Origin of the sequence: Variovorax atrisoli 110B (genome assembly GCF_000382045.1) — a bacterium.
GTDB classification, from domain to species: domain Bacteria; phylum Pseudomonadota; class Gammaproteobacteria; order Burkholderiales; family Burkholderiaceae_C; genus Variovorax; species Variovorax atrisoli.
On record NZ_KB907450.1, the window covers coordinates 1,576,842 to 1,681,451 of the forward strand.

Below are 104,610 nucleotides of genomic sequence, written 5' to 3' on the forward strand. Positions count from 1 at the left end.
CGACAGGTCGACCACCGGGTGCTTGTCGGTCAGCTCCCAGACCAGGAAGAAGGCGAAGCCGACCACGGACACCACGGCCAGCGTGACGATCTGCGCGGAGTGGAACCAGTCGAGCTCCTTGCCCTTGTCGAGCATGAGCTGCAGCGAGCCCACCCACAGCACCAGCAGCGCGAGGCCGATGGCGTCGATGGGCACCTTGTGCGTGGCGCTCTCTCGCTTGTGGTACAGCGCCCAGGTGATGGCCGCCGCGACGATGCCCACCGGGATGTTGATGTAGAAGATCCACGGCCACGAGATGTTGTCGGTGATCCAGCCGCCCAGCAGCGGCCCCATCACCGGCGCGACCAGCGTGGTCATCGACCACATGGCCATCGCGAGGCCCGCCTTGGCGCGCGGATAGCTCGACAGCAGCAGCGCCTGCGACAGCGGGATCATCGGCCCCGCGACGAAGCCCTGCAGCGCGCGGAAAGCGATGAGCGTCGTCATGTTCGGCGCCAGGCCGCACAGCAGCGAGCTGATCATGAAGAGGATCACGCTGGCCATGAACAGGCGCACCTGTCCGAAGCGCTGCGTCATGAAGCCGGTGAGCGGCACCGCGATGGCGTTGGCCACCGCGAAGCTGGTGATGACCCAGGTGCCCTGCGTGGTGCTCACGCCCAGGTCGCCCGAGATGGCAGGCAGCGACACGTTCGCGATCGACGAGTCGAGCACGTTCATGAAGGTTGCCGCAGAAAGCGCGACCGTGCCCCAGACGCGGGCTGCGCCCTCGAGCGGCGGATGCGCAACGTATGCAGGAGCAGCGGTGGCCATGGGGCGGGCTGTTTACCTGGACGGAATGAAAGTCCGGACGAACGCTCGCGCGATCAGCCCGGCTGGCCCTGCACGGCCACGGAAGTGTTCGCGGCGGGCGCCTTGGCGGGAGCCGAAGCTGCCGTCGGCGCACCGCCCTTGCCGCCGATGTTGGCGGCGACGATGCGCTCCACCTCGGCGTCGGCGCCGCGGTCGAGCTGGCTGTAGACCGCGGTCTGCGCCAGCGCGGTGGCGCGCGGGGCGTCGGCGAGCATCTTGCCGCCCTTCTGCGAGATGTCGACCTCGGCGTCCATCGACAGGCCGATGCGCAGCGGGTTGGCCTTGAGCTGCTCGGGGTCGAGCGCGATGCGCACCGGCACGCGCTGAACAACCTTGATCCAGTTGCCGGTGGCGTTCTGCGCGGGCAGCAGCGCGAACGCGCTGCCGGTGCCCACGCCCAGGCCGGCGACCTTGCCGGTGTATTCGACCTTCTTGCCGTACACGTCGGCGGTGAGCTTCACCGGCTGGTCGATGCGGATGTTGCGCAGCTGAACTTCCTTGAAGTTGGCGTCGACCCACAGCTGGTTGAGCGGCACGATCGACATCATCGGCGTGCCGGCGGCCACGCGCTGGCCGAGCTGCACGGTGCGCTTGGCGACATAGCCGTCGACCGGCGCGGGCATGGCCACGCGCTGCGTGGCGAGGTAGGCCTCGCGCACTTTGGCGGCTGCGGCCAGCACGCTCGGGTGCTGAGCCACGCTGGTGCCTTCGGTCAGCGACTGGTTGCTGGCCAGCGCCTCCTTGGCGGCCACCACGCCGGCCTGCGCCGCGGCGAGCTGGCTCTTGGCCGTCTCGAGCTGCGTCTCGGCGTGGTTGAGCTCTTCCTTCGACACGGCGCCGTTGCCCGACAGCGCGCGGCGGCGCTGCAGGTCGTCCTGCGCCTTGGCGATGTCGCTCTGCGCCTTGACGATGTCGGCCTGGCGCAGCGTGACCTGCGCGGCCAGCGAGCCGTTGTTGGCGTACAGCGTGCGCACCTGGCGCACCGCCTGCGCGAGCGCGGCCTCGGCCTGCTCGAGCGCGACCTTGGCATCGGCCGGGTCGAGCTGCACCAGCGGCTGGCCGGCCTTCACGAAGTCGGTGTCGTCGGCGTTGATGGCCATCACGGTGCCGCCGATCTGCGGCGTGATCTGGATGACGTTGCCCGAGACGTAGGCGTTGTCGGTGTCCTCGTAGTGGCTGGCCACCAGCCATTCGTACAGGCCCCAGCCGCCGCCGGCGACGATCACCACCGCGGCGAGCGCGGTGAGTGCGCGGCGGCGCTTGCCGTTGCTGGCGGTCGCCTCGGGGGCTGCGGGAGCTGCGGCTGCAGCGGGCGTCGGAGTGTTGTTGTCGCTCATGATGAAGTTCTTTCCGAAGACGAAGGGGTCGGGCCGGGCTGGATCTGCGCTGTGCCTGTCAGTTCAGCGGGGCCGAGGGAGCCGATGCGGTGGCGGTGGCCGGCGGCTGCCAGCCGCCGCCGAGTGCGCGCGCCAGGCCCACCTGGGTGTCGAGCGCGCGGGCGGCGAGGTCGACCGCCAGGCGGCGCTGGGCCAGCACGGCGGTCTCGGCCGTCAGCACGTTGAGGTAGTTGCCGAGGCCCGCGCGGTAGCGCTGCACGGCGATGTCGTAGGCGCCTTCGGCGGCCGTCTGCGCGGCGCGCTGCTCGGCCTGCTGGCGTGCGATCGACTGGGCGCTCGTGACCTGGTCGGCCGCGTCGCGCACCGCGTCGACGACCGTGGCGTTGTAGCTCTCGACGGCGGCATCGAGGTCGGCCGACTTGCCGCGCAGGTTGGCGCGCAGCCTGCCGCCTTCGAAGATCGGCAGGCTGATGGCCGGGCCCACGCCCCACTGCTCGCTGCCCGACTTCAGCAGCTTGCCGAAGCCCAGGCTCTGGAAGCCGACGAAGGCCGTGAGGTTCACGTTGGGATAGAAGAGGGTCTTGGCATTCGCCACGTCGCTGGTGGCCGCTTCGACGCGCCAGCGCGCGGCGGCGATGTCTGCGCGGCGGCCGAGCAGGTCGGCCGGGATGTTCGCCTGCAGCGACATCGGCTTCACGCCAGCCAGCACCGGCGGCTTGAGCGAGGCGGTGACGTTCGGCTGGCCCACCAGCGCGTCGAGCGCGTGCTGCTGCAGCGCGATCTGCTCGTTGAGCGCTTCGATCTGCTGGCGTGCCTCGGGCAGGCCGCCTTCGCTCTGGCGCAGTTCGAGGCGGGTGTCCAGGCCGGCGGACACGCGGTCGCGCACAAGCTTCAGGGTTTCGTCACGCTGCTCCAGCGTGCGCTTCGCGACGGTGAGCTGGTCGTTCAGGCGAGCCCACTGGAAGTAGCTGCGCGCCACGTTGCTCGCGAGCAGCACGCGGGCGGCGTCGGCATCAGCGGCTGCGGCGTTGGCGGCGCCGATGGCGGTGTCGAGCGCGGTGCGGTTCTTGCCGAAGAAGTCGAGCTCCCAGCTCGCGCCCAGCTGCAGCAGGCCGATGTTCTGGGTGGAGCCGCCCAGCGGCGCCGGATAGATGTAGTTGCTGTTGAACTTCTGGCGGTTCAGGTCGAGATCGGCCTTGACCTGCGGCTTGAGCGCGGCGCCGGCGATGTCGGCCGAAGCCTGGGCGCGAGCAAGGCGGGCCTGCGCGACCTGCAGGTTGGGGTTGCCGGCCACGGCCTGGTCGATGAGCGAGTTGAGCTGCGAATCGCCGAAGGCCAGCCACCACTGGCTGTCGAGGCGGGATGCCGGCACGGCGGCGCTATCGGGGGCGATGCCCAGCGACGTGGCGTCGCGCAGCTTTGCCTGCGAGCCGATGCCGGCCATGTCGGCGCAGCCTGCGAGTGCGACCACCAGCAGCGCGGCGGCCACGACGGGAGTGCGACGCATGGCGCGCACGGCGAGGGAGTCAGTCATTTTTATCTCCACGGGCCGCGAGGGCCTGGGCGTTGTCGAGGATGCGGCGCAGATAACCCTTGAGCTGCTCCCATTCCTCGGTGGTGAAACCTGCGAGGTGCTCGTTCTGCACCCTGCTGAGCACGTGCGGCACTTCCTTGGCGGCCGCGCGGCCTTCGTCGGTGAGCTCGATGTTGACCACGCGCCGGTCTTCGAGCGAGCGCACCCGGCGGCACAGGCCCTTGGCCTCGAGGCGGTCGAGCAGGCGCGTCATGGCGCCGGTGTCGAGCTCGCAGGCGCGGGCCAGTTCGGCCACCGTGGTGGCCGCACCGACGTGCAGCTTGTAGAGAGGCACCCACTGCGGATAGGTGGGGCTGCCCGGTTCGCACATGCGGGTTTCGACCGACTGGCCGACCGCCGTGACGATGCGGCGCATGAGGTAGCCGATGCTCTCCTCCGCGCGATAGGTTTCGGGACTGTAGAAGGCGACGGGCGCACGACGCTCCTCGCCGGGGGAAGCCGGCGGCTTTTGAGGGGTGTTGGCATCGCTCATGGGTCAAATATTAGTTGCCTCGGCAATTATTGTCAAGGCTACCTTTGTAGAGGCAAGGGATCGGTAGAATCAGCTCATGGCTTCATCCCCACCGTCTTCCATGGCCAAGGGCTCGCCCCGATCGCTCTCGGGCCTGAGCCCTTTTCTTCGCCCGTACCGCGTGCAGATCGTGCTGGCAGGCGTCTTCCTGGTGATGGCGGCGGTCACGACGCTGGCTTTTCCTATCGCCTTGCGCAGCCTGATTGACAACGGCTTGATCAGCGCCGACAAGGGCGCCCAGACCATGGCGCTGCGCGAGCACTTCGGCGCCCTCTTCGCCGTGGCCGTGGCGCTGGGTGTCTTCTCCGCGGCGCGCTTCTATACCGTGAGCTGGCTGGGCGAGCGCGTGACGGCCGACATCCGAAACGCCGTCTACGGCCACGTGCTCAAGCAGAGCCCCGCCTTCTTCGAGACCACGCAGACCGGCGAGGTGCTCTCGCGCCTGACGGCCGATACCACCCTGGTGCAGACGGTCGTCGGCTCGTCGCTCAGCATGGGCCTGCGCAACGCCGTGATGGGCGTGGGCGCCCTGGCGGTGCTGATCTGGACCAACCCTTATGTGATGGTGCAGGTGCTGGGCATCCTCGTGCTGGTGGTGCTGCCGAGCATGGTGTTCGGCCGCCGCGTGCGCAAGCTCTCCCGCGCCAGCCAGGACCGCGTGGCCGATTCGAGCGCCATCGCCGCCGAGGTGCTGAATGCCATTCCGGTGGTGCAGAGCTACACGGCCGAAGGCCGCGAGGCCGCGCGTTTCAGCGGCTCGACCGAGAACGCCTTCCGCACCGCCGTGCGCCGCACCCGCGCCCGCTCGGTGCTCGTGGCCTTCATCATCATCGCGACCTCCGCGGCGCTGCTCTGGGGTCTCTACCAGGGCACGCAGGCGGTGCTGCGCGGCGACATCACCGCCGGCCACCTGGGCCAGACCGTCGTCTACGTCGCCATCCTCGCCAGCGCGACCGCCGTGCTCGGCGAGGTGTACGGCGACCTGCTGCGCGCGGCCGGCGCGACCGAGCGCTTGATGGAACTGCTGCACGCGCCTGCGGCCATCGTGTCCCCCGCCGACCCGGCGGTCGCACCGGTGCCGGTGGCGGGCAGCGCGATCAAGTTCGACGCGGTGACCTTCCACTACCCTTCCCGCCCCGGCACGCCGGCCCTGCGCGACTTCAGCCTCGAAGTCGCGCCCGGCGAGACCGTCGCGCTGGTGGGGTCGAGCGGTGCTGGCAAGAGCACCGTGTTCCAGCTGCTGCTGCGCTACTACGACCCGCAGACCGGCCGGGTGCTGCTCGACGGCGCACCGCTGGCCTCGCTGGCCCTGCCGGAGCTGCGCACCCGCATCGGCCTCGTGCCGCAGGACGCGGTGATCTTCTCGGCCAGCGCGTTCGAGAACATCCGCTACGGCAACCCCGAGGCGACGGCCGAGGAAGTGCAGGCAGCCGCCCGCGCCGCCTTCGCCCACGACTTCCTGCAGGCGCTGCCGGAGGGATACGACACCTTCCTCGGCGAGCGAGGCGTGCGACTTTCGGGCGGACAGCGACAGCGCATCGCGATCGCGCGCGCGATCCTGAAGAACCCTCCGCTTCTGCTGCTCGACGAAGCCACGAGCGCGCTCGACGCGGAAAGCGAGCGCATGGTGCAGGCCGCACTGGAGTCGGCGATGGAGAACCGGACCACCCTGGTGATCGCCCACCGCCTGGCCACCGTCCAGAAGGCCGACCGCATCGTGGTGCTGGACCACGGCGGGATCGTCGAACAGGGAACGCACGCGGCGCTGGTCGCGCAGGGCGGCGTTTACGCGCGGCTGGCCGCGCTTCAGTTCACGGCCTGAGCAGGACCGCGGTGCCGGCACCGGCTGATCGCCGGCTGCCCGTTTACTGCAGGGTCTCTTTCAGCGCAGCCGGAATCGGCAGCGCCATCACCGGAATGCCTTCATCGAGCAGCGCCTCGGCCTGCTCGGGCGTGGCATGTCCTCGGATGCCGCGCTCGGGGGCCTCGCCGTAGTGCATCTTGCGGGCCTCGTCCGCGAAGCGCTCGCCGACGTCCTCGGTCTTTGCCAGCACCTCGCGCACCGCACGCATCCAGCGGGCCTCGGGCGAGAGTTCGGCGGGCGCATTGCTGGCAGCGGCAGGCGCGGCGGTCACGGATGTGGATGTGGCCGCCTCTTTCGGCGCCTTGGCATTGCCCAGGTTGAGACGGGGAGCGCTCAGCAGCTTGACGATGGCGGTGTCGCCGCAGACCGGGCATTCGACCAGGCCGGAGGCCAGCTGGGTCTCGAAATCCTCGCTGGAGGCGAACCAGCCCTCGAAGCCGTGGCCATGGGTGCAGCGGAGATCGAGAACCTTCATGTCGCGGATTATCCCGCGCCGCCCTGCGCGGGTGCGGCCTGCCAGTCCAGTGCCCATGCGCCCGAAAGGACGTTCTGCAGCCACAGCGTGCACGTCAGCGTCTTGGCGTCGGTGACCTTGCCTTCGCGGCACCAGCCGACCAGCTCGTCGGGCGTGGCGGTGAACACGTCGAGGAACTCGCCGTGGTCGAGCTGCCGCTCGCCGAGCGAGAGCCCGCGCGCGAAATAGATGTGGATGATCTCGGTCGAGTAAGCCACCGCCAGGTGCATCGCGCCTGCGTAGGCCCATTCGCGCGCGGTGTAGCCGGTTTCCTCGATCAGCTCGCGTCGGCCGCAGTCGAAGGGGTCCTCGCCCGCATCGAGCTTGCCCGCCGGAAACTCGATCATCACGTGGCCGACCGGGTACCGGAACTGCCGCTCGAGCACGACACGGCCGTCGTCGAGCAGCGGAATCACCACCACCGCGCCTGGATGCAGCACGTATTCGCGCGTGGCGCTGTGGCCGTCGGGCAGGCGGATGGTGTCGCGCCGGGCCTTGAGGAACCTGCCCTCGAACAACTCCTCGCGGCTCAGGAGCTCTTCCTTCAGGTGCGAATCGACGGTGTCGGCGGGTTTGGTGGTCATGTCGTCCTTGCCAGTCTCGATGCCAGTGTCAGTGCCTGTGCTTCATCAGGTAGCGCCAGGTGAAGCCCGGAAAGGCCAGCACGACGAACAGCGCGCCGGTCACCGCATAGAACTCCCAGCCCTGCGTGGCGATCTGCCCTGCCCTGCGCTCGAACAGCAGCCCGACGCCGCCGGCCAGAAAGTACAAGACCACCAGTTCGGCGAGGCGCACCGCGAGCGACTTGGGAGCAGTCGCGAGCGGCACGACGCCGAGCAGGCGGTCGTTGAAGAACGGCAGATTGGCGGCCAGGAGGGCCACCAGAAGAACGACCCAGACCGACGCGGTTTGCGACACCCGAGGTCGGCCGCGTCAGTGGGCCAGCGTCGCCACGATCGCGTCGTAGCACAGCGTCATCAGCCCGCCGGGCAGGATGCCCAGGATCAGGATCAGCGCGCCGTTGATCGTCAGCACGGTACGCACGTCGCGCGGTGCCGACACGGTGGTGGCCGTGACGGGCGCGTCGAAGTACATGACCTTGACCACGCGCAGGTAGTAGAACGCGCCGATCAGCGACATCATCACCGCGAACACGGCCAGGCCGATGTAGATGGCGTGGCCCGAGGCAATCAGCGCCTGCAGCACGGCCAGCTTCGCGTAAAAGCCGACCAGCGGCGGCAGGCCCGCCAGCGAGAACATCGCGATCGACATCACGCCGGCGTACAGCGGGCTGCGCTGGTTCAGGCCGGCGAGGTCGGTGATCTCCTCGCTCTCGAAGCCTTCGCGCGCCAGCAGCAGGATGATGCCGAAGCTCGCCAGCGTGGTCAGCACGTAGGTCACGATGTAGAACATCGCGGCGCTGTAGGCGTACTGGGCGTTGTACGTGCCCTGCTGGTCCGAGCCGGCGACCAGGCCGAGGAGCATGAAGCCCATCTGCGAGATCGTCGAGTACGCCAGCATGCGCTTGAGGTTGCTCTGCGCGATGGCGGCCAGGTTGCCGACCAGCAGCGAGGCGATGGCCAGCACGGCGAGCATCTGCTGCCAGTCGATGGCCAGCGGCTGCAGCGCGTCGACCAGCAGGCGGATGATGATCGCGAAGGCGGCCAGTTCGGGCGCAGCGCCGATCAGCAGCGTGATCGCCGTCGGTGCGCCCTGGTAGACGTCGGGCACCCACATGTGGAACGGCGCAGCACCCACCTTGAAAGCCAGGCCGGCGACGATGAACACCAGGCCGAACACCAGCACTTGGTGGTTCACCTTGCCGCTGGCGATGGCCTTGAACACCTCGTTCACGTCGAGCGAGCCGGTAGCACCGTACATCATCGACAAGCCATAGAGCAGGAAGCCGCTGGCCATGGCGCCGAGCACGAAGTACTTCATGGCGGCTTCGCTGGCGACGGCGTTGTCGCGGCGCAGCGCCACCAGGGCGTAGCTCGAGAGCGTCAGCAGTTCGAGGCCCAGGTAGATCAGCAGGAAGTTGCTGCCCGAGATCATCACGAACATGCCCAGCAGCGCGAACATGCTGATGGTGAACATTTCGCCGCCGCGCAGCATCTCGCGATCGGCCGCATAGGGACGGCCGTAGACCAGCGTGACCATCAGCGCCACGGTGGAGAAGCACTTGAGCCAGTTGCCCATCGGGTCGCTGACCACCATGCCGCCGAAACCGTAGATGGTCTTGCCTGCGGAGGCGTGCAGCCCCGACAGGACGGCCACCACGGCCAGCGTGAGCAGTGTCAGCACATAGGTGCGGGTACGGCGCGGGCTCGTGTCCGACAGGTCGACCAGCGCAATGATGCAGGCCATGACCAGCAACACGATTTCGGGGTAGATCGTGACCCAGCTGAGTTTGTCAATCATCTCGTTCTCTTCTTCAGCGTGGCATCAGGAGGGCAGCTTCGAAACAGCCACGTGGCGCAGCAGCTCGGTCACGGAGGCGTCCATCGCGTCGGTGAACGGCTTCGGGAACAGGCCCATCCACAGCACGGCGATGGCCAGCAGTGCCAGCATCAGGAATTCGCGCGAATTGATGTCGCTGAGTTCCTTCACGTGGTCGTTGCCAACCGGTCCCAGATACACGCGCTTGTACATCCAGAGGGTATAGGCGGCGCCGAAGATCAGCGCGGTGGCCGCACCCAGGCCGATCCAGAAGTTGGCCTTCACGGCACCCAGGATCACCATCCACTCGCCCACGAAACCGGCGGTGCCCGGCAGGCCGCAGTTGGCCATGGCGAACAGCAGCGCGAACGCGGCGAACTTGGGCATGGTGTTCACCACGCCGCCGTAGTCGGCGATCTGGCGCGAGTGCACGCGGTCGTACAGCACGCCGATGCCCAGGAACATGGCGCCCGAGACGAAGCCGTGGGCAATCATCTGCACGATGCCGCCGGACACGCCAAGCTCGTTGAAGATGAAGAAGCCCAGCGTCACGAAGCCCATGTGCGCCACCGACGAGTAGGCCACCAGCTTCTTCATGTCCTGCTGCACCAGCGCCACCAAGCCGACGTAGATCACGGCGATCAGCGACAGCGCGATCATGAGCCAGGCCCACTCGTGCGAGGCGTCGGGAGCGATGGGCATCGAGAAGCGCAGGAAGCCGTAGGCACCCAGCTTCAGCATGATCGCGGCCAGCACGGCGGAACCGCCCGTGGGCGCCTCGACGTGCACGTCGGGCAGCCAGGTGTGCACCGGCCACATCGGCACCTTCACCGCGAAGGCGGCGAAGAAGGCGAAGAACAGGAAGGTCTGCGCGGTCGCACCCAGCGGCAGCTTGTGCCACGACAGGATGTCGAAGCTGCCGCCCGACTTGTTGTACAGGTAGATCAGCGCCACCAGCATCAGCAGCGAGCCGAGCAAGGTGTAGAGGAAGAACTTGAAGGCCGCGTAGATCTTGTTCGGGCCGCCCCAGATGCCGATGATCAGGTACATCGGGATCAGCGTGGCTTCGAAGAAGACGTAGAACAGCACGCCGTCGAGCGCGGCGAACACGCCGATCATGAGGCCCGACAGGATCAGGAACGCGCCCATGTACTGGTTCACGCGCTCGGTGATCACTTCCCAGGCCGAGATCACCACGATGACCGTGATGAACGACGTCAGCAGCACCAGCCAGAGCGACAGACCGTCGACCCCGAGGTGGTAGTTGACGTTGAAGCGCGAGATCCAGCCCGTCTTCTCGACGAACTGCATCGCGGCGGTGCCGTTCTGGAAACGCGTGAACAGCGGCACCGTGACCAGGAAGCTCACGATGGAACCGACGAGCGCGACCCAGCGCACGCCCCTGGCGTGCTCGTCACGGCCAAACGCCAGCAGCACGGCACCGAATGCGATCGGCACCCAGATGGCAAGGCTCAACAAACCCATTTTTCTTTTTCTCCAGCGCTAGGCTCAGCGTTTGAACCAGACGAAGTACGTCATCAGGATGAAGACGCCGAGCAGCATCGCGAAGGCGTAGTGATAGATGTAGCCCGACTGCATCCAGCGCACCACACCCGAGATACGACCCACGATCTTCCAGGAACCGTTCACCACGGCACCGTCGATCAGGGCCTGGTCGCCGCCCTTCCAGAGGCCGGTACCCAGGGCGCGCGTGGCGCGGGCGATGACGTTCTCGTTGAACCAGTCCATGTAGTACTTGTTCTCGAGCAGGCGGTAGATCGGACCGAAGGCACGCTTGATCGCCGCCGGCAGCGCCGGGTTGATCATGTACATGTACCAGGACAGGACCACGCCGGCCAGCGCCAGCCAGAACGGCGCCGTCTGCAGGCCGTGGATGGCCATGGCCACCGGACCGTGGAAGGCTTCTTCCAGCTCCTTCATGGCGTGATGCTTGGAAGCGTCCACGAAGATCGCGTTCTTGAAGAACTCGCCGAACAGCATCGGCTCGATCGTCATGAAGCCGATCACCACCGAGGGAATCGCCAGCAGCACCAGCGGCAGCCAGACCACCCAGGGCGACTCGTGCGGCTTGTGGTCGTGGCCATGGCCGTGATCGTCATGACCGTGGCCATGGTCGTCATGGTGCGCATCGGGGTTCTGGTCGTAGCGTTCCTTGCCGTGGAAGACCAGGAAGTACATGCGGAACGAGTAGAACGCCGTAATGAACACGCCGGCCAGCACCGCGTAGTAGGCGAAGTTCGCACCCCACAGGTGGCTTTCGTGCACCGCCTCGATGATGCTGTCCTTCGAGTAGAAGCCCGAGAAGAACGGCGTGCCGATCAGCGCGAGCGAACCCAGCAGCGAGGTGATCCAGGTGATCGGCATGTACTTGCGCACGCCGCCCATCCAGCGGATGTCCTGGTTGTGGTGCATGCCGATGATGACCGAACCGGCACCGAGGAACAGCAGCGCCTTGAAGAACGCGTGCGTCATCAGGTGGAACACCGCGACCGAGTAGGCCGAGGCACCGAGCGCCACCGTCATGTAGCCGAGCTGCGAGAGCGTCGAGTACGCGACCACGCGCTTGATGTCGTTCTGGATGATGCCCAGGAAGCCCATGAAGAGCGCGGTGATGGCGCCGATCACGAGGATGAAGCTCAGGGCCGTGTCGCTCAGTTCGAACAGGGGCGACATGCGCGCCACCATGAAGATGCCGGCCGTCACCATGGTCGCCGCGTGGATCAGCGCGGAGATCGGGGTCGGGCCTTCCATCGAGTCGGGCAGCCACACATGCAGCGGGAACTGGGCGCTCTTGCCCATCGCGCCGATGAACAGGCAGATGCAGATCACCGTGATGAGCATCCACTCGGTGCCCGGGAAGGTAATGCCGGCCAGCGTGCCCGCCTTGGCGAAGGCTTCGGTGTAGTTCAGCGTGCCGGCATACGCGGCGATGAGGCCGATGCCGAGGATGAAGCCGAAGTCGCCCACGCGGTTGACCAGGAAGGCCTTCATGTTCGCGAAGATCGCGGTCGGCTTGTTGAACCAGAAACCGATCAGCAGATACGACACCAGACCCACCGCCTCCCAGCCGAAGAACAGCTGGAGCATGTTGTTGCTCATCACGAGCATCAGCATCGAGAAGGTGAACAGCGAGATGTACGCGAAGAAGCGGTTGTAGCCGTCGTCCTCTTCCATGTAGCCGATGGTGTAGATGTGGACCATCAGCGACACGAAGGTCACGACGCACATCATCATGGCGGTGAGGCCGTCGACCATGAAGCCGACTTCCATCTTCAGGCCGCCGACCACCATCCATTCGTAGATGGTCTGGTTGAAGCGGGCGCCGTCGGCGATCACGCTCTTGAGCGTCATCGCCGAGATGATGAAGGCGACCAGCACGCCCAGGATGGTCAGCGAATGCGTGACCTTGCGGCCGATGTGATTGCCGCCGAACTTCGTGCCGAACAGACCTGCGACGGCTGCGCCGACCAGGGGTGCCAGCGGCACGGCCAGCAATGTGGATGCGGAAAGGGTTGCGCTCATGTTGCTGTCAACCCTTGAGCGAGTTGAGTTCGTCGACGTTGATGTTCGACTTGTTGCGGAACAGCAGGACCAGCAGCGCCAGCCCGATGGCCGACTCGGCCGCGGCCACCGTCAGGATGAAGAACACGAAGATCTGGCCGTGCATGTCGCCCAGGAAGTGCGAGAACGCCACGAAGTTCATGTTGACCGCCAGCAGCATCAGCTCGATGGCCATCAGCAGCACGATCAGGTTCTTGCGGTTCAGGAAGATGCCGATCACGGACAGCGCGAAGAGCATCGCGCCGAGCGAAAGAAAGTGTCCGAGCGTGAGCGTCATGCCTTGTTTTCCTTTGCAGCGTCCGCAGCTTCAACCACAGGCTCCGCTGCACGCGTTGCCGGCATCTGCACGATGCGCACGCGGTCGCGCGCCTTCACGCGGACCTGGTCGGCCGGGTTGACGTACTTGCTGTCCTTGCGGGTGCGCAGCGTCAGTGCGATGGCGGCCACGATGGCCACGAGCAGGATGACCGCGGCGATTTCCAGCGGATAGAGATATTCGGAGTAGAGCAGCTTGCCCAGTTCGAGCGTATTGGAAGTGTTGGCCCCCGCTGCGACGGCTGCCGCACGCGGCTCGCCCAGGCGGAAGCCGCCCATGAGCACGGCCGCCATTTCGAGCGCGATCAGCGCACCCACGCCCGCCGCCAGCGGGAAGTGCTTCCAGAAGCCCTCCCGCAAGCTGTCGACGTTGATGTCCAGCATCATCACCACGAACAGGAACAGCACCATCACGGCGCCCACATACACGAGCACGAGCGAGATCGCGAGGAACTCGGCGCGCAGCAGCAGCCAGATGGCCGATGCCTGGAAGAAGGCCAGAACCAGGTACAGCGCTGCGTACACGGGGTTGCGGGCGGTGATGACGCGGAATGCTGCGAACAGCAGCACCACGGCAAACAGATAGAACAGACCGGTCTTGACGTCCATTGGAATTCGAATTGGTACGGGTTTCGGGCTGAACCGGGTCAGCGGTACTTGGCGTCAGCCGCCTTGTTCGCTGCGATTTCCTTCTCGTAGCGGTCGCCCACGGCCAGCAGCATGTCCTTGGTGAAGTACAGGTCGCCGCGCTTCTCGCCGTGGTATTCGAAGATGTGCGTCTCGACGATCGAGTCGACCGGGCAGCTCTCTTCGCAGAAACCGCAGAAGATGCACTTGGTCAGGTCGATGTCGTAGCGCGTGGTGCGGCGCGAGCCGTCGTCGCGCACGTCCGATTCGATGGTGATCGCCAGCGCCGGGCAGACGGCCTCGCACAGCTTGCAGGCGATGCAGCGCTCTTCGCCGTTCTCATAGCGGCGCAGTGCGTGCAGGCCGCGGAAGCGCGGCGACAGCGGCGTCTTCTCTTCGGGGAACTGCACCGTGATCTTGCGGGCGAAGGCGTACTTGCCGGTGATGGCCAAGCCCTTGAACAGCTCGAACAGCATGAAGCTGCTCAGGAAGTCCTTGAGCGAGAAAGGCGCGGATGGTGTTGCGGTGTGCGCAGCAGACATGATGTTGGCGCTCCCTGTTATTTCCAGATGTTGAACGGCGTCTGCATCCAGCCACCGACCACGACCAGCCACACGAGCGTGACGGGAATGAAGATCTTCCAGCCCAGACGCATGATCTGGTCATAGCGGAAGCGCGGGAACGTCGAACGCACCCACAGGAACATGGTGACCACGCAGAAGGTCTTGAGGCCCAGCCAGATCCAGCCCGGGATGAAGCTCAGGAACTCGAACGGCGGCAGCCACCCGCCGAGGAACAGCACCACGGTCAGGATCGAGACGAGCCACATGTTGGCGTACTCGGCCAGGAAGAACATCGCGAAGCTCATGCCCGAGTACTCGATCATGTGGCCGGCCACGATTTCGGATTCGCCTTCCACCACGTCGAAGGGGTGGCGGTTGGTTTCGGCGAGGCCCGAGATGAAGTAGACGACGAAGATCGGCAGCAGCGGCAGCCAGTTCCACGACAGGAAGCCGACGCCCATGTTGGCGAACATGCCCTTGCCCTGAACGTTGACGATCTCGGTCATGTTCAGGCTGCCGGTGACCATCAGCACCACGACGAAGCAGAAGCCCATCGCGATTTCGTAGCTCACCATCTGTGCCGAGGCACGCAGCGCGCCCAGGAAGGCGTACTTCGAGTTCGATGCCCAGCCGGCGATGATCACGCCGTACACCTCGAGCGAGGTGATGGCCATCACGAACAGCAGGCCGGCGTTGATGTTGGCCAGCGCCACGTCGGGGCCGAAGGGAATCACCGCCCATGCGGCCAGTGCCGGCATGATGGTCATGATCGGGCCGAGCAGGAACAGGCCCTTGTTGGCGACCGTCGGAAGGATGATTTCCTTGGTCATCAGCTTGAGCGCGTCGGCGATCGGCTGGAGCAGGCCCAGCGGGCCGATGCGGTTCGGGCCGATGCGGATCTGCGTGAAGCCGATGGCCTTGCGCTCCCACAGCGTGAGATACGCCACGGCCAGCATCAGCGGAATGACCACGACGATGATCTTGATCAGCGTCCAGACCACGGGCCAGACCACGCCGGTCCACCAGCCCGCGGCCACCAGGCCCTGGCCGAAGCCGTGAATGGTGTCGACGATCATGCCAGTGCCTCCTCGGCACCAGCCGACACGTTCGAGCCGGCCAGCGCATTGCGCGCGTCGGCAGTCAGTTGGAGCGACGGTGCACGGCGCACGATCGAATCCAGCTGGTAGATGCTCGCGACCACCGGGGCAGCGGCTGCACCTTCGGAAGCCACCGCGTTCGCGGACGTGGCGTTGCTCAGCGCATTCGCGGGCACCGCGCCGTTTTCGCCGACGGCGGCCAGCACTTCAGCGGTCGATTCGAACGCGAAGCCAGGCAGGCCCAGTAGGTTGGCCAGCACGCGCAGCACCTTCCAGGCCGGGCGGGTCTCGCCCAGGGGCTTCACCACGGCGTGGAAACTCTGGACGCGGCCCTCGGCATTGATGAAGGTGCCGGGCGTTTCGGTGAACGGGGCGATCGGAAGCAGCACGTCGCTGAACTCGAGGTTGGCCTTGAAGGGGCTCAGCGTGACGACCATCTGCGCATTGCCGATGACATCGGCAGCAGCGGCGCCGGCTGCCGAGTCGAACACGGGTTCGGTGTTCAGCAGCATCACGGCCTTCAGTCCGGAACCGGCGGCGAGCATGCGGCCGGCATCGAGGCCGCCGTTCTTCGGAAATGCGCCGACTACCTGCGCGCCCACGGTGTTGGCGGCTTCGGTCAGGTAGCCGACGGTCGCGCCGGTCTGCGCGCCGATCCAGTTCGCCAGTGCCAGCAGGCTGCTGGCCTGGGCATGGTGCGCGGCGGCATTGCCGAGCAGGATCGCCTTGCGCTCGCCGCTCAGCAGCGAGGCAGCGATCGCCTTGGCGGCTGCGTCGGGTGCATTCTTCGGCGCCAGCGGAGAGGCTGCGCCGTTGGTTTCGCCGATGGCGGCTGCCACTGCGGCAAGCGCCTCGACCCACTGGCCGGCATCGACGATGCTCGACTGCGCCACGTTGATGGCCCAGGCGTCGCGGTCGGCCATCAGGCTGGCCGAGGTGATCACCGACAGCGCGGCGCCCTTGCGCACGGCCTGGCGGATGCGCTGCGCGAACAGCGGGTGTTCCTTGCGCAGGTTCGAGCCCACGACCAGCGCGCGCTGCACTTGCGTCAGCGAGGCGATCGAGGTGCCGAGCCAGCGCACGCCTTCGAAGGCCGCGAATTCGGCGTTGCGCAGGCGGTAGTCGATGTTGTCGCTGCCGAGCTCACGCGTGAGCATGGTCGCGAGCTGCAGTTCCTCGAGGGTGCTGTGCGGGCTGACCAGCGTGCCGATGCTCTGCGCGCCGTGGTCGGCCTTGATCTGCTTGAGGCCGTTGGCGACGTACTCGAGTGCCGTCTGCCAGTCCACCTGCTGCCATTGGCCGCCCTGCTTCAGCATGGGCTGCGTCAGGCGCTCGGGACCGTTGAGCGCTTCGTACGAGAAGCGGTCGCGGTCGGCGATCCAGCATTCGTTGACGTCTTCGTTCTCGAGCGGCACCACGCGCATCACGCGGTTGTTCTTGACCTGGACGATCAGGTTGGCGCCGGTGGAGTCGTGCGGGCTCACCGACTTGCGGCGCGAAAGCTCCCAGGTGCGGGCGCTGTAGCGGAAGGGCTTGCTCGTGAGCGCGCCGACCGGGCAGATGTCGATCATGTTGCCCGAGAGCTCGGAGTCGACCGATTCGCCCACGAAGGTTTCGATTTCGGAGTGCTCGCCGCGGTTCGACATGCCGAGCTCCATCACGCCGGCCACTTCCTGGCCGAAACGGACGCAGCGCGTGCAGTGGATGCAGCGGCTCATCTCTTCCATGCTGATCAGCGGGCCGACGTCCTTGTGGAAGACGACGCGCTTTTCCTCTTCGTAGCGCGAAGAGGAACCGCCGTAGCCGACGGCCAGATCCTGCAGCTGGCATTCACCGCCCTGGTCGCAGATGGGGCAATCCAGCGGGTGGTTGATCAGGAGGAACTCCATGACCGACTGCTGCGCCTTGATGGCCTTCTCGCTCTTGGTGCGGACGATCATGCCCTGCGTGACGGGCGTGGCGCAGGCCGGCATCGGCTTGGGCGCCTTCTCCACGTCCACGAGGCACATGCGGCAGTTGGCCGCGATGCTCAGTTTCTTGTGATAGCAGAAGTGCGGAATGTACGTGCCGGCCTTGTCGGCCGCATGCATGACCATGCTGCCTTCGGCGACTTCGACCTTCTTGCCGTCGAGTTCGATTTCAACCATATGTGTGTTTCTCGCGCTCAGGCCTTGACGGGCGCTTTCGGTACGTAGCCCGGGATCAGGGCCTCGAACTCGTGACGGAAATGCTTGATCATGGCGCGCACCGGCATCGCCGCCGCGTCGCCGAGGGCGCAGATCGTGCGGCCCTGGATGTTGTCGGCCACCGAGTTCAGCAGGTCCATGTCGGACGCCCTGCCCTGCCCGTTGTGGATGCGGTCCACCACGCGGTAGAGCCAGCCCGTGCCTTCGCGGCAGGGCGTGCACTGGCCGCAGGACTCGTGCATGTAGAAGTACGACAGGCGGCGCAGCGACTCGACCATCGAGCGGCTGTCGTCCATGACGATGACCGCGCCCGAGCCCAGCATGGAGCCGGCCTTGGAGATGGAGTCGTAGTCCATCGTGCATTCCATCATGATCGACGCAGGCAGAACCGGAGCGGACGAACCGCCGGGGATCACCGCCTTCAGCGTGCGGCCCTTGCGAACGCCGCCGGCCAGCTCCAGGAGCTTGGAGAACGGCGTGCCCATCGGCACTTCGTAGTTGCCGGGCAGCTCGACGTCACCGCTCACCGAGTAGATCTTGGTGCCGCCGTTGTTCGGCTTGCCGCATTCGAGGTAGGCCTGGCCGCCGTTGCGGATGATCCAGGGCACCGCAGCGAAGGTCTCGGTATTGTTGATGGTAGTCGGCTTGCCGTACAGGCCGAAGCTCGCGGGGAACGGCGGCTTGAAGCGCGGCTGGCCCTTCTTGCCTTCCAGCGATTCGAGCAGCGCGGTTTCCTCGCCGCAGATGTAGGCACCGAAGCCATGGGCCGCGTGCAACTGGAAGTTGTACGTGCTGCCCATGATCTTGTCGCCGAGGTAGCCCGCGGCGCGCGCCTCTTCGAGGGCTTCCTCGAAGCGGTCGTAGGTCTGGAAGATCTCGCCGTGGATGTAGTTGTAGCCCACGCTGATGCCCATCGCGTATGCGGCGATGGCCATGCCCTCGATCACGATGTGCGGGTTGAACTGCAGGATGTCGCGGTCCTTGCACGTACCCGGCTCGCCTTCGTCGGAATTGCAGACGAGGTACTTCTGGCCCGGGAACTGGCGGGGCATGAAGCTCCACTTCAGGCCGGTCGGGAAACCCGCACCGCCGCGGCCGCGCAGGCCGGAGGCCTTGACCTCGGCGATCACCTGGTCGGGCGTGAGGCCCTCGGTCAGGATCTTGCGCAGGGCCTGGTAGCCGCCGCGCGCCTCGTAGTCGGCCAGGCGCCAGTTGGTGCCGTCGAGGCCGGCATAGATCTGCGGCTCGATGTGGCGGTCATGGAAACAGGTCTGGACGCCCGTCGCCTGGAACTGCTGGAGCACTTGTTCGGGTGACATCAGGAAGCCTCCCCCTTGGTGGCCGGCGCGGCGTTGCGCAGGCCGTCGACCAGCTGGTCGAGCTTCTCGTTGCTCATGAAGCTGCACATCGTGCGGTCGTTGACCAGCATCACGGGCGAATCGGCGCAGGCGCCCAGGCATTCGCTCTGCTGCAGGGTGAACAGGCCGTCGGGCGTGGTCTCACCCATCTTGATGCCGAGCTTCTTCTCGAGGTGCACGAGGGCCGTGACGCCGTCGCGCAGCTGGCAAGGCAGGTTGGTGCACACGTTGAGCTTGAACTTGCCCACCGGATGCTGGTTGTACATGTTGTAGAAGGTCGTCACCTCGTGCACGGCGATGGGCGCCATGCCGAGGTACTCGGCGATCTCGCGCTCGCGCTGCAGGCTGACGTAGCCCTCGTCCTGCTGGACGATGGACAGGCAGGCCATCACGGCCGACTGCTTGCCCGCTTCGGGGTACTTCGCCACCTCGCGCGCAAAGCGTTCGAGGATCTCAGGCTTCAACGGCGCCGAGGGCGCCGTGTCATGGTGGGTCGAGGAAGTCGTCATTCGCTCTTTCTCACCTGTCGATCTCGCCGAACACGATGTCCATCGTGCCGATCACCGCGACAGCGTCGGCGATCATGTGACCGCGCGACATTTCGTCGAGGGCGGCGAGGTGCGGGAAACCAGGGGCGCGGATCTTCAGGCGGTACGGCTTGTTGGCGCCGTCGCTCACCAGATAGATGCCGAACTCGCCCTTCGGATGCTCGACGGCGGCATAGGCCTGGCCTTCGGGCACGTGGAAGCCTTCGGTGAAGAGCTTGAAATGGTGGATCAGCTCCTCCATGTTCGCCTTCATCGATTCGCGCGCAGGCGCGGCGACCTTGTGGTTGTCGGTGATGACAGGACCGGGGTTGGCGCGCAGCCAGGCCGCGCACTGCTGGATGATCCGGTTGGCCTGGCGCATCTCCTCGACGCGGACCAGGTAGCGGTCATAGCAGTCGCCGGTCTTGCCCACGGGCACGTCGAACTGCATGCGGTCGTAGACGTCGTAGGGCTGCTTCTTGCGCAGGTCCCATTCGATGCCCGAGCCGCGCAGCATGGGACCGGTGAAGCCGAGGTTCAGCGCGCGCTCCGGCGAAACCACGCCGATGCCCACGGTGCGCTGCTTCCAGATGCGGTTGTCGGTGAGCAGCGTCTCGTACTCGTCGACCATCTTCGGGAAGCGCTTGCAGAAGTCGTCGACGAAGTCGAGCAGCGAGCCCTGGCGGTTCTCATTGAGCTTCTCGATCGCCTTCGCATTCTTGATCTTGCTGGCCTTGTAGCGCGGCATCGCGTCGGGCAGGTCGCGATAGACGCCGCCCGGACGGAAGTACGCCGCGTGCATGCGCGCGCCGGAGACGGCCTCGTACATGTCGAACAGGTCTTCGCGCTCGCGGAAGCAGTAGATGAGCATGTTCATCGCACCGCAGTCCAGACCGTGCGCGCCGAGCCACAGCAGGTGGTTCAGCAGGCGGGTGATCTCGGCGAACATCACGCGGATGTACTGCGCACGCTCGGGCACTTCCAGACCCAGCATGCGCTCGATGGCGAGGCAGTAGGCGTGCTCGTTGCTCATCATCGACACGTAGTCGAGACGGTCCATGTACGGCAGCGACTGGATGAAGGTCCGCGTCTCGGCGAGCTTCTCGGTCGCGCGATGCAGCAGGCCGATGTGCGGGTCGGCGCGCTGGATGACTTCGCCGTCCAGCTCGAGCACCAGGCGCAGCACACCGTGCGCCGCCGGATGCTGGGGACCGAAGTTGAGTGTGTAGTTCTTGATTTCGGCCATATCAGTCAGTGCAAGCCGCTGCCGTAGTTGTCTTCGCGGATCACGCGCGGGGTGATTTCACGCGGCTCGATGGAAACCGGCTGGTAGACCACGCGCTTCTGCTCTTCGTCGTAGCGCATCTCGACGTGACCCGACACCGGGAAATCCTTGCGGAACGGGTGGCCGATGAAGCCGTAGTCGGTCAGCAGGCGACGCAGGTCGTCGTGGCCTTCGAAAACGATACCGTAGAGATCGAATGCTTCGCGCTCGAACCAGGTGGCGGAGTTCCACACCGATTGCAGCGAATCGACAACCGGGAAATCGTCGCTCGGCGCAAACACCGTCAGGCGCACGCGCTGGTTGAGGCTCACCGACAGCAGATGGGAGACCACGCCGTAGCGCTCGCCCTGCCATTCGCCTTCACGGTAGTCGGAATAATCCATGCCGCACAGGTCGATCAGCTGCTCGAAGCGGCAGCCGGGCGCATCGCGCAGCAGCAATGCGGCTTCGAGGTAGTCGGCAGCGCCGACCACCACATTCACCTCGTCGAGTGCGACGGTCACGCTCTTGGCCTTGGCGCCGAGCGTCTCGGCGACGGTGGCGCGCAGCACCTCCGGCGAAATTGCAAAGTCAGTCATCGTCGGCAATCCCTCAGGCGCGGGCAATGGTGTTGGTGCGGCGAATCTTCTGCTGCAGCTGGATCACGCCGTAGAGCAAGGCCTCGGCGGTGGGCGGGCAACCCGGCACGTAGACGTCGACCGGCACGATGCGGTCGCAACCGCGCACGACCGAATAGCTGTAGTGGTAGTAGCCACCGCCATTCGCGCACGAACCCATCGAGAGAACCCATCGCGGCTCGGGCATCTGGTCATAGACCTTGCGCAGCGCCGGCGCCATCTTGTTGCACAGCGTGCCCGCCACGATCATCAGGTCGGACTGGCGCGGGCTCGGCCGGAACAGCATGCCGAAGCGGTCGATGTCGTAGCGCGCGGCACCCGCGTGCATCATCTCAACCGCACAGCATGCGAGACCGAAAGTCATCGGCCAGAGAGAACCGGTTTTCGCCCAGTTGACGACCGAGTCGTAGGTCGTGGTGACGAAACCTTCTTTGAGAACGCCTTCAATGGCCATCGTGTTTCTTCCTTGTCATTCCCAGTCGAGCGCGCCCTTTTTCCACTCGTAGGCGAAGCCCACGACGAGGATGGCGAGAAAGATCATCATGGCCCAGAAGCCGACGGCACCGATCTCCTTGAGCGCAATAGCCCACGGGAAGAGAAATGCGATTTCGAGGTCGAACAGGATGAAGAGAATCGCAACGAGGTAGTAGCGCACGTCGAACTTCATGCGCGCATCCTCGAAGGCCTCAAAGCCACACTCGTAGGGGGAGTTCTTCGCGGTGTCGGGCCGATTGGGGCCGAGAATGTATCCGATGACCTGAGGGGCGACGCCTACGCCGACTCCGACCAGAATGAACAAAAGGACGGGGAGGTAGGAGTCGAGATTCATCGAGAGTTTTTCACCGCTTGCCACCGGCAGGAAGAACCTCTGAATGAGGTTTTCTGCCGATGAGATTTGGTGCGGTCGGCGAGACTCGAACTCGCACAGCTTTCGCCACTACCCCCTCAAGATAGCGTGTCTACCAATTTCACCACGACCGCGGTTTTTGCTGTTCGGATGGCATGAGGTACCTGCAAGAGGAATTTGGCTTTCCGAACAGATTTAGAGTTTACCCTGAAATGGAGCCATTTCTCACGGGCAACTCATGAAAACGAGTTGATTACTTGCTCGGAATCTGCCCGGCACCCGAAACAGGGGCTGCAGGAGCCGAAGCAGGAGCATTCGGAGCTGCCGCACCGGGGATCTCGTTGGCCGCACCAGAGGCAGGAGCAGCGGGGGCACCCACGGCTGCGCGCTCCAGAAGACTGCCACCGCCAGCAGGACGTGCATGGCTGAAGTAGGCCAGCAGCAGCGTGCACGCGAAGAACACGGCCGCAAGCACTGCGGTGGTGCGCGACAGGAAGTTGGCACTGCCGCTGGCACCGAAAAGGCTGCCCGCACTGCCGCTGCCGAAGGCCGCGCCCATGTCGGCTCCCTTGCCGTGCTGGATGAGGATGAGGCCGATCATCGCGAGTGCTGCAAGCATCTGCACGCCGACCAGAAGGTTGAGGACCACGTTCATTCGTTCTTACTCCTAACTTGATGCAACCGTTGCGCGCTCAGTGCGCAGCGGCGGAAATGATCTGCAGAAAATCGGGCGCCTTGAGCGATGCGCCGCCGATGAGGCCGCCATCGATGTCGGCCTGCGCCAGCAACTGACCCGCGTTCGCCGCGTTCATGCTGCCGCCATAGAGAATGCGGATGCCGGCCGCGTGTTCGCTGGCCGCATGATGCAGCTGCGCACGCAGCACCGCGTGCACCGCCTGCGCCTGCTCGGGCGTGGCAGTCTTGCCGGTGCCGATGGCCCAGACGGGCTCATAGGCCACCACGATCTCGCTGATGCAATGGCCGTTCACGTGAATGACGGCAGCCAGCTGGCGCTTCACCACCTCTTCGGTCTGCCCTGCTTCGCGCTGAGCCAGCGTCTCGCCGACGCAGACGATCGGCGTGATGCCGTTGGCCAGCGCCGCTGCGGTCTTGGCGGCAACCACCTCGTCGGTCTCGCCGTGGTACTGGCGACGCTCGGAGTGGCCGACGATCGCATAGCGCACGCCGAAATCCTTCAGCATCGCCGCCGACTGCTCGCCCGTGAACGCACCTTGCGGGTGCGCAGAGACGTCCTGTGCACCGAGCGCGATGGCCGGCGAGCCGGCCAGCAGCGACTGCAGCTGCGCGAAATACGGAGCGGGCGCGCAAAGCGCCACGTCGCAAACGGCCGGATTCGCGGCCAGGCCCTGCTGGAGGGCCTTCACCAGCGCCTCGTTGGCAGCCAGGCTGCCGTTCATCTTCCAGTTGCCGGCGATCAATTTCTTCTTGGTCGTCATCGCATTCTTCTTGTCGTTGCTCACCACGTCAGCACGATCTTGCCGATGTGCTGGTTCGATTCCATCAGCGCATGAGCCTGGGCCGCGCCGCTGGGCTCGCCCGCTGCAGCAAAGGTGCTGTGGATCACGGGCTTGATCGCACCGCTCTCCAGCAGCGGCCACACCTTCTCGCGCAGCGCCTTGGCAATGGCGCCCTTGAACGCAACGGGCCGCGGACGCAGCGTCGAGCCGGTGATCGTGAGACGCCTGCGCAGCACGAGGCCCGCATTGATCTCGCTCTTCACACCGCCCTGCACCGCGATGATCACCAGCCGGCCGTCCTCGGCCAGGCATTCGATCTCGCGTGCCACGTAGTCGCCGGCGACCATGTCGAGCACCACGTCCACACCCTTGCCGCCGGTCAGCTTCTTCGCCTCTTCGACGAAGTCGCTGGTGCGGTAGTTGATGGCGTGGTCGGCGCCGAGCTTCCTGCAGGCATCGCACTTGTCGTCGCTGCCGGCGGTGACGATCACCGTCGCACCGAGCGCCTTGGCGATCTGGATCGCCGTGACGCCGATGCCGCTGGAGCCACCCTGGATCAGCAGCGTCTCACCCTTCTGGAGGCGACCGCGTTCGAACACGTTGCTCCAGACGGTGAAGAAGGTCTCGGGCAGCGAAGCAGCCTCGATGTCGCTCCAGCCCTTGGGCACCGGCAGGCACTGGGCCACGGGCGCCACGCACAGCTCGGCATAGCCGCCACCCGCGATCAGCGCGCAGACGCGGTCGCCGACCTTGAAGCCGGCCTCGGCCAGCGCCGCGGCATCACCCGACACGATCTCGCCAGCCACTTCGAGGCCCGGCAGATCGGAGGCGCCCGGCGGCACCGGGTAGTGCCCCTTGCGCTGCAGCACGTCGGGGCGATTGACGCCACTCGCAGCGACGCGGATCAGCAGTTCGCCGGCGCCCGCGACGGGGTCGGGGCGCTCGGCGACGCGCAGCACCTCGGGGGCGCCGTACGAAGTGATTTCAATGGCTTTCATGGTCTTTCGGCCTCCAGCGCCCGCAGATGGGGCGCAGCTTGACGTTCAAAAGATGAAGAGGCGGCAATGGCGGCTGCATGCACAGCCGCCACGCTCGCACCCTTCTTACTCCTGAGGCTCGCGCGGAGCTTGCTGCTGCGGCTGCTCGCCGGCCGGCGCTTCGCTGCGCGGCTGTTGCTGCTGTTCGTTGAAGCGAGGCGCGCGTTCGCCGCGATCGCCGCCGCGGTCACCACCACGCTCGCCGCGATCACCACGGTCTCCGCGGTCGCCACGCTCACGACGCTCGCCGCGCTCTTCGCGCGGGGGACGCTCGCTGAACTCCATGCCGGCCGGACGCTCGGTCAGGGCCTTCATGGACAGCTTCACGCGGCCCTTGTCGTCGGTTTCGAGAACCTTGACCTTCACGATCTGGCCTTCGCTCAGGTAGTCGGTCACTTTCTCGACGCGCTCGTGCGCGATCTGGCTGATGTGCAGCAGGCCGTCCTTGCCGGGCAGCAGGTTCACGAGCGCACCGAAGTCCAGGATCTTCGTGACCGGGCCTTCGTACACCTTGCCGATCTCGACCTCGGCCGTGATCTGCTCGATGCGCTTCTTGGCCATCTCGGCCTTTTCCGGATCGGTCGAGGCGATGGTGATGGTGCCGTCCTCGTCGATGTTGATCGTCGTGCCGGTCTCTTCCTGCAGGCCGCGGATGACCGCCCCGCCCTTGCCGATCACGTCGCGGATCTTCTCGGGGTTGATCTTCAGCGTGGTCAGGCGCGGTGCGAACTGCGACACGTCGGCCTTGGCCTCGCCCATCGCTTCCTGCATCTTGCCGAGGATGTGCATGCGCGCTTCCTTGGCCTGCGCCAGCGCGACCTGCATGATTTCCTTGGTGATGCCCTGGATCTTGATGTCCATCTGCAAGGCGGTGATGCCGTTGGTCGTGCCGGCCACCTTGAAGTCCATGTCGCCCAGGTGATCTTCGTCGCCCAGGATGTCGGTCAGCACCGCGAAGCGGTTGTCTTCCTTGATCAGGCCCATGGCGATGCCCGCCACGTGCGCCTTCATGGGCACGCCAGCGTCCATCATCGAGAGGCAGCCGCCGCACACCGATGCCATCGACGACGAGCCGTTCGACTCGGTGATCTCCGACACCACGCGGACCGTGTAGGGGAACTCTTCCTTGTTCGGCAGCACGGCGACCAGCGCGCGCTTGGCCAGGCGGCCGTGGCCCACTTCGCGGCGCTTGGTGGAGCCCATGCGGCCCACTTCACCGGTGGCGAAGGGAGGCATGTTGTAGTGGAACAGGAAGCGGTCTTCGTACTCGCCGGCCAGCGCATCGATGCGCTGCGCGTCGCGTTCGGTGCCCAGCGTGGTCACGACCAGCGCCTGCGTCTCGCCACGCGTGAACAGGGCCGAACCGTGGGTGCGGGGCAGCACCGAGTTGCGAATCTCGATGGGGCGCACGGTGCGGGTGTCGCGGCCGTCGATGCGCGGCTCGCCCGACAGGATCTGGCTGCGCACGATCTTCGATTCGATGGCGAACAGCAGGTCGGAGACCTTGCCGGAGTCGAATTCGACGCCTTCGGCCTTCAGGGCCTCGAGCACGCTGGCGTTGGCTTCGCGCAGGGCCTGCGTACGGGCCTGCTTGCTGCGGATTTGATAGACGGCGCGCAGCTTGTCCTCGGCCAGGCCCTTGACCTTGGCGACGAAGGCTTCGTCTTCGGCGGGCGGCTGCCAGTCCCACACGGGCTTGCCGGCGTCGCGCACGAGTTCATGGATCGCGTCGATCGCGATGTTGGCCTGCTCGTGGCCGAACACCACGCCACCGAGCATCACTTCTTCGCTCAGCTGCAGAGCTTCGGATTCGACCATCAGCACGGCGGCTTGCGTGCCGGCCACCACCAGGTCCATCTGCGAATCCTTGCGGGCGGTCTGGCCCGGGTTCAGCACGTACTGGCCGTTGATGTAGCCCACGCGCGCAGCGCCGATCGGGCCGTTGAACGGCACGCCGGAGATCGACAGCGCGGCGCTCACGCCGATCATGGCGGCGATGTCGGCGTCGACTTCGGGGTTCAGCGAGATCGTGTGCACGACCACGTGCACTTCGTTCAGGAAGCCTTCGGGGAACAGCGGGCGGATCGGGCGGTCGATCAGGCGGCTGGTCAGCGTTTCGTGCTCGCTGGGCTTGGCTTCGCGCTTGAAGAAGCTGCCGGGGATCTTGCCGGCGGCATAGGTCTTCTCGATGTAGTCGACGGTCAGGGGGAAGAAGTCCTGGCCGGGCTTGGCCGACTTGGAGGCGACAACGGTCGCGAGGATGACGGTGCCCTCGATGTCGACGAGCACGGCGCCGCTGGCCTGGCGGGCGATTTCGCCCGTTTCCATGACGACGGTCTTGCCGCCCCATTGGAACGACTTGGTGACTTTGTTGAAGAGGCTCATGTTTGCTCCTGTTTTGATAGCGAACTACACGGAGTCCGCAGGTGACGGAGGCTTCTCAGAACACGATGCCATTCCAGCGAAGCTCGGCGGAACTTCATTGGAATGACACAGCTTCGCTCTGTTTGGGCACTCCGAAAATGGATCGCGAAGTAAAAAACGCCTGAGCTAGCGGACTAACCCAGGCGTTTCTTCATGCGATTTGGATTACTTGCGCAGACCCAGCTTGGCGATCAGCGCGGTGTAACGGTCGGCGTCCTTGGACTTCAGGTAGTCGAGGAGCTTGCGGCGGCGGCTCACCATGCGCAGCAGGCCGCGGCGACCGTGGTGGTCCTTGGCGTGCGTCTTGAAGTGGGGGGTGAGTTCGTTGATGCGGGCGGTCAGCAGTGCGACTTGCACTTCGGGGCTGCCGGTGTCGTTGGCGGCACGGGCGTTGTCCTTGACAACTTCGGCCTTGATGGAGGCTGCGATCATGTTGATTTCCTTGTTCCTGGGTGTTTGACTTGCGGCAAGGGCTGGAACTGCCCTCGCCGTGCGCCTTGCGGCATGCAAAGCCTTGGAATTATAGCCCGACCGCCCCGTCGGGGCTTTTGTGCCCCTTCGCGCGGCCGGAAGGCCCCGTCGAGCGAACCCAATCGCAGCGCCGGAGTGCCGTCCTGCCCTGCCTGCTTCTTCTGCTTCCTACTTCTGCCGCGCCAGCCAGTCGCGCAGCCGCTCCACGCCCTTCACCAGCCGCTGCGGGTCCTTCGAGGCGAAGCACCAGCGCAGCCAGCCCTGCGCCTCGGGCGCGAAGGCGTTGCCCGGCGCGAGCCCCAGGCCGGCCTCGGCCACCAGCCGCTTGGCCACTTCGAGCGAATCGCCGAAGCCTTCGAGGCGGAAGAAGGCATACATGCCGCCCTTGGCCGGCGCCACCTGCACGCCCGGCAGCGCGGCCAGCAATGGCACCAGCGTGTCGCGGCACTGCTTCAGGTGGGCCACCACGCGTGGCGTGATCTCCGCCGTGTGCTCGATGGCGGCAATGGCGGCGCGCTGCGTGAACACGCTGGCGCAGGAGGTGTTGAACTCGATCAGCTTGCCGATGCCATCCACCATCGACGGCGGAAGCACCAGCCAGCCCAGGCGCCATCCGGTCATGAGGAAGCTCTTGGAGAAGCTGTGCGTCACCACGAGCCGGTCGTCCGGCTTCGAGATGTCGAGGAAGCTCGGCGCGCAGGCGTTGGGGGTGGGCTCGAAATAGAGCCGTTCGTACACCTCGTCGGCCAGGATCCAGGTGCCGGTCTGGCGGCAGTGGTCGAGCACGGCCTGCTGCTCGTCGCGGCTCATGGTCCAGCCGGTGGGATTGTTCGGCGCATTGACGATCAGCAGCTTCGTCTTCGACGTGACCGCTTCGCGCAGCGCCTGCAGGTCGAGCGTCCACTGCCCGTTCACCGGCACAAGCGGCAGCGTGCGCACATGCGCGCCCATGATCGCGGGCTGCGCCGTCAGGTTGGGCCACACGGGCGTGACGGCGACCACTTCGTCGCCCGCATCGACAAGCGCCTGCACCGCCAGCATCAGCGCACTCACGCCGCCCGAGGTGACGGCGATGCGCGAGGCATCGACCTTGGGGTGCAGCCCGCTGGCATAGCGCGCGATGGCCTCGCGCAGCTCGGGCAGGCCGAGGTTGTGGGCATAGAAGGTCTCGCCGCGCTGCAGCGATTCGATGGCCGCCTGGCGGACCACCTCGGGGGTGACTTCGTCGCTCTCGCCGAACCAGAAGGCCAGCACGTCGCTGCGGCCCATGCCGGCATTGGCGACTTCGCGGATCTTCGATGCTTCGAGGTTGTGGATGGCTTCACGCATGTCGACAGTTCCTGTTGTTCGTCATCGGATTCAAGGTCTCTTCATCTTGCACGAGGTCGGCAGCTCGGCGCGCTCGGGAGCGATGGTCTTGACGACGCGAAAGCCATAGCCCGAGCCTTCCACGTCGAACTGCACGCCGGGCCTGCCCTGCCTGTCCATCACGCCCACCACCAGCTGTTGCTGGAACTGGTGGTCCGCCGCGCGCATGCGCCCGCGCTGGCCGTACATGCCGACGTCGGCCTGCTCGAGGGCGCGCGCCACGGGCAAGGCATCGGCACTGCCCGCGCGTTCGAAGGCCTGCACGAGCGCCTCGACCATGAGCTGCAGCCGCATGTGCACGTAGTCGTCGGCGGGCTTCGGGAAACGCGCTCGGAAGGCCCGGTAGAAGGCCTCCGACTGCGCCGTCTGCACGTTGGGCAGCCAGTCGGCCACCGCCACAACGCGCCCGATGCCCGCATCGCCGATGGCGGCCGGCGCGCCCAGCGCATTGCCGTAGAAGGTGTAGAAGCTGCCGCCGAAGCCTGCTTCGCGCGCGGCCTTCACCAGCAGCGTGAGGTCGTTGCCCCAGTTGCCGGTGACCACCGCCTGTGCGCCGCTGGCGATGATCTTCGTGGCATAGGGCGAGAAGTCCTTCACCTTGCCCATGGGGTGCAGTTCGTCGCCGACGATCTCCACATCGCGCCGCTGCGCGCCGAGCTGGCGGCGCGCCTCGCGCAGCACGGCCTGGCCGAAGCTGTAGTCCTGACCGATCAGGTAGACGCGCTTGAGCGACGCGTCGTCCTTCATCACGTCCATCAGCGCGGCCATGCGCATGTCGGCATGCGCATCGAAGCGGAAGTGCCAGAAGCTGCAGCGCTCGTTGGTGAGCGCCGGGTCGACAGCCGCATAGTTGAGGAAGATCGCGCGCCGCGAAGGATCGCGATCGTTGTGCTTGTCGATGGCATCGATCAGCGCCGCAGCAGTGGCCGACGAATTGCCCTGCAGCACGATGCGCGCGCCGTCGTCGAGCGCGGCGCGCAGCGCGGAGAGCGCTTCCTCGTTCTGTCCCTTGCTGTCGTAGCGGTCGAGCTGCAGCGGCCGCGCGCCTCCAGCGACGCCCGGCAGCCTGATGCCGCCGCGCGCATTCACGCGCTCCACGGCCCACAGCAAGTTGCGGAAGACGGCCTCGCCGGTGTTGGCGAAGGGCCCGCTCATGCTTTCGATGAGTGCGAGCCGGATGGGCGCGACAGGCGCCGAAGCCGCGGCCTGCGCAAGCGCCGCGAAAGGCTTCGCGCATAGCGCCAGCGCCGCGAATTTCAAGGTCTCGCGGCGCAAATTAAAGGGGGGATGCATTGTCTTGAAACGCGTGCCGCTGCGCCTAGATGAGGTCTCAAGCGGCACTCACGATGGAACGGCCGCGCAGTGTAAGGGACACACATTCCTTGTCCCCATTGTGTTCACTCAGGAGTTCTCACATGTTTTTCGCCCCCACCCTTCGCACCGCCCGCTTCGCACCCCGCGCCTATGACCGTTCGTTCGAACGCTTCGTGAACGAAGCCTTCGCCGGTGCGCGCCGTTCGCCGCTCGTGGAGCAGGACGACAAGAGCTGGACCCTCTCGCTCGACGTGCCGGGATTCGCTCGCGAAGACCTCGCCATCAGCATCGAAGGCGCCGTGCTGCGCATCGAGAGCAAGGCCGAAGCCAAGCGCCAGTTCAAGGCTGCCTACGAGCTGCCGCAGGACATCGACGTGGCCGCCAGCGAAGCGAAGCTCGAGAACGGCGTGCTCACGCTGAAGCTCGGCAAGCTGGTGCCGGTGAGCCAGGCGACTCAGTTGCAAATCAACTAATCAGGCTTAAGCCCACAAGAGGAAAATGTTAGTAAGGCTCGTTTTTTGACATTAAACGAGCACCTTATTCACAATAGCGCTGGATTAACGTCACATGATGTGACGTTTTTTTAGAACTTTCTTCTTCGTGGGCGTCTTGTAAACGCACTGAGTTCCCGACGGTGCGGTTCGGGTGCCCCTTCAAGGCACCATGAAAACTCATCTCCAGCCCGCCAATCCCGACGAACGGTCCGACACGCTCCTGGTTTTCCTGCCGGGTGCGTACCTCAAACCCGACGAATTCGAGCGCGAAGGCTTCATTGCCGCCGTGCGCGAACGCCACCTTGCAGCCGATGCGCTGCTGGTGGACGCGGACGTGTCCTACTACTACGAGCAGACGCTGTGCGACAGCCTGCACACCGATGTCATCGAACCGCAGCGCGCCAAGGGCTACAAGTCGATCTGGCTCGTGGGCATTTCGATCGGCGGCTTCGGCGCGCTGATCCACGAACTGGCGCGCCCGGGCTCGGTGGACGGCATCGTGGCGCTCGCGCCCTACCTGGGCCGGCGCGTGCTCGGCGCGGAGATCAAGAAGGCCGGCGGCCTGCGCGCCTGGCAGGCGCCCACCGGGCCGCAGCCCGACGAGGAGCCGGACCGCAAGCTGTGGCCCTTCTTCCAGCAGTACCTGTCGGCAAAGTCGTCGAAGAAGCTGCCGCGGCTCTACCTCGGCTTCGGGCTGGAAGACCGTTTCGCGAGCAACCACAAGCTGCTGGCCGATGCCCTGCCGCCCGAGCAGGTCTTCACGACCGAGGGCGGCCACGACTGGCCGCAATGGCGTCAGCTCTGGCGCAACGTGCTGGAAGTTCTGCCGCTGCCCGCACTCGGCAGGCCGTCGAAGCAAACGATTACGCAGTCTCCGGTAGCGGCTGATCAGGCACCGAAAGCGACGCCATGGGCCATCGCGGTCTGACGTCGAAGGCATAGCGCTCGCTCGCCTGCGACAGCCCCGACTGCAGTCGCATCGCGGCGGCCATCGCGATCATGGCGCCGTTGTCGGTGCACAGGTGCAGCTCGGGGTAGTGCACCCGCACCTTGCGCTTCGCGCAAGCCGCATTCAGCTGCTCGCGCAGGCTCCTGTTGGCGCCCACGCCGCCAGCCACCACCAGCCGCTTGAGGCCGGTCTGCTCCAGCGCCGCGAGCGACTTCTTCAGAAGCACTTCGACGATGGCCGCCTGCGTCGACGCCGCCAGGTCGGCCTTTCGCGGCTCGAGTTCTTCGCCCAGCTTCTTTGCCTGCGTGAGCACCGCCGTCTTCAGGCCGGCGAAGGAAAAGTCGAGATCGCCGCTGTGCAGCAGCGGCCGTGGAAGCTTGAAGGCCGCTGCATCGCCGCCTTCGGCCAGCTTTGCGAGCCAAGGACCGCCGGGGTACGGCAAGCCCATGAGCTTGGCGCTCTTGTCGAAGGCCTCGCCGGCCGCGTCGTCGATGGTTTCGCCCAGCAGTTCGTAGCGACCCACGCCGTCCACCCGCATCAGCTGCGTGTGGCCGCCGGACACCAGCAGCGCGACGAACGGAAATTCCGGCGGATCGGCACTCAGGAACGGCGACAGCAGATGCCCTTCGAGGTGATGCACCCCGAGCACTGGCTTGCCCAGCGCCACGCCCAGCGCGCAGGCCACGCCCGCCCCCACCAGCAGTGCGCCCGCGAGGCCAGGCCCGCGCGTGTACGCCACCACGTCGATCTCTTCGAGCGAGCGGCCGGCTTCGGCCATGACCGTCTCGGTCAGCGGCAGCACGCGCCGGATGTGGTCGCGGCTGGCCAGCTCGGGCACCACGCCGCCGTAGGCCTGGTGCATGGCGATCTGGCTGTGCAGCGCGTGCGAACGCAGCACCGGCAGCGCGTTGCCTTGCGACTCGACCAGCGCCACGCCGGTCTCGTCGCAGGATGATTCGATTCCCAACAAGAGCATGCCGCGAGTGTAGGCGGCGGCCCCCGCCCGGCGCCTGCGAAGGGGCAAGCGGCGGCCTTTCCGCGCCCTGGCCTCGACCCGCGAGGCACGGATGTTGCAGCGACACCGCGCAGAGACCGCGCCCCACCATGAAATCCGGACTGAGCTTCCTCATCGCCGCCCGCCGTTGCGAAATCGACGAGCTGGACCGGCTCGCCCGAACCAGCGAGCTGGTGGGCGTGATCGGCCGCCTGGTCCATGCGCTGCAGCGCGAGCGAGGCATGTCGAACATGTTCCTCACCTCGCGCGGCAGCCGCTTCGGCGAGCAGCGCGGCCCGCAGATCGCCGAGTGCCTCGCGCTGGAGCAGGAGGTGCGCGCGGGTTTCGACCAGCTCGAAGCCGACAACTACCACCGCGGCGCCGACGCGAGCAACAACGCGCGCCTGTTCAGCCGCATCGCCTGGGTGCTGCCGGGCCTGGATGCCCTGCCCGCCCTGCGCCGCCGCGTCGACGCGCTGGCGCTCAAGCCAGCCCAGTCCACCGCCGCCTTCGCCAAGCTGATCGCGGGCCTGCTCTCGGTGGTGTTCGAGGCGGCCGACGGTGCCACCGACCCCGAGATCTCGCGCCTGCTGGTCGCGATGTTCAACTTCATGCAGGGCAAGGAATTCGCGGGCCAGGAGCGCGCCTTCGGCGCCGCCGCGCTCGCGCTGGGCCGCAGCGACGAGGCACAGCGCCTGCAGTGGCTGCACCTGATCGAATCGCAGGAGCGCTGCTTCCAGGTGTTCACCGAGTTCTCGGGCGAGGCGGTGCTCGCCCTCTGGCGCGAGAGCCAGCCCGACTCGGAAGTGGCCGAGCTCGAGCGCATCCGCCGGCGCGGCGCGGCTTCCGGGCCGGCCGACGTGGCGCTCAGCGAGGCCTGGTTCGACTGCTGCACCCGCCGCATCGACGCCATGAAGACCGTCGAGGAACGCCTCGCCAGCGACCTGCGCGCGCTGTGCGAGCACAAGACAGCGCAGGCACGCAGCGAGCTGCGCGAATACCGCCAGCTGCTGGACACGCTCGCACCCCAGGCCGGCGCCCTCTTCTTCGACGATGCCGACGCGCAGGCGGCGGCTCCCGCACAGCTCGGCCGCCACCTGGAGCGCTCTGTGCTCGACATGGTCCGCGAGCAGTCACAGCGCCTGCAGGCCATGAGCGACGAACTCGAGACCGTGCGCGCCTCGCTCAACGAGCGCAAGCTCGTCGAGCGCGCCAAGGGCCTGCTGATGGCGCACCGCCGTCTCAGCGAGGAAGAGGCGCACAAGATGCTGCGCCAGACCGCCATGAACCAGAAGCGCAGGCTGGTGGACGTGGCCGAGTCGATGCTCGCGATGGCCGACTACCTGCCCATGCTCGACCGCGCACCGTCGCGCTGAAGCAAGCGCCCACGGGGCGTTCAAGTTGGTGCACCGCACAACAATCGTGCCATCGCCCATCGTCACCCCGAATCGCCCCTCACCCGCGTTCGGCCGCGGATTCATTCGACATACAGCTACCTTCTTGATAGCGGCCGGCGAATCTCGAAGCTGGCACACCGCTTGCAAGCACTGAGCGCACAGGTCCTCGATGGACCTTCAGGCAGGCGGCACCCAACGGCGGGTGCTTCCCACCGAACCGGACAAAGGCGTCCCCATCCCGCAAGGGCTCGTTTTCGAGCAGCCCCTGCGCGGTGCGGACGCCTTTTCGTTTTTGTCGTTTTCTTTGTTGTTCGTCCTCAACCGGAGCCCCGCGCCATGACCGACCTGCTCAAAACCCGCCTCAGCCGACGCCGCGTCCTGCAAGCCGCCGCCGTCGGTGCCGTCGGCATCGACCCCGCCTTGCGCGCGGCCGTCTGGGCCCAGGGCTCCGACAAGCCCGAGAAGGAAGAAGTGAAGATCGGCTTCATCCCGCTCACCGACTGCGCCAGCGTGGTGATGGCCTCGGTGCTGGGGATCGACAAGAAGTACGGCGTGAAGATCGTGCCCAGCAAGGAAGCCAGCTGGGCCAGCGTGCGCGACAAGCTGGCCAACGGCGAGCTCGACTTCGCCCACGTGCTCTATGGCCTGATCTACGGCATGCACCTGGGCCTGAGCGGCCCGAAGAAGGACATGGCCGTGCTCATGACGCTCAACAACAACGGCCAGGCCATCACGCTGTCGAAGAAGCTGGCCGACAAGGGCGCGGTCGACGCCGCATCGCTCGCCAAGCTCATCGCCAGCGAGAAGCGCGAATACACCTTCGCGCAGACCTTCCCCACCGGCACGCACGCCATGTGGCTCTACTACTGGCTCGCATCGGCCGGCATCGATCCGTTCAAGGACGTGAAGAACATCACCGTGCCGCCTCCGCAGATGGTCGCCAACATGCGCGTGGGCAACATGGACGGCTACTGCGTGGGCGAACCCTGGGGCCAGCGCGCGATCATGGACGGCATCGGCATCACCGCCATCACCACGCAGGACATCTGGAAGGACCACCCCGAGAAGGTGCTGGGCACCACGGCCGACTTCGCGAAGAAGTACCCCAACACGGCGCGCGCGGTGACGGCGGCCATCCTCGAAGCCGGCAAGTGGATCGACACCGGCCTGCAGAACAAGAACAAGATGGCCGAGACCATCGCCGACAAGAGCTACGTCAACACCAGCGTGGACGCCATCAACCAGCGCATCCTGGGCCGCTACACCAACGGCCTGGGCAAGAGCTGGGACGACCCCAACCACATGAAGTTCTACAACGGCGGCGCCGTGAACTTCCCCTACCTCTCCGACGGCATGTGGTTCCTCACGCAGCACAAGCGCTGGGGCCTGCTGAAGGAGCACCCCGACTACCTGAAGGTGGCCACCGAGATCAACCGCATCGACATCTACAAGCAGGCCGCCGCCGCCACGCAGACGCCGGTGCCCAAGGACGCGATGCGCAGCAGCAAGCTCTTCGACGGCTCCGTCTGGGACGGCAAGGACCCGAAGAAGTACGCCGACTCCTTCAAGCTCCATGCATAAGGAGAACGACATGGTCAGCGCAGTCTTCCATTCACCGCTGGATACATCGCTCCCCGTCCCGCGCGCGGGAGAGAGCCGCGCCCAGGCGGCCCCTCACCCCAGCCTTCTTCCCGCGACGGAGAAGCAGGAGAAGGAGCAAGGGCAGCGCACGCCCATCGACCTGCGCGCCTTCTGGATGCGCGTGCTGCCGCCGCTGGCAGGCTTCGGCCTGCTGCTGCTGATCTGGGAGGTGGTGGCCATGAAGAGCACCACGGGCTTCCCCACGCCGATGGCCACCTGGCAGCAGGCGGTGACAGTGTTCAGCGACCCGTTCTACAGCAAGGGCCCCAACGACCAGGGCGTGGGCTGGAACGTGCTCTCCTCGCTGCAGCGCGTGGCATTGGGCTTCGGCCTCGCGGCGCTGGTCGGCATTCCGGCCGGCTTCGCCATCGGGCGCTTCGAGTTCCTCTCGCGCATGTTCAACCCGCTGATCAGCCTGCTGCGCCCGGTCTCGCCGCTGGCCTGGCTGCCCATCGGCCTGCTGGTGTTCAAGGGCGCCAACCCGGCGGCGATCTGGACCATCTTCATCTGCTCGATCTGGCCGATGATCATCAACACCGCAGTGGGCGTGCAGCGCGTGCCCACCGACTACATGAACGTGGCCAAGGTGCTGAACCTCAGCGAGTGGAAGATCCTCACCAAGATCCTCTTCCCCGCCGTGCTGCCCTACATGCTGACCGGCGTGCGGCTGGCCGTGGGCACCGCCTGGCTGGTGATCGTGGCGGCGGAGATGCTCACCGGCGGCGTCGGCATCGGCTTCTGGGTGTGGGACGAGTGGAACAACCTCAACGTCGCCAACATCATCATCGCGATCTTCGTGATCGGCATCGTGGGCCTGGTGCTGGAGTTCGCGCTCATCAAGCTGGCGACGGCCTTCACTTTCGAAGAGGTCAAGCACTGAAATCGGGATCGGACAGCCGTACGCGAAGGGCGCGAAGGATTCGCGAAATTCGCCAAAGGAAATTCGAGAAAGACTTTCCCGGCTGTTCTTTCGCGACCTTCGCGAATCCTTCGCGTCCCCTGCGTCCTGCCCCGAATCCTTTTCTGCGAGAACACACCATGAACGATACCAAGTACATCGAGATCCACGGCGTCGAGCAGGCGTTCAAGACGCCCAAGGGCCGCTTCGTCGCGCTGCGCGACGTGAACCTGAACGTGGCCAAGGGCGAGTTCATCACGCTCATCGGCCATTCGGGCTGCGGCAAGTCGACGCTGCTGAACCTGATCGCGGGGCTCACAACGCCCACGCAGGGTTCGCTGCTGTGCGCCAACAAGGAGATCAAGGGTCCGGGGCCCGAGCGCGCGGTGGTGTTCCAGAACCACTCGCTGCTGCCCTGGCTCACCTGCTTCGAGAACGTGTACCTCGCGGTCGAGCGCGTGTTCGCGGCAACGGAGAACAAGACCCAGCTTCGGGCGCGCACCGACGCGGCGCTGGCGCTGGTCGGCCTGTCGCACGCTGCGCAGAAGCGCCCCGGCGAGATCTCCGGCGGCATGAAGCAGCGCGTGGGCATTGCACGCGCGCTGTCGATGGAGCCCAAGGTGCTGCTGATGGACGAGCCCTTCGGCGCGCTCGACGCCCTCACCCGCGCCAAGCTGCAGGACGAGCTGCTGGCCATCGTGCAGAAGACGCAGAGCACGGTCGTGATGGTCACGCACGACGTGGACGAGGCTGTGCTGCTGAGCGACCGCATCGTGATGCTCACCAACGGCCCGGCCGCGACCATCGGCGAGGTTCTTTCGGTGGACATCCCGCGCCCGCGCAACCGCGTGGAGCTGGCGGAAGACCCGGTCTACGTGCATGCGCGCAAGGCGGTGATCGACTTCCTCTACACGCGCCAGGCGCACGTGGAGAAGGTCGCGGCCTGAGGTTTTGGCGGCCGCACTGCGAAGCGCGCAGGCGGCCGGTTGTTTCGTTGTTCGACAAGCCCGTGGCGCGGTCCTGATGCGCCGCGCGCCTCCCCACGCCCGATTCCAGGAAAGGACGGCTCCCATGGACAAGAAAATGAAACTCGTGATGGTCGGCAACGGCATGGCCGGCGTGCGCACGCTCGAAGAGCTGCTGAAGATCGCGCCCGACCTGTACGACATCACCGTCTTCGGCGCGGAGCCGCACCCCAACTACAACCGCATCCTGCTGTCGCCGGTGCTCGCGGGCGAGCAGACGATCGACGAGATCGTGCTCAACAGCTGGGAGTGGTATGCCGAGAACAACATCACCCTGCACGCCGGCAAGAAGGTGGTGGAGGTCGACCGCGTCCGGCGCATCGTACGCGCCGAGGATGGCACCGAGGCCGCCTACGACCGCCTGCTGATGTGCACCGGCTCCAACCCCTTCATGCTGCCGGTACCCGGCAAGGACCTGAAGGGCGTGATCGCCTACCGCGACATCGCCGACACCGACTACATGATCGAGGCCGCGCGCACGCACAGGAATGCGGTGGTCATCGGCGGTGGCCTGCTGGGCCTGGAAGCCGCCAACGGCCTGATGCTGCGCGGCATGAACGTGACGGTGGTGCACGTCATGCCCTGGCTGATGGAACGCCAATTGGACGACGTGGCAGGCAAGCTGCTGCAGAAGTCGCTGGAAGACCGGGGCCTGAAGTTCATGATGGGTGCGCAGACGCAGGAGCTGGTCGGCGACGCGGACGACGGCAGGAGCGGCCGCGTGAAGGCCATCCGCTTCAAGGACGGCACCGAGACCGCCGCCGACCTGGTGGTGATGGCCGTGGGCATCCGTCCCAGCGTGGAGCTGGCCGAGAAGATGCGGCTGCACTGCAACCGCGGCATCGTCGTCACCGACACCATGCAGACCGTCACCGACGCACGCATCTACTCGGTGGGCGAATGCGCGGCGCACCGCGGCATCGCCTACGGCCTGGTGGCCCCGCTCTTCGAGCAGGCCAAGGTGGCAGCCAACCACCTCGCGCAGTTCGGCATCGGCCGCTACCTGGGCTCGCTCACTTCCACCAAGCTGAAGGTGACTGGCATCGACCTGTTCTCGGCCGGCGAGTTCATGGGCGGCGAAGGCACGGAGGAGATCGTCATGAGCGACCCCTTCGGCGGCGTCTACAAGAAGCTGGTCATCAAGGACGACAAGCTGGTGGGCGCCTGCCTCTACGGCGACACGGTGGACGGCAGCTGGTACTTCAAGCTGCTGCGCGACGGCCGCAGCGTGCACGACATCCGCGACAAGCTGATGTTCGGCGAATCGAACATCGGCGACACAGGCCACGAGGGCCACAACAAGGCCGCGAGCATGCCCGACGACGCCGAGGTCTGCGGCTGCAACGGCGTGAACAAGGGCACCATCTGCAAGGCCATCAAGGAGAAGGGCCTGTTCACGCTCGACGAGGTGAAGAAGCACACCAAGGCCAGCGCGAGCTGCGGCTCGTGCACCGGGCTGGTCGAGCAGATCCTGATGTTCACCGCGGGCGGCGACTACTCCGCCACGCCCAAGAAGAAGGCCGTGTGCGGCTGCACCGACGCGAACCACCAGGACGTGCGCGACGCGATCCGCAAGGAGCACTACCTGACGCACGACGAGGTCTACCGCAACCTCGGCTGGCGCACGCCCAACGGCTGCGCCACCTGCCGCCCGGCCATCAACTACTACCTGATCAGCACCTGGCCCAAGGAGGCGAAGGACGATCCGCAAAGCCGCTTCATCAACGAGCGCAGCCACGCCAACATCCAGAAGGACGGCACCTACTCCGTCATCCCGCGCATGTGGGGCGGCCACACCACGCCCGACGAGCTGCGCCGCATCGCGGACGCGGCCGACAAGTACAAGATCCCGACCGTCAAGGTCACGGGCGGCCAGCGCATCGACCTGCTGGGCGTGAAGAAGGAAGACCTGGAAGGCGTGTGGAAGGACATCGGCATGCCCAGCGGCTTCGCGTACGCCAAGTCGCTGCGCACGGTGAAGACCTGCGTGGGCAGCGAGTGGTGCCGCTTCGGCACCCAGGACAGCACGCAGATGGGCAAGGACCTGGAACGCGCGCTGTGGGCCATGTACTCGCCGCACAAGGTCAAGCTGGCCGTCTCGGGCTGCCCGCGCAACTGCGCCGAGGCCGGCATCAAGGACGTGGGCGTGATCGGCGTCGACTCCGGCTGGGAGCTCTACGTGGGCGGCAACGGCGGCATCAAGACCGAGGTCGCCCAGTTCCTGGTGAAGGTGAAGACGGCCGCCGAAGTGATGGAGTACTCGGGCGCCTTCCTGCAGCTCTATCGCGAGGAAGGCTGGTACCTGGAGCGCACGGTGCACTACATCGGCCGCGTGGGCCTCGACTACGTGAAGAAGAAGATCCTCGAAGACGCCGAGGGCCGCAAGGCGCTGTGGGAGCGGCTGCAGTTCGCACTCGACGGCGAGCCCGATCCGTGGTTCGAGTCGGCGCAGGCCTCGGTGGACGTGCGGCAGTTCACGCCGCTGACCGCGGCAGCCTGAAACCGAACATTGAGAAGGAAGAGCCCACCATGAGCGACTGGAAAGTCATCTGCCGCATCGACGACATCCCCGTGCTCGGCGCGCGCCGCGTGGCGCGGCCGGCCGGGCTGGACGTGGCCGTGTTCCGCAACGCCGAGGACCAGGTGTTCGCGCTGCTCGACCGCTGCCCGCACAAGGGCGGCCCGCTGAGCCAGGGCATCGTCTTCGGCACCAGCGTGGCCTGCCCGCTGCACAACTGGGCCATCGGGCTGGACGACGGCTGCGCCAAGGCGCCCGACGAGGGCTGCACACCGAGGTTCGCGGTGAAGGTGGAAGAAGGCGTGGTGCACCTCGACGCGGCCGAACTGGCGGCGCACGCCATCGACCTGGAGCGCCCGGCGGCCGGGCCGAAGCCTTTCGCGGTACTGTCCGTTCTTCCGCTGGAATAACCCATGACGCGGGAGACCCGGTCCACCTGCCCGTACTGCGGCGTCGGCTGCGGGGTGATCATCGAGTCGAGCGGCGACGAGATCACCGGCGTGCGCGGCGACCCGGAGCACCCGGCCAACTTCGGGCGGCTGTGCACCAAGGGCTCGACGCTGCATCTCACGGCCAGCGCCACGGTCACGCGCCAGACGCGGCTGCTGCAGCCCATGCAGCGACTCGCGCGCGGCGAGGCGCCCTCGGTCGTCGCCTGGGACACCGCGCTAGACAACGCCGCCGGCAAGTTCGCACAGGTGATCCGCGACCACGGCCCCGACGCGGTCGGCTTCTACGTGTCGGGCCAGCTGCTGACCGAGGACTACTACGTCTTCAACAAGCTCGCCAAGGGCCTGGTCGGCACCAACAACATCGACACCAACTCGCGCCTGTGCATGAGCAGCGCGGTGGCCGGCTACAAGCAGACGCTGGGCGCCGACGCGCCGCCGGCCTGCTACGACGACCTGAAGCACGCGCAATGCCTCTTCATCGTGGGCAGCAACACGGCCTGGGCGCACCCGATCCTGTTCCGCCGCATCGAGGACGCGAAGGCGGCCAACCCGGCGATGAAGATCGTGGTGGCCGACCCGCGCCGCACCGACACGGTCGAGATCGCCGACCTGTTCCTGCCGATCCAGCCCGGCACCGACGTGATGCTCTTCAACGGCATGCTGCACCTGATGCTGTGGGAGGGCTGGACCGACGCGAAGTACATCGCCGCGCACACCAGCGGCTTCGACGCGCTGAAGGCCACGGTGCGCGAATGCACGCCCGACAAGGTGGCCCAGGTCTGCGGCATCGCCAGGGACGACCTGCTCGAGGCCGCGCGGCTCTTCGCCACCTCGCCGGCCACGCTGAGCCTGTACTGCCAGGGCCTGAACCAGTCGTCCAGCGGCACGGCGAAGAACGCCGCGCTCATCAACCTGCACCTGGCGACCGGCCAGATCGGCCGCGCCGGCGCCGGCCCCTTCTCGCTGACCGGCCAGCCCAATGCGATGGGCGGTCGCGAGGTGGGTGGCCTCGCCAACCTGCTGAGCGCTCACCGCGACCTGGCCAACGCCGACCACCGCGCCGAGGTCGCCGCGCTCTGGGGCGTGCCCTCGGTGCCCGAGAAGCCGGGCAAGACGGCGGTGGAGATGTTCCAGGCGGCGGCCGACGGCGAGATCCGCGCGCTGTGGATCGCATGCACCAATCCGGCGCAGTCGATGCCGGATCAGGCCACCGTGCGCCGCGCCCTGGAGCGTGCCGAGTTCGTGGTGGTGCAGGAAGCCTTCGCGACCACCGCCACCTGCGCCTTCGCCGACCTGCTGCTGCCCGCCACCACCTGGGGCGAGAAGGAAGGCACCGTCACCAACAGCGAGCGCCGCATCTCGCGCGTTCGCACGGCGGTGCCGGCGCCGGGCGAGGCGCGCAACGACTGGTCGATCGCCGTCGCCTTCGCGCGCCGGCTCGAGCAGCAGCTGGACCGCACCTCCACGCTGTTCCCCTACGAGACGGCCGAATCGGTCTGGAACGAGCACCGCGAGTCCACGCGCGGGCGCGACCTCGACATCACCGGCCTGAGCTACGCGATGCTGGAGAGCGCCGGCCCGCAGCAATGGCCACTGAGGGAAGGCGAAAGCACCGGCCGCGCGCGCCTCTACGAGGACGGCGTCTTCCCCACGCCCGATGGCCGCGCCCGCTTCGTCGACACCGTCTACAAGCCCGTGGCCGAGGCGCGGGAGGCACGCTACCCCTTCTCGCTGAACACCGGCCGCCTGCGCGACCAGTGGCATGGCATGAGCCGCACCGGCACGGCGGGCCGACTGTTCGGCCACGTGCCCGAACCCGTGGTGCAGATGAACGCGCAGGACATGGCGCGCCGACAGATCGGCGAAGGCGACCTGGTGCAGCTGACCTCGAAGCGAGGCTCGATCATGCTGCCGGCGCGCGCCAGCGCCGAGGTGGGGCTGAGCCAGGCCTTCGTCGCCATGCACTGGGGCGAGGAGTACCTGAGCGGTTGCTCGTCGAGCGGCACGCGGCTGGCGGGCATCAATGCACTGACCACGTCGGCTTTCTGCCCGAGCTCGAAGCAGCCGGAGCTGAAGCACGCGGCGGTGAAGATCCTCAAGGCCGAGTTGCCCTGGTCGCTGCTGGCCGTGGCCTGGCTGCCCGGCGACGAGGCCCTGTCGGCGCATCGCGCGCTGCAGCCGATGATGGGGCTCCTTCCTTTCGCGACCTGCGTGCCGTTTTACGGCAGCACGCAGGGAGCCGAACGCAGCGGCATCCTCTTTCGTGCCGCCGCGCACGACGCGCCCGACGATGCGCTGATCGAAAGGATCGAAGCCCTGCTCGGCCTGCAGACGCCCGACACCCTGCGCTATGCAGACCGCCGCCGCGGCCAGCGCCGCTCGGCGAGGCTGGTGCGCCGCGCGGACGGCAGCGCGGGCCTCGAAGCCTTCCTGCTGGGCGGCGACACCAGCGCCGAGGCATGGATCGCCACCCTGCTGCGCGAGGAACTGCCGGCACAGACCTACGGCCGCCTGCTGCTGTCGCCGGGCTCGAAGGCGCCGGTGGCTGTGCAGTCGCGAGGCAAAACGGTGTGCACCTGCTTCAACGTGGCGGACGGGGCGATCCAGGCCGAACTGTCGCGCTGCGCAGGCACGCCGGACGAACGGCTGGCCAGGCTGCAGGGAGCGCTGAAATGCGGCACCAACTGCGGCTCGTGCGTTCCGGAGCTCAAGCGGATGGTGCGGGCGACGCCGGTCGAGGCGGAGGCGCTGTCGTGATGCGCCCGCAACCAGCTCCCTCCCCCTCTGGGGGAGGGTTGGGGTGGGGGCACGACCGCGCCACCATGCCAGCGCCGCTTGCCCCCATCCCAACCTTCCCCCAGCGGAAGGGGCCATACCCATGCATAAGCCGACTCACATTCCGGCATAAGCGTTGCAGGACAATCCCCCTACCCATGGGAATCAGCCAATACATCAAGGAAATCGGCCGCGGTGCGCGAGGCGCCAGGCCGCTCACGCGCGAGCAGGCCACCGACCTGTTCGGCCAGGTGCTGGACGGCACCGTGACCGACCTCGAGATCGGCGGCTTCTGCCTGGCCATGCGCATCAAGGGCGAGACGCCCGAGGAGATGGCCGGCTTCCTCGATGCCACCCATGCGCGGCTGCAGATGATCCCCGCCGGCGACCGCCCGCTGATCGTGCTGCCCAGCTACAACGGTGCGCGCAAGCTGCCGGTGCTCACGCCGCTGCTGGCGCTGCTGCTGGCTCGCGAAGGCCTGCCGGTGCTGGTGCACGGAAGCGCGAGCGAAACATCGCGCGTTCTGGCGTCGAACGTGCTCGCCGCGCTGGGCCATGCGCCGATGACGGCCATCCGCGCCGTCGCCAATGGCGAGGCCGCCTTCGCGCCCGCCGAGCTGCTGAACCCCGCGCTCAAGCGCCTGCTCGACGTGCGCCGCGTGGTCGGCCTGCGCAACCCCGGCCACAGCGTGGTGAAGCTGATGCAGCCCACCGCCGGCCCGAGCGTGGTGGTCGCCAGCTACACCCATCCCGAATACGCGCGCGTCATGGCCGAGACCTTCGAGCTGTCGGGCATGACCGCCCTGCTCTCGCGCGGCCTCGAAGGCGAAGTGGTGTCCGACCCGAGGCGCACCGCGCAGATCGACGGCTTCGTGCGCGGCGTGCGCACCGAGCTGCAGTCGCAGCAGGCCGGCACCGCCTCCGAGGTGCCGGGGCTGCCGAAGGAAATCGACGTCGCCACCACCGCCGGCTACACGCGCCGCGTTCTGGACGGCGAGCTTCCCGTGCCGGAGGCGATCGCGACGCAGGTCAGGCACATCACGCAACTGGCATTGGCATCCCACGCATGAACAACGACAACCCCACCTCCCTCATCGCCGGCCGCTGCACGCTGGTGGGCGCAGGACCCGGCGACCCGGAGCTGCTGACCATCAAGGCCGTGAAGGCGATCCAGGCCGCGACTGTGCTGCTGGTCGACGACCTTGTGAACGACCAGATCGTGCAGGCCTACGCCCGCCCTGGCGCACGCATCGTGCACGTGGGCAAGCGCGGCGGCTGCAAGAGCACGCCGCAGGCCTTCATCGAGCGGCTGATGATCACTGCCGTGCGCGAGGGCGAGACGGTGGTGCGCCTCAAGGGCGGCGACCCGTTCATCTTCGGACGCGGCGGCGAGGAAGTGGAGCACCTGCGCGAAGCAGGCATCGAATGCGCGGTGGTCAACGGCATCACCGCCGGCCTCGCCGCCGTGACGACGCTGGGCGTGCCGCTCACGCACCGCGACCATGCGCAGGGCGTGGTGTTCGTCACCGGCCACGCCAAGACCGGCGCCGGCGCGGCCGAAGACCCGACCGACTGGCGCGCGCTGGCCGCGACCGCGTACAACGCCCGGCTCACGCTGGTGATCTACATGGGCGTGTCGGGCGCGGCGCACATCGAGCGCGAGCTGCTGCAAGGCCTGCCGGCCGACACGCCGGTGGCCGTCATCCAGCATGCGAGCCTGCCGCAACAGAAGCACGTCGCGACCACGCTGGGCAGGCTGCAACACGGCATCGCCGAAGCGGGTATCGCGAGCCCGGCGGTGATCGTGGTGGGCGACGTGCTGCGCGGGCTGGCCGCTGCCGAGGCGGCCGTGGGCGAGACCAGGTTCGGCACCTGAATCGCACCTGACCTGGGCGACCGAGGTGCAGGCAGCGCGGGCGCCGCGCACCACAACGTGGCATGGATCGTGCTCAGCGATGGGCAATGAATGCCGTCGCCACGCCTGAATCCGCCGCCGTCGAGATCGTCGCCCTCACCAAGCGCTACGCCCCGGGTACGCCGGCCGCCGTCGACCGGATCGACCTGCGCATCGCCAGCGGCAGCTACTGCTGCCTGCTGGGGCCCTCGGGCTGCGGCAAGAGCACGACCCTGCGCATGATCGCGGGGCACGAATCGGTCAGCAGCGGCGACATCCTGCTGGACAACCGCAACATCACGAACCTGCCGGCCGCCGCCCGCGGCACGGCGATGATGTTCCAGAGCTTCGCGCTCTTCCCCCATCTTTCGGCCACCGACAACGTCGCCTTCAGCCTCAAGATGAAAGGCGTGGGCAAGGCCGAGCGCCACAAGCGTGCCAACGACCTGCTCGAGCGTGTCGCGATGGGCCACCTCGCCGCGCGCAAGCCGGGTGAGCTTTCCGGCGGCCAGCAGCAGCGCGTGGCGCTGGCGCGTGCGCTCATCACCGAGCCGCGCGTGCTGCTGCTCGACGAACCGCTTTCCGCCCTCGACCCCTTCCTGCGCATCCAGATGCGCGCCGAACTGCGGCGCTGGCAGAAGGAACTGGGCCTGACCTTCATCCACGTCACGCACTCGCAGGAAGAGGCGATGGCGCTGGCCGACACCATGGTGGTCATGAACCATGGCGTGATCGAGCAGGTCGGCTCGCCGCACGCCGTCTACAACCACCCGGCGAGCGAGTTCGTGGCGCGCTTCATGGGCGGCCACAACGTGTTCCATACGCCCGCCGGGCCGATCGCGGTGCGCAATGACCGCATGCGGATCGCAGCAGCCACGCAGGCAGCGGCGGATGGCGCCCTGGCAGCCACCGTCACCGACGTCGAGTACCAGGGCACCTATGTCCTGCTCGGGCTGGCGCTCGGGGGTGCAACCGCCGATGCAGCCGCGCCCCAGGGCGTCTCGGTGTTGCTGAGCGAAGCCGCATTCCTCGCGCGGCCCTATGCGCACGGCGAGGCGGTGCACCTCTCGTGGGCCGAAGCCGATGCGCGCGTGCTCGGCCCCGGCGTCAAGCCGCCGGGCGAGCGAGCACCGGCGCCCACCGGCGCCGAAGCCGCCCGGAAAGACGACGCGGCCGTACTCGCCGTTCCCTTCTGAGCGCCTTCGCCTTCCGCTTTTCTCCGCGTTCGTTTCCTTCACCTTTCCTTTTTCTTCAATGGAGACCCAGCCCATGACCGATTCCATCGACAACAACGGCCTGAAGCGCCGCACCCTGCTGCAAGGCACCGCCGGCATCCTGGCCACGGGCATCGCACCCTTCGTGCATGCGCAGGAGAAGATCGTGCTGCGCTACCTCGGCACGGCGGTGAACCAGGACAAGGCGATCGCCGAGAAGTTCAAGGCCGACACCGGCATCGAGATCCAGTACGTGGCAGTGACCACCGACGACGTGACCAAGCGCGCCGTCACCGCGCCCAACAGCTTCGACCTGATCGACACCGAGTTCTTCTCGCTCAAGAAGATCGTGCCCACGGGCAACCTCAAGGGCATCGACACCAAGCGCGTGAAGAACGCAGACAAGATCACCTCGCTCTTCACCAAGGGCGAAGTGGCCGGCAAGAAGGTGGGCGACCAGGGCACGGCGCCGGTGAAGGTGATCTACCTCGAAGGCGAGAAGAGCAAGGCCTTCGCCAAGTCGGCCACGCAATACATGTCGCTGATCCCGACCACCTACAACGCCGACACGCTGGGCATCCGACCCGACCTCATCAAGCGCCCGATCGGCTCGTGGGCAGAGCTGCTGAACCCTGAGTTCAAGGGCAAGGCCGCGATCCTGAACATTCCCTCGATCGGCATCATGGACGCCGCGATGGTGGTGGAGGCCAAGGGCCTGCACAAGTACGCGGACAAGGGCAACATGACCAAGGCCGAGATCGACCTGACGATCAAGACCCTGATCGAGGCCAAGAAGGCCGGCCAGTTCCGCGCGCTGTGGAAGGACTTCAACGAATCGGTGAACCTGATGTCCTCGGGCGAGGTGGTGATCCAGTCGATGTGGTCGCCCGCGGTCACCGCCGTGCGCAGCAAGGGCATCGACTGCACCTTCCAGCCGCTCAAGGAAGGCTATCGCGCCTGGGCCTCGGGCTTCGGCCTGCCGGCCACGCTCTCGGGCAAGAAGCTCGACGGCGCCTACGAGTTCATCAACTGGTTCCTCGACGGCTGGGCCGGCGCCTACCTCAACCGCCAGGGCTACTACAGCGCCGTGCTCGACACCGCCAAGACCAAGATGGAAGCCTACGAGTGGGCCTACTGGATGGAAGGCAAGCCCGCCGCCCAGGACATCAAGAGCCCGCAGGGCGACGTGATCGCCAAGGCCGGCTCGGTGCGCGACGGCGGCAGCTACGAACAGCGCATGGGCGGCATCGCCTGCTGGAACGCCGTCATGGACGAGAACGAATACATGGTCCGGAAGTGGAACGAGTTCGTGGCTGCGTAAAAGGGCTCGCCCCCAGGCTTCGCGCACTGAGTGTCGCTTCGCCTCCCCCTGACCGGGGGCGACACCTGCGGCCCGGCAAAGCCGGTTCCGCGGTGTCCCACGAACGGGCATCGCCTTGCTCGCCCTTGGACACAGTCTTTCGCTCCCATCCATGAGTACTCCCGTCGCGTCCAGCCATGCTGCCACCGCTCCCGTTCACGCCGTGAAGGCCTGGTGGCAGGCGGCGCCGTTCGCGCTGGTGTTCCTGCTGTTCTTCCTGATTCCGCTGGCGCTGGTCGCGATGGTCAGCCTGTGGAATTTCAACGAGTACGAGCTGATACCGGCGGTCACGCTGCGCAACTACCTCAGCCTCTTCGAGGGCTGCTCGCGGCTCACCGACAACGGCGACCTCTGCGTCACGCTGAACACCTACCTGAGCACCTTCAAGTTCTGCCTGCTGGTGTGGGGCATCACGCTGGTGATCGGCTTCTCGGTGGCGTACTTCCTGGCCTTCCACGTGCGCTCCTCGACCATGCAGACGGTGCTGTTCGTGCTGTGCACGGTGCCCTTCTGGACCTCCAACGTGATCCGCATGATCTCGTGGGTGCCGCTGCTGGGACGCAACGGGCTGGTCAACCAGGCGCTCATGGGCGTGGGCCTGGTCGACCGGCCGCTGGAGTGGCTGCTCTTTTCCGATTTCTCGGTGGTGCTGGCCTTCGTGCACCTGTACACCATGTTCATGATCGTGCCGATCTTCAACAGCATGATGCGCATCGACCGCTCGCTGCTCGAAGCGGCCAGCGACGCAGGCGCCTCGGGCTGGCAGACGCTGTGGAACGTGGTGGTGCCGCTGTCGCGCACCGGCATCCTCATCGGCTCGATCTTCGTCATCACCATCGTGATGGGCGACTTCGTCACCATCGGCGTGATGGGCGGGCAGCAGATCGCCTCCATCGGCAAGATCATCCAGGTGCAGACCTCGTACCTGCAGTTCCCGCTGGCGGCGGCCAACGCCATGATCCTGCTGGCGGTGGTGCTGATGATCATCTGGGGCCTGACCCGGATGGTCGACATCCGCAAGGAGCTCTGAGATGCAGACACCCATCGGCGCCCAGCGCGCCCCCGGCTTCTGGCCGCTGGCCACCGTATTCGGGCTCTTCGTGCTCTTCCTCTATGGCCCGATGATCACGATCTTCGTGCTGAGCTTCCAGGGCCCCGAAGGCGGACTGACGTTTCCGCTGCGCGGGATGTCGCTGCACTGGTTCCACAAGCTGGCCGAGGGCCTGGGCACGGTCGACATCGGTGCGGCCTTCAGGCGTTCGCTGGCGCTGGGCGCGGTGGTGATGGCGTTCACCGTGGTGCTGTCGGTGCTCGCCGGGCTCGCGTTCCGAAAGAAGCTCGCGGGCAGCAACGCCCTCTTCTTCGTGACGGTCGCCAGCCTGATCATGCCGTCGATCATCATCTCGCTGGGCATCGGCCTGCAGTTCCGGCTCATCGACACCGGCATCAAGAGCGTGCTGACGGCGATGGACGCCACCTCGCTGCTCGAAGGCTACGGCACCGCGCTGGGCCTGTTCAGCTCCGCGCTGGGCGCGCACCTGACGTGGACGCTGCCCTTCGGGCTGCTCATCATGTTCGCGGTGTTCAACCGCTTCAACCCCGCTTACGAGGAAGCCGCGCGCGACCTGGGCGCCACCCCCTGGCAGACCTTCCGCTTCGTGGTGCTGCCGCTGATCGGCCCGTCGATCGTGGGCATCGGCATGTTCGGCTTCACGCTGTCGTGGGACGAGATCGCCCGCACCTCGCAGGCCATCGGCGATGTGAACACGCTGCCGCTCGAGCTGCAGGGGCTCACCTCGACGGTGACGACGCCTTCGATCTACGCGCTGGGGACGGTGACCACCGTGGTGTCGCTGCTGGTGATGGCGGTGGCCTTGGGCGCGGCGGCCCTGCTGCGGCGGCGCTCGGCACGCAGGCGCTGAGCATTTTTCCGTCGCCCCTCTAAAATCGCGCACCCATACAGGAGCCGAAGAAGAAGGAGAGGCGGGGCATGCTGGACATCGACAAACTCAACGAATTCACCCAGAACCACGGCGAACTGCGCCGCGGACAGGGCCTGGTCACCGGCACCATCGCGCTGAGCCTTGCCATCCTGTGCTTCCTGGGCGTGCTGGCCTTCCACTTCCCGCAGTACCTCACCACGCCCGAGCTGCGCAAGAGCTACAACGTGGACATGATGCGCATGATCCTGCTGGCTGCGCTGGTCATCTCAGGCGGGCTCTCGCTGGTCAACATCATCTTCAACCGCTCGCGCTGGCTGTCCTCGGCCGCGTTCCTGCTGGTGGCGGCCTCGGCCCTGCTGGGCGGGCACAAGGTGCCTGTTCACGACTTCGCGGACAACACGCCCTACATCGGGCTGGACTGGTTCATCCTCGACCTGCTGGGCTCCTCGCTGATCTTCATCTTCATCGAGAAGCTGTTCGCCCTGCGCAAGGACCAGCCGGTGTTCCGGGAGGAGTGGCAGACCGACTTCCACCACTTCGTGGTGAACCACATGATCGTGGGCTTCGTGCTGCTGGCCACCAACCTGATGGTGCACAAGCTCTTCGGCTGGGCGGCCAACGACGGCATCCGGGGCTGGGTGAGCAACCTGCCCTTCTGGGCGGGGCTGCTGCTGATCATCCTGGTGGCCGACCTGGTGCAGTACTGGACGCATCGCGCCTACCACGAGGTGCCGGTGCTGTGGCGCCTGCACGCGGTGCACCACAGCGTGAAGAGCATGGACTGGATGGCCGGCTCGCGCCAGCACATCCTGGAGCTGTTGATCACTCGCACCCTGGTGCTGGCGCCCATCTACGTGCTGGGCTTCAGCAAGGACGTGATCGACGCCTACATCGTCGTGGTGGGCTTCCAGGCGGTGTTCAACCACTGCAACGTGAGCGTTCGGCTCGGCCCGCTGCGCTACCTGATCGTCACGCCCAACTTCCACCACTGGCACCACAGCCAGGACCAGGAAGCGCTCGACAAGAACTACGCGGCGCACTACGCCTTCCTCGACTACATCTTCGGCACCGCCGTGAAGAGCACCAAGCTCTGGCCCGAGAAGTACGGCGTGCTGGGCGACTACGTGCCCAACGGCTTCTTCAAGCAGCTGAAGTTCCCGTTCGTCTGGAAGGGCTGATGCGCATCGCTTTCCGCACCGCCGCGGCCCTCGTCGCGGCGGGCGCCGCCCTGCTGCTGTCGGCCTGCGCCACGCGGCTCGACCTGCCGACCAAGGACAACGGCCTGCGCCTGCGCGTGCAGAGCTCGGTCATCGCGCCGGGCAACGGCGGCGAACTCATCGCCGCCGACGCGCTGGCGCCGGGAGACATCCTGCTCACCTCCATCGCCACGGTGAATTCCTTCGGCATCCGGCTGGGCACCTTCTCGCCGGTGAGCCACGCCGTGCTGTACCTGGGCGACGGCCAGATCGCCGAGGCCGTGGGAACCGGCGTGCGTGCACGGCCGCTTTCGGAGGTGGTCGACGAGGAACAGATGGTCGTGGCCTTCCGGGTGCCCGGCGTGGACGACGCGAGCGCTGCGCGCATGCGCGAATGGGCCCTGTCGCAGGTCGGCACCAGCTACAACACCGTGGGTGTGCTGCTGAACGCGCCCTTCGTGCTGAACCGGCGCCTGTGCGAGCTGCCGCTGGTGCCCTCAGCCGTGAGCCACTACTGCATGAGCGGCATGGCCATGGTGCAGCTGGGCGCGAGCCGCGACGACCAGTTCTTCTGCTCGCAGTTCGTTCTGGAGGCCTACCGCCAGGCAGGCATGCCGATCACCAACGCCGACCCGCGCTGGGTGAGCCCGGCCGACCTGCTGCACATGCGCGAGGGCGACGTGCCCTCCATCGCCGCCACGCAGCCGCTGCGCTACGTCGGCCACCTCAAATACAACCCGCCGCCGATCCTGGCGGCCGACGGACCTTGAGCGCGGCGAAGTTCGACGCCGTCGTGATCGGCGCCGGCGCCGCCGGGCTCTTCTGCGCCGGCGTGGCGGGCCAGCGCGGGCTGAAGGTGCTGGTGGTGGACCACAGCGAGAAGGTGGGCGAGAAGATCCGCATCTCGGGCGGCGGCCGCGCCAACTTCACCAACCGCGACCTCGACGTGCGCGCGCCGCAGCGGCACTTCATCAGCGACAACCCGAATTTCTGCCGCTCGGCGCTGTCGCGCTATGCGCCGCAGCAGTTCATCGAGCTGGTGCAGAAGCACGGCATCGCCTTCCACGAAAAGCACAAGGGGCAGCTCTTCTGCGACGGCTCCTCGCAGCAGATCGTCGACATGCTGCTGGCCGAATGCCAGGCCGGCGGCGTCGAGCGCTGGCAGCCGTGCAGCATCGGCGAGATCAGCTTTTCCGCCGGCAATGCAGACGGTAGCAGCGCAGGCAGCTATCGAATCGAGAGCAGCCGGGGCGCCATCGAGACGCCGAAGATCGTGGTCGCCACCGGCGGCCTGTCGATCCCGCAGATCGGCGCCAGCGATTTCGGCTACCGCATCGCCGAGCAGTTCGGCCTGCGGATGGTCGCTCCGCGGCCTGCGCTGGTGCCCCTGACCTTCGGCGGCGAGGCGTGGGCGCCCTACGCCGAACTCGCCGGGCTGGCGCTGCCGGTGCGCATCGAGACCGGCGCCAAGAAGGAAAAGATGGCCTTCCTCGAAGACCTGCTCTTCACCCACCGGGGCCTTTCGGGTCCGGCGGTGCTGCAGATCTCGAGCTACTGGAAGCCCGGCGCCCCGCTGACGCTCGACTTCGCCCCGGGCGTGAACGTGGCCGAGGCACTGGGCGAAGCCAAGCTGCGATCGAAGAAACGCATCGCCAACGAACTGGCCGCGCTGGTCCCCTCCCGGCTGGCGGACGCCTGGGTCGGGCAGGACCCAGCTCTGCAGCGCCCGGTCAACGAGGCCGCCGACAAAGCCCTGGCGGCCCTGTCGGAGCGCATCTCGCGCTGGCAGATCGTCCCCAGCGGCACCGAAGGTTACAAAAAAGCCGAAGTCACGGCCGGCGGCGTCGACACCCGCGACCTGTCCTCCCAGACCATGGAATCGAAGCAGCCGGGCCTGTACTTCATCGGTGAAGTGGTCGACGTGACCGGCTGGCTGGGCGGATACAACTTCCAGTGGGCCTGGGCCAGCGCGCATGCATGCGCCCAAGCCCTCTGAGGCAATGACAGGCCCTTGTTCCAGGGCACCGACGAACCGGCTCTGCCGGGCTTCAGGTGCCGCCCCCCGGCGAGGGGGGTTGGCGAAGCGACACGAAGTGCGCGAAGCCTGGGGGGCGTGCTATACTCTCGGGCTAACTTTTGGCCTTACCTCAACGGCCGCAAAAATTTTCAGTTGAGGAACCCCGGCCCGGGGCCCGATCTTCCCCAGGCCAAATCCATTTCAACGATTCATCAATGACCACCATCCGCGTTAAAGAAAACGAGCCCTTCGACGTCGCCCTGCGCCGTTTCAAGCGCACCATCGAAAAGCTCGGCCTGCTGACCGACCTGCGTGCCCGCGAGTTCTACGAAAAGCCGACCGCCGAGCGCAAGCGCAAGAAGGCAGCCGCGGTCAAGCGCCACTACAAGCGCGTGCGCAGCATGCAGCTGCCCAAGAAGCTGTACTAAGCGACACGCGGGCGGCGGGCCCCAGACGAAAGTCGGCCCGGTCGCCTCGTTGCCTCAGCCGCGCCAGGGAAACCTGCCGCGGCTTTGTTTTTTCCGAAAGGTTGCCGAATGACTCTCAAAGCACAGATCAACGAAGACATGAAGACGGCGATGCGCGCCAAGGACTCCGAGCGCCTGGCCACCATCCGCCTGCTGCTGGCCGCGATGAAGCAGAAGGAAGTCGACGAACGCGTGGAGCTCGACGACGCCATGGTCGTGGCCATCGTCGACAAGATGGTCAAGCAGCGCAAGGACTCCATCGCCGCCTTCACCACCGGCGGCCGCACCGACCTCGCCGACAAGGAAGCCGCCGAGATCAAGGTGCTGGAGGTCTACCTGCCCCAGCGCATGGGCGCCGACGAGGTCGCCGCCGAAGTGAAGGCCATCGTGGCAGAGCTGGGCGCCAAGGGCCCGGGCGACATGGGCAAGGTCATGGGCGTGGTCAAGACCCGCCTGGCCGGCAAGGCCGACATGGGCCAGGTCAGCGCAGCGGTCAAGGCCGCACTGACGGGCGCCTGAGCATGAACGCCGGCAGCCCAAGCGTCGCCATTCCCAAGGCCTGTGCCTGCCTGGTCGACGCACGGGGCCGGCTGCTGGTGTTCCGCCATCCCGAGGACGGCAACATGCAGCTGCCCAAGGGCACCATCGAGCCCGGCGAGTCGCCCGAAGCGGCGGTGCGCCGCGAGCTGCTCGAGGAATCGGGCATCGACTACGCCGGCGAGCTGCAGTCGCTGGGTACGCTGGACCGCGAATGCGAAGCCGGCATCGAAGGCAACACGCACCGCCACCCGCAGCTGTGGCACCTGTTCCTGATGCGCGCCGAGAGCCCCCTGCCCGAGAGCTTCACGCACACGGCCACGGGCAGCCCCGAGGAAGAAGGGCTGGTTTTCCTCTTCAGCTGGCTCGGAGCCGGCGATCCGATCGACGACTTCGCACTGCCCTACCGCCAGACCATCGAGCGCGTGCGTTCGGCCCTGCTGCTGGCGGCCTGAGGCGCCGTCGTCACGCCCCGGCCGCCCGCACGGCCATGTAGAGGCCAAGCAGCGCCAGCCCGACGAGAAAGCAGCGCCGGAACACCTCCACCGACAGCCGCTTGCGCAGCCAGGTGCCGAGCACCATGCCGCCGATGGCCGGCGCCAGCATCGCGACGGAACCTCCGATCGCCGACACCGGATACCCCCCGTTCACGGCCAGCCCGATGGCCAGCACCACCGTCGAGGTGGTGAACGAGATCCCCATCGCCTGGATCAGCGAATCGCGCTGGAAGCCCAGCGCCTGCAGGTAAGGCACCGCCGGCACCGCGAACACGCCCGTCACGGCCGTCACCAGCCCGGTGCTCATGCCCACCAGCGGCCCCACCCAGCGCGCCTGCGCATCGCTCACATGCAGCTGCCGCCCGGTCAGCCCCCACAGCGCATAGACGATCAACGCCACGCCGAGCGCGAACGAGGCCCAGGCGCCGGCCGGCACGCCCAGCCACAGCGCCCCGGCCAGCGTGCCGATCACCACGCCCACCTGCATGCCGCCGATGCGGCGCAGCACCGGCATGAAGGTCGCGCGGGGCCCGGTCTGCCAGATGTTGGTGACCAGCGAGGGCACTATCAACAGCGCAGCCGCCTGGGCCGGCGTCATCCACAGCGCGAGCAGCGCCATCGACACCGTCGGCAGCCCGAGGCCGACCACGCCCTTGATCACCCCGGCGAGCAGGTACACGGCCGTGGCGGCGGCCCAGAAAGCGGTTGCGTCGATCGGATGCGTCATCGAACGCCGACTCTGCCAACGAGGCCCGCCGCCGCAAATGCGGCATTCGCGAAGCGGGCCTCAGTCTGCGGCTGAGGCTCCTGGTGCACACTCCGCCGGATCATGCGATTCGACCTCACCGACCTGCGGCTCTTCATCCACGTCGTCGAGGCCGGCAGCCTCACTGCCGGCGCGGGGCGTTCGCACATGACGCTGGCCTCCGCCAGCCAGCGTGTGCGTGGCATGGAAGACGCACTCGGCAGCCCCCTGCTCACCCGCCATGCGCAGGGCGTGCGCCCCACCGAGGCCGGCCGCACGCTGCTGCACCATGCGCGCGTCGTGCTGCAGCAGATGGAGCGCCTGCGCGGCGAGCTCGGCGAGTACGGCCAGGGCCTCAAGGGCCACGTCCGCTTCATGTGCGGCACCTCGGCGCTGACCGAGCACCTGCCCGAGGTGCTGAGCCGCTTCCTCGCGGAGCATCCGCGCATCTCGGTCGATCTGGAAGAGCGGCCCAGCCCCGACACGGTGGAAGCCCTGCGCGCCGGCCTGTGCGACATCGGCATCGTCTCCGACGCCATAGACAGCGAGGGCCTCGAATGCCACCCCTTCCGCCGCGACGACCTGGTGCTGGTGATGCCGCGCGGCCATGCGCTGGCCACGCGCCGGCGCCTGCGGCTCGCCGAAGTGGTCGACAGCGAATTCGTCGGCCTGCCCGCCGACAGCGCGCTGCAGCAGCTGATCACGCAGCACGTGCGCGCCCTGGGCAAGCACCTGGCCTACCGCGTGCGCGTGCGCAACTTCGAGGCGGTCTGCCGCATGGTCGAGTACGGCATCGGCGTCGGCATCGTTCCGCAGACCGCCGCCGAGCGGTGCGCCCGTTCGATGAAGATCGCACGCGCCTCGTTGACCGACGCCTGGGCCGAGCGCACGCTGATGGCCTGCGTGCACTCGTCGGAAGACCTGCCGCTCAACGCTCGTCGCATGCTCGATTACCTGGTCGCGCCGCCGCCCGGCGAGATCAGGACGAAGCAGTGACCGGCCGCCCCAGCCGCGCCCGCGCCGCCACGAACGCATCGAAGGCCTCGCTGCTGGTCTTTAGCGGCACATAGCCGAAGCGCTCCTTCAGCGCGGTGTTGAGCAGCACCGGCCGGTAGCGCAGGAAGTCGAGCTGCTCCGGCCCGTAGCGGCTGACGCCCAGCGCCGAGCCCGCCGCCAGCGCCGCCTTCAGAACGCCGGCCGGCCAGTCGACCGCATGCTTGCCGAGCCGCGAGGCGATCTCGTGGATGGTCAGAGCCCCATCGCCCGCGAGGTTGTAGCAACCGGACGGCGCGCCGCCAAGGGCATGGGCGATGGCGCCCGTCACGTCCTCGTCCCACACGAACACGAAGGGGCTCGCGCTGCCGCGGATCGCGATGAGCCGCTTTTTCTCGAACAGCGCAGTGATCTGGTTGTCCACCCGCTCGCCCAGGATGGTGCCGATACGCAGCACCGTCTGCGCCAGCGACGGATGCCGCTCGCGGTAGTCGGCGAGCATCTCCTCCACCTGCCGCTTGTGGTCGGCGTAGGCGAACACCACGTTGCCGCGCAGCGGCTGCGACTCGGTGATCCACGCCGGGTTGTCGACGTGGTAGCCGTAGGCCGCGCCGCTGGACGACACCACCATGTGCCGCACGCCGTTCGCCACGCAGGCTTCGAGCACGTTGCGCGTGCCGCCCACGTCCACCGAATGCTCGAAGGCGCGGTTCGAGTCCTTGCCCGGCGTGACGATGGATGCGAGATGCACCACGGTGTCGATGGCATGGTCGGCGATGGCTTCGGCAATGCGCGAGTCGCGCACGTCAAGCTGCCGGTAGGTCACGCCCATGAGCCGCCGGTCCGACGGAACTTCGCGCACGTCGACCGCGACCAGCGCCTCCAGCCTGCCCTGCTCCGCCAGCGCGGCGAGCAGGCTGCGCCCCAGGAAACCATCGGCCCCCGTCACCAGCACGCGGCGCGCAACGAATCCTTCGCCGCTCATGGCTGCGCGGGCTTGCGCCCCCACCAGCTCGCCAGCGCGAGGCCGGCGATGATGTCCCAGAAGCCCCACACGCCCGCCACCACGGCCATGCCGCCGAGTCCGCCGAAGAAGCTGAAGATCAGCACCAGCCCGAGCCCCGAATTGCGGATTCCCACCTCGATGGACACCGCCCGCCGGTCGTAGTCGCCCAGCCCCGAGAGCCGCGCGCACAGGTAGCCGGTGCCGAAGGCCAGCGCGTCGTGGATTACCACCGCCATCAGCACCAGTCCCACGTAGTCGAGGAAGAAGCGCCAGTTGCCCGCGATGGCGCCGACGATGAACACGATCAGCGCGACGAAGCTCAGCACGCCCACCGGCTTCTTGATGCGCGCCGTGAGCGCCGGAAATCGGTGCGCGCAGGCCACGCCCAGCACGAAGGGAATCCCGATGATCGCCACGATGTGCCCCAGCATGTCCAGCGGATCGAGCGCGATGGTCTTCAGCAGCGCCGAGGCCGTCGGATGCAGGCCGCCCCAGAACGCGAAGTTCAGCGGCATCACCACGATGGAGATCGCGTTCGAGATCGCCGTCATCGACACCGACAGCGCCACGTTCCCGCCTGCGCGGTGCGTGAGTATCTGCGAGATGTTTCCGGGCGGGCAGCAGGCCACGAGGATCATGCCCAGCGCGATGCTCGGACCGGGCCTGAGGATCAGCGTGAGCACGTAGGTCACCGCCGGCAGCAAGATGAACTGCGCGCCGATGCCCACGGCCATCGCGCCGGGCATGCGCACCACGCGCCTGAAGTCCTCGATGCGCGTGTCCAGCGCGATGCCGAACATCAGGAAGCCCAGCACCACGTTCAGCAACACCAGCGAGGCGGGGTTGAAGTGCAGGCGTATCTCGTCGACGGGCAGCATGCGCGGGGCCTCCTTCTTTCTTCGTCTTCAGGCAGGGTCTGCCAGCGCCGCGGCGGCATTGCGCACGGCCGCGCGGTAGGTGTCCTTGTGCACGTAGTACGCCATGCGTTCCAGCTGCAGGTACTTGAAGCCGCCCGACAGGTCGGGTGCCGGCCCCTGCGCGGCGACTCGTAGCGCAGCCGCCCTGGGCGAACCGCTGCCCTGCGCGCGGAAGTAGCGCGCCACCAGCTCGGCCTGCTCGTAGCGGCCCTGCCAGCCGATGCCGCTGGCCTCGATCATCCCGAGCACCGCGATGTTCTCGAAGCGCGGCGAGAAGATGTTGAGGTACAGCCGGGGCGCCATGCCCTGCCAGTTCAGCAGTTGGCGGTCGATGAAGGGGTAGTGCAGCGCGTAGCCGGTCGCCGCGAGGATCAGGTCGTACTCGCGCGCGCTGCCGTCCCTGAAATGCACCGTATGCCCATCGAGCCGCGCGACATCGGCGCGCACGCCGATGTCGCCGTGGCCCACGTGGTGCAGCACCAGCGAGTTCACGACGGGGTGCGACTCGTACATCCGGTAGTCGGGCTTCGGGAAGCCGAAGCGCACCGGATCGCCGGTGAACCACTTGAGCACCGTCGAGTCGATGCGCTGCTTGAGCCATGGCGGCAGCGGCCGCTTGCCGCCCAGAGTATCGGCCGGCTTGCCGAAGACGTACTTGGGCACGAAGTAGTAGCCGCGCCGCACAGAGATGTCGACGCTCTTCGCGTAATGCACCGCATCGACCGCGATGTCGCAGCCCGAATTGCCGGCGCCGACGATCAGCACGCGCTTGTCCTTGAAGAGCTCCGGGTGCTTGTAGTCGCTGGTGTGCAGCAGCTCGCCGTCGAAGTTGCCGTCGAAGCTCGGCCGCTTGGGCTCGGCGAGCGTGCCGTTGGCGATGACCACGCCCCTATATTCGGCCGTCTCGATCGTGCCCTCGCCGTCCTCGGTGGTGACGAGCCAGCGCGTGCCGGGAGCATTGCTCACGGGCTCGACGCGCAGCACGCGCGTGTTGAAGCGGAAGTGTTCGCGCAGGCCGAACTTGTCGGCGAAGTCGCTGAAGTAGCGGCGCAGTTCGCGGTGGCTCGGGTAATCGGCCACGCTGTCGGCCATCGGGAATTCGGTGAACTCGGTGGTGCGTTTGCTCGAGATCAGGTGCGCCGAGTGGTAGACGGTGGAGCGCGGGTTGGAGATGTCCCAAAGCCCGCCCACGTCGCCATGCGCCTCGAAGCCCTGGAACGGCACGCCGTGCTTCTGCAGGTTGCGCGCGCCGGCGAGGCCGGAGGGGCCCGCGCCGATGAGCGCGATCTGTTCGTGGGTGGGTACGGCGTCGTTCGGCGTCGTCATCGGGTCGGAGGCTCCTTGGGGAGATCGGAGGAAAGACTGGAAGAAAGGCCGGGGATGGCCGTGGCGCCCGCCTCGCCCACGCGCGGCTTGCGCGGCTGGCCCCGCAGCAGGCGGTCATGCAGCTTCTCCGGCAGGAGATCGAGCAACTTCGAGAGCCAGCCGATGCGGCGCGGCAGCACGATCTTCTCGCGCCCCGCGGCCACGGCCGCCAGCAGCCGGTGCGCGGCATCGTCGGCTTCGAGCAGCCCCGGCATCGCGAAGCGGTTGCCGGCGGTGAGCGCGGTGCGGATGTAGCCGGGGCTCACCGTGTGCACCGTGAGCCCCGTCTCGCGAAGCTCTGCGCGCAGGCTTTCGAGGTAGCGGATCAGCCCGGCCTTGCTCGCGCAGTAGGCGCCGTTGCCCGGCATGCCACGCCAGCCCGCGATGCTGGCCATGCCGACCAGCGCGCCGCGGCGCTGCGCACGCATCGCGCTCACGAAGGGCTGGAAGGTGGTCGCCGCGCCCAGCAGGTTGATTTCGAGCATGCGGCGGAACACGGCCAGGTCGTCGGCCTGCGCGGTGTCGTAGCCGCCCGCGACACCGGCATTGGCGACCACCAGATCGGGCACGCCGGCCCTGGCCATCCAGTCGGCGGCCAACGCCTGCATCTGCGGCCCGTTCGACACGTCGGGGGTATAGACCGCGCAGCGCCCGGGCGCCAGCGCGGCAAGCGCCTCGAGCTTTCCGGCATCGAGCCCCGCCAGCGCGACCTGCGCGCCGCCTTCGATCAGCTCGCGTGCAAGCGCCTGGCCCAGGCCGCCGCAGGCGCCTGTGAGGACTACGTTGCGAAACTCCAGGGGCATCGGCTCGCGGACTCCGGGTGGCAAAACCCGGCCACTGTAGCCGCGCATGCGCGCCGCGCCCCCCGGCATTTCCCCTTGCTCAGGCGGCTGCCGAAACGGAGCTTCAGGAATGCGTCAGGCTTCGGCGCCCTGCGGAAACTCGATCTGGATCTTCACGTCGCCCGCACGGGCAGCAGCAGCTTCCTCGAAGGCCCGCACGCCGTCGGCGAAGTCGAAGGTGCGCGAGATGAAGGGCTTCACGTCGACCTGGCCCGAGGCGATCAGCGCCAGCGCGCGCGGGAAGATGTTGGCGTAGCGGAACACCGACTCGATGCGCACCTCCTTCGACTGGATCGCGACGATGTCCATCGGCACCTTGCCGCCGGGCATGCCCACCAGCACGAGGCAGCCGCCGGGGCACAGCAGGTCGACGATGCCCTCGAAGGCGCGCGCGCTGCCGCTGGCCTCGAAGACCACGTTGGCGCCCCAGCCGTCGGTCAGCGACTTCACGGCCTCGGCCAGGTTGGTGCCGCGTACGTCGACGGTCGTCACCGCAGGGTTGCCGTCGAAGAGCGCCAGCTTCTCGGGCACGAGGTCCGCAAGGATCACGCGCGCCGCGCCGCCCGCGAGCGCAGCCAGCGCCGTCATCGCGCCGATGGTGCCGGCGCCGACGACCACCGCCACGTCGCCCGGCTTCAGCGCAGCCTTCTTCGCGGCCTGAAGGCCGATCGACAGCGGCTCGACGATCGCGCCCTCGCCGAAGCTCACGTTGTCGGGCAGGCGGAAGGTGAAGGCCGCCGGGTGCACCACGAAGGGCGTGAGGCAGCCGTGGATGGGCGGCGTGGCCCAGAAGCGCACGGCCGGGTCCAGGTTGTAGATGCCTTCGAGCGTGGCACGCGAATCGGCTGCGGGAATGCCGGGCTCCATGCACACGCGGTCGCCGGGCTTGAGGTGCGTGACCTCCGCGCCCACCTCCACCACCGTGCCCGATGCCTCGTGGCCCAGCACCATCGGCTCCTGCACCACGTACGGGCCGATGCCACCGTGCTGGTAGTAGTGAACGTCGCTGCCGCATACGCCCACGGTGTGCATGCGGATCTTCACGTCGCGCGACCCCACGTGAAGCGGAATGTCGAGCTCGCGCAGCCTGAGCTCGTGAGCCTTTTCCAGAACCAGTGCTTTCATGTCTTCGAGTCCTTGCAGAAGTGTTGTCGTTGTGCGGTCGATGTGTCGTCAATGCAATGAGGCTTCGGCGCGCAGCAGCGAGGCGCCCGAATCGATGTCGAACAGGTGCACCTGCGCCGGGTCGGCAACGAAGCGCACGCACTCGCGCAGACCGGGGCGTTGCGCGGCAGGCATGAGCGCGGCGACCTCGCCGCCGCCCCGGCCGAAGCTCACCAGCACCTCGTTGCCGAGATATTCGATGAGCTGCACTTCGCCGACGAAGCCGCCATCGCGCCCGTCCTGCGTATCGACCTGCAGGTGCGCCGGCCGGATGCCCAGCGTCACGCGCTCGCGGCCTTCCAGCGCGAAGCGCCGCGGATCCACCCGCACCGTGCCCTCGCGGCCCGTCAGTTCGAAATGGCCGCCGGCTTCGCACACGCTCATCTCCACCAGGTTCATCGGCGGCGTGCCGATGAAGCCGGCCACGAAGGCCGAGCGCGGCTGCTCGAAGATCTCGCGCGGCGAACCGACCTGTTCGATGCGTCCGTCGCGCAGCAGCACGATGCGGTCGGCCAGCGTCATCGCTTCGTGCTGGTCGTGGGTCACGTACACGGTGGTGGTCTTCAGCGCCTGGTGCAGCCGGGCGATCTCGATGCGCATGTGGTTGCGCAACTTGGCGTCGAGGTTCGACAGCGGCTCGTCGAAGAGGAACACCTTCGGCGTCTTGATCATCGCCCGCGCGATCGCCACGCGCTGCTGCTGCCCGCCCGACAGCTCGGCGGGCTTGCGCTGCAGGTAGCGTTCCAGCCCCAGCGTGTCCGACACCTCCTTGATGCGCGCGTCGATCTCGGCCTTGGGCACCTTCAGCCGCTTGAGGCCGAATGCGATGTTGTCGCGCACGCTCATGTGCGGATAGAGCGCGTAGTTCTGGAACACCATGGCGATGCCGCGATCCTGCGGCGGCAGGTCGTTCACGCGCTGGCCGCCGATCATGAGGTCGCCGTCGGAGATGTCCTCCAGGCCTGCGAGCATGCGCAGGATGGTCGACTTGCCGCAGCCCGAGGGGCCGAGGAACACGACGAACTCGTTGTCGGACACGTCGAGGTCGAACTGGTGGACGACCTGCGTGTCGCCGTAGCGCTTGATGATCTTGTGACAGCTGATTGCGGACATTTCGTTGTTCCGGGAAAGAGGGATCGCCTCGGGGCTCACGCCGCGTCGCGCCTGCGCTTGAACGCGGCGTTGAGGAAGCCGCTTAGCACGCCGACCATGAGCAGCGGCGGCAGCGACAGCAGGATGACGGACGCGTTCAGGATGCCCCAGGGCACGTCGCGCCCGAGCTGGCTCAGCTCCGAGGCCACGATGGGCAGCGTCTTGGCGTCCGAGGTGGTGAGCATCAGCGCGATGAGGAACTCGTTCCACACCAGCACGAAGCCGAAGGCGATGGCACCGATCAGCGAGCGCGCGGCGATCGGCAGCGACACCCTGAAGAAGATTGCGTAAGGGCCGTAGCCGTCGACGCGGCCGGCCTCCTCCACTTCCCTGGGCACCGCCTTGAAGGCAGGAATCGCGAGCCAGATCACGGTGGACAGCGTGAGCAGCGTGTAGGTGACGATCAGCGCGATGCGCGTGTCGTACAGCTCCAGCTGCAGCCAGATCACCATCAGCGGAATGGCCACCGCCACCGGCGGCAGGAAGCGCATCGAGAGCACGAAGAACTGGATGTCGTCGGCCCGGCGCAGCGGATAGCGCGCGAGCGCATAGGCCGCGGGCAGCCCGAGCACCGCGCCGGCGATCACCGCCGAGCCCACCACCACGACGGAGTTGACGAGCCCCTGCGCCACCGCCTCGCGGCTGAGCACATAGACGTAGTTCTCCAGCGTGGGCGTAAAGAAGAACCTGGGCACCGCCGAGACGATGTCGACCCGGTTCTTGAACGAGTTGAGAAAGGTCCACAGCACCGGTACCAGTGCCGACAGCCCGGCCGCGATCAGTACCAGCCGCGCAAGCAGCGTGCCGATGGAGAGCCTGTTCTTCTTCGGGGAAGCGCTCATTTGGGCCGCGTCCATTTCCAGATGTAGGTGAAGGCCACGGTCGAGGCGACCATCATCAGCACCGCCATGCTCGATGCGTACGAGATGCGGCCCGACTCGATGAAGCCCTGCGAGAAGGCATACATGTCCAGCGTCTCCGTCGAGATGCCGGGTCCGCCGCGCGTCATCACGTAGATGAGGTCGAAGGCGCGCAGCGACTCCACCATCTTCACGAAGCACAGGCTGACCAGCGGCGCCTTGAGCATGGGCAGCGCCACGTAGGCGTAGACCTCCCAGGTCTTCGCGTGGTCCATGCGCGCAGCCTCGAAGGGCTGCGGCGGCAGGGTCTCGAGCAGCTTGAGCACGATGACGGCGAAGAACAGGCCCCACTGCCACACGTCGACGAAGGCCACGGTGAGCAGCGCTGTGAGCGGGCTGGCCAGCAGGTCGAGCGGCTCGCCCGTGATCGCCTTGTACGGCCAGGTCAGCAGGCCGAAGAGCGGATGGAAGGCGAACTTCCACACGAAGGCGGCCGACACGCGCGGCAGCAGCACCGGCACGATGAACAGCATCGACAGCACATTGCGCCAGCGCGCGGTGGTGCACTGGAACATCAGCACGCCCAGCAGCACCGCGAGGCCCATGGTGGCGCTGACCGTCAGCACCTCCCACACCAGCGACACGCGCACCGAGTTGAGGAAGCGCCGGTCCGAAAAGAGCTGGACGTAGTTCGACAGCCAGACCCAGGCCGTGTCGGCCTGACCCAGCTCGCGGTCCTGCAGCGAGATGCCGATGGCGAAAAGGGTGGGCACCAGCGCCAGCACTGCAAGCACCAGCAGGCCGGGCCCGATGAAGACGAGAGGGAGCCTCGTCGTCTTCTTTTTCTTCTCCCTGAGCGTCATTACTTCTTGCGCCGCGCGACCAGTTGCTTCGCGTAGCCGTCGAGTTCGTCGAGGCCGGCCTTGATGTCGGTGCGCGATCCGGTGATCAGCTCCTCGAGGATGATCCCCCAGCGGTCACCGAGGTCGGGCCAGGCCGGGTCCTGCCAGAAGTTCACGGCCGTGACCTTGCCGGTGTCGGCCAGCGCCTTGCCGAGGTCGGCGCCGTAGCGCTTGGCGAACTCGGGACTCGACAGCACGCTGGTGCGGTTGAGTTCGCCGAACTGGCCTTCCGCGAGGCGGCGCTGCTCCTGCTGCTTCGAGGTGGCCCATGCGATGAACAGGCCGGCGCACTTCTTCGCCTCCTCGGTCTTGTTGGCCTTGGCGCCGATGGCCAGGCCGTGGCCGTAGCCGCCGCCGGTCAGAGGCGCGGGCGGCGGCAGGTAGGCGATCTTGCCGATCACGGTCGACATCTTCGGGTCGAGCGCGTTGCCGGCCAGCGGGGTCGATTCGACCAGCATCGCCACCTTGCCGGCAAGGAAGGCGCCGGTGGACTCGTCCCAGCCGCCGGTCTTGGTGCCGGGGGCCGAGTACTTGAACAGGTCGAGATAGGTCTGCGTCGCCTTCACCGCGGCGGCGGAATCGAACACGGGCTTGTCGCCGTCGAACCACTGGCCGCCGTAGCCGCGGAAGAACGGCATCCAGCGCCACACGTTGGCGCCCGAGCCGCGCTGGCCGCGCAACGCCACGCCGTAGACGCCATTGGCCGGGTCGTTGAGCTTCTTCGCCGCGGCGACGAACTCGTCAAGCGTGGTCGGCGGCTTGATGCCGGCCTTCTCGAGCAGGTCCTTGCGGTAGACCAGCAGGTCGCCGCCGCCGGTGAGCGGCGCGAACCAGACCTGGCCGTCGAAGGTGGCGACCTTCTGGCGGCCGGGGTCGAAGTCGGCGTAGTCGTACTCGGCGGGGTAGTACTTGGCCAGCGGCACGATCCACTTCGACTGGGCGAACAGCGGCACGTTGGCCTCGTCGACGTAGTACACGTGGTACTTGCCCACCGTGGAGGCGTCCGCGCGGGTCTTGGTGCGGCGGTCGTTCTCGTTGAGGTTGTCGATGTTGAACGAGGCGCCTCCGAGGGCCTTGAACTCGTCCTTGTACTTCTCGAGCAGGGTCAGCCCGTCGCGGGGCTGGGACAGGACGCGCAGATCCTCCTTGCAGACCTGCTGGGCCTGGGCCGCGCCGGCCCATGCGGCCAGCGCCGCCAGCAGCATCGCGCAGCGCTTCAGCCGGCACCGGTTTTCTTGAACAGCCATCGCTTTGTCTCCTATGAGCCTGTCGTGGATCGCCGGGGAATCACGGCGCAAACAGGTGGGACGAAGCGTAGGCAGCGGCGTCGCGGCGCCGCGTACACGCGAGCCGGGGCACTGGTATTTTGATGACCAGCCTGCCTGGGGTTTTGCCGGAGGCAGATTCGTACACGGTGCCGGCCACGCCACGTCGGTTGCAAGATAAAACCAGATCGATAGAATCAATTCGGTCTTTTTTTGAAACCAAAATCGGCATCCCGCCGCACCCCATGACCCACTACCGCACCCTCGCCATCGACGGCCTGAAGATCTTCCATCGCGAGGCAGGCGACCCGGCGCTGCCCAGCCTGCCCCTGCTGCACGGCGCTCCGGCCTCGTCCTTCATGTACCAGGAGCGGCTCGGGCGACTCGCGCATCGCTTCCACGTCATCGCGCCGAGCGCCTGAGGAGAGCCGCCGTGGAACTGAACGCCGATGCGGCAAAGGCACGCCCGTGCTCCACGCCGTCGATATCGAACGCGCTGGCGCTCCTGTTCGCCGTCGACTGCGGCCTGGCGGTAGCCAACGTCTACTACGCCCAGCCGCTGCTGGATACGCTGGCCCACACCTTCGGCATCCGGCCCGCCACGGTCGGCGTGGTCATCACCATCACGCAGATCGGCTACGGGCTGGGGCTGCTGCTGGTGGTTCCGCTGGGCGACCTCGTCGACCGGCGCAGGCTGATCGTCGGGCAGTCGCTGCTGTCTGTGGCCGCGCTGCTGGCCGTGGCGCTGGCGCCGAGCGCTGCGGTGCTGCTGCCGGCCATGGCCGTCATGGGCGTGCTGGCGGTCGTGACGCAGGTGCTGGTCGCCTACGCCGCGAGCCTGGCCGCGCCGGGCGAGCGCGGCCGCGTGGTGGGCACCGTCACCAGCGGCATCATCCTCGGCATCCTGCTGGCACGGGCGGTGTCGGGCACGCTTTCCGACTTCTTCGGCTGGCGCTCGGTCTACCTGGCATCGGCGGCGGCCACGCTGGTGGTCGCCGGCCTGCTGTGGACGGCTCTGCCGGCCAGCACGCGGCCCGTGCCGGGCATTGCGTACCCGCAGCTGATCCGCTCGGTCTTCGCCCTTTTCGCGCAGGAGCCGGTGCTGCGCATCCGGGCCGTGCTCGCGATGCTGATCTTCATGTCCATCACCATGATGCTGACGCCGATGGTGCTGCCGCTGACCGCACCGCCCTTCTCGCTGTCGCACACGCAGGTGGGGCTCTTCGGCCTCGCGGGCGCGGCCGGAGCCCTGGGCGCCGCGCGTGCCGGCCGGCAGGCGGATCGTGGCCGCGCGCAGCACACCACCTTCATCGGCCTGAGCGCGATGCTGCTGTCGTGGGGGCTCATCGCGATGCTGCCGTGGTCGATCTGGGCGATGGTGGCAGGCGTGATCGTCATCGACTTCGGCCTGCAGTCGGTGCACGTGGCCAACCAGAGCCTGATCTACCGCGTGCGGCCCGAGGCGCAGAGCCGGCTGACGGCCGGGTACATGATCTTCTATTCGATCGGCTCCGCCACCGGATCGATGGCTTCGACCATGGTGTACGCCCATGCGGGCTGGAACGGCGTCTGCCTGGCCGGGGCACTCGTCAGCGGCACGGCGCTGCTGTTCTGGGCGCTGACCCGGCACCTGACGCCGCGAGACACGGCCGCCTGAGGCCGGAATGGCTCAGTCCGCGGTGGCGAGCGGCGCGTTGCGCGCGGTGCGCAGCCCGAAGCGGTCCTGCGCCTGCTGGCGGTAGGCCGAGGGCGTCATGCCCTTGAGCTGCAGGAAGCGGCGGTTGAAGTTGGCGAGGTTCGCGAAGCCCACCTCGTAGCAGATGTCGCTCACCAGCCGGTCGGACACCTGCAGCATCTCGCAGGCCTTGGCCACGCGCAGCCGCGTGACGAAGTCGGTGAATGTCGCGCCCATGTGCCGGTGGAACCAGCGCGAGAAGCTGCTTTCGGCCATGTTGGCCACGGCGCACACGGCCGGCAGCGAGAGCTCCTCGGTCAGGTGCCGGTCGAGGTAGTCGAGCACGCGGCGCATGCGGGTGTTGGCGCTCGGGTCTTCCCCGGCCGGGTCGGCGGTGCTGGAAATCTGGCGCCAGTCCGGCCAGCGAGCCAGTTCGTGCAGCAACCCGATGAAGGCCGAGAGCCGCGCCATGCCCTCCTGCTGCTGCACCCGCTGGAAGCGCTCACGCACGAGGTCGCCGATGCCGAAGAACTCGATGCCCAGCTTCGCCCGTTCGAGCATCGGCAGCACCGCCTCGAGCTCGGGGAAGAGGTCAGCGCCCTTGCGCAGCGGCTCGTCGCGGAAGTGGATGACCATGCTGCGCTCGGCGATGCCCTCCGGCGGCACGTCGTGCGAGATCCATGTGTGGGGCAGCCGCGCTCCCACCAGCGCGACGTAGCCGGGCTCGAAGCGGCCGATGTGGTCGCCGACGAAGGCGTCGCCGCTGCTGCGGTTGATGCACTGCAGCTCGTATTCGTCGTGGTAGTGCCAGCAGTCGAAGGGCCACGGCACGCCGTGCTGCAGGCACCGTACCGAACTGCCGCCCGCCGGCTCGAAGCCCAGCCGCGGGTCGCGCATCAGTTCGTGCTCGAGTTCGGGTTTTCGCGCCGTGTTGTGCCTCATGTTCGACCAGCCTTCGCGCGCAGGCCGTGCGGCGCAGCCTTCAGGCGCCGGCGACCTTCATGCGGTTCACCAGGACCGATCCCGTGGTCTTGGCGCCGAAAGTGTAGGCATCGGCCCCGATGGCTTCAATACCCAGCAGCATGTCCTTGAGGTTGCCGGCGATGGTGATCTCCTGCACCGGGAAGGCGATCCTGCCCTTCTCGACCCAGAAGCCGCTGGCGCCGCGCGAATAGTCGCCGGTCACGTAGTTCACGCCCTGCCCCATCAGCTCGATCACGAAGAGGCCGGTGCCCAGCTTCGTGAGCATGGCGTCGAGGTCGTCGGTGTGCTTCGTCAGGCGCGAGCTCAGCGTCAGGTTGTGCGAGCCGCCGGCGTTGCCGGTGGTCTTCATGCCCAGCTTGCGTGCCGAGTAGGTCGAGAGGAAATAGCCTTCGAGGCGGCCGGCGTCGACCACCTTGCGCGCCCGGGTGGTCACGCCCTCGTCGTCGAAGGGGGCGCTGCCCTTGCCGCGAAGCAGGTGCGGGTCTTCGGCCACGTCGACGTGCGCGGGCAGCACGGGCTTGCCCAGCGAATCGAGCAGGAAGCTGCTCTTGCGGTAGAGCGAACCGCCGCTCACGGCCTGCACCAGCGAGCCCAGCAGGCCCACGGCCAGCGGCGACTCGAACAGCACCGGGCATTCGACGGTCTTGATCTTGCGCGCCTTCAGGCGGCTGAGCGCCCGCTCGGCGGCGTAGCGGCCCACGGCCTGCGGACTGGCCAGTTCATCGGCCGAGCGCATGGAGCTGTACCAGGCATCGCGCTGCATGTCGTCGCCCTTGCCGGCGATCGGCGCCACCGAGATGGAGTGCCGCGAGCTGGCATAGCCGCCGCGGAAGCCGTGCGTGTGGGCGCTGAAGAAGTGGCTCTGCTGGGCCGAAACGCCCGCGCCCTCGCTGTTGGTGATGCGCTTGTCGGTCGACAACGCGGCCTCTTCGCATTCCAGGGCCAGCTTCGCGGCCTGCTCGCTGGTCACGTCCCAGGGGTGGAACAGGTCGAGCTCGGGGTGTTCCTTGGCGATGTCTTCCTCGTCCGGCAGGCCGCTGACGGGGTCTTCGGCCGTGAAACGGGCGATGTCGTAGGCTGCCTGGACGGTCTGGGCGATGGCCGCCTCGGAGAAGTCGGAGGTGCTGGCGTTGCCGCGGCGGTGGCCCACGTAGACGGTGACGCCCAGCGACTTGTCGCGGTTGCGCTCGACGTTCTCGAGCTCGCCCTTGCGCACCGAGACGCTCAGGCCGCAGCCCTCGGAGGCCTCGGCCCCGGCGTCGGTGGCACCGAGCTTCTTGGCGTGCGCCAAGGCGGTGTCGACCAGGTTTTCGAAGAAGGAACGGCTGTAGGCGAAGCCGGAATCGGCGCGCGAGGAGGATGTCGTCATGTGGTGGCTATGATACTTGCGCCCCCCATTTCCCGTTTTCAGCAGATTCCCGCCGCGCGTTGCAACGCCGCACGGCGCGGCCCAGAATCCATCCCATGTCCCGCAAACCCAAAAAAGGCTATTACGTCCGCGGCCATTTCGTGGCCGAAGGCAGCGAGCTCGACCTCGAGCTCAAGCGCGAGCTCAAGGGCTCCGACGACGCCAGCCGCACCGACCTGAAGCGCGAAAGCGAAGAGCTGCAGAAGCTGGGCGCCGAGCTGCTCACCCTGCGCGCCGGCCTGTTCGACGCCCTCCAGCTCGACGAGAAACTGGTCGAAGCCATCGCCGAGGCCAGGCGGATCACCAATTTCGAGGGCAAGCGCCGCCAGATGCAGTACATCGGCAAGCTCATGCGCAAGCTGGAGCCCGAGGTGCTCGAAGCCGTGAAGCAGGCCCTGCTGGAGCAGAACACCGTGCCCGCCGCCGAAGTGGCGGCCCTGCACGAGGCCGAGCGCTGGCGCGACCGCCTGATCGCCGACGACGACGCGCTGGGCGGCTGGATCGAGACCCACCCCGCTACCGACTCGCAACAGCTGCGCGCCCTCGTCCGCCAGGCCCGCAAGGACATGAAGACCGGCCCCGCCGGCGAAGCCCCCCGCCAGGGCAAGGCCTACCGCGAGATCTTCCAGCTGGTGCGCGCCCAGCTGGCCGTGCACGGCAGCGACGACCACGCAGCCGCTGCCGCCGCGCAGGACCGCGAGGAAGACGCATGAGCGCCGCGCCGGGCCGCCCCGAGCAAACTCGCACCGCAGTGCGAAGAACGAAGGTATTCCAATGAGCGAAGGCGCATTCGACCCGGTGCGCATCGGCATCGTCTCCATCAGCGACCGCGCCTCCAGCGGCACCTACGAAGACAAGGGCCTGCCCTCGCTGAAGGAATGGCTGGGCCGCGCGCTGAAGAACCCCATCGAATTCGAGCCCCGACTCATTCCCGACGAAGCCGAGCGCATCAGCGCCACGCTGATCGAGCTGGTCGACGCAGGCTGCTCGCTGGTGCTGACCACAGGCGGCACCGGACCCGCCCTGCGCGACGTGACGCCCGAGGCCACGCTGGCCGTGGCGCACAAGGAAATGCCGGGTTTCGGCGAGCAGATGCGCCAGATCAGCCTGCGCTTCGTGCCCACCGCGATCCTCTCGCGCCAGGTGGCGGTGATCCGTGACAGGAGCCTGATCATCAACCTGCCCGGCCAGCCCAAGTCGATCGCCGAGACGCTCGAAGGCCTGAAGGACGCCGAGGGCGCCCAGGTGGTGCCGGGCATCTTCGCGGCGGTGCCCTACTGCATCGACCTGATCGGCGGGCCCTACCTCGAAACCGACGACTCGGTCTGCAAGGCCTTCAGGCCGAAGTCGGCGATCCGCGCCCGCTGAGCCTTCAAGAGCGGTTTGCCGGCGCCCTCAACGGGCCGCCTGGACGCTCGCCTGCGCACTCTTCGCCTCGATGTCCTTCAGGCAGGCGTTGATGGCCGAGTTCGACGTGAGCTCGTAGCAGCGCACCGCGGCGGCGCGCATCGCCTTGTGCTGCTCCTGGCGCTCCTGCGCGGTGTCGATCTGATAGCTCATGAGCCATTTCATGGCGAACGCGAGCACGACGCCGAAGCCGATCGCGAAACCGACCACGGTGGACCGCCAAGTGCTGCGCGGCGAGGCGGACACTGCGGCAGGCGCAGCAACCGCGCCCACGTCGAAAGCCATCGGCACCCGGGTCGACGATCCCCCATGAATCGCGCGGCGCTGCGGCGCGCGGGCCTCGGCCGTTCGGTTCGATGCGGAAGAAGACTTGGGGTTGCGGCTCATCGATCTGCGTATCCTGAATCGGGCAGATTGTCCGATATCCGCCCCCCGCTGTCGCGGGGTCAGGCCGGGGCCGGACCGAAGCCGTGGCTCTCCACCGCCAGCTCGCAGGGCACCCGCTCGGCCTGCACGGTCGAGTGATGGATATCGAAGCGCTCGGCCAGCATCGCGCGCAGCTGCTGCACGAGCGGCGCGAGGTCGCCCACCTCCGGCGTGCAGACCACGTGCACGCTCAGGCTCACCTTGCCGCTGGACAGCGCCCACACGTGCAGGTCGTGCAGGCTCGCCACCCCGTCGCTGCCCAGCAGCGCGCTCTCGACCGCCGGCAGGTCCACCTCGTCGGGCACGCCTTCGAGCAGCACGTTGAGGCTCTCGCGCAACAGGCGCCAGGTGCGCGGAAGTACCCAGAGGCCGATGGCGACGGCGATCACCGAGTCGACCCAGCCCCAGCCCGTGAAGCGGATCACGATGGCGCCGACGATCACGCCGACGGAGCCCAGCATGTCGGCCCACACCTCCAGGTACGCGCCCTTCACGTTGAGGCTCTCTTCCTTGCCCGACGCCAGCAGCCGCATGCCGATGAAGTTGACCAAGAGGCCGCCCGCGGCCACCAGCAGCATCATGGTCGACTGGATCTCGGCCGGCTGCGAGATGCGCCTGTACGCCTCGTACAGCACGTAGATCGCCACGAAGAAGAGCAGCACCGCGTTGAGCACCGCCGCCAGGATCTCGAAGCGGTAGTAGCCGAAGGTGCGTCGCCTGTCGGCCGGCCGCTTGCCGATGCGGATGGCCACCAGCGATATCGCCAGCGCCACCGTGTCGGTGAACATGTGCGCCGCATCGGACAGCAGCGCGAGGCTGCCCGACACCAGTCCGCCCACCACCTCGGCGACGAGGTAGACCGAGGTCAGCAGCAGCGCCCAGCGAAGCGCCTTCTCGTTGCCGCCGGTGGCGTGCGAATGCTCATGTGCCATGCGAACCTCGCAGTGAAGGATCTGTAGGACCTGAAGGATCGAGCGGTGCGCCGTGGGACTGCTGCTGCACCTGCAACTCCTCCTCGTCGCGCCGGTGCGCGATGCGATAGAGCAGCGGCAGCACCAGCAGCGTCAGCGCGGTCGAGGACAGGATACCGCCGATCACCACCGTGGCCAGCGGCCGCTGCACCTCGGCGCCGGTGCCGGTGGCGATGGCCATCGGCACGAAGCCCAGCGAGGCGACCAGCGCGGTCATCAGCACCGGCCGCAGCCGCGTGAGCGCGCCCTCGCGGATGGCCGCGTCCAGCGGCAGGCCGCCCTCTCGCAGGTTGCGGATGAAGGAGATCATCACCAGCCCGTTGAGCACGGCCACGCCCGACAGCGCGATGAAGCCCACCGCCGCCGAGATCGACAGCGGAATGCCGCGCATCCACAGCGCCACGATGCCGCCCGTGAGCGCGAACGGAATGCCGGTGAACACCAGCAGCCCGTCCTTGATGTTGCCGAACATCGCGAACAGCAGCGTGAACACCAGCAGCAGCGACACCGGCACCACGACCTGCAGCCTCTGCGTGGCCGAGGCCAGGTTCTCGTACTGCCCGCCCCACACGGTCCAGTAGCCCGCGGGAATCTTCACCTTGCCCATCGCCTCCTCGGCCTCGGCAACGAAGGAGCCCAGGTCGCGGCCGCGCACGTTGGCGCTGACCACGATGCGGCGCTTGCCGTCCTCGCGGCTCACCTGGTTGGGGCCTGGCGCGATGTCGAGCGTGGCCACCTCGCCCAGCGGAATGAAGCTGGTGCGCAGGGCTTCGGCGCCCGCGCCCTTGGGCAGGGCCACCGGCAGGCGCTTGATCGCTTCGAGGTCGGTGCGCAGTTCCTCGGGCAGGCGCACGATGATGTCGAAGCGCCGGTCGCCATCGAACAGCGTGCCCGCCTCGCGCCCGCCGATGGCGGCGGAGATCGCGTCCTGCACGTCGCCCACGTTGAGGCCGTAGCGCGCGGTCTTGCTGCGGTCGATGTTCACGGTGAGCATCGGCAGGCCGGTGGTCTGCTCCACCTTCACCTCGGCTGCGCCGGCGATGCCGTTGAGCACGCCGGCAACCTCTGCCGCGGTCTTGTTCAGCACGTCCATGTCGTCGCCGAAGATCTTCACCGCCACGTCGCTTCGCACGCCCGAGATCAGCTCGTTGAAGCGCAGCTGGATGGGCTGCGAGAACTCGTAGTTGTTGCCCGGCAGCTTCTCCACTTCTTCCTGCACTGCCGCGAGCACCTCGGCGCGCGAACGCTTCGGCGAGGGCCACTCGCTCTCGGGCTTGAGCATGATGTAGCCGTCGGAGATGTTGGGCGGCATCGGGTCGGAGGCGATCTCCGCCGTGCCGGTGCGCGCGAACACGCGCTCGATCTCCGGAAACTTCTGCTTCAGCGTGCGTTCGAGCTGCTTCTGCATCTCCACCGACTGCGTGAGGCTGGTGCCCGGAATGCGCAGCGCCTGGATGGCGAAGTCGCCCTCGCTCAGGCTCGGCACGAACTCCGTGCCCAGCCGCGTGGCCAGCAGCCCCGACAGCACCACCGCCACCACCGCGAAGGTGATCACCAGCGGCTTGGCCGACATCACGCGCGCCAGCAGCGGCTCGTAGGCGCGCCTGGCCCACAGCATCAGGCGGTTCTCCTTCTCGCTGACCTTGTTGCCGATGAACAGCGCCACGGCGGCAGGGATGAAGGTGATCGACAGGATCATCGCGCCCAGCAGCGCGATCACCACGGTGAAGGCCATCGGGTGGAACAGCTTGCCCTCGACACCCGTGAGCGCAAAGATCGGCAGGTACACGATCATGATGATCAGCTGGCCGAACAGCAGCGCGCGCCGCGCCTCCTGCGAGGCAGCGAACACTTCGTGGAAGCGCTCGCTGCGCGTGAGCGGCCGTCCCTTGTGGGCCTGCGCGTGGGCCAGGCGCCGCACGCAGTTCTCCACGATCACCACCGCGCCGTCGATGATGATGCCGAAGTCCAGCGCGCCCAGGCTCATGAGGTTGGCGCTGACCTTCTGGTTCACCATGCCGGTGAAGGTGAAGAGCATCGACAGCGGAATCACCAGCGCGGTGATGATGGCCGCGCGGATGTTGCCCAGGAACAGGAACAGGATCGCGATGACCAGCACCGCGCCCTCGAACAGGTTCTTCTTCACCGTGGCGATGGCCTTGTCGACCAGCACCGTGCGGTCGTACACCGTCACGGCCTTCACGCCGGCGGGCAGCGTGCGGTTGATCTCCTGCATCTTCCTGTCGACGGCCTGCGACACGGTGCGGCTGTTCTCGCCGATCAGCATGAACACCGTGCCGAGCACCACCTCGCGGCCGTTGTCGGTGGCAGCACCGGTGCGAAGCTCGCGGCCGATGCCGACCTCGGCCACGTCCTGCACGCGCAGCGGGATGCCGTTGGCGTTGCCCAGGATCACGTTGCCGATGTCCTCCGCCGACTTCACCTGCCCGGGCGCACGAATGAGGTACTGCTCGCCGCGCTTCTCGATGTAGCCCGCGCCCACGTTGGCGTTGTTGCGCTCCAGCGCGAGCACGATGTCGCTCATCGTCAGGCCATGGGCCAGCAGCTTGGCCGGGTCGGGCGCGATCTGGAACTCCTTGGCGAAGCCGCCGATGGAGTTGATCTCGGTCACGCCCGGCACGTTGCGCAGCTGCGGCTTGATGATCCAGTCCTGTATCTCGCGCAGGTCGGTGGGCGAGTAGGGCTTGCCTTCCGCATTCCTGGCGCCCTCCTCGGCCTCGACGGTCCAGAGGTAGATCTCGCCGAGGCCGGTGGAGATCGGCCCGATCACCGGCGAGATGCCGCGCGGCATGCTCTCGCGCGCGGACTGGATGCGCTCGTTGACGAGCTGCCGCGCGAAGTAGATGTCGGTGCCGTCCTTGAAGATCACCGTCACCTGCGAGAGGCCGTAGCGCGAGAGCGAGCGCGTCTGCTGCAGCCCCGGCAGGCCGGCCATGACGGTCTCTATCGGGTAGGTCACGCGCTGCTCGGTCTCCAGCGGCGAGTAGCCGGGCGCGGCGGTGTTGATCTGCACCTGCACGTTGGTGATGTCGGGCACGGCGTCGATGGGCAGCTTCTGGTAGCTGAAGATGCCCAGCGCCGCCATGCCGAACACGGCGAGCAGCACCAGCCAGCGCTGCTCGATGGAGAAGCGGATGATTCGTTCGAACATGCGGGCTTCCTCAGTGGGTGTGCGTGGCCGAGCTCTTGCCCTGCTGCGACTTCACGACGAAGCTGCCGCTGGCCGCGTAGGCTGCGCCGGGCTTCAGCCCGCCGACGATCTCGACGCGCTTGCCGTCGCTGCGCCCCGTCTGCACGTGCTGCGGCATGAAGCCGCCGGGCACGCGCAGGAACACCGTGGGCTTGTCTTCCACCGTCTGCACCGCGTCGGCCGCCACCGTCACCGGCGCCTCGGTCTCCGAGGCCACCAGCTCGACGTTCACGAACAGGCCCGGGCGCCAGATGCGCTCGGGGTTGGTCAGCGTGACGCGCGCGGTGGCGGTGCGCGTCTGCGCGCCGATCAGCGAACCCACGTACGAGACCTTGCCGGTCGCGGTCTGGTCGAAGGCGGTCGAGCGGATCTTCACCTGCTCGCCGATGCGCACCAGGTTCAGGTTGTTGGCTGCCACGCTGATCTCGGCCCACACGGTCGACAGGTCGGAGATGGTGAAGACGTTGACCGCCTCGCCCACCGATTCGCCGAGCGAGATGTGCTTCTCGACCACCATCCCGTCGAAAGGCGCGCGCAGTTCGTAGCGGCCCAGCGCCGACGCGCCGGGCGTGGCGCCCAGCGCCAGCAGCTTCTGGTTGGCGTTGGCCACGGCGATGCGTGCCTCCTGCATGGCCTGCTCTGCCTGCAAGTAGTCCTGCTGCGGCGAGATCTTTTCCTCCCACAGCTTCTTCTCGCGCTCGTAGGTGGTGCGGGCCAGCTCCAGCCGGCGCTGCGCCGACTGCAGCTCGCTGCGCTGCTCCGAAAGTCCCGGGCTCGACAGCACCGCGAGCACCTGTCCGCGCCGGACTTCCTGGCCCAGGTTGGCCGAGACGCTGTCGACCACGCCCGCCACGCGCGGCACCACGTGGGCCGTGCGGTCTTCGTTGAACTTGATCTCGCCGGGCAGCTGCAGCGACAGCTTGATGCGCGCGGGGCCGGCGCTTTCGACGGAGATGTCCGCGGCCTTGATCTGCTCGTCGGTGAAGGCGATCTTTTCCTCGTCTTCCTTGTGCGCGGCGGATTTCTCCTCGCCCTTGGCTTCGCCCGCGGCAGCCTTGGTTTCGCCCTTGCCCTCCTCGGCGTGGTGCTCCTTGTCGCTGTGGCCCTTGGCCTCGCCGTGGCTGTGGTCGTGGTCTTCGCCCGCCTTGGCCTCCTTGTGGCCCTCCTCCTTGTGACCGCCCTCCTCGTGGTGCTCGCCGTCGCCATGGCCGGCGGCTTCCGAATGGCCGGCCGACTCGGGCTTGGCAGGCGCGCTGCGCAGGATCAGCGCCCCGGCACCCACGCCCAGTGCGAGCACGGCCGCGATGGCGATCAGCTGCTTCTTGCCGATGCGCTCGGCGAAGTTCTTGCGTTCTTCTGTGTTCATGATCTGTGGAATTCCTTGATTGCTTTTCAGCGTGCGGCGGGCGTGGTGGTGGTCAGCGTCGCGGCAGGGATGGCTTCGCCTTCATTGCCCAGCAGCCGGTCGAGTTCGCCCGCGGCGCGGTGCGCATCGGCCAGCGCGAGCAGGTACTGCGCGCGCACCTGGAACAGCGTGCGCTGTGCATCCAGCGCCTCCAGGAAGCTGAACTTGCCCAGCTCGAAGCCCTTGGTGGCGGCCTTGTAGGCGCTCTCGGCGCCGGGCAGCGCGTCGCGCTGCAGCGTCTCGGCGGTGGCATGCGCGGAACGCAGGCGCTCGGTGGCCTGGGCCACGTCGGTGCCCAGTTGCAGCTCGGCGGCGGCGAGGTCGTCTCGCGCCTTTTCCTCGCGGCTCAGGGCTTCGGCGACGTTGCCCCGGTTCGTGTCGAAGATCGGCAGCGGCACCGACAGACCCAGTACCACCTGGTTGCGCCGGCTGCCGCCGTTCTCGCCCTCGGACGCCGGTACGCGCTTGGCGCCGAGCGAGACGGTCACGTCGGGGATGCGCCTGGCGCGCTCCAGTTCGGCCAGCGCGTTGCGCCGCTCGACCTCCAGCCGCGCCTGCCTCACCACCGGCGCATCGGCCAGCCGGTTGGCGATGTCCTGCGCGGAGGCCATCGCGGGCAACTGGTCGACCGCGCCATCCACCTGCGTGAAGCGCGGGCTCGGATTGCCCCACAGCGCTGCGAGCTGCTGGCGCGCGGAGCGCAGCGTGCCCTCGGCCTGCATCAGCTCGACGCGGATGCCGGCCTCGGCCACGCGCGCCTTGATTTCCTCCAGCGGCGAGACCTTGCCCGCCGCAACGCGGTTGGCTGCTGCGCGGGTGGCAGCCTGCGCGAGGCCGACCGAGTCCTGCGCGAGCCGCAGGCGCTCCTGCGCGGTGAGTACGTCGAAGAAGGCGGTGACGGTGGCCGCGCGGATCTCCGCGCGGCGGCCTGCCAGCGCCGACGCGGCCTGGTCGCGCGCTCGCTCGGCCGCCGTGACGCGGGCCGCGCGCTTGCCGCCCAGCTCGATGGGCTGGCTCAGCTGCAGCGTGGTGGTGCGGTTGTCGCGGCGCAGGTCTTCGAGCTGCGCGTCGAGCGTGGGATTGGGCCAGGCGCCGGCCTGCACGATGGCGGCCTCGGTCGCCTCCTGTTCGCGCAGCGCGGAAGACAGGCCGGGGTTTGCCTGCAGCGCCATGGCAACGGCGCTGCGAAGCGTGAGCGGGCCCGCGGGCTCCTGCACGCGGGCAGCGGCCGTGCCCGACGGCGCGGACATTGAAGACTGTGAATGAAGGGGCCCGGCCTGCGCGGCCTGCGCGACCTGTGAAAAAGCCGGGGGCGCCGCCATGACCAGCACGGCCAGCGGCACGAAGAGCGTGCGCATCGAATTCTCCTGGGTTGCGAAACAACGGACGGACGAATTCGGCGAGAGCTCGGCTAGCTGATGGTGGGTATCAGGAAGGGGTTGTGTTCTCTCGCCGAATCAGGCGGCGAGAGACCAGTCGGGGCGCACCGGAACGTCGGAGACGTGCGAGGCGAAGCGCTCGTCGGCCGTCGCACGCAGCGGCTGAGGCTCGTGCGCTGGCGACTGCGCGGGCTCGTCCAGCGCATCGGCGTGCTGGGCATGGCCGAACTGGCAGACGGCGCAGTCGCCGACCACGGCATTGGGCTGGGTGCTGGAGTTCTTCTGCGCGCCTTCGCCGCTGTGGCTGCGGTCGGTGCCGCGCGTCTCGCTTTCGTGGTGGCCCCAGTGGTCGGGCCGCGAATCGCGCTCATGCTGGCAGTACGCCGACGCCGACGCCCAACTGAACTGGAACGGCAGCAGGGCAAGCATGAAGATGAGGAACCAGCGGCGCATGGAGGCAAAAAGTATATCGGCGGCCTGCGTCGGCCCTCGTGGCAATGGCCCTTCGGGACGCAGGCCCGGCGCACTGTACGACGCGAAGGCGAGGCTTTGTCCGTCAAGCGGATTACCGAAACGTAACCCTGTTTCCATGAGGGCTTCGATACGATCCGGCAATGCGTATCCTGGTCATAGAAGACGAGCCCAAGCTGGGCGACTACCTCAAGAAGGGGCTCGAGGAGAACGGCTACGTCGTCGACGTAGCCCGAGACGGCATCGAGGGGAAGTACCTCGCCACCGAAGGCGACTACGCGCTGATCCTGCTCGACGTGATGCTTCCCGGCATCGACGGCTTCTCTGTTCTCCAGGCCCTTCGCCGTACGAAGAACGTGCCGGTGCTGGTGCTCACGGCGCGCGACAAGGTCGAAGACCGCGTGCTCGGATTGCAGCAGGGCGCGGACGACTACCTGGTCAAGCCCTTCTCCTTCTCCGAGCTTCTGGCGCGCGTGCAGGCCCTCCTGCGCCGGGGCAAGGCGCAGGAATCCACGGTGCTGCGGCTCGCCGACCTCGAGGTCGACCTGATCAGCCGCAAGTGCATGCGCAACGGCATGCGCCTGGATCTCACGGCCAAGGAATTCACGCTGCTGCTGGTGCTGCTGCGCCGTCGCGGCCAGATCCTCTCGCGCACCACACTCGCCGAGCAGGTGTGGGACATGAACTTCGACAGCGACACCAACGTGGTCGAAGTGGCCATCCGCCGGCTGCGCAGCAAGCTCGACGACCCCTTCGACGTGAAGCTGCTGCACACCGTGCGCGGCATGGGCTACGTGCTCGAAGACCGCTCCTGGCATTGAGCCCCCGGCCGCGATCACTTCAGAGCCGGCTGTCGCTCTGGCTCGCCGCGCAGACCCTGTTCGGGTTGAGCGTGATCTGCTTCGCCATCTATCTCGTCACGGCCTGGAACTTCGGACAGAAGCAGGAAGAGGAACTCTCCAACAAGGCCGTGCTGGTGCAGCACCTGCTGCAGGAGGCGGAAAAAGGCGGCGACCTCGTCTTCCTTCGGCACAAGCTCGACGACTTCTTCTCGATGCAGGACGACGTGACCCTGTCGATCTCCGCCGGCGGCAGGCAGCTCTTCGAATCGCGTCCGCTGGCCGGCGGCAAGTGGATGCTGCGCGACGTGCAGGTGCCCTGGACGCAGGCCGGTACCACCACCCAGCTCGCCGTTCGCATCGGTGTGAACACCGCGCAGGAAGCCCAACTGCTGCGCCGCCTCGCGTGGACCCTGCTGGGCGCCGTGGTGCTGGGCACCGCGCTGGTCTCGCTCACAGGCATGTGGCTGGTGCGTCGCGGCCTGAAGCCGCTGAAGACGCTGACCGAGCGCACCGCGGCGATGGCGCCCGACAAGGCCAACCAGCCGATCGACGCCGATGACTTCGCGCAGGAGCTGCGCCCCTGGATCACCCAGTTCAACGCACTGCTGCTGCGGGTGCAGCGCGCCTACGTGCAGCTCGAGTCCTTCAATGCCGACGTGGCGCACGAGCTGCGCACGCCGCTGGCCAACCTGATCGGCTCCACCGAACTCGCGCTCACTCGCCCGCGCAGCAACGAGGAGCTGCAGACCGTGCTCGCCTCCAACCTCGAGGAGGTCGGCCGGCTCTCGGGCATCGTCACCGACATGCTGTTCCTCTCGCAGGCCGAGCGCGGCGCGCCCATGCGCACCCGGGCCGTGACGAGCCTCGCCGCGCAGGCCGCGGACGTGATCGACTTCTACGACGCGATGCTCGAGGAATCCGGCCTGCGCGCAGAAGTGCGCGGCGACGCCATGGCCGACGTGGACGCAGCGCTCGTGCGCCGTGCGCTCTTCAACCTGCTGGGCAATGCGATCCGCTTCGCCGCGCCCGCCTCGACCATACGCATCGAGATCGCCGAAGAGGTCGCCGAGGAGGTCGCAAAGCAAGGCGCCACGGAGTTCGCCGTGGCCGTGGTCAACAAGGGCGAGCCCATCGACCCGGCCGCCCTGCCCCGCCTGTTCGAGCGCTTTTACCGCGCCGCGCAGGCCCGCGACGGCTCCACGCGCCACCACGGCCTGGGCCTGTCGATCGTGGAAGCCATCGCCCGCATGCACGGCGGGCGGGTGTTCGCCGCGAGCCGTGGCGGCGAGACGCGCATCGGCTTCACCGTGGCCAAGCGCTGACCGAACTCAGGGCTTCGCGTGCGCGGCGTCCGCCGCCACAGCCTGCTTGCGGCCGATGAAAAGGTTGATCAGCGGCCCCGTCATCGCGGTGGTGGCCAGCGCCATCACCAGCAGCATGGTGAAGAGCTCAGGGCCGATGAGGCCCGCGTCGAGGCCGATCTTCATGACGATGAGTTCCATCAGTCCGCGCGCATTCATCAGCGAACCGGTGGCGAGGCTGTCGCGCCATCCGTAGCCCGCCATGCGCGCACCGGCCGCGCCGCCGGCGATCTTGCCCACGGTGGCCACGCCCACGATCAGCAGCATCGCGCCCAGGCTCGCACCCGAGAAGGCGTTGGCCGTGGTGCCCAGCCCGGCGAGCGCGAAGAAGAGCGGCATCAGCACCACGATGGAGATCGGCTCGATGCGCTCGGTGAGCGACTTCAGCAGGCGGTCGTCGCGCGGCAGGCAGGCGCCGAACAGGAATGCACCGAACACCGCGTGCAGGTGCAGCCACTCGGTGACCAGCGAGGTCGCCAGCAGGCCGATCATCAGCGCCGCCATCACCGTGGTCGAAGGCTCGCCCTCTGGCGCCTTCACGCGCAGCAGCCACGCGAAGGCCGGCTTGAGCCCGAGGAACAACGCCGCCAGCACGACCGCCATGCCCAGCGTGGTCTTCAGCAGCCCCTGGTAACCCTCTCCCGCGCCGACCAGCGCGATCACCACCGCCAGCAGGATCCAGGCGAACACGTCCACCACGGCCGCCGCGCTCAGCGAGAGCTGCCCGAAGGGCGTGCGCGTCATGCCGCGGTCCTTCAGGATGCGCGCCATCACCGGAAAGGCGGTGATCGACAGCGCCGCCGCAATGAAAAGCGCGAAGGGCCAGAAGCCCACGCCGGCCGGCGCCAGCGCGGGATGCAGCGCCGGCGCGATCGCGATGCCCAGCGCCATCGGCACGACCACGCTCAGCACGCCCACGTAGCCCGCGGAGCGCAGCTGCTCGCGCACGCCCTTGGAAGCCCGCAGTTCCAGGCCGACGACGAACATGAAGAGCACCAGCCCCAGCGTGGAAAGAGAAGACAGCCCCTGCAGCGACTCCTTCGAGAAGAGCTGCGCATGCAGCGAGGGAAAGAGCGCCCCCATCACCACCGGCCCGAGCATCAGCCCCGCCGCCATCTCGCCGACCACGCCGGGCTGGCCGACGTGGCGAAGGACCCAGCCGCACAGCCGCGCGGTGACCAGGATGACGATGAGCTGCAGCAGGAGCGAGGTGACGGACATCGAAGGACTCTGGCTGGAGAAGGAAGGGATATCCGGCCTATGTTAGTCCCAAGCCACCTCGCGCAGCCAGCCGGGCCTGGCCCTCCCGGACTGCCCGTGCGCCCCCTCGCTCACTTCGGCGTGCGCATCAACCGCAGCCCGTTCGCCACCACCAGCAGGCTCGCGCCCATGTCCGCGAACACCGCCATCCACATCGTCGCGCTGCCGAACACCGCGAGCACGAAGAACACGGCCTTGATGCCCAGCGCCAGGGTGATGTTCTGCCACAGCACCGAGTGCGCGCGGCGCGAGAGGCGGATGGTCTCGGGGATGCGGCGCAGGTCGTCGTTCATGATGACCACGTCGGCCGCTTCCATCGCGGTGTCGGTGCCGGCGCCGCCCATCGCGAAGCCGATGTCGGCCTGCGCGAGGGCGGGGGCGTCGTTGATGCCGTCGCCGGTCATCGCCGCCGCGCCGTAGCGCTGCTGCATGGCCTTGATGGCGTCGAGCTTCTCCTCGGGCAGCAGGTTGCCGCGCACGTCCTCGATGCCGGCGTGGGCGCCGATGGTCCTGGCGGTGGCGATGTTGTCGCCGGTGAGCATCACGGGCACGACGCCGAGCGAGCGCAGTTCGGCCACCGCCGCCTGCGACGATTCCTTGATGGTGTCGGCCACGGCGAAGAGCGCGAGCACGGCCTCGTTCGAAGCAAGCAGCGTGACGGTGCGGCCGGCCTCCTCGTGGCGCTGGAGCTCGGCTTCGAGCGACGGCGTGCAGAGCCCCCGCTCCTCGATCAAGCGATGGTTGCCCAGCACGTACGCCTGCCCCGCGTGCACGGCCTGCACGCCACGGCCGGGCAGCGCGGTGAAGTCGGCGACTTCGCCCTGCTCGCCCCTCAACCCTTCGGCGATGGCCTTCGACACCGGGTGGTCGGAGCGGCCCGCGATGCTGGCGGCAATGGCGAACACCGCCGCCTGGTTGCCAGCCGAGGATTCGCCGACCAGCGACGACGCCACCAGCTTCGGCTTGCCTTCGGTGATGGTGCCGGTCTTGTCGAGCGCCACCGCCTTGAGCTTGCGCGCCTCTTCGAGGTACGTGCCGCCCTTGATGAGAATGCCGCGCCGCGCAGCCGAGGCCAGTGCGCTCACCACCGTGACCGGGGTGGAGATGACCAGTGCGCACGGGCAGGCGATGACCAGCAGCACCAGCGCCTTGTAGATGGCCTGCGTCCAGGTCCAGTCCATGAAGAACGGCGTGAGCACCGCGACGGCCAGCGCCAGCACGAAGACGGCGGGCGTGTAGATGGCGGCGAACCGGTCGACGAAGCGCTGCGTGGGCGCGCGCGAGCCCTGTGCTTCCTCGACCGCGTGGATGATGCGCGCGAGCGTGGTGTTGGCGGCCACGGCCGTCACGCGGAATTCGAGCGCAGCTGTCTGGTTGATGGTGCCGGCGAACACCTGGTCGCCGACGGTCTTGTCGACCGGAATGCTCTCGCCGGTGACGGGCGCCTGGTCGATGGCGCTGGTGCCCTCGGTGACGATGCCGTCCAGCGGCACGCGCCCGCCGGGGCGGATGCGCGCGATGGCCTCCAGCGGCACCTCGCTCGCCATCACCGTCTTCCAGCTGCCGTCGGCCTGCTTCACCTCGGCCTGCTCGGGCGCGAGGGCCAGCAGGCTCTGGATGGCGTTTCGCGCGCGGTCCACGGCACGGGCCTCGATGAGTTCGGCAATTGCGTAGAGCGCCATCACCATCGCAGCCTCGGGCCACTGGCCGATGATGAAGGCGCCGGTGACGGCCACCGCCATCAGCGCGTTGATGTTCAGGCGCCCGCGCACCAGCGCCGCGAAGCCCTTCCTGTAGGTGTCGAGACCCGCGAGGCCGATGGCGCCCAGCGCCAGTGCCATCTCGAACACCATGAAGCCCCGGCCCTCCAGCCCCATGAACGAGACCGACTCGGCCGCGATCGCCAGCACCAGCGCCGCGACCAGCCGCGCGAGCCCGGCGCTCATGCCTGCGATCTTCGCGGGTGCTACAGGAGCGGCCTGCGCGCCCGGCGCATTCAGCGGCTCGGGCTTGAAGCCCGCCTTGCGGATGGCGGCAAGCGCCTCGGGCAGCACGCCGTCATCGGTGGTGATGGCCATGGTGCGCTCGCCGAGGCGGAAGCGCAGCGCCTTGACGCCCGCGATGGGCTCCAGCGCGCGGCGGATCTCGGACTCCTCCACCGCGCAGTCCATGGTGGGAATCCGAAAGAGCAAGGCGCCCGTGGGCACGTCGCCGGCATCGGGCGCCAGCGGAATCGGGCCGTGGCCGGCGGTGCTGCTGCAGCCGCAGCAGGCGTCGGCCGGCTTGGCCTTCGGATGCTCGTGGGCGTGGCCATGTCCATGGCCGTGATCGTGGCCGTGCCCCTCCTCGTGTGCATGCGGATGAGAGTGCGCGTGCGAGCGCGGCACGGCCGGATTCAGGGCGTTCTGGTTCGTCATGGAATCGATTGGAAACCCTGAAGCAGGTGTAGAGTCAACCGCTCATGTCCACTCGTCCATTTGCCGCATCATGAAAATCGGAGAACTGGCCAAGGTCGCGAACACGCCGGTCGAAACCATCCGGTACTACGAGCGCGAACGACTGCTGCCCGAACCCGCGCGCACCGAGGGCAACTACCGCATCTACGACGAGGACCACGCCCAGCGCCTGGGCTTCATCCGCCGCTGCCGCTCGCTGGACATGACGCTCGACGAGATCCGCAGCCTGCTGAAATTCCGCGATGCGCCCCAGGAAGACTGCGGCGAGGTCAACCGGCTGCTGGACGACCACATCGGCCACGTGGCCGCGCGCATCGCCGAGCTGAAGACGCTGGAGAAGCAGCTGAAGGCGCTGCGCCAGCAGTGCTGCGGCCCCGAATCGGCGAACGCCTGCGGCATCCTGCAGGAGCTCGACACCGCGGCGCTCGCGCCCGAGACCTTCGGGCAGCATGCGGGCCACGTGCACGGCGCGCTGCACGCCCCGGCCAAGCGCGGCGGCTGAGCGCGACTCCTGCGCGGCTTTCTTTCTTCTACTTGCCGATCAGCTGCGTGAGCTTGTCGGCCTCGAAGCTCTGGTCGCGTGCGGCCTCGCCCGGCACGCAGTCCTTGCTGCCGGGCTGGGCCGAGAGCTTCTCGATGGCCTGCCACAGGAGCGCGATCTGGTGTTCCTGGCTCGATGCGTTTTCGATCAGGCTGCGCATGGCCTGGCTCAGCGGATCGTCGTCCTGCGTGATGCCGTAGGCGGAGAACTTCTGCGGCGCGGCCACGTCGGCGCTCTCGCCCGCCTTCGACGGGATGATCCGCGCCGGGATGCCCACCGCCGTGGCGCCGGCCGGCACCGGCTTGATGACCACTGCGTTGCTGCCGATCTTGGCGCCGTCGCCCACGACGAAGCCGCCCAGCACCTTGGCCCCGGCACTCACGACCACGTCGCGCCCCAGCGTCGGATGCCGCTTGGTGCCCTTGTAGAGCGAGGTGCCGCCCAGGGTCACGCCCTGGTAGATGGTGCAGCCGTCGCCGATCTCGGCCGTCTCGCCCACGACGACGCCCATGGCGTGGTCGAAGAACACACGCTCGCCGATCTTGGCGGCGGGGTGGATCTCGATGCCGGTCAGCCAGCGGGCCCAGTGTGCGATGGCGCGCGCGGGCCACTTGAAGCCATGGGTCCAACAGGCGTGTGCCCAGCGATGCAGAACCACGGCGTGGAAGCCGGGGTAGACCGTGATCACTTCCCAGGCGCTTCGAGCGGCCGGGTCGCGTTCGAGGATGCACCGGATGTCGGCGCGCAGTCTGGAGAACATCGCTGCCTTATGCCTTCTGTCTGTTGTCGTTATATCGATAGGGGCCGCGCAGTCTAAGGCCGGGTGTCTTCGCGTACGAACGATAAGGTTTTAGTCGCTCTCGGGCGTCTTGCCGCCCTTGTCCGCCCTGGGCGGCCGGGTCGCGTCGCTCATCGCCTTGGCGATGCCGCGCAGGATGTGGATCTCCTCCGGCGTGGGCTGGGCCCGGTTGAAGAGCTGCTGCAGCCTGGGCATGAGCTTCTTGGGCGCCCCGGGATCGAGGAAGCCGATCTCCACCAGCGAGCGCTCCCAGTGGTCGAGCATGCCGGCCACGGCCTGCGCGTCGGCCGCCTGCACGGGCTGGACGGCCTCGCGCACCTCGTAGCCGCCCAGCGCCAGCCGCCATTCGTAGGCGATCACCTGGATGGCCGCGCCCAGGTTGAGCGAGCCGAATTTCGGGTCGGTGGGAATGCTCAGGGCCACGTTGCAGCGGTAGACGTCCTCGTTGCGCATGCCGAAACGCTCGGAGCCGAACAGGAAGGCTACGTGCTGGTCGCCCTGTTCCGCCAGGGGCTCCAGGTGCTCCCGGGGCGAGCGCGTAGGCGGGCCGAAGTCGCGCGGGATCATGGCGGTGGCGCACATGTGGGTCACGCCGTCGAGGGCCTCGTCGAGCGTCTCGACGATGCGGGCGTTGGCCAGCACGTCGAGCGCGCCGCTCGCGCGCTGGATGGTTTCCTCGCGCCGCAGCACGTTGGCCCAACGCGGGGCCACCAGCACCAGGTCGGAAAAACCCATGGTCTTCATGGCGCGGGCGGCGGCGCCCACGTTGCCGGCGTGGCTGGTCTGGATCAGGATGAAACGGGTGCGCATGGGGGGTTGGCGGACACTAACGGGCGGAGCCGGTAAAATCCCCCGATTCTCGCCGCCCGCATCGCCGGGCCGTCTCCGGGGGCCCTCCCCACCGTTCTTCCCACAATCCAATGTCGTCCCCCAACCTGCATCCCATGCTCAACGTGGCCGTCAAGGCCGCACGCGCCGCCGGCGCCATCATCAATCGCGCCGCCCTCGACGTGGAGGCCGTGCGCATCTCCCAGAAGCAGGTCAACGACTTCGTCACCGAAGTCGATCACGCCAGCGAGCAAGCGATCATCGAGACGCTGCTCGGCGCGTACCCGGGGCACGGCATCCTCGCGGAAGAATCCGGCAGCCAGTACGGCGCCAAGGACTCCGACTACGTCTGGATCATCGATCCGCTGGACGGCACCACCAACTTCATCCACGGCTTCCCGGTCTACTGCGTGTCGATCGCGCTGTCGGTGCGCGGCAAGATCGAGCAGGCCGTGGTGTACGACCCTACCCGCAACGACCTCTTCACCGCCACCAAGGGCCGCGGTGCCTACATGAACGAGCGCCGCATCCGCGTCTCGAAGCGCACCCGCCTCAACGAGTGCCTGATCTCCACCGGCTTCCCCTTCCGTACCGGCGACAACTTCAAGCAGTACCTGGCCATCATGGCGGACATGATGCCCCGCGCCGCCGGCCTGCGCCGCCCCGGCGCCGCCGCGCTCGACCTGGCCTACGTGGCCGCGGGCTTCACCGACGCCTTCTTCGAGACCGGCCTGAACCCCTGGGACGTGGCCGCGGGCTCGCTGCTGGTCACCGAGGCCGGCGGCCTGATCGGCAACTTCACGGGCGAGCCCGAGTTCATCGACCAGCGCGAATGCCTGGCCGGCGCCCCGCGCGTGTACGGCCAGCTGGTGCCGCTGCTGTCCAAGTACTCCAAGTTCGCCACCGTCGACGAGAAACTGCGCGCCAGCGACCGCGTGCGCGCCGTCTCGGCCTCCGCCAAGGCGAGCGCCGGCACCGCGGCCGACGCCTCGGCCGACCTCTACGCCCGCAGCACGGTGCCGGGCTTCGCCGACGAGGCAGCCGAAGCCGAAACCCCGGCCGCGCCGGCGGCGGCTCCCGCTCCGCGCAAGCTCACGCGCGTGCGCCGCGAGGCGCCCGCCAACGGCGCGCCTTCCGAAGGCAACTCCTCCGCCAAGTGACGATGCAGGGGCCCAGCAGCGCCGCGCCCCGGGTCCGTGCCGCTCTGCGCATCGCGCTGAGCCACTACGTCGCGAGCGGGCTCACCGTCGCGCTGGGCCTGCTCTTCATCTCCGCCGGAATGCATTTCTGGCTGGGCACCATGGCGGCCTCGGCCGCCGCCACCGGCGTGATCGTCACCGCGCCGCCCGACCTGCCCGGCCCGCGCCGCGGCAAGTTCCTGCAGATGCTGCCGGCGCCGCTCATCGGGCTGCCGCTGTTCTTCGCGGTGCAGATGCTGCACAGCGCCCCCATCCGCCTCGGGCTGCTGCTGGTGCCCGCCACCTTCATGGCCTTCCTGGCCATGGCCTGGGGCAAGCGGGGCATCCCGATCGCCATCGCTGTGATGTTCTCGATGGTGTTCTCCATGGCCACGCAGGCGCCGCCCGACATGGCCGACGCCATCAAGCGCACCTGGCACTTCGGGCTGGGCGCGGGGCTGTACGTGATCTGGGCCACGCTGGCCAACCTGGCGCTCAACGGGCGCTTCCGCACCCAGTCGATCGCCGACGTGCTGTATTCGCTGGCGGCGCTCATGCGCACCGAGGCCAGCCAGTTCCTGCCGCAGGACGAGACCCGCGACGTGCGCGACACGCCCGCTCCCATGCTGGGGCGGCTGCTGCGCGAGCAGGCTGCGCTGGCCGACCAGCTGCAGGCCACGCGCGACATCGTGCTCGAATCGCCGCGCACCCCGCGCCGCCAGCGGCTTGCCGCCATGCTGGTGATCGTGCTCGAGATGCGCGACCAGCTGCTGGCCAGCGAGCTCGACCTCGACACCCTGCGCGCCCACCCCGCGCATGCCGAGGCGCTCGTCGAGATGCGCCGCGTGCTCGAGGAGCTGGCCGACGAGACCGTCGCCCTGGCCGACGCGCTCATGTTCGGCCGCCAGCCCGACGCGGTGGCCGACCGCCGCCCGCGCCTGGCGGCCATCCACGTCTCGGCGGACGACGGCACCGCCGGCGGCGGCCACATCGGCCCCACCGCCGCGATGCTCGCGCGCGGGCTGGCCAGCCGCATCGGCCACATCAACGACGAGGTGCTGCGCCTGTCGGCCATGGCGCGCGGCGACGCCGAGCCCAACCTGGCCGTGGTGCGTGCCAACTGGCAGCTCTTCGTGAGCCCCACCGACTGGTCGCTGCGCCCCTTCTTCACGCTCTGGAGCTGGGACCAGCCGCCGCTGCGCCACGCGATCCGCGCCGCGCTGGCCATCGCGGCCGGCTACGCCATCGCGGTGTCGATGCCGTGGGGTTCGCACGACTACTGGATCCTGCTGACCATCGTGGTGGTGCTGCGCGGCAGCCTCTCGCAGACGCTGGAGCGGCGCAACGCCCGCGTGGCCGGCACGCTGCTGGGCTGCGTGCTCGCGGTGGGGCTGCTGTCGGCGCATCCGTCGGCGCTATGGCTGCTGGTCATCGTCACGGTGTCGCAGGCCATCGCGCACAGCTTCGCGGTGCGGCGCTACCTGATCACCGCGGTGGCCGCCACCGTGCTGGGCCTGGTGCAGGCCCACATGCTGAACGTGGGCGTGGCGCCGATCTTCGCGCTGTTCGAGCGCATCGCCGACACGCTCATCGGCGCCGCGCTCGCCTGGGCCTTCTGCTACGTGCTGCCCTCGTGGGAGCGCACGCAGCTGCCGGCGCTGGTCGCACGCGTGCTCACCGCGCAGGCCCGCCATGCGCGGCTGGCACTGGGCCTGGGCCAGCTCAAGGCCATCGACAGCAGCCCCGAGCTCGAATGGCGCCTCGCGCGCCGCGAGGCCTACGACAGCCTCTCGGCGCTGGTGCAGGCCACGCAGCGCTCGCTGTCGGAGCCGCGCGCGGTGCAGCCGCCGCTGGAGCCGCTGGAGCACCTGCAGGCCCACAGCTACCAGCTGCTCGCGCAGCTCAGCGCGGTGAAGTCGATGCTGGTGCTGCGGCGCGACCGCCTCACGCCCGCCGAGGTGGAAGGCCCCATCGGCCGCACCGCGCAGCGCATCGAGGCCGCCATCGGAACTATTCCAACCACCGGTCCCTCCCACCCCGAGAGTGCCGGTTCGACCACGGTCGGCGGCCCGATCCCCCTGCCCGACCCGTTCGACAACGACATCAGCCCCTGGCTGCTTCGCCGGCTCGACCTGGCCACGGCACTCGCCACGCAGCTGCGCGACGACGCAGCGCGCATTCTTCAACCTCTGAACGAGACAACAGAACAAGCGAAGACGACTCCCGCCTGATGACCAAAGAGATACTTGCCCACCCCTGGTTCGGCACCTGGCTTGCCGCCCTGATCGCAGTCCCCCTCTCTCTTCTCGCGCACCGCATCGTCGGCATGGTGCTCAGGCGGATCACCCGCCCCGCGCCGGCCATCCATGCGATGGTGGTCAACTGCAGGGCGCCCGCCAGGCTCGTGTTCCCGCTGGTCGCGCTCACCATGGTGTGGCAGGGCGCGCCGGACGACCTGCGCTTCATCGGCAACGTGCGCCACTTCACCGGCCTGCTGCTCATCGCCGCCACCACCTGGCTGGCAGTGAAGGCCATCAGCGGCTTCGCGGAAGGCGTGCTGGCGCAGCATCCTTCCGACGTCGCCGACAACCTGCAGGCCCGCCGCGTGCTCACCCAGACGCGCGTGCTCGCGCGCACCGCGATGACCGTGGTGGTCGTGGCCGGCGGCGCGATGATGCTCATGACCTTCCCGGGCGCGCGCCAGGTGGGCGCAAGCCTGCTGGCCTCTGCCGGCGTGATCGGCATCGTGGCCGGTCTGGCGGCCAAGCCGGTGTTCAGCAACCTCATCGCCGGCCTGCAGATCGCGCTGGCGCAGCCCATCCGCATCGACGACGTACTGGTGGTCGAAGGCGAATGGGGCCGCGTCGAGGAAATCACCGGCACCTTCGTGGTCGTGAAGATCTGGGACGAGCGCCGCCTGATCCTGCCGCTCACCTACTTCATCGAGAAGCCCTTCCAGAACTGGACGCGGCATTCGGCACAGCTGCTGGGCGCGGTGTTCATCTACGTCGACTACGGCATGCCCCTCGCGCCGCTGCGCGAAGAGGTCGAGCGCATCGTGAAGGCCGCGCCCGAGTGGGACGGCCGCTTCTTCAACCTGCGTGTGACCGACGCCACCGAGCGCACGATGCAGATCCGCGTGCTCTGCACCGCCGCCACCTCGGGCCTGACCTTCGATCTGCGCTGCACCGTGCGCGAAGGCCTCATCGACTTCATGCAGCGCGAGTACCCGCAGTTCCTGCCGAAGATGCGCATCACGGCCGATGGGCTGCCCGAGCGCGAGCAGCTGCCGCAGCAACCGCAACCGGGACAGGCCCCGGCCTGACCCTGCCTTGAACAAGCCCGAGCCGGCCCCCGCGCCCGAACGCAAGTCCGCGCTCACGCGAGCGCTGCTCTATGCCTTCGCGGTGCTGTGCCTGGTACTGGGCCTCATCGGCGTGGTCGTGCCGGGCATGCCGACCACGGTGTTCATCCTGATGGCCGCCTGGGCCGCGGCGCGCAGCTCGCCCCGGCTGCATGCCTGGCTGCTGAACCACCGCCTCTTCGGCCCGCTGCTGCACAACTGGGCCAACGGCCGCACCGTGAGCCGGCGCGCCAAGTGGAGCGCGACCGTGACGATGGCGGCCTGCGCCGTGATCGTCTCGTTCACCGCGCACCGCGCATGGCTCGCCGGCCTGGCCATCGGGTGCATGGCCTGCGTGCTGGCGTGGCTCTGGTCGCGGCCGCTGCCTCCGGCCTAGCGGCGCGGCGGCTTTTCCATTTCAGGCGCGGCGATGGGGCGCGCCGGAATCGGCACCGACATCACGATCGACGTGCGCGTCTCGCCCAGGTGGTTGATGCTGCTCACGAAGGCTTCCAGGTGCTCGATGTCGCGTGCGGCCACCTTCAGCACGTACGAGTCCTGCCCCGTCACGTGGAAGCATTCGAGCACCTCGCGCCTGCCCTCCAGCAGCTTCAGCAGCCGCGCCTTGTCGGGCTGCGGCGTGGTGATGCCGACGAGCGCCATCACCGCGTAGCCCACATGGCGCGGCGGCACCACGGCGCGATAGCCGGCGAGCACGCCGGCTTCTTCCAACCGCTTCACGCGCTCCGAGGTCGAGGGCACCGACAGGCCGACCTGCCGCGCCAGCGCGGTGAGCGAGGTGCGGGCATCGGCCTGCAGCACTTCGAGGATCTGCCAGTTCTTGCTGTCGATTTCCATGGATTTCAGGCTTCAGCCGATCGATTCGTCTTGAATTTAAGGCGAAAAGCGCATTCCGCCTGAGCTTCGCCATTCTCTTCAGGCCACGTCGTAAAGACAATTTACGAATGGACTCTACCCTCTTCCTCAAGGCCCTCGTCATCGGCCTCTCCATCGCAGCACCTGTCGGCCCCATCGGCCTGCTCTGCATCCAGCGCACCCTCGCGCACGGCCGAACCATCGGCTTTCTCAGCGGGCTCGGCGCCGCGCTGGCGGACGCGTTCTATGGCGCCATCGGTGCGCTGGGCGTGTCGGCCGTCATCGCCTCGATGGTGGCCGCGCGCGTGCCGCTGGCGCTGGGCGGCGCGGCATTTCTCGCTTGGATGGGCGTGCAGCTTCTTCGCGCGCCGGTCGCCACGCAGGCCCGTCAGGCCGCCGACGCCACCACGCCGCTGAAGGCCACGCTCTCGGTCTTCGTGCTGACGCTCGCGAACCCGATGACGATCCTGTCCTTCGTCGCGGTGTTCGCTTCCATCTCCACCGGCAGCACCACCGGCGGCACCCAGGCCGCGACCATGGTGCTCGGCGTGTTCCTGGGCTCAGCGCTGTGGTGGCTGGGACTGTCGACGATGGTGTCGTCGGTGCGGCACAAGCTCAGCGCGAAGACCATGCAGTGGATCAACCGGCTGTCGGGCGCGATCCTGCTGGCCTTCGCGGTGTATCAGCTGTCGACGCTGCTGCCGCGCTGACCTGGAGCCTCGGGCTTGCGCCGCATCGGCGGAAGCTCCAGGTTCGTGAACGCGCGCAGCACCCACTCGACCGGCCCGTAGACGAAGCGGCCCAGCCACCAGCGGCTCAGCACCAGTTGCGCCGCGAAGATCGCGAAGGCGATGCCGGTGGCGGCCGTCGGCCCCACGGTGCCGATCCAGCGCAGCCCGTAGGCCAGGAAGAGCCATGCGCACACCAGCGACTGCATGAGGTAGTTGGTCAGCGCCATGCGGCCTGCCGGTGCGAGCATGGCTTCGAGCACCCGGCCGCGCGGCGACAGCATCAGCAGCACCAGGCCGGCCGCGTAGGCTGCCGTGAGGAATGGCGCGGTGAGCAGCGTGGCCGCGAGGCCGTAGAGCTCGCGCACGGGGTTGTCCAGCCGGATCGAAGGAAAGGCGTACAGCGCCGCGCCCGGCAGCCCGATGACCAGCCCCCAGCGCAGCAGTCGCTTGAACAGCGGCCGATACGCATCGGCATTGGCGAACAGCTCGCGCCGCCCCGCGATGAAGCCCGCGAAGAACATCGCCAGCGCCGTCGGCGCCTGCACCAGCCCGGTGATCCACCAGATTTGCGAGAGCTCGCGCAGGTGCTGCACGATCACGGTAAAGGGCGTCCCGCGATACGCCGCCAGCGCCGCGACGGCATCCGCATAGGCCGTGCGCGTGTCGTTCGACACGCCCGCCTTCACCAGCAGGTAGCCGATGCCCGCCCACAGCAGCGAAGTCGCCAGCACCAGGAACACCGCGGCGCGTGCCATGAACACGTCGCTGCGACGCCGCAGCATCAGCAGCACCGCTCCCAGCACCGCGTAGGTGGTGAGGATGTCGCCGTGGTACAGCACCACCGCATGCACCAGGCCCAGCACCCACAGCCCCACCAGCCGCCGCCCCATGCGCGGCGCGAAAGCCTTGCCGCCGCGCTCGGCCGACTGCATCTGCAGCGTGAAGCTGTAGCCGAAGAGAAAGGAGAACAGCAGGTAGAACTTGGTCTCGAACACCAGCGTGCGCACCAGCAGCGCCGCGCGTTCGAGCACCGACTGCGCCATCGGGTCGGGTATGCCCACCCCGTAGTAAGTAGAGGAGAAGCTCGCGATGTTCACCACGAGGATGCCCAGCAGCGCGAAGCCGCGCAGGGCGTCGACCAGCGACTGGCGCTCGCCGGGCATCGTCTTTTCGCTGCCGCTCATGCCTGCACTCCCTCGATCGCTCGGTGCCTTGCCGCAACGATCTCGCGGATGGCCTCGATCAGCAGCTGCGTGCCTTCGGCCGGCTCGTCGCCACGCCGCATGGTGAGCCCCACCGGCCCTTCGGTGCTGGTGGTGTCGATGGCCAGCCGCTTGAGTTCGCCGCGCTCGACCAGCCCTTCGACAGCCCCCTGCGGCGCGAACCAAACCGCATCGGAGCGCTGGAGCAGCCCCAGCACGAAGCTGGTGTCCGTCGCCTCCACCAGCCGGCCGGGCAGCGCCATGCCCTGCGCGATGAGGAATGCGTCGGCCGTGTGCCGTATCAACGTGCCCGACACCGGCAGCACCAGCGGATGGCCCGCCAGCGCGTCGAGCGGCGGTTGGCGCCGCGCCGCCAGCGGATGCCCCGGCCGCGCCACCAGCAGCAGCGGTTCGCTGTAGAGCTGCTCGAAGGCCAGGTCGGCCATGGCCGAGGCCTGTGCGAGGCGGCCGAGCACGAGGTCGATCTCGCCCTGGCGCAGCTGCGTCATCAGCTGGGCATTGGTGCCGCTCACCACGCGCACACGCAATGCCGGCTGCGACACGTGCAGCGAGGCCACGGCCTCGGGCAGAAGGTTGGCCACCATGTTCGGCAGCGCGCCGACGGCCACGCGCAGCTGGTCGGCCTCTGGCTGGTCCATGGCCAGGCCCAGCCCTTCGCGCAGACCGCGCAGCGCCGAGACGGCATGGCGCACCAGCACCTCGGCGGCCGGCGTGAGCTCCACGCCGCGCCGGCGGCGCAGCAGCAGCTGGCGGCCGACGATCTCTTCCAGCTCGGCGACCGTCTTGGAGACGGCCGGCTGCGTGAGCGACAGCGCCTTGGCCGCGCGCACCAGGTTGCGCTCCTGCGCCACCATCACGAGGCACTGCAGGTGGCGCATCTTCAGGCGCCCAAAGTTCATGTCTGACACGGCGTTTCCTCAGGAGAATGGCCGCTTCAATATAACCAACTGGAATAGCTGGCAGAAGAGCTTTCAGTTGTGCCGCCCCCGCCGCGCACCTAGAGTTGCCCGGACAACGGAGACAAGACGACATGACCACCGGTTCGCCCAGCAACTCCTTTGGCGGCACGCGCCGCCGCCTCGCCGCTGCCCTGGCGGCCTGCGCCGCCCTTGCCTTCGGCGCCGCCGCGCCCGTGCAGGCCCTGGCCGCCGACGCCCCCTACCCCACCAAGGCGGTGCGGCTGCTCGTCAACTTCCCGGCGGGCGGGCCCATCGACATCCTGGCCCGTGCGCTGGCCGACGCGATGCAGAAGGACCTGAAGCAGCCCTTCATCGTCGACAACCGCCCCGGCGCGGGCGGCAACATCGGCGCCGACCTGGTCGCCAAGAGCCCGGCCGACGGCTACACGGTGCTGCTGGGCATCGACAGCACCTTCACCATCAACCCGCACCTGTACGCCTCGATGCCCTTCGCGGCCAAGGACCTGAAGCCGCTGATGATCTTCAGCTCCTCGGGCCTGGCCTTCGGCGTGGCGCCCGGCGTGAAGGCGAAGACGCTGCCCGACTTCGTTGCGCAGGCCAAGACCGAGCCCGCCACCTTCAGTTCGGCCGGCAACGGCAGCCCGGGCCACATCGCCGCCGAAATCTTCGCCAGCGACACCGGCGCGAAGATCACGCACGTGCCCTACAAGGGCAACGCGCCCGCCGTGCTGGCGCTGATGGGCGACGAGGTGCAGGCCGGCATCCTCGCCACGCCGGGCCTGCTGCCGCAGGTGCAGTCGGGCAAGCTGCGCGCCCTGGCCGTGACCGGCAAGCAGCGCTCGCCGCTGCTGCCCCAGGTGCCGACCGTGGGCGAACTGGGCCTGAAGGGCCTCGAGTTCGAGGTGCTCTATGTCTCGATGCTGCCGGCCGGCACGCCCGAGCCGGTTGCGCAGACCCTGCGCACCGCGCTGCAGAAGGCGATGGCGCTGCCCGAGATCAAGTCGCGCCTGGCCACGCTCGACATGGTGCCGCTCGGAGAAACCGGCGCCGCCGCCAGCGAGCACCTGGCCGCCAACCAGGCGCGCTACGGCCGCATCGTGAAGGCCACCGGCATGAAGGTCGACTGAAAACGGCGGCAGGCAAGGAAGACAGGCACAGGCAGAACAGCTGCGAAGGAAGGGTAATTCCGGTGAATGGTTGATTTGAACAATCGAGCGCGGCCTCTTCAGAATCGTCCGCAACTGCGGATCCCGCGGCCATACTCGATTGCCATCGATAGCCATCGCCTGAACGACGACACAAGGACCTGCCCAACATGCTGCCGACCCCATTCCGCCCCATCACCCGCCGCCTTGCCGGTCTGCTGGCCATCGCCGGCCTCGCGACGGCTTTCGCTACCGGCGCGACGGCCGCCGAGGTGAAGTTCGACACGCCCCTGCGCATCGTGGTGGGCTACGCCCCCGGCGGCGCAACCGACCGCGTGGCGCGCATCGTGGGCGACAAGCTCACCGCCCGCCTGGGCGTGCCCGTGGTGGTCGACAACAAGCCCGGCGCGGGCGGCCGCCTCGCCGCACAGCAGGTGAAGACCACCCCCGCCAGCCAGAACGTGCTGATGCTCGCCAACCCCGCCGTGATGATCGTGGCGCCGCTGGTCTTCAAGGACAACAACTACGACCCCGACCACGACTTCGTGCCCGTGTCGTACGTCAACGACTACAACTTCGCGCTCGCCGTGTCGCCCACCCTGCCCGTGCGCGAGCTGAACCACCTGCTGGCCTGGATGCGCGCCAACCCCAACCAGGCCAACGTGGGCGTGCCGGCCACCGGCAGCCTGCCGCACTTCTTCGGCCTCATGGTGGGAGAGAAGGCCAAGGTGCAGACCCAGGTGATCGGCTACCGCGGCTCGGCCCCGCTGCTGAACGACCTGATCGGCGGACAGATCCCGATCGCGGTGGACACCGAAGACGTCGTCGTGCCCCAGCACACCGCGGGCAAGGCGCGCATCCTCGCCATCTCGGGCACCAAGCGCTCGCCCTTCGTGCCCGACGTGCCCACCTTCAAGGAGGCCGGCCTCGACCTCGCCGCCACCGGCTGGAACACCTTCTTCGCGCCGGCCAGCATGCCCAAGGAAAAGGTCGAGCGCCTCGCCGTGGTGATCCGCGAAGTCATGCAGGACGCCGACACCCAGCGCAAGTTCAAGGACTCGGGCATGACGCCCGTGGTGAGCACCCAGGCGCAGACCGCCGCGATGCTCAAGGCCTACCGCGCGCAGTGGGCGCCGGTTGTGCAGAAGTCCGGTTACCAACCTTAAGCAAACCCCCAGTCTTCGCGCACTTCGTGTCGCTTCGCCAACCCCCTTGCAGGGGGCAACACCGGCGGCCTGGCAAAGCCGGTTCCGCGGTGTTCCCCGAACAGACCCCGAGCCTCGAAGGCGCGATCAACTTATGACCAGACCCAACATCATCTTCATCGTGGCCGACGACCTCGGCTATGCCGACCTCGGCTGCTACGGCGGCCGCGACGCGGTGTTCGGCCCCGTCTCGCCCGTGCTCGACGGCCTGGCCGCCAACGGCCTGAAGCTCACCCAGGGCTACTCCAACTCGCCCGTGTGCTCGCCCACGCGCTTCGGCATGATCACCGGCCGCTACCAGTACCGCCTGCGCGGCGCGGCCGAAGAGCCCATCAACAGCCGCAGCCGTGGCAGCACCACCCTGGGCCTGCCCACCGACCACCCCACCCTGCCCTCGCTGCTGAAGGCCAGCGGCTACCAGACCGCCCTCATCGGCAAGTGGCACCTGGGCTACCCGCCCACCTTCGGCCCGCTGCGCTCGGGGTATGACGAATTCTTCGGCCCCATGTCGGGCGGCGTCGACTACTTCACCCACTGCGACTCCACCGGCCGCCACGACCTGTGGTTCGGCGAGGAAGACAAGCAGGAAGACGGCTACCTCACCGACATCCTTTCGAAGCGCGCCGTCGACTACGTCGAGCGCATGGCGGAGCTTCAGAAGAAGAAAGAGAAGAACGAGGACGACACCCCCTTCTTCCTGAGCCTGCACTACACCGCCCCGCACTGGCCCTGGGAAACCCGCGACGACGCGGCCAAGGCCCCCAACATCAAGAACAACCTGTTCGACCTGGCCGGCGGCAACATCCACGTGTATCGCCGCATGATCCATCACATGGACGAAGGCATCGGCTGGATCATGGACGCGCTCAAGAAGCACGGCATGGCCGACAACACCCTGGTGGTGTTCACCAGCGACAACGGCGGCGAACGCTTCTCCGACAACTGGCCGCTGGTCGGCGGCAAGATGGACCTGACCGAAGGCGGCATCCGCGTGCCATGGATCGCCCACTGGCCCGCCGTGATCGCCAAGGGCGGCGAGAGCACCCAGCTGTGCATGACCATGGACTGGTCGGCCACCATGCTCGACGCAGCCGGCGTGGCCGCGCACCCCGACTACCCGCTGGACGGCGTCTCGCTCATGCCCGTGCTGAAGGACGCGAAGCAAACCTTCCGCCGCCCCCTGCACTGGCGCATGAACCACCGCGGACAAGAGGCGCTGCGCGACGGCGACTGGAAGTACCTGAAGGTCGACGGCAATGAGTACCTGTTCAACATTCCCGGCGACGAACGCGAGCGTGCGAACCTGGCGAAGAAGGAGCCGGAGCGGCTGGCTGCGATGCGGGCGGATTGGCAGGCTTGGAATGCGACGATGCCGGCGATTCCGGAGGATGCGACTGTGAGCCTGGGGTATTCGGTCAAGGATATGCCGCAGAGGTGAGTCGGCCGAAGCGCGCAGAAAAGGTCAGCAGCCCCCAAGCTGCAGGCCCTGGGCGCCTGACACTTGCGAACGTCAGCGCCAGTTCGGAGGTAGGCCACTGAATCGGGACAAGGCGATGGGCGGTGCGTCGTCGAACACCTGCCAACGCAACTGCTCTGCCGCGACTTCATAAACGTGGGCGCGGAACGCACACACAAAATGCCGCAGACGGGCCGCCTCTTTCCACACGGATTCGCGCGCGAGCACCGGTAGCCAGGGGGCATCCTCAACTTCGTAGAGGCGGTTCGCCCGCAGGCCCAGAGAGACCAGTGGGTGACCATCCCGCGCATCTCCGTTCCACATCTGCATGCGGACTGCGGCGGCGTGCAGAAAGTCGATCCGGACGCTCGGACCCGTCTCGGCGTTCAACACGCGAATACCCTCCACAGTTGCAGGAGACTGATCAGCGTGGCGGGCCAAGCTGAACCCAGTGGACTCCTGCGAGAGGTATTGATACAGCGAATTGGGCACCCATCGCGGTGCGTCCTCAAACTCAACGAGCGATGTATTGCGGTCAAGCGTCATGAGGTCATTCTCTGGTCGAGCCGCCCCTCCATATCCATCGTATGGCCTTTCACTCTGACCCAAGTGACTGTTAAAGACTGATTGCTGAAGTTCAACAATGACAGCTTAGCGGGCTTTCACTCCTGGGTAGCAAGTTCAAGAACGATGTCACGGAGCGTCTTGCCAGCCGCGAGCAGAAACCTCGATTTGAACCACCGGCCACAGGCTCTACCAGCGGCGCCTTATCGCAACTCGAGACTTAGCCTTTCTCGATAACCGGGGCTTATGGCACGCTCCAAGATTTCCAGCCTTCCTTGACGCGGTTTCGCAATGTCTTCCAGTCCTCGTTCGGCTGTGCCGGTGCCGTCCAGAACTCGCATACATCCCAAGTTTCATGTGTTGCGATGCGAGCGCCGGACCGGCCGATGACTTGGTAGAGCGCTAGCTTCTCGAGCGTGTCCAGTCCGTCTCGAACACATCCACTTAAGCGTTCAAGGGTCAGCCATGACTCGTCAATCGCCTCGCTTGCGCGGCGGACCAATTCTGGAAGTGATGCGATGTATGCGATATCTGGGAGGACTCGCATGACGAAGTCCCGACTGTTCTCACACTTATTTAGCTTCGTCAGAGAAGCGTTAAAAACCTTCTCCATGGCCGTAAACGGCTTCCCGGCAACCCATGCTTCGAGGAGCGGTAGAAGCTTTGGAATGGCAAATGCCCCTCGCTCCTCCGACGTCGTCAGCGCAGCAAATTTTTTGCCGAACAAGGTTTCAAGCCCTTCCTGACGAGTCATCTCAATAAATGCCCTCGGTTCCGACTTCAGCCAATCAAACAGCCATCGAATCCAACCGTTTACTGAAGTTTCACTCGGCGGTGACTGAAGATGTTTTTCCAACGAGCGAAGCGTGGAAGCCTGAATGCCGAACTTCGCTGCGAGCGCATTCGACCAATCAGAATCCTCATCCGGGTTTGCGAGCTTCTTTTTGGCCGCGATTGCCGCAGCTACGCGAGACTCCAGCCAACTCTGGTCACCGGACAGACCTTTGAGGTATGCGTTGAAGGTTCGAGCCAATATTGCGCGAGACTTAGTTTCAGTCTCTTCATCCGATTCACCGACAGGAAGGCGTCGAAGCAGATAGTCGGCTGCAATGTGATTCTCCTCATGCGAGTGGATTGCATCGAGAATAGGTGCGAGCGGGTCTTCGATCGCGAGGCATTGGTCCGATTGAGAAAAAATTTCCTTAAGACTCGTCCAATGGTCATGAATGAGGCCGACGGAGTCGTCGAAGAAGACCACTTGGCTTGGGATGACAAGAACAAACCCATACGAGCTCTCGCCAGCTCGTCCTGCTCTACCCGCGGCGTTCAGTAGCTCGTGGGCCTGCAGACGTTCAAGTTGGTTGTTTGTCGCGTCGAAACGGCTGTCGCCTGCAATCAGAACAATCTGGCTAGGAAGATTCATTCCCTGCGCAAGCGTCGACGTCGCGGCTAAAACATGGATGCCGTCCTTGCGACGATACAGCGATTCGTGCAGATGCCGCTCCGCAGGTAGAAGCCGGGCGTGGTGCGGTAGCGCCGATGAAGTCACTTCCTTTTCTGAGGAAACTTCAATGTATAAGCTTTCTGCGGAGCCAACTTCTTGCAAGGCAAGGTCAAGAAGTTGATTCTCCTCAGTGCTCAACCGGATTGCGTTCTTGCCCAGTCGCTCCCTGGTGTATTCGGCAGTGCTGTTCGCGTTAACTGTCGTCTGACAGAAGATGAGGGTCTTAAGCACCCGAGAGGAACTGTGGTCGACGGCGGCAGACCCAATGGCCGACGCAACGTTGTTCGCATTAGGCGTCAGTTTCCAATACTTGCTGAGCGCCAATTGAATTGGCCGGTCAAGCAAGGGAAGCAGTGCGTAGTCGACGCGGTTCGTCGTGTCCCAAGTTTGCTTCAGACCAAAGAAGCCTTGGGGTCGAGCCAGCATTTTTCGCTTTGCTTTTTCAGGGGGCGCGACGGTCTTCGCAGAGGCCTTCAATGACCTCGCGAGGGTCGTCAATGCATCGACTTCGGAGCGCGGATACACTAGGCAGCCCCGTACCTGTCGAGTCGGCTTCCAACTCATGGAAAGTGCAATGCACTGTCGATTCATGACGCTCTGGAGCCATCCAGCAATTTGAATCGCGTTGCTCATCATGGCCGACAGCATCAGCATGTCGGCCCTCGGAGCTAGCTCCACGGCATTGAGGACGCAGAGCATGGAATCGACGGCACGTTTCCCCCGCTCTGTGTCGATGGCATGCAGTAGGTGGCATTCATCAAAGACGATGAGGCCAACATTCTCAAATAGTCTCGGCTCGAAGCCCATCAGAGCAAGACATCGCTCCGGCGTCATGACGGTGATTGGAGGAAGACGGACAGCGTCGAATCCGAATGGGTCGTCGCTCGCGTACTCGCGTTCAACATCCGCGTCCGGAAACGCTGTGTCTAGAACCCGCGCCGTTTGGTCTACGAGTGATAGCGTGGGAGCCAGAAACACAACATCCAGCTGCCTACTGAGTGTGGCAAGAATTTTCAGTTCAGATAGCGTTGACTTCCCTGCTCCGGTTGGGAAGCTGATTGCAGCGGATGTTCCAACGTCTAGGTAGCCGCTTCGAATGGCGTCGATGTGGTTGGGCCAAAGGTACGGGCGACGGCGCGAAATATGGCGAACTCCGTGCGTCCACCTAGCTGAGTCGCTGCCGTTCGGAGGGCTGAGATTGGCAACACTAGCCTGCGGAAAGTCCCCGGCAAGAATCTTGAGCAACACAGCTAGATGCCGCGGCCCAGCAAAGACTCTCACAATCGTTTGACCTTCATACGGGCTAACAACTGTTCGGCTGCAAAGAGCCTCTACTCTCGCAAACTCTTCCTTGCTACTCGAATCCGCATCGCCCAGCATCTCGGCTGCTAGCGCGGCGAGCCCGTTGTAAATCAGGTGGTACAGCGCATCAATCGCCCGCTCGATGCTCTGGCGACCATCAATAGCTGTGCTTGCGAACTCGGACTGCGGCTGAATGTTGGCGAGTTCGCCTTTGGCAAATCGACGGATTGCGGCCAAGAGCGAAGCCCGATGGGGCTTAGACTGTGAGAAGTCTTCTTCAATCTCTCCAGCCATCTCGGCGGCGTCAGCACTTGCTCCAGCAATCATGAAGAGCACAGTCGCAGACACCTCAGGCGAAACGCAATCCAGCTCAAGGCGGGAGGCCACCTTTTCCCCGAGGATACGTTCTGCTTGCAGGAGAACGTAGTGCGCGGTACCTGCGACGAAAGCCGCCGAGCGCCGATCTTCGCGAGATGGGCTCACCGAGATAAGAGCTTCTTGAGTGCTTGCAAGCTCCCTGAGGAACTTCATCTCTTTAGCGACGTTTGAGAGCGTCTCTGCTCTTGATTCATCACCTTGGTCGGCTTGTGTGGCGAGGTCACGCAGCCGCATGCGCGCAGCCACGATGGTTGTATATATCCTGGTGAACTCTTTCGAGAGTTGGTTGTTATCCAGTCCATCAAGAACAGGAGCGTGCCGAATCAGTTCTTCGGTAGAAGGGTCAAACATCAAAAGCACTTCCGAAATTAGAACGTGGCAATTTGAGCTATTGCTTTGGCGGCTAAATTCGCCATCCACGCTCTAACATCGTTGACGACGAAAACTTCTGCTCGTCGACGGTCACTGCTCCCCTGAACCTTCGTGTCGTAGTCCTTAAAAAGGCTCTTTCGAGAAGCTGGCGTACTCTTTCTTGCGGTAATACTGATGCGATAGCGCCTGGTCGTATTCCAAGATATCTTGTTGACGGCCGCAGCCGGATTCGGGTGATGGGCCGCTGCCAAAATTCCAGAGGCTTGTTGCGTGATTCTGTTCACTCCATGTCCCGACTCAAACCTGACGAACTCAGGCCAAACATCGTCCCGAACTGTGTCTCTCGGATTCTCGGTCGCCTTGTCCTCGAAAATAATCGTCGCGATGACGTTTTGCGACTCATCAAGCAATATTTCGAGGCCATCGAGCCCCTTCTCGGCGTGAATCAGATGCGGAAGCGCAATGAGAGCGCCTGGCCTGTGCACATGGGCCGCAAGCCACGATATAACCTGGAATATCCACCCATCTCGGTGCCAGGGGTCTATGCCCTTCTGGGTAAGGAGTTCCACAGCGTCTAACTTCGCCGCGTCGTTCGTTAGTGGGGTCCCCGCCGGATTGACCGCGTGAAGAATCTCAGCAACGTGAAATGCTTGGCCAATGGCCACCCACGCAATCCACTTTGCGAGGACATCCTCGTCAGGCACTTTCCAGGTATTGCCGGTCCACAGCGAGTCCGTCGTTCCGAACGGCGTTAGATTGATTGGCAAACGATCTCCCAATTGCGTTTGATTTTCCAAACAAGTCTATAGCGTGCCGCGGACACGAGGCGGGACGCAGGGGCGTCGGCTTCAACTCGCGCGGTGCTCTTTTGCCATATTGAACCGCTTCCGGATTAGTGCAAGCGCGAGGCCGTACCCGCCGCTGCATAGCAGAAGTCCGCACATATCGCTGCAATCGGGCGCAACAGTAGCTGAGGGATAAGTTCTAGAGCATCCCATCTTTGTGGGATGCCCATAGGCCTAAGGAACGTCTGATCAAGTCGTAAATTGGCCGGCTGAAGAGGGTGCGTGCGGTCCCGCTGCACTCGCAGGCTCGTTGCACCGAGCATCCGATGCGTTTGAGGGCTTCTATGCCCCCTTCACGCTGCCTGCGGGCGCAGCTGTCCCATCATCGCAATCAGTTTCCTTCTGACCATCCACAAGTTCGACAGCGCAAACAGCGTGATCACGTGCGCAGTGTTCTTGGCTAATCCCTTGAATCTCACCTTTGCCAAGCCGAACTGACGCTTGATCACCCGAAACGGGTG

At 67.1% G+C, this 104,610-nt stretch carries 95 protein-coding genes, 1 tRNA gene and 1 pseudogene (1 of these 97 cut by a window edge); 38 read left to right on the plus strand and 59 right to left on the minus strand.

The genetic code is table 11. The features are described 5' to 3' along the window. The 4 genes in view from G369_RS0107510 to G369_RS0107525 are tightly spaced (at most 58 nt apart) and all read right to left on the minus strand, a layout consistent with a single transcriptional unit that may run on beyond the window. Window positions 1-810, minus strand: the 5' portion of a protein-coding gene (locus G369_RS0107510) for a DHA2 family efflux MFS transporter permease subunit (RefSeq protein ID WP_019653372.1). It extends 753 nt beyond the left edge of the window; the window shows 810 of its 1,563 coding nt (coding positions 1-810); its start codon is at window positions 808-810; its stop codon lies beyond the left edge, outside the window. Between the two features lie 53 nt (window positions 811-863). Beyond that, complete coding sequence (locus tag G369_RS0107515) at window positions 864-2,186, minus strand: HlyD family secretion protein (RefSeq protein WP_019653373.1); 1,323 nt, start codon at window positions 2,184-2,186, stop codon at window positions 864-866. Window positions 2,187-2,244: 58 nt separating this feature from the next. Beyond that, window positions 2,245-3,720 carry an efflux transporter outer membrane subunit gene (locus G369_RS0107520; protein ID WP_019653374.1) on the minus strand — a complete coding sequence of 492 codons (1,476 nt, stop codon included), beginning with the start codon at window positions 3,718-3,720 and terminating at the stop codon, window positions 2,245-2,247. Then, window positions 3,713-4,252: a MarR family winged helix-turn-helix transcriptional regulator gene (locus G369_RS0107525; RefSeq protein ID WP_019653375.1), complete on the minus strand. Its 540-nt coding sequence runs from the start codon at window positions 4,250-4,252 to the stop codon at window positions 3,713-3,715. The genes G369_RS0107520 and G369_RS0107525 overlap by 8 nt, the downstream gene beginning before the upstream one ends. Window positions 4,253-4,328: 76 nt before the next feature. On the opposite strand from G369_RS0107525, the gene G369_RS0107530 reads away from it, so the two are divergent. Further along, entirely contained in the window at window positions 4,329-6,113 is a 1,785-nt protein-coding gene (locus G369_RS0107530; protein WP_019653376.1) for an ABC transporter transmembrane domain-containing protein, read from the plus strand. Window positions 6,114-6,156: 43 nt separating this feature from the next. Here the strand turns inward: G369_RS0107530 and G369_RS0107535 are convergent, their stop codons facing one another. The 25 genes from G369_RS0107535 to G369_RS0107655 all read right to left on the minus strand — a co-directional run bounded on the left by G369_RS0107535 (window position 6,157) and on the right by G369_RS0107655 (window position 30,183). Further along, window positions 6,157-6,630, minus strand: a complete 474-nt coding sequence (locus tag G369_RS0107535; protein ID WP_019653377.1) for a DUF1178 family protein — start codon at window positions 6,628-6,630, stop codon at window positions 6,157-6,159. Between the two features lie 8 nt (window positions 6,631-6,638). Continuing rightward, entirely contained in the window at window positions 6,639-7,253 is a 615-nt protein-coding gene (locus G369_RS0107540) for an NUDIX domain-containing protein (RefSeq protein WP_019653378.1), read from the minus strand. Between the two features lie 28 nt (window positions 7,254-7,281). After that, window positions 7,282-7,587 (minus strand): DUF2818 family protein, encoded by a 306-nt coding sequence (locus tag G369_RS0107545; protein ID WP_019653379.1) that lies wholly within the window; start codon window positions 7,585-7,587, stop codon window positions 7,282-7,284. A 15-nt stretch (window positions 7,588-7,602) separates the two neighbouring features. Then, on the minus strand, window positions 7,603-9,090 hold the full coding sequence (gene nuoN, locus G369_RS0107550; protein WP_019653380.1) for an NADH-quinone oxidoreductase subunit NuoN: 1,488 nt from the start codon (window positions 9,088-9,090) through the stop codon (window positions 7,603-7,605). Window positions 9,091-9,114: 24 nt separating this feature from the next. Continuing rightward, window positions 9,115-10,593 carry an NADH-quinone oxidoreductase subunit M gene (locus G369_RS0107555; RefSeq protein WP_019653381.1) on the minus strand — a complete coding sequence of 493 codons (1,479 nt, stop codon included), beginning with the start codon at window positions 10,591-10,593 and terminating at the stop codon, window positions 9,115-9,117. A 24-nt stretch (window positions 10,594-10,617) separates the two neighbouring features. Then, a complete protein-coding gene (gene nuoL, locus G369_RS0107560) occupies window positions 10,618-12,651 on the minus strand; it encodes an NADH-quinone oxidoreductase subunit L (RefSeq protein WP_019653382.1) in 2,034 nt (677 codons plus the stop codon). 7 nt (window positions 12,652-12,658) lie between these two features. Continuing rightward, window positions 12,659-12,967: an NADH-quinone oxidoreductase subunit NuoK gene (gene nuoK, locus G369_RS0107565; RefSeq protein WP_019653383.1), complete on the minus strand. Its 309-nt coding sequence runs from the start codon at window positions 12,965-12,967 to the stop codon at window positions 12,659-12,661. Beyond that, the gene (locus G369_RS0107570) at window positions 12,964-13,614 is read right to left on the minus strand and encodes an NADH-quinone oxidoreductase subunit J (RefSeq protein ID WP_019653384.1); all 651 of its coding nucleotides are present in this window, start codon (window positions 13,612-13,614) and stop codon (window positions 12,964-12,966) included. The genes nuoK and G369_RS0107570 overlap by 4 nt, the downstream gene beginning before the upstream one ends. A 38-nt stretch (window positions 13,615-13,652) precedes the next feature. After that, the gene (nuoI, locus tag G369_RS0107575) at window positions 13,653-14,174 is read right to left on the minus strand and encodes an NADH-quinone oxidoreductase subunit NuoI (protein ID WP_019653385.1); all 522 of its coding nucleotides are present in this window, start codon (window positions 14,172-14,174) and stop codon (window positions 13,653-13,655) included. 17 nt (window positions 14,175-14,191) lie between these two features. Next, window positions 14,192-15,271: an NADH-quinone oxidoreductase subunit NuoH gene (nuoH, locus tag G369_RS0107580; protein ID WP_019653386.1), complete on the minus strand. Its 1,080-nt coding sequence runs from the start codon at window positions 15,269-15,271 to the stop codon at window positions 14,192-14,194. After that, complete coding sequence (gene nuoG, locus G369_RS0107585) at window positions 15,268-17,439, minus strand: NADH-quinone oxidoreductase subunit NuoG (RefSeq protein WP_019653387.1); 2,172 nt, start codon at window positions 17,437-17,439, stop codon at window positions 15,268-15,270. The genes nuoH and nuoG overlap by 4 nt, the downstream gene beginning before the upstream one ends. 17 nt (window positions 17,440-17,456) lie before the next feature. Then, window positions 17,457-18,797, minus strand: a complete 1,341-nt coding sequence (gene nuoF / locus G369_RS0107590; protein ID WP_019653388.1) for an NADH-quinone oxidoreductase subunit NuoF — start codon at window positions 18,795-18,797, stop codon at window positions 17,457-17,459. Next, a complete protein-coding gene (locus G369_RS0107595; RefSeq protein ID WP_019653389.1) occupies window positions 18,797-19,345 on the minus strand; it encodes an NADH-quinone oxidoreductase subunit NuoE family protein in 549 nt (182 codons plus the stop codon). Before G369_RS0107595 ends, nuoF begins: the two co-directional genes overlap by 1 nt. Before the next feature lie 10 nt (window positions 19,346-19,355). Further along, complete coding sequence (locus tag G369_RS0107600) at window positions 19,356-20,609, minus strand: NADH-quinone oxidoreductase subunit D (RefSeq protein ID WP_019653390.1); 1,254 nt, start codon at window positions 20,607-20,609, stop codon at window positions 19,356-19,358. Between the two features lie 5 nt (window positions 20,610-20,614). Further along, entirely contained in the window at window positions 20,615-21,226 is a 612-nt protein-coding gene (locus G369_RS0107605) for an NADH-quinone oxidoreductase subunit C (protein WP_019653391.1), read from the minus strand. Window positions 21,227-21,239: 13 nt separating this feature from the next. Then, window positions 21,240-21,719 carry a NuoB/complex I 20 kDa subunit family protein gene (locus tag G369_RS0107610; protein ID WP_007837763.1) on the minus strand — a complete coding sequence of 160 codons (480 nt, stop codon included), beginning with the start codon at window positions 21,717-21,719 and terminating at the stop codon, window positions 21,240-21,242. A 15-nt stretch (window positions 21,720-21,734) separates the two neighbouring features. Continuing rightward, the gene (locus G369_RS0107615) at window positions 21,735-22,094 is read right to left on the minus strand and encodes an NADH-quinone oxidoreductase subunit A (RefSeq protein ID WP_026346262.1); all 360 of its coding nucleotides are present in this window, start codon (window positions 22,092-22,094) and stop codon (window positions 21,735-21,737) included. 67 nt (window positions 22,095-22,161) lie between these two features. Next, window positions 22,162-22,246: transfer RNA gene (locus tag G369_RS0107620), tRNA-Leu, on the minus strand. A 119-nt stretch (window positions 22,247-22,365) separates the two neighbouring features. Beyond that, window positions 22,366-22,767: a preprotein translocase subunit SecG gene (gene secG, locus G369_RS0107625; RefSeq protein WP_019653393.1), complete on the minus strand. Its 402-nt coding sequence runs from the start codon at window positions 22,765-22,767 to the stop codon at window positions 22,366-22,368. A gap of 37 nt (window positions 22,768-22,804) precedes the next feature. Further along, complete coding sequence (gene tpiA / locus G369_RS0107630) at window positions 22,805-23,569, minus strand: triose-phosphate isomerase (RefSeq protein WP_208604380.1); 765 nt, start codon at window positions 23,567-23,569, stop codon at window positions 22,805-22,807. A gap of 20 nt (window positions 23,570-23,589) precedes the next feature. Next, on the minus strand, window positions 23,590-24,588 hold the full coding sequence (locus G369_RS0107635) for an NAD(P)H-quinone oxidoreductase (protein ID WP_019653395.1): 999 nt from the start codon (window positions 24,586-24,588) through the stop codon (window positions 23,590-23,592). A 105-nt stretch (window positions 24,589-24,693) separates the two neighbouring features. After that, a complete protein-coding gene (pnp, locus tag G369_RS0107640; RefSeq protein WP_019653396.1) occupies window positions 24,694-27,012 on the minus strand; it encodes a polyribonucleotide nucleotidyltransferase in 2,319 nt (772 codons plus the stop codon). Between the two features lie 204 nt (window positions 27,013-27,216). Further along, a complete protein-coding gene (gene rpsO / locus G369_RS0107645; RefSeq protein ID WP_007837783.1) occupies window positions 27,217-27,483 on the minus strand; it encodes a 30S ribosomal protein S15 in 267 nt (88 codons plus the stop codon). A gap of 207 nt (window positions 27,484-27,690) precedes the next feature. Further along, on the minus strand, window positions 27,691-28,851 hold the full coding sequence (locus G369_RS0107650) for a pyridoxal phosphate-dependent aminotransferase (RefSeq protein WP_019653397.1): 1,161 nt from the start codon (window positions 28,849-28,851) through the stop codon (window positions 27,691-27,693). A gap of 30 nt (window positions 28,852-28,881) precedes the next feature. Then, complete coding sequence (locus G369_RS0107655; RefSeq protein WP_019653398.1) at window positions 28,882-30,183, minus strand: branched-chain amino acid ABC transporter substrate-binding protein; 1,302 nt, start codon at window positions 30,181-30,183, stop codon at window positions 28,882-28,884. Between the two features lie 122 nt (window positions 30,184-30,305). On the opposite strand from G369_RS0107655, the gene G369_RS0107660 reads away from it, so the two are divergent. Next, window positions 30,306-30,677, plus strand: coding sequence for an Hsp20/alpha crystallin family protein (locus tag G369_RS0107660; protein ID WP_019653399.1), 372 nt, complete (start codon window positions 30,306-30,308; stop codon window positions 30,675-30,677). 190 nt (window positions 30,678-30,867) lie between these two features. Next, complete coding sequence (locus tag G369_RS0107665; protein WP_019653400.1) at window positions 30,868-31,626, plus strand: alpha/beta fold hydrolase; 759 nt, start codon at window positions 30,868-30,870, stop codon at window positions 31,624-31,626. Here the strand turns inward: G369_RS0107665 and tsaD are convergent. After that, window positions 31,562-32,623, minus strand: a complete 1,062-nt coding sequence (tsaD, locus tag G369_RS0107670; protein WP_019653401.1) for a tRNA (adenosine(37)-N6)-threonylcarbamoyltransferase complex transferase subunit TsaD — start codon at window positions 32,621-32,623, stop codon at window positions 31,562-31,564. The two genes, G369_RS0107665 and tsaD, sit on opposite strands and share 65 nt — an antisense overlap. Window positions 32,624-32,751: 128 nt before the next feature. Between tsaD and G369_RS0107675 the strand changes: the two genes are divergently transcribed. The 19 genes from G369_RS0107675 to G369_RS0107770 all read left to right on the plus strand — a co-directional run bounded on the left by G369_RS0107675 (window position 32,752) and on the right by G369_RS0107770 (window position 54,430). Next, a complete protein-coding gene (locus G369_RS0107675; RefSeq protein WP_019653402.1) occupies window positions 32,752-34,017 on the plus strand; it encodes a nitrate regulatory protein in 1,266 nt (421 codons plus the stop codon). 357 nt (window positions 34,018-34,374) lie between these two features. Then, window positions 34,375-35,619 carry a CmpA/NrtA family ABC transporter substrate-binding protein gene (locus G369_RS0107685; RefSeq protein ID WP_019653403.1) on the plus strand — a complete coding sequence of 415 codons (1,245 nt, stop codon included), beginning with the start codon at window positions 34,375-34,377 and terminating at the stop codon, window positions 35,617-35,619. A gap of 10 nt (window positions 35,620-35,629) precedes the next feature. Further along, window positions 35,630-36,559: a nitrate ABC transporter permease gene (gene ntrB / locus G369_RS0107690; protein ID WP_019653404.1), complete on the plus strand. Its 930-nt coding sequence runs from the start codon at window positions 35,630-35,632 to the stop codon at window positions 36,557-36,559. Between the two features lie 158 nt (window positions 36,560-36,717). Continuing rightward, window positions 36,718-37,524, plus strand: coding sequence for an ABC transporter ATP-binding protein (locus tag G369_RS0107695; RefSeq protein WP_019653405.1), 807 nt, complete (start codon window positions 36,718-36,720; stop codon window positions 37,522-37,524). Window positions 37,525-37,648: 124 nt separating this feature from the next. Then, window positions 37,649-40,102 (plus strand): nitrite reductase large subunit NirB, encoded by a 2,454-nt coding sequence (gene nirB / locus G369_RS0107700; RefSeq protein WP_019653406.1) that lies wholly within the window; start codon window positions 37,649-37,651, stop codon window positions 40,100-40,102. Between the two features lie 29 nt (window positions 40,103-40,131). Next, on the plus strand, window positions 40,132-40,530 hold the full coding sequence (nirD, locus tag G369_RS0107705; RefSeq protein WP_019653407.1) for a nitrite reductase small subunit NirD: 399 nt from the start codon (window positions 40,132-40,134) through the stop codon (window positions 40,528-40,530). A gap of 3 nt (window positions 40,531-40,533) precedes the next feature. Further along, a complete protein-coding gene (locus G369_RS0107710; protein ID WP_019653408.1) occupies window positions 40,534-43,329 on the plus strand; it encodes a nitrate reductase in 2,796 nt (931 codons plus the stop codon). 176 nt (window positions 43,330-43,505) lie between these two features. After that, a complete protein-coding gene (gene ybiB, locus G369_RS0107715) occupies window positions 43,506-44,417 on the plus strand; it encodes a DNA-binding protein YbiB (protein ID WP_019653409.1) in 912 nt (303 codons plus the stop codon). Next, window positions 44,414-45,223 carry a uroporphyrinogen-III C-methyltransferase gene (cobA, locus tag G369_RS0107720; protein WP_019653410.1) on the plus strand — a complete coding sequence of 270 codons (810 nt, stop codon included), beginning with the start codon at window positions 44,414-44,416 and terminating at the stop codon, window positions 45,221-45,223. Before ybiB ends, cobA begins: the two co-directional genes overlap by 4 nt. Window positions 45,224-45,309: 86 nt before the next feature. Beyond that, window positions 45,310-46,437 carry an ABC transporter ATP-binding protein gene (locus G369_RS0107725; RefSeq protein ID WP_019653411.1) on the plus strand — a complete coding sequence of 376 codons (1,128 nt, stop codon included), beginning with the start codon at window positions 45,310-45,312 and terminating at the stop codon, window positions 46,435-46,437. 73 nt (window positions 46,438-46,510) lie between these two features. Next, window positions 46,511-47,776, plus strand: coding sequence for an ABC transporter substrate-binding protein (locus tag G369_RS0107730; RefSeq protein WP_020722987.1), 1,266 nt, complete (start codon window positions 46,511-46,513; stop codon window positions 47,774-47,776). 151 nt (window positions 47,777-47,927) lie between these two features. Beyond that, window positions 47,928-48,845, plus strand: coding sequence for an ABC transporter permease (locus tag G369_RS0107735; protein WP_019653413.1), 918 nt, complete (start codon window positions 47,928-47,930; stop codon window positions 48,843-48,845). Window position 48,846: 1 nt separating this feature from the next. Next, window positions 48,847-49,737, plus strand: coding sequence for an ABC transporter permease (locus tag G369_RS0107740; RefSeq protein ID WP_019653414.1), 891 nt, complete (start codon window positions 48,847-48,849; stop codon window positions 49,735-49,737). A 68-nt stretch (window positions 49,738-49,805) separates the two neighbouring features. After that, window positions 49,806-50,936: a sterol desaturase family protein gene (locus G369_RS0107745; protein WP_019653415.1), complete on the plus strand. Its 1,131-nt coding sequence runs from the start codon at window positions 49,806-49,808 to the stop codon at window positions 50,934-50,936. Then, window positions 50,936-51,724 (plus strand): YaeF family permuted papain-like enzyme, encoded by a 789-nt coding sequence (locus tag G369_RS0107750; protein ID WP_019653416.1) that lies wholly within the window; start codon window positions 50,936-50,938, stop codon window positions 51,722-51,724. The genes G369_RS0107745 and G369_RS0107750 overlap by 1 nt, the downstream gene beginning before the upstream one ends. Further along, entirely contained in the window at window positions 51,721-52,950 is a 1,230-nt protein-coding gene (locus tag G369_RS0107755; RefSeq protein ID WP_019653417.1) for a BaiN/RdsA family NAD(P)/FAD-dependent oxidoreductase, read from the plus strand. The genes G369_RS0107750 and G369_RS0107755 overlap by 4 nt, the downstream gene beginning before the upstream one ends. A 236-nt stretch (window positions 52,951-53,186) precedes the next feature. Further along, window positions 53,187-53,399, plus strand: coding sequence for a 30S ribosomal protein S21 (rpsU, locus tag G369_RS0107760; RefSeq protein WP_007833691.1), 213 nt, complete (start codon window positions 53,187-53,189; stop codon window positions 53,397-53,399). Window positions 53,400-53,507: 108 nt separating this feature from the next. Beyond that, window positions 53,508-53,957 (plus strand): GatB/YqeY domain-containing protein, encoded by a 450-nt coding sequence (locus G369_RS0107765; protein WP_019653418.1) that lies wholly within the window; start codon window positions 53,508-53,510, stop codon window positions 53,955-53,957. 2 nt (window positions 53,958-53,959) lie between these two features. Then, window positions 53,960-54,430 carry an NUDIX domain-containing protein gene (locus G369_RS0107770; RefSeq protein ID WP_019653419.1) on the plus strand — a complete coding sequence of 157 codons (471 nt, stop codon included), beginning with the start codon at window positions 53,960-53,962 and terminating at the stop codon, window positions 54,428-54,430. Between the two features lie 10 nt (window positions 54,431-54,440). Here the strand turns inward: G369_RS0107770 and G369_RS0107775 are convergent, their stop codons facing one another. Continuing rightward, complete coding sequence (locus tag G369_RS0107775; RefSeq protein ID WP_019653420.1) at window positions 54,441-55,199, minus strand: sulfite exporter TauE/SafE family protein; 759 nt, start codon at window positions 55,197-55,199, stop codon at window positions 54,441-54,443. Between the two features lie 102 nt (window positions 55,200-55,301). Between G369_RS0107775 and G369_RS0107780 the strand changes: the two genes are divergently transcribed. Continuing rightward, complete coding sequence (locus G369_RS0107780; RefSeq protein WP_019653421.1) at window positions 55,302-56,213, plus strand: LysR family transcriptional regulator; 912 nt, start codon at window positions 55,302-55,304, stop codon at window positions 56,211-56,213. Here G369_RS0107780 and G369_RS0107785 read toward each other — a convergent pair. From G369_RS0107785 to G369_RS0107825, 9 genes are all read right to left on the minus strand, one after another. Beyond that, window positions 56,197-57,195, minus strand: coding sequence for an SDR family oxidoreductase (locus tag G369_RS0107785; protein ID WP_020722988.1), 999 nt, complete (start codon window positions 57,193-57,195; stop codon window positions 56,197-56,199). The genes G369_RS0107780 and G369_RS0107785 overlap by 17 nt on opposite strands. Next, on the minus strand, window positions 57,192-58,094 hold the full coding sequence (locus tag G369_RS0107790; protein ID WP_019653423.1) for a bile acid:sodium symporter family protein: 903 nt from the start codon (window positions 58,092-58,094) through the stop codon (window positions 57,192-57,194). The genes G369_RS0107785 and G369_RS0107790 overlap by 4 nt, the downstream gene beginning before the upstream one ends. A 27-nt stretch (window positions 58,095-58,121) precedes the next feature. Then, window positions 58,122-59,459 (minus strand): flavin-containing monooxygenase, encoded by a 1,338-nt coding sequence (locus G369_RS0107795; RefSeq protein WP_019653424.1) that lies wholly within the window; start codon window positions 59,457-59,459, stop codon window positions 58,122-58,124. Then, window positions 59,456-60,301 carry an SDR family oxidoreductase gene (locus G369_RS0107800; protein WP_019653425.1) on the minus strand — a complete coding sequence of 282 codons (846 nt, stop codon included), beginning with the start codon at window positions 60,299-60,301 and terminating at the stop codon, window positions 59,456-59,458. Before G369_RS0107800 ends, G369_RS0107795 begins: the two co-directional genes overlap by 4 nt. Window positions 60,302-60,415: 114 nt before the next feature. Beyond that, a complete protein-coding gene (locus G369_RS0107805; protein ID WP_019653426.1) occupies window positions 60,416-61,465 on the minus strand; it encodes an NAD(P)-dependent alcohol dehydrogenase in 1,050 nt (349 codons plus the stop codon). Window positions 61,466-61,513: 48 nt separating this feature from the next. Beyond that, complete coding sequence (locus G369_RS0107810; protein ID WP_019653427.1) at window positions 61,514-62,617, minus strand: ABC transporter ATP-binding protein; 1,104 nt, start codon at window positions 62,615-62,617, stop codon at window positions 61,514-61,516. Window positions 62,618-62,652: 35 nt separating this feature from the next. Further along, a complete protein-coding gene (locus G369_RS0107815; protein WP_026346263.1) occupies window positions 62,653-63,465 on the minus strand; it encodes a carbohydrate ABC transporter permease in 813 nt (270 codons plus the stop codon). A 29-nt stretch (window positions 63,466-63,494) separates the two neighbouring features. Continuing rightward, window positions 63,495-64,379 carry a carbohydrate ABC transporter permease gene (locus G369_RS0107820; protein WP_019653429.1) on the minus strand — a complete coding sequence of 295 codons (885 nt, stop codon included), beginning with the start codon at window positions 64,377-64,379 and terminating at the stop codon, window positions 63,495-63,497. Next, window positions 64,379-65,665 carry an ABC transporter substrate-binding protein gene (locus tag G369_RS0107825; RefSeq protein ID WP_051127534.1) on the minus strand — a complete coding sequence of 429 codons (1,287 nt, stop codon included), beginning with the start codon at window positions 65,663-65,665 and terminating at the stop codon, window positions 64,379-64,381. The genes G369_RS0107820 and G369_RS0107825 overlap by 1 nt, the downstream gene beginning before the upstream one ends. A gap of 263 nt (window positions 65,666-65,928) precedes the next feature. Between G369_RS0107825 and G369_RS38475 the strand changes: the two genes are divergently transcribed. Then, window positions 65,929-66,105, plus strand: coding sequence for an alpha/beta fold hydrolase (locus G369_RS38475; protein ID WP_019653431.1), 177 nt, complete (start codon window positions 65,929-65,931; stop codon window positions 66,103-66,105). 11 nt (window positions 66,106-66,116) lie between these two features. Beyond that, window positions 66,117-67,340, plus strand: coding sequence for an MFS transporter (locus G369_RS0107835; RefSeq protein WP_019653432.1), 1,224 nt, complete (start codon window positions 66,117-66,119; stop codon window positions 67,338-67,340). Window positions 67,341-67,352: 12 nt separating this feature from the next. Here the strand turns inward: G369_RS0107835 and G369_RS0107840 are convergent, their stop codons facing one another. Both G369_RS0107840 and pmbA read right to left on the minus strand, forming a co-directional pair. Continuing rightward, window positions 67,353-68,300: a helix-turn-helix domain-containing protein gene (locus G369_RS0107840; RefSeq protein ID WP_019653433.1), complete on the minus strand. Its 948-nt coding sequence runs from the start codon at window positions 68,298-68,300 to the stop codon at window positions 67,353-67,355. A 40-nt stretch (window positions 68,301-68,340) separates the two neighbouring features. Then, window positions 68,341-69,711, minus strand: coding sequence for a metalloprotease PmbA (gene pmbA, locus G369_RS0107845; RefSeq protein ID WP_019653434.1), 1,371 nt, complete (start codon window positions 69,709-69,711; stop codon window positions 68,341-68,343). A gap of 95 nt (window positions 69,712-69,806) precedes the next feature. Here pmbA and yjgA point away from each other — a divergent pair, with 95 nt between their 5' ends. Both yjgA and mog read left to right on the plus strand, forming a co-directional pair. Continuing rightward, the gene (gene yjgA / locus G369_RS0107850) at window positions 69,807-70,463 is read left to right on the plus strand and encodes a ribosome biogenesis factor YjgA (RefSeq protein ID WP_019653435.1); all 657 of its coding nucleotides are present in this window, start codon (window positions 69,807-69,809) and stop codon (window positions 70,461-70,463) included. An 85-nt stretch (window positions 70,464-70,548) separates the two neighbouring features. Continuing rightward, a complete protein-coding gene (mog, locus tag G369_RS0107855) occupies window positions 70,549-71,118 on the plus strand; it encodes a molybdopterin adenylyltransferase (protein WP_405054337.1) in 570 nt (189 codons plus the stop codon). A 27-nt stretch (window positions 71,119-71,145) separates the two neighbouring features. Here mog and G369_RS37050 read toward each other — a convergent pair whose 3' ends face one another. The 6 genes from G369_RS37050 to G369_RS0107885 form a co-directional block, all read right to left on the minus strand. Further along, complete coding sequence (locus G369_RS37050) at window positions 71,146-71,544, minus strand: hypothetical protein (protein ID WP_020722989.1); 399 nt, start codon at window positions 71,542-71,544, stop codon at window positions 71,146-71,148. Between the two features lie 59 nt (window positions 71,545-71,603). Then, a complete protein-coding gene (locus tag G369_RS0107865; RefSeq protein WP_019653438.1) occupies window positions 71,604-72,515 on the minus strand; it encodes a cation diffusion facilitator family transporter in 912 nt (303 codons plus the stop codon). Next, window positions 72,505-75,726 carry a CusA/CzcA family heavy metal efflux RND transporter gene (locus tag G369_RS0107870; RefSeq protein WP_019653439.1) on the minus strand — a complete coding sequence of 1,074 codons (3,222 nt, stop codon included), beginning with the start codon at window positions 75,724-75,726 and terminating at the stop codon, window positions 72,505-72,507. Before G369_RS0107870 ends, G369_RS0107865 begins: the two co-directional genes overlap by 11 nt. A 10-nt stretch (window positions 75,727-75,736) precedes the next feature. Further along, complete coding sequence (locus G369_RS0107875; RefSeq protein WP_019653440.1) at window positions 75,737-77,131, minus strand: efflux RND transporter periplasmic adaptor subunit; 1,395 nt, start codon at window positions 77,129-77,131, stop codon at window positions 75,737-75,739. 26 nt (window positions 77,132-77,157) lie between these two features. After that, window positions 77,158-78,528: a TolC family protein gene (locus G369_RS0107880; protein WP_019653441.1), complete on the minus strand. Its 1,371-nt coding sequence runs from the start codon at window positions 78,526-78,528 to the stop codon at window positions 77,158-77,160. A gap of 99 nt (window positions 78,529-78,627) precedes the next feature. Further along, window positions 78,628-79,002 carry a hypothetical protein gene (locus G369_RS0107885; protein WP_019653442.1) on the minus strand — a complete coding sequence of 125 codons (375 nt, stop codon included), beginning with the start codon at window positions 79,000-79,002 and terminating at the stop codon, window positions 78,628-78,630. 161 nt (window positions 79,003-79,163) lie between these two features. Here G369_RS0107885 and G369_RS0107890 point away from each other — a divergent pair, with 161 nt between their 5' ends. Both G369_RS0107890 and G369_RS0107895 read left to right on the plus strand, forming a co-directional pair. Beyond that, a complete protein-coding gene (locus G369_RS0107890; protein WP_019653443.1) occupies window positions 79,164-79,841 on the plus strand; it encodes a heavy metal response regulator transcription factor in 678 nt (225 codons plus the stop codon). Beyond that, entirely contained in the window at window positions 79,838-81,184 is a 1,347-nt protein-coding gene (locus G369_RS0107895) for a heavy metal sensor histidine kinase (protein ID WP_019653444.1), read from the plus strand. The genes G369_RS0107890 and G369_RS0107895 overlap by 4 nt, the downstream gene beginning before the upstream one ends. A 6-nt stretch (window positions 81,185-81,190) precedes the next feature. Here the strand turns inward: G369_RS0107895 and G369_RS0107900 are convergent, their stop codons facing one another. Continuing rightward, window positions 81,191-82,444, minus strand: coding sequence for a cation:proton antiporter (locus G369_RS0107900; protein WP_019653445.1), 1,254 nt, complete (start codon window positions 82,442-82,444; stop codon window positions 81,191-81,193). A gap of 110 nt (window positions 82,445-82,554) precedes the next feature. After that, entirely contained in the window at window positions 82,555-84,900 is a 2,346-nt protein-coding gene (locus G369_RS0107905; RefSeq protein WP_019653446.1) for a heavy metal translocating P-type ATPase, read from the minus strand. Between the two features lie 70 nt (window positions 84,901-84,970). On the opposite strand from G369_RS0107905, the gene cadR reads away from it, so the two are divergent. Next, entirely contained in the window at window positions 84,971-85,441 is a 471-nt protein-coding gene (gene cadR, locus G369_RS0107910) for a Cd(II)/Pb(II)-responsive transcriptional regulator (protein ID WP_019653447.1), read from the plus strand. A 28-nt stretch (window positions 85,442-85,469) separates the two neighbouring features. Here cadR and cysE read toward each other — a convergent pair whose 3' ends face one another. Both cysE and G369_RS0107920 read right to left on the minus strand, forming a co-directional pair. Further along, on the minus strand, window positions 85,470-86,273 hold the full coding sequence (gene cysE / locus G369_RS0107915) for a serine O-acetyltransferase (RefSeq protein ID WP_309939305.1): 804 nt from the start codon (window positions 86,271-86,273) through the stop codon (window positions 85,470-85,472). Between the two features lie 57 nt (window positions 86,274-86,330). Then, entirely contained in the window at window positions 86,331-87,089 is a 759-nt protein-coding gene (locus tag G369_RS0107920; protein WP_019653449.1) for an RNA methyltransferase, read from the minus strand. A 110-nt stretch (window positions 87,090-87,199) separates the two neighbouring features. On the opposite strand from G369_RS0107920, the gene G369_RS0107925 reads away from it, so the two are divergent. The 4 genes from G369_RS0107925 to G369_RS0107940 are packed head-to-tail and all read left to right on the plus strand — an operon-like array spanning window position 87,200 to window position 92,025. After that, window positions 87,200-88,267: an inositol monophosphatase family protein gene (locus tag G369_RS0107925; protein ID WP_019653450.1), complete on the plus strand. Its 1,068-nt coding sequence runs from the start codon at window positions 87,200-87,202 to the stop codon at window positions 88,265-88,267. Window positions 88,268-88,269: 2 nt separating this feature from the next. Beyond that, window positions 88,270-90,516 (plus strand): FUSC family protein, encoded by a 2,247-nt coding sequence (locus G369_RS0107930; RefSeq protein ID WP_026346266.1) that lies wholly within the window; start codon window positions 88,270-88,272, stop codon window positions 90,514-90,516. Continuing rightward, window positions 90,516-91,610, plus strand: coding sequence for a mechanosensitive ion channel family protein (locus tag G369_RS0107935; protein WP_019653452.1), 1,095 nt, complete (start codon window positions 90,516-90,518; stop codon window positions 91,608-91,610). Before G369_RS0107930 ends, G369_RS0107935 begins: the two co-directional genes overlap by 1 nt. After that, window positions 91,549-92,025 (plus strand): YbaN family protein, encoded by a 477-nt coding sequence (locus G369_RS0107940; RefSeq protein WP_051127535.1) that lies wholly within the window; start codon window positions 91,549-91,551, stop codon window positions 92,023-92,025. The genes G369_RS0107935 and G369_RS0107940 overlap by 62 nt, the downstream gene beginning before the upstream one ends. On the opposite strand, the gene G369_RS0107945 is transcribed toward G369_RS0107940, so the two are convergent. Beyond that, a complete protein-coding gene (locus G369_RS0107945) occupies window positions 92,022-92,486 on the minus strand; it encodes an Lrp/AsnC family transcriptional regulator (RefSeq protein ID WP_026346268.1) in 465 nt (154 codons plus the stop codon). The genes G369_RS0107940 and G369_RS0107945 overlap by 4 nt on opposite strands. 107 nt (window positions 92,487-92,593) lie before the next feature. On the opposite strand from G369_RS0107945, the gene G369_RS0107950 reads away from it, so the two are divergent. Beyond that, a complete protein-coding gene (locus G369_RS0107950) occupies window positions 92,594-93,214 on the plus strand; it encodes a LysE/ArgO family amino acid transporter (RefSeq protein ID WP_019653453.1) in 621 nt (206 codons plus the stop codon). Here G369_RS0107950 and G369_RS0107955 read toward each other — a convergent pair. Together G369_RS0107955 and pcaQ are read right to left on the minus strand one after the other, a co-directional pair. Next, the gene (locus G369_RS0107955) at window positions 93,187-94,419 is read right to left on the minus strand and encodes a DUF418 domain-containing protein (protein WP_019653454.1); all 1,233 of its coding nucleotides are present in this window, start codon (window positions 94,417-94,419) and stop codon (window positions 93,187-93,189) included. The two genes, G369_RS0107950 and G369_RS0107955, sit on opposite strands and share 28 nt — an antisense overlap. Further along, window positions 94,416-95,357, minus strand: coding sequence for a pca operon transcription factor PcaQ (gene pcaQ, locus G369_RS0107960; protein WP_019653455.1), 942 nt, complete (start codon window positions 95,355-95,357; stop codon window positions 94,416-94,418). Before pcaQ ends, G369_RS0107955 begins: the two co-directional genes overlap by 4 nt. Before the next feature lie 131 nt (window positions 95,358-95,488). Between pcaQ and G369_RS0107965 the strand changes: the two genes are divergently transcribed. The 3 genes from G369_RS0107965 (at window position 95,489) to G369_RS0107975 (ending at window position 99,166) form a co-directional block, all read left to right on the plus strand. Further along, entirely contained in the window at window positions 95,489-96,505 is a 1,017-nt protein-coding gene (locus G369_RS0107965) for a Bug family tripartite tricarboxylate transporter substrate binding protein (RefSeq protein ID WP_019653456.1), read from the plus strand. 188 nt (window positions 96,506-96,693) lie between these two features. After that, window positions 96,694-97,689 (plus strand): Bug family tripartite tricarboxylate transporter substrate binding protein, encoded by a 996-nt coding sequence (locus G369_RS0107970; RefSeq protein ID WP_019653457.1) that lies wholly within the window; start codon window positions 96,694-96,696, stop codon window positions 97,687-97,689. 133 nt (window positions 97,690-97,822) lie between these two features. Then, window positions 97,823-99,166, plus strand: a complete 1,344-nt coding sequence (locus G369_RS0107975) for a sulfatase family protein (RefSeq protein WP_019653458.1) — start codon at window positions 97,823-97,825, stop codon at window positions 99,164-99,166. A gap of 72 nt (window positions 99,167-99,238) precedes the next feature. Here the strand turns inward: G369_RS0107975 and G369_RS0107980 are convergent, their stop codons facing one another. From G369_RS0107980 to G369_RS38105, 4 genes and pseudogenes are all read right to left on the minus strand, one after another. Further along, on the minus strand, window positions 99,239-99,730 hold the full coding sequence (locus G369_RS0107980; protein WP_020722990.1) for a hypothetical protein: 492 nt from the start codon (window positions 99,728-99,730) through the stop codon (window positions 99,239-99,241). A 262-nt stretch (window positions 99,731-99,992) separates the two neighbouring features. Further along, entirely contained in the window at window positions 99,993-103,283 is a 3,291-nt protein-coding gene (locus G369_RS37490; RefSeq protein ID WP_157773646.1) for a DEAD/DEAH box helicase, read from the minus strand. 17 nt (window positions 103,284-103,300) lie between these two features. Then, window positions 103,301-104,071 (minus strand): hypothetical protein, encoded by a 771-nt coding sequence (locus G369_RS38480; protein WP_157773647.1) that lies wholly within the window; start codon window positions 104,069-104,071, stop codon window positions 103,301-103,303. A gap of 371 nt (window positions 104,072-104,442) precedes the next feature. After that, window positions 104,443-104,610: pseudogene (locus G369_RS38105) on the minus strand (IS5/IS1182 family transposase); the annotation flags it as partial.

Bases quoted from the DNA above. Each gene is read 5' to 3' on its own strand.
- G369_RS0107515 (WP_019653373.1), bottom strand. From the start codon at position 2,186: ATGAGCGACAACAACACTCCGACGCCCGCTGCAGCCGCAGCTCCCGCA.
- G369_RS0107520 (WP_019653374.1), bottom strand. From the start codon at position 3,720: ATGACTGACTCCCTCGCCGTGCGCGCCATGCGTCGCACTCCCGTCGTG.
- G369_RS0107525 (WP_019653375.1), bottom strand. From the start codon at position 4,252: ATGAGCGATGCCAACACCCCTCAAAAGCCGCCGGCTTCCCCCGGCGAG.
- G369_RS0107530 (WP_019653376.1), top strand. From the start codon at position 4,329: ATGGCTTCATCCCCACCGTCTTCCATGGCCAAGGGCTCGCCCCGATCG.
- G369_RS0107535 (WP_019653377.1), bottom strand. From the start codon at position 6,630: ATGAAGGTTCTCGATCTCCGCTGCACCCATGGCCACGGCTTCGAGGGC.
- G369_RS0107540 (WP_019653378.1), bottom strand. From the start codon at position 7,253: ATGACCACCAAACCCGCCGACACCGTCGATTCGCACCTGAAGGAAGAG.
- nuoN (WP_019653380.1), bottom strand. From the start codon at position 9,090: ATGATTGACAAACTCAGCTGGGTCACGATCTACCCCGAAATCGTGTTG.
- G369_RS0107555 (WP_019653381.1), bottom strand. From the start codon at position 10,593: ATGGGTTTGTTGAGCCTTGCCATCTGGGTGCCGATCGCATTCGGTGCC.
- nuoL (WP_019653382.1), bottom strand. From the start codon at position 12,651: ATGAGCGCAACCCTTTCCGCATCCACATTGCTGGCCGTGCCGCTGGCA.
- nuoK (WP_019653383.1), bottom strand. From the start codon at position 12,967: ATGACGCTCACGCTCGGACACTTTCTTTCGCTCGGCGCGATGCTCTTC.
- G369_RS0107570 (WP_019653384.1), bottom strand. From the start codon at position 13,614: ATGGACGTCAAGACCGGTCTGTTCTATCTGTTTGCCGTGGTGCTGCTG.
- nuoI (WP_019653385.1), bottom strand. From the start codon at position 14,174: ATGTCTGCTGCGCACACCGCAACACCATCCGCGCCTTTCTCGCTCAAG.
- nuoH (WP_019653386.1), bottom strand. From the start codon at position 15,271: ATGATCGTCGACACCATTCACGGCTTCGGCCAGGGCCTGGTGGCCGCG.
- nuoG (WP_019653387.1), bottom strand. From the start codon at position 17,439: ATGGTTGAAATCGAACTCGACGGCAAGAAGGTCGAAGTCGCCGAAGGC.
- nuoF (WP_019653388.1), bottom strand. From the start codon at position 18,797: ATGTCACCCGAACAAGTGCTCCAGCAGTTCCAGGCGACGGGCGTCCAG.
- G369_RS0107595 (WP_019653389.1), bottom strand. From the start codon at position 19,345: ATGACGACTTCCTCGACCCACCATGACACGGCGCCCTCGGCGCCGTTG.
- G369_RS0107600 (WP_019653390.1), bottom strand. From the start codon at position 20,609: ATGGCCGAAATCAAGAACTACACACTCAACTTCGGTCCCCAGCATCCG.
- G369_RS0107605 (WP_019653391.1), bottom strand. From the start codon at position 21,226: ATGACTGACTTTGCAATTTCGCCGGAGGTGCTGCGCGCCACCGTCGCC.
- G369_RS0107610 (WP_007837763.1), bottom strand. From the start codon at position 21,719: ATGGCCATTGAAGGCGTTCTCAAAGAAGGTTTCGTCACCACGACCTAC.
- G369_RS0107615 (WP_026346262.1), bottom strand. From the start codon at position 22,094: ATGAATCTCGACTCCTACCTCCCCGTCCTTTTGTTCATTCTGGTCGGA.
- secG (WP_019653393.1), bottom strand. From the start codon at position 22,767: ATGAACGTGGTCCTCAACCTTCTGGTCGGCGTGCAGATGCTTGCAGCA.
- tpiA (WP_208604380.1), bottom strand. From the start codon at position 23,569: ATGACGACCAAGAAGAAATTGATCGCCGGCAACTGGAAGATGAACGGC.
- G369_RS0107635 (WP_019653395.1), bottom strand. From the start codon at position 24,588: ATGAAAGCCATTGAAATCACTTCGTACGGCGCCCCCGAGGTGCTGCGC.
- pnp (WP_019653396.1), bottom strand. From the start codon at position 27,012: ATGAGCCTCTTCAACAAAGTCACCAAGTCGTTCCAATGGGGCGGCAAG.
- rpsO (WP_007837783.1), bottom strand. From the start codon at position 27,483: ATGATCGCAGCCTCCATCAAGGCCGAAGTTGTCAAGGACAACGCCCGT.
- G369_RS0107650 (WP_019653397.1), bottom strand. From the start codon at position 28,851: ATGCGTGAAGCCATCCACAACCTCGAAGCATCGAAGATCCGCGAAGTC.
- G369_RS0107655 (WP_019653398.1), bottom strand. From the start codon at position 30,183: ATGCATCCCCCCTTTAATTTGCGCCGCGAGACCTTGAAATTCGCGGCG.
- G369_RS0107660 (WP_019653399.1), top strand. From the start codon at position 30,306: ATGTTTTTCGCCCCCACCCTTCGCACCGCCCGCTTCGCACCCCGCGCC.
- G369_RS0107665 (WP_019653400.1), top strand. From the start codon at position 30,868: ATGAAAACTCATCTCCAGCCCGCCAATCCCGACGAACGGTCCGACACG.
- tsaD (WP_019653401.1), bottom strand. From the start codon at position 32,623: ATGCTCTTGTTGGGAATCGAATCATCCTGCGACGAGACCGGCGTGGCG.
- G369_RS0107675 (WP_019653402.1), top strand. From the start codon at position 32,752: ATGAAATCCGGACTGAGCTTCCTCATCGCCGCCCGCCGTTGCGAAATC.
- G369_RS0107685 (WP_019653403.1), top strand. From the start codon at position 34,375: ATGACCGACCTGCTCAAAACCCGCCTCAGCCGACGCCGCGTCCTGCAA.
- ntrB (WP_019653404.1), top strand. From the start codon at position 35,630: ATGGTCAGCGCAGTCTTCCATTCACCGCTGGATACATCGCTCCCCGTC.
- G369_RS0107695 (WP_019653405.1), top strand. From the start codon at position 36,718: ATGAACGATACCAAGTACATCGAGATCCACGGCGTCGAGCAGGCGTTC.
- nirB (WP_019653406.1), top strand. From the start codon at position 37,649: ATGGACAAGAAAATGAAACTCGTGATGGTCGGCAACGGCATGGCCGGC.
- nirD (WP_019653407.1), top strand. From the start codon at position 40,132: ATGAGCGACTGGAAAGTCATCTGCCGCATCGACGACATCCCCGTGCTC.
- G369_RS0107710 (WP_019653408.1), top strand. From the start codon at position 40,534: ATGACGCGGGAGACCCGGTCCACCTGCCCGTACTGCGGCGTCGGCTGC.
- ybiB (WP_019653409.1), top strand. From the start codon at position 43,506: ATGGGAATCAGCCAATACATCAAGGAAATCGGCCGCGGTGCGCGAGGC.
- cobA (WP_019653410.1), top strand. From the start codon at position 44,414: ATGAACAACGACAACCCCACCTCCCTCATCGCCGGCCGCTGCACGCTG.
- G369_RS0107725 (WP_019653411.1), top strand. From the start codon at position 45,310: ATGAATGCCGTCGCCACGCCTGAATCCGCCGCCGTCGAGATCGTCGCC.
- G369_RS0107730 (WP_020722987.1), top strand. From the start codon at position 46,511: ATGACCGATTCCATCGACAACAACGGCCTGAAGCGCCGCACCCTGCTG.
- G369_RS0107735 (WP_019653413.1), top strand. From the start codon at position 47,928: ATGAGTACTCCCGTCGCGTCCAGCCATGCTGCCACCGCTCCCGTTCAC.
- G369_RS0107740 (WP_019653414.1), top strand. From the start codon at position 48,847: ATGCAGACACCCATCGGCGCCCAGCGCGCCCCCGGCTTCTGGCCGCTG.
- G369_RS0107745 (WP_019653415.1), top strand. From the start codon at position 49,806: ATGCTGGACATCGACAAACTCAACGAATTCACCCAGAACCACGGCGAA.
- G369_RS0107750 (WP_019653416.1), top strand. From the start codon at position 50,936: ATGCGCATCGCTTTCCGCACCGCCGCGGCCCTCGTCGCGGCGGGCGCC.
- rpsU (WP_007833691.1), top strand. From the start codon at position 53,187: ATGACCACCATCCGCGTTAAAGAAAACGAGCCCTTCGACGTCGCCCTG.
- G369_RS0107765 (WP_019653418.1), top strand. From the start codon at position 53,508: ATGACTCTCAAAGCACAGATCAACGAAGACATGAAGACGGCGATGCGC.
- G369_RS0107770 (WP_019653419.1), top strand. From the start codon at position 53,960: ATGAACGCCGGCAGCCCAAGCGTCGCCATTCCCAAGGCCTGTGCCTGC.
- G369_RS0107775 (WP_019653420.1), bottom strand. From the start codon at position 55,199: ATGACGCATCCGATCGACGCAACCGCTTTCTGGGCCGCCGCCACGGCC.
- G369_RS0107780 (WP_019653421.1), top strand. From the start codon at position 55,302: ATGCGATTCGACCTCACCGACCTGCGGCTCTTCATCCACGTCGTCGAG.
- G369_RS0107785 (WP_020722988.1), bottom strand. From the start codon at position 57,195: ATGAGCGGCGAAGGATTCGTTGCGCGCCGCGTGCTGGTGACGGGGGCC.
- G369_RS0107790 (WP_019653423.1), bottom strand. From the start codon at position 58,094: ATGCTGCCCGTCGACGAGATACGCCTGCACTTCAACCCCGCCTCGCTG.
- G369_RS0107795 (WP_019653424.1), bottom strand. From the start codon at position 59,459: ATGACGACGCCGAACGACGCCGTACCCACCCACGAACAGATCGCGCTC.
- G369_RS0107800 (WP_019653425.1), bottom strand. From the start codon at position 60,301: ATGCCCCTGGAGTTTCGCAACGTAGTCCTCACAGGCGCCTGCGGCGGC.
- G369_RS0107805 (WP_019653426.1), bottom strand. From the start codon at position 61,465: ATGAAAGCACTGGTTCTGGAAAAGGCTCACGAGCTCAGGCTGCGCGAG.
- G369_RS0107810 (WP_019653427.1), bottom strand. From the start codon at position 62,617: ATGTCCGCAATCAGCTGTCACAAGATCATCAAGCGCTACGGCGACACG.
- G369_RS0107820 (WP_019653429.1), bottom strand. From the start codon at position 64,379: ATGACGCTCAGGGAGAAGAAAAAGAAGACGACGAGGCTCCCTCTCGTC.
- G369_RS0107825 (WP_051127534.1), bottom strand. From the start codon at position 65,665: ATGGCTGTTCAAGAAAACCGGTGCCGGCTGAAGCGCTGCGCGATGCTG.
- G369_RS38475 (WP_019653431.1), top strand. From the start codon at position 65,929: ATGACCCACTACCGCACCCTCGCCATCGACGGCCTGAAGATCTTCCAT.
- G369_RS0107840 (WP_019653433.1), bottom strand. From the start codon at position 68,300: ATGAGGCACAACACGGCGCGAAAACCCGAACTCGAGCACGAACTGATG.
- pmbA (WP_019653434.1), bottom strand. From the start codon at position 69,711: ATGACGACATCCTCCTCGCGCGCCGATTCCGGCTTCGCCTACAGCCGT.
- yjgA (WP_019653435.1), top strand. From the start codon at position 69,807: ATGTCCCGCAAACCCAAAAAAGGCTATTACGTCCGCGGCCATTTCGTG.
- G369_RS37050 (WP_020722989.1), bottom strand. From the start codon at position 71,544: ATGAGCCGCAACCCCAAGTCTTCTTCCGCATCGAACCGAACGGCCGAG.
- G369_RS0107865 (WP_019653438.1), bottom strand. From the start codon at position 72,515: ATGGCACATGAGCATTCGCACGCCACCGGCGGCAACGAGAAGGCGCTT.
- G369_RS0107870 (WP_019653439.1), bottom strand. From the start codon at position 75,726: ATGTTCGAACGAATCATCCGCTTCTCCATCGAGCAGCGCTGGCTGGTG.
- G369_RS0107875 (WP_019653440.1), bottom strand. From the start codon at position 77,131: ATGAACACAGAAGAACGCAAGAACTTCGCCGAGCGCATCGGCAAGAAG.
- G369_RS0107880 (WP_019653441.1), bottom strand. From the start codon at position 78,528: ATGCGCACGCTCTTCGTGCCGCTGGCCGTGCTGGTCATGGCGGCGCCC.
- G369_RS0107885 (WP_019653442.1), bottom strand. From the start codon at position 79,002: ATGCGCCGCTGGTTCCTCATCTTCATGCTTGCCCTGCTGCCGTTCCAG.
- G369_RS0107890 (WP_019653443.1), top strand. From the start codon at position 79,164: ATGCGTATCCTGGTCATAGAAGACGAGCCCAAGCTGGGCGACTACCTC.
- G369_RS0107900 (WP_019653445.1), bottom strand. From the start codon at position 82,444: ATGTCCGTCACCTCGCTCCTGCTGCAGCTCATCGTCATCCTGGTCACC.
- G369_RS0107905 (WP_019653446.1), bottom strand. From the start codon at position 84,900: ATGACGAACCAGAACGCCCTGAATCCGGCCGTGCCGCGCTCGCACGCG.
- cadR (WP_019653447.1), top strand. From the start codon at position 84,971: ATGAAAATCGGAGAACTGGCCAAGGTCGCGAACACGCCGGTCGAAACC.
- G369_RS0107920 (WP_019653449.1), bottom strand. From the start codon at position 87,089: ATGCGCACCCGTTTCATCCTGATCCAGACCAGCCACGCCGGCAACGTG.
- G369_RS0107925 (WP_019653450.1), top strand. From the start codon at position 87,200: ATGTCGTCCCCCAACCTGCATCCCATGCTCAACGTGGCCGTCAAGGCC.
- G369_RS0107930 (WP_026346266.1), top strand. From the start codon at position 88,270: ATGCAGGGGCCCAGCAGCGCCGCGCCCCGGGTCCGTGCCGCTCTGCGC.
- G369_RS0107935 (WP_019653452.1), top strand. From the start codon at position 90,516: ATGACCAAAGAGATACTTGCCCACCCCTGGTTCGGCACCTGGCTTGCC.
- G369_RS0107940 (WP_051127535.1), top strand. From the start codon at position 91,549: ATGGGCTGCCCGAGCGCGAGCAGCTGCCGCAGCAACCGCAACCGGGAC.
- G369_RS0107945 (WP_026346268.1), bottom strand. From the start codon at position 92,486: ATGGAAATCGACAGCAAGAACTGGCAGATCCTCGAAGTGCTGCAGGCC.
- G369_RS0107950 (WP_019653453.1), top strand. From the start codon at position 92,594: ATGGACTCTACCCTCTTCCTCAAGGCCCTCGTCATCGGCCTCTCCATC.
- G369_RS0107955 (WP_019653454.1), bottom strand. From the start codon at position 94,419: ATGAGCGGCAGCGAAAAGACGATGCCCGGCGAGCGCCAGTCGCTGGTC.
- pcaQ (WP_019653455.1), bottom strand. From the start codon at position 95,357: ATGAACTTTGGGCGCCTGAAGATGCGCCACCTGCAGTGCCTCGTGATG.
- G369_RS0107965 (WP_019653456.1), top strand. From the start codon at position 95,489: ATGACCACCGGTTCGCCCAGCAACTCCTTTGGCGGCACGCGCCGCCGC.
- G369_RS0107970 (WP_019653457.1), top strand. From the start codon at position 96,694: ATGCTGCCGACCCCATTCCGCCCCATCACCCGCCGCCTTGCCGGTCTG.
- G369_RS0107975 (WP_019653458.1), top strand. From the start codon at position 97,823: ATGACCAGACCCAACATCATCTTCATCGTGGCCGACGACCTCGGCTAT.
- G369_RS0107980 (WP_020722990.1), bottom strand. From the start codon at position 99,730: ATGACGCTTGACCGCAATACATCGCTCGTTGAGTTTGAGGACGCACCG.
- G369_RS37490 (WP_157773646.1), bottom strand. From the start codon at position 103,283: ATGTTTGACCCTTCTACCGAAGAACTGATTCGGCACGCTCCTGTTCTT.